Annotated in this window: 87 protein-coding genes (1 of these 87 running past the window's edge); 36 read left to right on the forward strand and 51 right to left on the reverse strand. The window is 69.8% G+C overall.

From position 1 onward, the window contains the following. The 4 genes from KY572_RS10715 to KY572_RS10730 form a co-directional block, all read right to left on the reverse strand. Positions 1–110, reverse strand: partial view of an RNA polymerase sigma factor gene (locus KY572_RS10715; protein WP_224242451.1) — the start only. Its footprint begins 442 nt before the window's first position; only the first 110 of its 552 coding nucleotides appear in the window; its start codon is at positions 108–110; its stop codon lies beyond the left edge, outside the window. Between the two features lie 187 nt (positions 111–297). Continuing rightward, a complete protein-coding gene (locus KY572_RS10720) occupies positions 298–768 on the reverse strand; it encodes a hypothetical protein (protein WP_224242452.1) in 471 nt (156 codons plus the stop codon). An 81-nt stretch (positions 769–849) separates the two neighbouring features. Further along, entirely contained in the window at positions 850–1,566 is a 717-nt protein-coding gene (locus KY572_RS10725; protein WP_224242453.1) for a carboxypeptidase-like regulatory domain-containing protein, read from the reverse strand. Positions 1,567–1,745: 179 nt separating this feature from the next. Beyond that, positions 1,746–2,162 carry an organic hydroperoxide resistance protein gene (locus KY572_RS10730; RefSeq protein ID WP_224242454.1) on the reverse strand — a complete coding sequence of 139 codons (417 nt, stop codon included), beginning with the start codon at positions 2,160–2,162 and terminating at the stop codon, positions 1,746–1,748. Positions 2,163–2,272: 110 nt separating this feature from the next. On the opposite strand from KY572_RS10730, the gene KY572_RS10735 reads away from it, so the two are divergent. Next, positions 2,273–2,737 carry a MarR family winged helix-turn-helix transcriptional regulator gene (locus KY572_RS10735; protein ID WP_224242455.1) on the forward strand — a complete coding sequence of 155 codons (465 nt, stop codon included), beginning with the start codon at positions 2,273–2,275 and terminating at the stop codon, positions 2,735–2,737. 6 nt (positions 2,738–2,743) lie between these two features. Continuing rightward, complete coding sequence (locus KY572_RS10740; RefSeq protein ID WP_224242456.1) at positions 2,744–3,532, forward strand: alpha/beta hydrolase; 789 nt, start codon at positions 2,744–2,746, stop codon at positions 3,530–3,532. A 47-nt stretch (positions 3,533–3,579) separates the two neighbouring features. Here KY572_RS10740 and KY572_RS10745 read toward each other — a convergent pair whose 3' ends face one another. The 5 genes from KY572_RS10745 to KY572_RS10765 all read right to left on the reverse strand — a co-directional run bounded on the left by KY572_RS10745 (position 3,580) and on the right by KY572_RS10765 (position 7,518). Further along, positions 3,580–3,762 carry a hypothetical protein gene (locus KY572_RS10745; RefSeq protein ID WP_224242457.1) on the reverse strand — a complete coding sequence of 61 codons (183 nt, stop codon included), beginning with the start codon at positions 3,760–3,762 and terminating at the stop codon, positions 3,580–3,582. Between the two features lie 158 nt (positions 3,763–3,920). Further along, positions 3,921–4,124: a cold-shock protein gene (locus KY572_RS10750; RefSeq protein WP_224242458.1), complete on the reverse strand. Its 204-nt coding sequence runs from the start codon at positions 4,122–4,124 to the stop codon at positions 3,921–3,923. A gap of 434 nt (positions 4,125–4,558) precedes the next feature. Further along, positions 4,559–5,722 carry a methyltransferase gene (locus KY572_RS10755; protein ID WP_224242459.1) on the reverse strand — a complete coding sequence of 388 codons (1,164 nt, stop codon included), beginning with the start codon at positions 5,720–5,722 and terminating at the stop codon, positions 4,559–4,561. Between the two features lie 25 nt (positions 5,723–5,747). Beyond that, positions 5,748–6,749 carry an ADP-ribosylglycohydrolase family protein gene (locus tag KY572_RS10760; RefSeq protein WP_224242460.1) on the reverse strand — a complete coding sequence of 334 codons (1,002 nt, stop codon included), beginning with the start codon at positions 6,747–6,749 and terminating at the stop codon, positions 5,748–5,750. Position 6,750: 1 nt separating this feature from the next. Then, positions 6,751–7,518 carry an alpha/beta fold hydrolase gene (locus KY572_RS10765; protein WP_224242461.1) on the reverse strand — a complete coding sequence of 256 codons (768 nt, stop codon included), beginning with the start codon at positions 7,516–7,518 and terminating at the stop codon, positions 6,751–6,753. 91 nt (positions 7,519–7,609) lie between these two features. On the opposite strand from KY572_RS10765, the gene KY572_RS10770 reads away from it, so the two are divergent. The 4 genes from KY572_RS10770 to KY572_RS10785 all read left to right on the forward strand — a co-directional run bounded on the left by KY572_RS10770 (position 7,610) and on the right by KY572_RS10785 (position 12,793). After that, on the forward strand, positions 7,610–8,239 hold the full coding sequence (locus KY572_RS10770; RefSeq protein WP_224242462.1) for a histidine phosphatase family protein: 630 nt from the start codon (positions 7,610–7,612) through the stop codon (positions 8,237–8,239). 177 nt (positions 8,240–8,416) lie between these two features. Next, complete coding sequence (locus KY572_RS10775) at positions 8,417–10,006, forward strand: S8 family serine peptidase (protein WP_224242463.1); 1,590 nt, start codon at positions 8,417–8,419, stop codon at positions 10,004–10,006. Between the two features lie 16 nt (positions 10,007–10,022). Next, entirely contained in the window at positions 10,023–10,661 is a 639-nt protein-coding gene (locus KY572_RS10780; protein WP_224242464.1) for a hypothetical protein, read from the forward strand. Between the two features lie 173 nt (positions 10,662–10,834). Then, positions 10,835–12,793 (forward strand): beta propeller repeat protein, encoded by a 1,959-nt coding sequence (locus KY572_RS10785; RefSeq protein WP_224242465.1) that lies wholly within the window; start codon positions 10,835–10,837, stop codon positions 12,791–12,793. On the opposite strand, the gene KY572_RS10790 is transcribed toward KY572_RS10785, so the two are convergent. Next, the gene (locus KY572_RS10790; protein ID WP_224242466.1) at positions 12,739–13,389 is read right to left on the reverse strand and encodes a DNA glycosylase AlkZ-like family protein; all 651 of its coding nucleotides are present in this window, start codon (positions 13,387–13,389) and stop codon (positions 12,739–12,741) included. The two genes, KY572_RS10785 and KY572_RS10790, sit on opposite strands and share 55 nt — an antisense overlap. A 57-nt stretch (positions 13,390–13,446) precedes the next feature. Here KY572_RS10790 and KY572_RS10795 point away from each other — a divergent pair, with 57 nt between their 5' ends. After that, complete coding sequence (locus tag KY572_RS10795) at positions 13,447–13,914, forward strand: GlxA family transcriptional regulator (protein WP_224242467.1); 468 nt, start codon at positions 13,447–13,449, stop codon at positions 13,912–13,914. Between the two features lie 74 nt (positions 13,915–13,988). On the opposite strand, the gene KY572_RS10800 is transcribed toward KY572_RS10795, so the two are convergent. Continuing rightward, on the reverse strand, positions 13,989–15,200 hold the full coding sequence (locus tag KY572_RS10800; RefSeq protein WP_224242468.1) for a GON domain-containing protein: 1,212 nt from the start codon (positions 15,198–15,200) through the stop codon (positions 13,989–13,991). A 250-nt stretch (positions 15,201–15,450) separates the two neighbouring features. On the opposite strand from KY572_RS10800, the gene KY572_RS10805 reads away from it, so the two are divergent. After that, positions 15,451–18,921, forward strand: a complete 3,471-nt coding sequence (locus KY572_RS10805) for a serine/threonine-protein kinase (RefSeq protein ID WP_224242469.1) — start codon at positions 15,451–15,453, stop codon at positions 18,919–18,921. A gap of 22 nt (positions 18,922–18,943) precedes the next feature. Here the strand turns inward: KY572_RS10805 and KY572_RS10810 are convergent, their stop codons facing one another. The 4 genes from KY572_RS10810 to KY572_RS10825 all read right to left on the reverse strand — a co-directional run bounded on the left by KY572_RS10810 (position 18,944) and on the right by KY572_RS10825 (position 29,645). Continuing rightward, complete coding sequence (locus KY572_RS10810; RefSeq protein ID WP_224242470.1) at positions 18,944–20,563, reverse strand: sigma 54-interacting transcriptional regulator; 1,620 nt, start codon at positions 20,561–20,563, stop codon at positions 18,944–18,946. A gap of 89 nt (positions 20,564–20,652) precedes the next feature. After that, positions 20,653–25,956 carry a trifunctional serine/threonine-protein kinase/ATP-binding protein/sensor histidine kinase gene (locus KY572_RS10815; protein ID WP_224242471.1) on the reverse strand — a complete coding sequence of 1,768 codons (5,304 nt, stop codon included), beginning with the start codon at positions 25,954–25,956 and terminating at the stop codon, positions 20,653–20,655. A 52-nt stretch (positions 25,957–26,008) separates the two neighbouring features. Continuing rightward, positions 26,009–27,457 (reverse strand): amidohydrolase family protein, encoded by a 1,449-nt coding sequence (locus KY572_RS10820; protein ID WP_224242472.1) that lies wholly within the window; start codon positions 27,455–27,457, stop codon positions 26,009–26,011. Between the two features lie 568 nt (positions 27,458–28,025). Continuing rightward, positions 28,026–29,645 carry an LVIVD repeat-containing protein gene (locus KY572_RS10825; protein ID WP_224242473.1) on the reverse strand — a complete coding sequence of 540 codons (1,620 nt, stop codon included), beginning with the start codon at positions 29,643–29,645 and terminating at the stop codon, positions 28,026–28,028. Between the two features lie 261 nt (positions 29,646–29,906). On the opposite strand from KY572_RS10825, the gene KY572_RS10830 reads away from it, so the two are divergent. The 4 genes from KY572_RS10830 (at position 29,907) to KY572_RS10840 (ending at position 35,876) form a co-directional block, all read left to right on the forward strand. Beyond that, the gene (locus tag KY572_RS10830; RefSeq protein WP_224242474.1) at positions 29,907–31,175 is read left to right on the forward strand and encodes a PQQ-dependent sugar dehydrogenase; all 1,269 of its coding nucleotides are present in this window, start codon (positions 29,907–29,909) and stop codon (positions 31,173–31,175) included. A 450-nt stretch (positions 31,176–31,625) separates the two neighbouring features. Beyond that, complete coding sequence (locus KY572_RS10835) at positions 31,626–35,105, forward strand: kelch repeat-containing protein (RefSeq protein ID WP_224242475.1); 3,480 nt, start codon at positions 31,626–31,628, stop codon at positions 35,103–35,105. Positions 35,106–35,179: 74 nt separating this feature from the next. Continuing rightward, the gene (locus tag KY572_RS48095; protein ID WP_407659928.1) at positions 35,180–35,677 is read left to right on the forward strand and encodes a DUF6891 domain-containing protein; all 498 of its coding nucleotides are present in this window, start codon (positions 35,180–35,182) and stop codon (positions 35,675–35,677) included. Then, positions 35,610–35,876, forward strand: a complete 267-nt coding sequence (locus KY572_RS10840) for a DUF6891 domain-containing protein (protein WP_224242476.1) — start codon at positions 35,610–35,612, stop codon at positions 35,874–35,876. Before KY572_RS48095 ends, KY572_RS10840 begins: the two co-directional genes overlap by 68 nt. A gap of 351 nt (positions 35,877–36,227) precedes the next feature. On the opposite strand, the gene KY572_RS10845 is transcribed toward KY572_RS10840, so the two are convergent. The 4 genes from KY572_RS10845 to KY572_RS10860 all read right to left on the reverse strand — a co-directional run bounded on the left by KY572_RS10845 (position 36,228) and on the right by KY572_RS10860 (position 41,950). After that, on the reverse strand, positions 36,228–39,221 hold the full coding sequence (locus tag KY572_RS10845; RefSeq protein WP_224242477.1) for a phosphorylase family protein: 2,994 nt from the start codon (positions 39,219–39,221) through the stop codon (positions 36,228–36,230). Between the two features lie 243 nt (positions 39,222–39,464). Next, positions 39,465–39,941 (reverse strand): DUF4265 domain-containing protein, encoded by a 477-nt coding sequence (locus KY572_RS10850; RefSeq protein WP_224242478.1) that lies wholly within the window; start codon positions 39,939–39,941, stop codon positions 39,465–39,467. Positions 39,942–39,955: 14 nt separating this feature from the next. Continuing rightward, entirely contained in the window at positions 39,956–40,384 is a 429-nt protein-coding gene (locus tag KY572_RS10855) for an HNH endonuclease (protein ID WP_224242479.1), read from the reverse strand. Positions 40,385–40,615: 231 nt separating this feature from the next. After that, positions 40,616–41,950 (reverse strand): serine/threonine-protein kinase, encoded by a 1,335-nt coding sequence (locus KY572_RS10860; RefSeq protein ID WP_224242480.1) that lies wholly within the window; start codon positions 41,948–41,950, stop codon positions 40,616–40,618. A 246-nt stretch (positions 41,951–42,196) separates the two neighbouring features. Here KY572_RS10860 and KY572_RS10865 point away from each other — a divergent pair, with 246 nt between their 5' ends. From KY572_RS10865 to KY572_RS10875, 3 genes are all read left to right on the forward strand, one after another. Next, a complete protein-coding gene (locus KY572_RS10865; protein WP_224242481.1) occupies positions 42,197–43,801 on the forward strand; it encodes an NHL repeat-containing protein in 1,605 nt (534 codons plus the stop codon). 36 nt (positions 43,802–43,837) lie between these two features. After that, on the forward strand, positions 43,838–44,254 hold the full coding sequence (locus KY572_RS10870) for a hypothetical protein (RefSeq protein WP_224242482.1): 417 nt from the start codon (positions 43,838–43,840) through the stop codon (positions 44,252–44,254). A gap of 184 nt (positions 44,255–44,438) precedes the next feature. Continuing rightward, entirely contained in the window at positions 44,439–45,929 is a 1,491-nt protein-coding gene (locus KY572_RS10875) for a hypothetical protein (RefSeq protein ID WP_224242483.1), read from the forward strand. Positions 45,930–45,984: 55 nt separating this feature from the next. On the opposite strand, the gene KY572_RS10880 is transcribed toward KY572_RS10875, so the two are convergent. The 6 genes from KY572_RS10880 to KY572_RS10905 form a co-directional block, all read right to left on the reverse strand. Then, positions 45,985–46,392 carry an SRPBCC family protein gene (locus KY572_RS10880; protein WP_224242484.1) on the reverse strand — a complete coding sequence of 136 codons (408 nt, stop codon included), beginning with the start codon at positions 46,390–46,392 and terminating at the stop codon, positions 45,985–45,987. Next, on the reverse strand, positions 46,389–46,712 hold the full coding sequence (locus KY572_RS10885) for an ArsR/SmtB family transcription factor (protein WP_224242485.1): 324 nt from the start codon (positions 46,710–46,712) through the stop codon (positions 46,389–46,391). The genes KY572_RS10880 and KY572_RS10885 overlap by 4 nt, the downstream gene beginning before the upstream one ends. Before the next feature lie 62 nt (positions 46,713–46,774). Then, the gene (locus tag KY572_RS10890; RefSeq protein WP_224242486.1) at positions 46,775–47,428 is read right to left on the reverse strand and encodes a carboxypeptidase-like regulatory domain-containing protein; all 654 of its coding nucleotides are present in this window, start codon (positions 47,426–47,428) and stop codon (positions 46,775–46,777) included. After that, positions 47,428–49,098 (reverse strand): caspase family protein, encoded by a 1,671-nt coding sequence (locus KY572_RS10895; RefSeq protein WP_224242487.1) that lies wholly within the window; start codon positions 49,096–49,098, stop codon positions 47,428–47,430. Before KY572_RS10895 ends, KY572_RS10890 begins: the two co-directional genes overlap by 1 nt. Before the next feature lie 32 nt (positions 49,099–49,130). Further along, on the reverse strand, positions 49,131–49,970 hold the full coding sequence (locus KY572_RS10900; RefSeq protein WP_224242488.1) for a hypothetical protein: 840 nt from the start codon (positions 49,968–49,970) through the stop codon (positions 49,131–49,133). Positions 49,971–49,975: 5 nt separating this feature from the next. After that, complete coding sequence (locus KY572_RS10905; protein ID WP_224242489.1) at positions 49,976–50,548, reverse strand: RNA polymerase sigma factor; 573 nt, start codon at positions 50,546–50,548, stop codon at positions 49,976–49,978. Positions 50,549–50,843: 295 nt separating this feature from the next. Between KY572_RS10905 and KY572_RS10910 the strand changes: the two genes are divergently transcribed. Together KY572_RS10910 and KY572_RS10915 are read left to right on the forward strand one after the other, a co-directional pair. After that, positions 50,844–51,611 (forward strand): hypothetical protein, encoded by a 768-nt coding sequence (locus KY572_RS10910; protein ID WP_224242490.1) that lies wholly within the window; start codon positions 50,844–50,846, stop codon positions 51,609–51,611. Positions 51,612–51,691: 80 nt separating this feature from the next. Further along, positions 51,692–52,429 (forward strand): alpha/beta hydrolase, encoded by a 738-nt coding sequence (locus KY572_RS10915; RefSeq protein WP_224242491.1) that lies wholly within the window; start codon positions 51,692–51,694, stop codon positions 52,427–52,429. Positions 52,430–52,462: 33 nt separating this feature from the next. On the opposite strand, the gene KY572_RS10920 is transcribed toward KY572_RS10915, so the two are convergent. Continuing rightward, a complete protein-coding gene (locus tag KY572_RS10920; protein WP_224242492.1) occupies positions 52,463–52,990 on the reverse strand; it encodes a DinB family protein in 528 nt (175 codons plus the stop codon). Positions 52,991–53,181: 191 nt separating this feature from the next. On the opposite strand from KY572_RS10920, the gene KY572_RS10925 reads away from it, so the two are divergent. After that, the gene (locus KY572_RS10925) at positions 53,182–53,697 is read left to right on the forward strand and encodes a hypothetical protein (protein WP_224242493.1); all 516 of its coding nucleotides are present in this window, start codon (positions 53,182–53,184) and stop codon (positions 53,695–53,697) included. An 82-nt stretch (positions 53,698–53,779) separates the two neighbouring features. On the opposite strand, the gene KY572_RS10930 is transcribed toward KY572_RS10925, so the two are convergent. The 4 genes from KY572_RS10930 to KY572_RS10945 all read right to left on the reverse strand — a co-directional run bounded on the left by KY572_RS10930 (position 53,780) and on the right by KY572_RS10945 (position 57,045). Continuing rightward, positions 53,780–54,730: an aminoglycoside phosphotransferase family protein gene (locus KY572_RS10930; RefSeq protein WP_224242494.1), complete on the reverse strand. Its 951-nt coding sequence runs from the start codon at positions 54,728–54,730 to the stop codon at positions 53,780–53,782. A gap of 138 nt (positions 54,731–54,868) precedes the next feature. Next, positions 54,869–55,564: an AAA family ATPase gene (locus KY572_RS48100; RefSeq protein WP_407659929.1), complete on the reverse strand. Its 696-nt coding sequence runs from the start codon at positions 55,562–55,564 to the stop codon at positions 54,869–54,871. A gap of 72 nt (positions 55,565–55,636) precedes the next feature. Continuing rightward, positions 55,637–55,993 (reverse strand): HORMA-1 domain-containing protein, encoded by a 357-nt coding sequence (locus KY572_RS10940; protein WP_317987836.1) that lies wholly within the window; start codon positions 55,991–55,993, stop codon positions 55,637–55,639. 767 nt (positions 55,994–56,760) lie between these two features. Continuing rightward, entirely contained in the window at positions 56,761–57,045 is a 285-nt protein-coding gene (locus tag KY572_RS10945) for a YciI family protein (protein WP_224242496.1), read from the reverse strand. A gap of 165 nt (positions 57,046–57,210) precedes the next feature. Between KY572_RS10945 and KY572_RS10950 the strand changes: the two genes are divergently transcribed. Together KY572_RS10950 and KY572_RS10955 are read left to right on the forward strand one after the other, a co-directional pair. Continuing rightward, positions 57,211–57,846: a hypothetical protein gene (locus KY572_RS10950; RefSeq protein ID WP_224242497.1), complete on the forward strand. Its 636-nt coding sequence runs from the start codon at positions 57,211–57,213 to the stop codon at positions 57,844–57,846. 295 nt (positions 57,847–58,141) lie between these two features. Then, complete coding sequence (locus tag KY572_RS10955) at positions 58,142–58,486, forward strand: hypothetical protein (RefSeq protein ID WP_224242498.1); 345 nt, start codon at positions 58,142–58,144, stop codon at positions 58,484–58,486. A 254-nt stretch (positions 58,487–58,740) separates the two neighbouring features. Here the strand turns inward: KY572_RS10955 and KY572_RS10960 are convergent, their stop codons facing one another. Next, the gene (locus tag KY572_RS10960) at positions 58,741–59,196 is read right to left on the reverse strand and encodes a carboxymuconolactone decarboxylase family protein (protein ID WP_224242499.1); all 456 of its coding nucleotides are present in this window, start codon (positions 59,194–59,196) and stop codon (positions 58,741–58,743) included. A 152-nt stretch (positions 59,197–59,348) separates the two neighbouring features. Here KY572_RS10960 and KY572_RS10965 point away from each other — a divergent pair, with 152 nt between their 5' ends. Both KY572_RS10965 and KY572_RS10970 read left to right on the forward strand, forming a co-directional pair. After that, a complete protein-coding gene (locus KY572_RS10965; RefSeq protein ID WP_224242500.1) occupies positions 59,349–60,257 on the forward strand; it encodes a sigma-70 family RNA polymerase sigma factor in 909 nt (302 codons plus the stop codon). Positions 60,258–60,455: 198 nt separating this feature from the next. Then, positions 60,456–60,938, forward strand: a complete 483-nt coding sequence (locus KY572_RS10970; protein WP_224242501.1) for a VOC family protein — start codon at positions 60,456–60,458, stop codon at positions 60,936–60,938. An 88-nt stretch (positions 60,939–61,026) separates the two neighbouring features. On the opposite strand, the gene KY572_RS10975 is transcribed toward KY572_RS10970, so the two are convergent. From KY572_RS10975 to KY572_RS11010, 8 genes are all read right to left on the reverse strand, one after another. After that, positions 61,027–61,917 (reverse strand): hypothetical protein, encoded by an 891-nt coding sequence (locus tag KY572_RS10975; RefSeq protein WP_224242502.1) that lies wholly within the window; start codon positions 61,915–61,917, stop codon positions 61,027–61,029. 174 nt (positions 61,918–62,091) lie between these two features. After that, a complete protein-coding gene (locus KY572_RS10980; RefSeq protein WP_224242503.1) occupies positions 62,092–62,508 on the reverse strand; it encodes a cupin domain-containing protein in 417 nt (138 codons plus the stop codon). A gap of 355 nt (positions 62,509–62,863) precedes the next feature. After that, on the reverse strand, positions 62,864–63,589 hold the full coding sequence (locus tag KY572_RS10985) for a tetratricopeptide repeat protein (RefSeq protein ID WP_224242504.1): 726 nt from the start codon (positions 63,587–63,589) through the stop codon (positions 62,864–62,866). 77 nt (positions 63,590–63,666) lie between these two features. Then, entirely contained in the window at positions 63,667–66,072 is a 2,406-nt protein-coding gene (gene eutB / locus KY572_RS10990) for an ethanolamine ammonia-lyase subunit EutB (RefSeq protein WP_224242505.1), read from the reverse strand. 356 nt (positions 66,073–66,428) lie between these two features. Continuing rightward, positions 66,429–67,607, reverse strand: coding sequence for a hypothetical protein (locus KY572_RS10995; protein WP_224242506.1), 1,179 nt, complete (start codon positions 67,605–67,607; stop codon positions 66,429–66,431). A gap of 131 nt (positions 67,608–67,738) precedes the next feature. Then, positions 67,739–68,668, reverse strand: a complete 930-nt coding sequence (locus KY572_RS11000) for a TolB family protein (RefSeq protein WP_224242507.1) — start codon at positions 68,666–68,668, stop codon at positions 67,739–67,741. 151 nt (positions 68,669–68,819) lie between these two features. Next, complete coding sequence (locus KY572_RS47750) at positions 68,820–69,626, reverse strand: LytR/AlgR family response regulator transcription factor (protein ID WP_224242508.1); 807 nt, start codon at positions 69,624–69,626, stop codon at positions 68,820–68,822. Beyond that, positions 69,623–70,780: a sensor histidine kinase gene (locus KY572_RS11010; protein ID WP_224242509.1), complete on the reverse strand. Its 1,158-nt coding sequence runs from the start codon at positions 70,778–70,780 to the stop codon at positions 69,623–69,625. Before KY572_RS11010 ends, KY572_RS47750 begins: the two co-directional genes overlap by 4 nt. A gap of 251 nt (positions 70,781–71,031) precedes the next feature. On the opposite strand from KY572_RS11010, the gene KY572_RS11015 reads away from it, so the two are divergent. The 3 genes from KY572_RS11015 to KY572_RS11025 are packed head-to-tail and all read left to right on the forward strand — an operon-like array spanning position 71,032 to position 77,580. Then, positions 71,032–74,919, forward strand: coding sequence for a hypothetical protein (locus KY572_RS11015; protein WP_224242510.1), 3,888 nt, complete (start codon positions 71,032–71,034; stop codon positions 74,917–74,919). 44 nt (positions 74,920–74,963) lie between these two features. Next, the gene (locus KY572_RS11020; RefSeq protein ID WP_224242511.1) at positions 74,964–75,839 is read left to right on the forward strand and encodes a bile acid:sodium symporter family protein; all 876 of its coding nucleotides are present in this window, start codon (positions 74,964–74,966) and stop codon (positions 75,837–75,839) included. Then, a complete protein-coding gene (locus tag KY572_RS11025; RefSeq protein ID WP_224242512.1) occupies positions 75,820–77,580 on the forward strand; it encodes an N-acyl-D-amino-acid deacylase family protein in 1,761 nt (586 codons plus the stop codon). The genes KY572_RS11020 and KY572_RS11025 overlap by 20 nt, the downstream gene beginning before the upstream one ends. 5 nt (positions 77,581–77,585) lie before the next feature. On the opposite strand, the gene KY572_RS11030 is transcribed toward KY572_RS11025, so the two are convergent. The 3 genes from KY572_RS11030 to KY572_RS11040 form a co-directional block, all read right to left on the reverse strand. After that, entirely contained in the window at positions 77,586–78,077 is a 492-nt protein-coding gene (locus tag KY572_RS11030) for a hypothetical protein (protein ID WP_224242513.1), read from the reverse strand. An 88-nt stretch (positions 78,078–78,165) separates the two neighbouring features. Continuing rightward, complete coding sequence (locus KY572_RS11035; protein WP_224242514.1) at positions 78,166–79,248, reverse strand: BamA/TamA family outer membrane protein; 1,083 nt, start codon at positions 79,246–79,248, stop codon at positions 78,166–78,168. Positions 79,249–79,267: 19 nt separating this feature from the next. Further along, positions 79,268–80,644, reverse strand: coding sequence for an alpha/beta hydrolase family protein (locus KY572_RS11040; protein ID WP_224242515.1), 1,377 nt, complete (start codon positions 80,642–80,644; stop codon positions 79,268–79,270). Positions 80,645–80,749: 105 nt separating this feature from the next. On the opposite strand from KY572_RS11040, the gene KY572_RS11045 reads away from it, so the two are divergent. Then, on the forward strand, positions 80,750–81,346 hold the full coding sequence (locus KY572_RS11045) for a TetR/AcrR family transcriptional regulator (RefSeq protein ID WP_224242516.1): 597 nt from the start codon (positions 80,750–80,752) through the stop codon (positions 81,344–81,346). 155 nt (positions 81,347–81,501) lie between these two features. Here the strand turns inward: KY572_RS11045 and KY572_RS11050 are convergent, their stop codons facing one another. Both KY572_RS11050 and KY572_RS11055 read right to left on the reverse strand, forming a co-directional pair. Continuing rightward, on the reverse strand, positions 81,502–82,791 hold the full coding sequence (locus KY572_RS11050) for a MopE-related protein (RefSeq protein ID WP_224242517.1): 1,290 nt from the start codon (positions 82,789–82,791) through the stop codon (positions 81,502–81,504). A gap of 393 nt (positions 82,792–83,184) precedes the next feature. Beyond that, positions 83,185–83,835, reverse strand: coding sequence for a glutathione S-transferase family protein (locus tag KY572_RS11055; RefSeq protein WP_317987838.1), 651 nt, complete (start codon positions 83,833–83,835; stop codon positions 83,185–83,187). A 101-nt stretch (positions 83,836–83,936) separates the two neighbouring features. Here KY572_RS11055 and KY572_RS11060 point away from each other — a divergent pair, with 101 nt between their 5' ends. The 7 genes from KY572_RS11060 to KY572_RS11090 all read left to right on the forward strand — a co-directional run bounded on the left by KY572_RS11060 (position 83,937) and on the right by KY572_RS11090 (position 89,936). Continuing rightward, the gene (locus KY572_RS11060) at positions 83,937–84,440 is read left to right on the forward strand and encodes a winged helix-turn-helix transcriptional regulator (RefSeq protein ID WP_224242519.1); all 504 of its coding nucleotides are present in this window, start codon (positions 83,937–83,939) and stop codon (positions 84,438–84,440) included. A gap of 126 nt (positions 84,441–84,566) precedes the next feature. Continuing rightward, positions 84,567–85,292, forward strand: a complete 726-nt coding sequence (locus KY572_RS11065) for a FecR family protein (RefSeq protein WP_224242520.1) — start codon at positions 84,567–84,569, stop codon at positions 85,290–85,292. Positions 85,293–85,441: 149 nt separating this feature from the next. Continuing rightward, positions 85,442–86,461 carry a biotin synthase BioB gene (gene bioB / locus KY572_RS11070; RefSeq protein ID WP_224242521.1) on the forward strand — a complete coding sequence of 340 codons (1,020 nt, stop codon included), beginning with the start codon at positions 85,442–85,444 and terminating at the stop codon, positions 86,459–86,461. A gap of 4 nt (positions 86,462–86,465) precedes the next feature. Then, the gene (gene bioF, locus KY572_RS11075; protein ID WP_224242522.1) at positions 86,466–87,650 is read left to right on the forward strand and encodes an 8-amino-7-oxononanoate synthase; all 1,185 of its coding nucleotides are present in this window, start codon (positions 86,466–86,468) and stop codon (positions 87,648–87,650) included. Continuing rightward, positions 87,640–88,383 (forward strand): dethiobiotin synthase, encoded by a 744-nt coding sequence (gene bioD, locus KY572_RS11080; protein WP_224242523.1) that lies wholly within the window; start codon positions 87,640–87,642, stop codon positions 88,381–88,383. The genes bioF and bioD overlap by 11 nt, the downstream gene beginning before the upstream one ends. Before the next feature lie 105 nt (positions 88,384–88,488). Continuing rightward, on the forward strand, positions 88,489–88,767 hold the full coding sequence (locus tag KY572_RS11085) for a hypothetical protein (RefSeq protein WP_224242524.1): 279 nt from the start codon (positions 88,489–88,491) through the stop codon (positions 88,765–88,767). Next, the gene (locus KY572_RS11090) at positions 88,764–89,936 is read left to right on the forward strand and encodes a pyridoxal phosphate-dependent aminotransferase (protein WP_224242525.1); all 1,173 of its coding nucleotides are present in this window, start codon (positions 88,764–88,766) and stop codon (positions 89,934–89,936) included. The genes KY572_RS11085 and KY572_RS11090 overlap by 4 nt, the downstream gene beginning before the upstream one ends. Before the next feature lie 27 nt (positions 89,937–89,963). Here the strand turns inward: KY572_RS11090 and KY572_RS11095 are convergent, their stop codons facing one another. The 3 genes from KY572_RS11095 to KY572_RS11105 all read right to left on the reverse strand — a co-directional run bounded on the left by KY572_RS11095 (position 89,964) and on the right by KY572_RS11105 (position 94,131). Then, entirely contained in the window at positions 89,964–91,358 is a 1,395-nt protein-coding gene (locus tag KY572_RS11095; RefSeq protein ID WP_224242526.1) for an ABC transporter substrate-binding protein, read from the reverse strand. Then, entirely contained in the window at positions 91,358–92,182 is an 825-nt protein-coding gene (locus KY572_RS11100) for a tetratricopeptide repeat protein (protein WP_224242527.1), read from the reverse strand. The genes KY572_RS11095 and KY572_RS11100 overlap by 1 nt, the downstream gene beginning before the upstream one ends. Before the next feature lie 161 nt (positions 92,183–92,343). Then, the gene (locus tag KY572_RS11105) at positions 92,344–94,131 is read right to left on the reverse strand and encodes a phosphoenolpyruvate carboxykinase (GTP) (protein WP_224242528.1); all 1,788 of its coding nucleotides are present in this window, start codon (positions 94,129–94,131) and stop codon (positions 92,344–92,346) included. A 262-nt stretch (positions 94,132–94,393) separates the two neighbouring features. Here KY572_RS11105 and KY572_RS11110 point away from each other — a divergent pair, with 262 nt between their 5' ends. Next, on the forward strand, positions 94,394–96,298 hold the full coding sequence (locus tag KY572_RS11110; protein WP_224242529.1) for an SLC13 family permease: 1,905 nt from the start codon (positions 94,394–94,396) through the stop codon (positions 96,296–96,298). A gap of 6 nt (positions 96,299–96,304) precedes the next feature. On the opposite strand, the gene gvpU is transcribed toward KY572_RS11110, so the two are convergent. The 4 genes from gvpU to KY572_RS11130 form a co-directional block, all read right to left on the reverse strand. Further along, entirely contained in the window at positions 96,305–96,790 is a 486-nt protein-coding gene (gvpU, locus tag KY572_RS11115; RefSeq protein WP_224242530.1) for a gas vesicle accessory protein GvpU, read from the reverse strand. An 87-nt stretch (positions 96,791–96,877) separates the two neighbouring features. Beyond that, on the reverse strand, positions 96,878–97,498 hold the full coding sequence (gene miaE / locus KY572_RS11120) for a tRNA-(ms[2]io[6]A)-hydroxylase (RefSeq protein WP_224242531.1): 621 nt from the start codon (positions 97,496–97,498) through the stop codon (positions 96,878–96,880). A 43-nt stretch (positions 97,499–97,541) separates the two neighbouring features. Beyond that, the gene (locus KY572_RS11125; protein WP_224242532.1) at positions 97,542–98,384 is read right to left on the reverse strand and encodes a GNAT family N-acetyltransferase; all 843 of its coding nucleotides are present in this window, start codon (positions 98,382–98,384) and stop codon (positions 97,542–97,544) included. Between the two features lie 73 nt (positions 98,385–98,457). Continuing rightward, positions 98,458–99,099, reverse strand: coding sequence for an AgmX/PglI C-terminal domain-containing protein (locus KY572_RS11130; protein ID WP_224242533.1), 642 nt, complete (start codon positions 99,097–99,099; stop codon positions 98,458–98,460). Between the two features lie 87 nt (positions 99,100–99,186). Here KY572_RS11130 and KY572_RS11135 point away from each other — a divergent pair, with 87 nt between their 5' ends. Further along, complete coding sequence (locus KY572_RS11135) at positions 99,187–100,398, forward strand: DUF1501 domain-containing protein (RefSeq protein WP_224242534.1); 1,212 nt, start codon at positions 99,187–99,189, stop codon at positions 100,396–100,398. Positions 100,399–100,833: 435 nt separating this feature from the next. Then, positions 100,834–101,163, forward strand: a 330-nt coding sequence (locus KY572_RS11140) for a transposase (RefSeq protein WP_224242535.1), incomplete at its 3' end; no start/stop codon positions are given.

Genomic DNA, 101,163 nt, shown 5'->3' on the forward strand with positions numbered 1-101,163 from the left:
CGATTGCGGCAGAGGTTCACGGCCTGGGCGAGCAGCCACGGCCGCCGTCGGGCGAGCAGCTGCTCCAGCCATGGGGCGACGGCCTCAGCGGCATCGGGTGAAACGGGCATCGGGCTCACAGGGGCTTCAGACCGGCGTGCCTCTTACCCCTGGTGAGCCAGACTCTTCAAATGGCCTCGTGGGCGCTCGCTTCTTTGGAGCACGAGGGGCCCGCTCTCGCGGAACACGACCAGCGCGTTCGCACGAGGCGGGCTCATGGCTCCTCGGTCCGTCACCCTCGGGCGCGGCCCGGGCGCGTCAGTAGCACTCGACGTAGTCGACATCGACCCAGGTGCCGCTCGAGGCCGGGTTCTTGGTGCCCAGGGCCTTGATCGTCACGGTGATGTTCTGGGCCGGCGTCACGTAGTGGCCGCCGAAGAGGGCGAAGTTCTGGCGCACCGTCGTCGGCGAGTACGCGTCGTAGACTCCCCAGCTGTTCCCGTTGACGAAGAGCTCGAACTTGCCGCGGTTGGCCGCCTTGCTGTACGCGAAGTCGAAGACGTAGGTGTTCTCGCAGGTGAACGTCGCCACCGCGCCCGCGGTCTGCGTCAGGTGGAGCGTGCCGTGGAGCGCGTCGCTGTAGGCCGGCCCCGAGACGGCCTCCCATCCGTGGCTGAAGATCCAGCCCGGGTGGGTGCTGTCGAACTTGTCGCCCGCCGGCGTGGCACCCGCGCTCAGGGTGGTGGAAAGAACACCGGCAACCATCACGGCCTTCAGGCTCCGAACCATTGTCGTACATCCTCCTCGGTGCGGTGCGATCCATTCGCGCCGCATAGAGGAGACGGGGACCCCGAAAATCCTTACGTCGATTTATTCGAGGCCGTCGCCGCCCGGATCGCTCGGGGGGTTGGGCGGGGGGTCCATGGGCTGGGACTCGTCCCTGCCATCCCCACCGCCGGAGAGCCCGTCGACCCGCATTGGCACCTCGCACTCGAAGAGCTCCGGGAACTGGTAGTCCTTGTAGAGGGAGTTGGAGAGCGCCTCGTCGGGGAGCTGCTCCATCCAACAGAGGGATTGGAGGTTCCCCACGATGCGCATCCCTGTGTAGGTGCCAGGCAGGACGCGGACGGAGAACAGGCCCTGGAAGTCCGCTGTGGCATGCATGCTGCCGCTGGTGCCGTTGCCCAGGATCTGGGCGTAGGCCGAAGGCAGCCCGCTGTTCTCGAGGATGCGCCCTGACAGCACGATGTCGTGAGTCACCAGATCGAGCGCGGTGTCGTTCGTGAAGCTCCCCGAGGCGACCAGGATCTCCGAGCCCGCGAAGGTGCCCGAGAAGAGCTGGACGCCGACGTCGTAGGTGCCCGCGGGCACCTGCAGCCCGTACTGGCCCGAGGCATCCGTGGTGGTGTGGAAGTATGAGCTGTTGTTCAACGCGTCGTAGGCGAACACGCCCACTGCCGTGGCGGGGCTTCCATCGGAGAAGCGAACCTGTCCGCTCAGGTTGACTTGCGCCCAGGCCGCGTCGGGCAGGAGAAGCAGGAAGACGGCCAGGATGGTCGTGCGCAGAAGGACGGTGCGTTGTGGCATGGTTCTCGACTCCTCAAGAGATGGGAGCGGGCTGAGCGCTGCGCTCAGGGCTCCCCAAGGAGCCCGAGCGCCGTCTCTACGCGCAAGCAGCCCCCTTCATTTCCAGGAACGTTCGAGAGGCGGCTCCCATACCGTGTGAGTGCCTTCACGCGTCTTCGCTACGATGGGAGCTACAAGGCTCAGACGACCGTCAGCCGGACGTCGATGTTGTTGCGCGTGGCGTTGGAGTAGGGGCAGACCTGGTGGGCCTTGTGGACGAGCGCCTCCGCGGTGGCGCGATCGATCCCCGGCAGGTTGATCTCGAGGCCGATGTCCAGGCCGAAGCCGTTGGGAATCTCTCCGATGCCCACGCTGGCGGTGACGGTGGCCTCGTTGGGCACCCGCGTGCCCGCCTTGCCCGCGATGAACTTGAGCGCGGACAGGAAGCAGGCCGCGTAGCCGGCGGCGAACAGCTGCTCGGGGTTGGTGCCGGGGCCGCCAGCGCCGCCCAGCTGCTTGGGCGTGGAGAGCGCAACGGACAGGACTCCATCGGCGCTCTGGGCGCGGCCCTCGCGTCCGCCGGTCGCAGTGGCCTTCGTGTCGTACAGGGTCTTCATGGTGGGCTCCTTGGTGAAAATTGGTTGTGCGCAATTGAGTAGCGCGCAATTGGATTCGGCGCAAGGGCCAGTTGTTATATGCAGGTCCTCCCATCTGAGAGGTCCTCGCCATGGCCAGGAAGCCCATCGACGCGTTGCGCCTGAGCGAGCAGCTCTGCTTCACCATCTACTCGACCGCACATGCGCTCAACCGCACGTACCGCCCGCTGCTCAAGGAGCTGGGCATCACCTACCCGCAGTACCTGGTGATGCTCGTGCTCTGGGAGCAGGACGACCTGGCGGTGAAGGAGATTGGCGAGCGCCTGTTCCTGGACTCGGGGACGCTGACGCCGCTGCTGAAGCGGCTGGAGGCCATCGGCTACGTCACCCGGGCGCGCGACGCCTCGGACGAGCGGCAGGTGCGCATCCGGCTGACGCCGCAGGGGCGCGCGCTGCGCTCGAAGGCGGAGTGCATTCCGCAGGAGCTCGTGGCGGCCTCGGGCTACGCGGTGGCGGACCTCCAGAAGCTCAAGGCCGACATCCAGCGCCTCCGGGACACGCTGAATGCGAACCTGGAGCCGGAGTCCGAGTCCTGAGGAGCGATGAGCCCCGTGCGAGACGTCGGTCACTTCGAATCGCTCGGCTGGATGGAGCCTCCGGGCTTTGCCGGCCGGGAGGTGCGTGTCTTCCTTCCGCCCGGGTTCGATGCGCGGGTGCCCACGCCCGCGCTCTTCCTCTTCGACGGGCAGGACGTGTTCGCCGGCCCCCCGGGGAGGGATGAGGGCTGGTTCGTCCACCGGGCCATCGAGGGGCTCGATCCGCGCTGGAACGTGCCGCCGTTGGTGGTAGCCATCCCCAGCGGCTCCTCCTGGGCGGAGCGTGAGGACGAGCTGACACCCTGGCCCACCGAGGGCCGAGGGGGCCGCGCCGACGCCTTCCTCGACTGGGTGGTGCACGCGCTGGTGCCGCGCACGCGCGAGCGCTTCCTGCTCCCGGAAGGAGCGCTCGGCGCCGTGGTGGGCGGAGCTTCCTGGGGAGGCCTGCTCGCGCTCCACGCCCACTTCGCCCATCCGCACCTCTTCGGTGGGGCGCTGGCCCTGTCGCCCAGCTGCTGGGTGGGCAACTTCGCCATCTTCGATTCACTGCGTGGGCGGGCGCTGCCGCCCTTCAGCCGCATCTACATCGACTGTGGAGGGCGCGAGGCCGAGGGACGGATGCTTCCCCCTGCCCGGGCCCTCTCCGAGGAGCTGCGCGCTCGTGGCTATCCGCGCGGCCAGCTGTGGTGGCGGCCGGACCCGCCGGCGGACCACGACGCTCGCGCCTGGAGAAGGCGCCTTCCCCGGGCGCTGCGCTTCATGTTCCGCCGAGGCCCTCGCCCCGGCAGGCGCTGAGCCAGCAGGGAACCAGGGGCCGTCCCCCAGGAGCTCCCACTTTGTCCTCAGTACTCCAGCGGAGCCTGGGGCCCCGGGATGATGTGCGCGATGTCCGGGTCGACTCCGCCGTTCACGCGGGCGGGGCGCTCGGCCTTCTCGCGCTTGAGCTGCTCGCGCTTGAGCTGCTTGTCCTGATTGCGCTGCTGACGAGCCCGCTCCTTCTGCCGCTTGATGAATGTGACCGTCATGAGTCTCCAAATGGAGTGAGTGAGTAAGAGGCCCGGCTCCTTCTGGAGACCGGGACCGTGCGAGCACTTGGAGCGCGGATGCCCACCCCGCTGAAAAATGAAAAAGGCCCAGCCTCGCTGAGGAGACTGGGCCGGGTGCAGGGCCTGGCGGACGCGCTTCAGGCGGGGCGAACGTTCTGCGCCTGCAGGCCCTTGGGGCCGCGGGCCACATCGAACTGGACCTTCTGCCCTTCCTGCAGCGAACGGAAGCCATCGGCCTGGATCGCGCTGTGATGGCAGAAGAGGTCCTCGCCCCCGCCGTCCTGCGTGATGAAACCGAAGCCCTTCGCGTCGTTGAACCACTTCACAGTACCAATTGCCATGAACTTGTCTTCTTTCTTATCCGGCTTCAATGAGTTGAGCCGGAGGCCGCTCCCCTATCCGGGGCCGACCATCACCGTGTGTCACGTTTCCAGGCTCTTGGCGAGGGCCGCTCTCCATTTTTCCGAAAAGCGGACCCGTGACTGGCGGCTGGGGGTGAAACCTTCGGTCCCTGGCTTCCATTCCCCGCCTCTGCGTTGAAGCCGTGCTGGGTTCCCGGATACGTGAAGGCCCGGTCGTTCATGATCTTCGCTGCCTGCTCGGGCGCTGGTGAAGTCCCGTAGAAGGCCACGGCCGCCGCGAGCTTGGGCACCCGCGTCGCGAGGATGCTCGCCATGGCGGACCGGTACCCAACTGGTATGACAAGCAGACCAGTTCGCACGGTTCTCGCCCGACAGGGGGGGCGGACCGGACGCGGGTGCGGCTCCGGACCTGCTCAGGCGCCGCGGGGCGCGGGGACCAGGCAGTAGAGGGTGGTGACTTCGCGCGAGCGCGCGGCGTGCAGCGGATCCGAGCGATCCTTCGCCTTGGAGTGTCGAGCCTGCGTCGACCGGGTCCACTTCACGCTCAGGCCGCAGCGCGCGAACTGCTCCTCGAGCCACCCCTGCGGGCGCAGGCCCAGCAGCACCGCGAGGTTCGACAGCAGCAGCAGCCCCTCGCCGCCGGGCGCCAGGTGGGACGGGAGCCCCTCCAGGAAGCGCTGCAGGAAGCGGTTGTCCTCGTCGAACACCGCTCGGTCCACCCGGTTCTTGGGGGGCTCCGGAATCCACGGCGGGTTGCTGACCACGAGGTCCGCCTGGCCCTCCGGGAAGAGATCGGCCTCCATGGCCTGGAAGCGCCGGGCCAGCCCGAGCCGCTCCGCGTTCTCTCGCGCGCAGGCCACCGCGCGGGAGTCGCAGTCGGTGGCCACCACGGACTCGGCCCCGCGCTGCAGCAGCAGGAACGAGAGCACGCCTGTCCCCGTGCCCACATCGAAGACGCGCTTGCCCTTCACGTCCGGCACCGACAACAGCAGCTCGACATAGTCGGTGCGGGTCGGCAGGTAGACGCCGTAGTGCGGGTGGAGCAGGCCCGTGAGGCCGGGGACGGACAGGCCCTTGCGCCGCCACTCCGCCGCCCCGAGCATGCCGAGCAGCTGCTTGAGGGGGACGAGGGTGAACGCCGTCGTCGGCTCGCCCCACACCTGCCGGCAGGCCAGCGCCACGTCCGGAGCTCGCGAGAGGCCCAGCCGGTACTGGCTGTCGAGCGCCACCACGATGCGCGACAGCGTCTCGTGCTCGAGCTGCCGCGCGCGTCGCTCGGCCCGGAACGCCTCCAGCGGTGAGCGGGCCTTCTCCGCGTGGCCCAGCCGCCGGCCGATGGCGCCCAGCAGCTGCCGGGCGTTGTGGAAGTCGCCCGTGTACAGCAGGTACTCGCCGCGGCGCACGCGCTTGAGCGCGGCGTCGGCGCTGAGCCGGTCATCCGCGGGGGACAGGCGCTCGGGCTCTGGCGCGTCACTCTCCGAGTGCCAGGTGAAGGGCTCCCCCGGCGCCAGGGTGAAGGGCGTGTCGGCCCGCGGCGGTGGGGCTCCACGGGAGGTGGGGGGGCGGGAGGAGGGCATGGGTTCCTGGGGAGTCCGTCCCAGCCTATCCGCTCGGAGGACCGGGGAGTCGTGCTTCCGCCAGGCGCTCGCCCAGAGCGAGCAGCTCCGTGCTCCGCTCGACATCGCGCGTCCATTCCGGCGGAATCCCCCCCAGCCCCAGCCGCGCGCCCGCGATCGAGCCGGTGATGGTGGCCAGGCTGTCGGAGTCTCCATCCGTGTTGACGGCCTCGAGCACGGCGGCGCGGAAGTCATCCGGGTGCCGCCAGAAGCAATAGAGCGCGCAGGCCACGGCCTCCTCGGCCACCCAGCCTTCGCCCAGCGCGTGCGGCCCCTTCTCCCGGTCGATGAGGACCTGCTCGGGCGGTAGGTGGAGGAGGGCAGGGACGCGTGAGAAGCAGGCATCGAAGTCCGGGCTCCTCCCGCCGCAGCGGCGCATCACCTCGGCGTGCATCTGGCCCGGTGGAGTGTCCCGGAGCGCGAGCGCCACGAGGAGCGCGGCGGCGGCGCTGCCCTCGAGCGCCGCGGGGTGCCCGTGGGTGAGCCGCGAGGAGTCACGCGCCACCTCGGCCACGGTGTCCAGGTCCTCGTAGTACAGGCCGATGGGCGCCACGCGCATGTTGGCGCCGCAGCCCTTCGAGTGGGCAACCCCCGCCTCGCGCCATGGAGTCCCCGCCGCCAGCCGCCCGCAGGCGATGCCCGTCGTCTCGCCCGGAGAGCGGTTGTTCTCCTCGGAGCGGTGCCAGTGGACGAAGCGCCGCGCCATCTCTCGCATCAGCGTGTCGCGGTCCTCCCGGCCCGCGGCGAGCAGCGCCTCCGCGACGCAGAGGCTCATCTGGGTGTCATCGGTGAAGGTGCCGGGTGGGTGGTCGGGGCCGGTGATGAACGGCCGGGAGAAGCGGGCATCCTTCAAGCGCAGGAAGCCGGTGATGCCCTCGGGGCCCACCTCCGCCAGGAGCTGGCGACGGGTGCGGAACTCGGCGGGATAGCCGAGCGCGTCTCCCACGGCGAGACCCACCAGGGAGCCCTGAATGCGGGAGTAGTGCATCCTATTTCGCCTCCTCCAGCCCGCGCATGAATCGTTCGAGCATGTCATTCACCTGCGCGGGCACGTCGAGCTGGATGTAGTGGCCTCCGCCAACGGTCTTCCCGAAGACGACGCGCGGGCACAGGCGGCGCAAGCGCTCGGCGTCCACCGCGCCGTCGATGACGAGCATCGGCACCTGGCAGGCGGCCACGGCGGCAGCGGTGTCATAGCGGAGCATGTCCTCGATGGCCGAGACGGTCACGCGCTGGGGCGTGGCCACCATGTCCGCCACCACCCGGTCCGCGTGCGGGCTCGAAGCGCCCACCATGCGGCGGGCCCACTGCTCGACCACCGTCGTAAAGTCGGGGCCTCGGAGCATTCCCAGCAGCGCACCGCCGCGCTTCGCATGGTCGGCGGGGGGGACTACCGGGGACTCGAGGGCCACCACGGCGCGTGCCAGCTCCGGGAACCGCACGGCCAGCTCCAGCGCGATGACACCGCCCATGCTGTGGCCGACGACCACGGCTCGCGTGAGGCCCTCCTCGGCGCAGAGGAAGGCGACATCCTCGGCGAAGCCCTGGATGGAGTAGGGCTGCTGGGGAGCATCGCTTCGGCCATGGCCACGCAGATCGGGCGCGAGGACCCGGTGCCTCCGCTGGAAGTGCTCCAGCTGCGGTGCGAAGTGCGCATGCTGGCCCAGTCCCCCATGGATGAACACGAGCGGCGGCGAGCCCTGGCCCTCGGTGACATGGAACAGCCGGACGCCGTCTCGGCTCTTCAGCGCGTGCATGGCCACAGCATGCCGTCCTCCACGAGACTCGTCCTGGCGGAATGGGAGAAAACAGGCGAATCGGGCCCATCGGAGCGCTAGGCTCCGCCTCGTGACGACCGAGTTCATCCTGCTCCGCCACGGTGAGACGGAGTGGAACTCCGCGGGGCGCCTGCAGGGGCACCTGGACAGTGCGCTCAGCCCCGAGGGCCTGCGCCAGGCGGATGCGCTCGCCTCGCGCCTCGCGTCCTTCTCCTTCCACTCCCTCTACAGCAGCGACCTGGGGCGAGCCCTCGAGACGGCGCGGCGCATCGCCACGCGGACGGGCCACTCCATCCTCCCGGATCCGCGCCTGCGGGAGCGGGGCCTGGGAGTGCTCGAAGGCCTCACGCGCGACGAGGCGAGCCAGCGCCACCCGGAGGTGTTCGCGGCGTACACGGCGGGCGGCTCGGACTATGTCGTCCCCCAGGGAGAGAGCACGGGCCAGCGGCTGCGCCAGGCCGTGGAGTGTCTGAAGGAGCTCGGCGCCCGCCACGTCGGAGCGCGCATCGTCGTCGTCACCCATGGAGGCGTCCTCAGCAGCCTCTTCCGGCACTGCCTGGGGATTCCGCCCGGCACCCCGCGAGCCTTCTCCGTCCTCAACGCGAGCTGGAACCACTTCGACTACCACGAGGGGACGTTCCGGCTGGTGACCTGGGGCGACATCACCCACCTGCGCAGCTCCAGCCGCGACGACACCTGAGCCCCTGGGCTGCCAGCCCCGGCCAGCCTGGGTGGGTCATGACGCACTCGGTCACCCACAGTGTGGGTAAGGTAGGAAAAAAGGATCCATTTGTGGGTAGATAGGCAACTTTAGGCGCCTCGTTCCGACAATTCGTGTGTAAGCCCTACGGCACCTGAATTCGCGAGGTTGAAAACCATGGCCCCCATCTCCAAGCTCCCCTCTCCTTCGATTCAGCCGCAGACCTCTCGTCCGGCGGCGTCCCCCTCCCAGCCTGTTGCCCCCACGGCTCCCCGCGCCGAGTCCCGCGTGGCCCGCCCGGTGGATGGCTTCGACGCGGCGCCCTCGAACCTGGTGGACCGCCCCGGCCGCGGCAAGCTGGTGGATCGCCCCACCGGCCTGCGCCCCGGCTCTCCGCAGATCCAGTCGTCCTCGGAGCCGTCCGCGCTGCGCCCGCTCACCTCGCGCAAGTCCCTGGCCGCCGCCACCGAGACGCTCAGCGCCCAGGCCACGCCGAACCTGCCGGTGAAGGACCTGGAGAAGGTCACCTCCAGCGTGAGCTTCGACAAGGACGTGTCGATCGACTCGCTGAAGCTGTCGTTGGATCTGCCGCACACCTACCAGGGGGACCTGGTGGTGTCGCTGACGAGCCCCTCGGGCAAGACGGCCACGGTGCACGACCGCACGGGCGGCGGCAAGGATGACCTGAAGGGCTCGTTCGACCTGAGCGCCTTCAAGGGCGAGAAGACCCAGGGCACCTGGACGCTGACGGTGGAGGACAAGGCCCGCGCCGACACGGGCACCCTCAAGAGCTGGGGCCTGGAGGCCACCGGCAAGGTGGGCGGCGTCGACCCGAAGCCGACCCCCTCGGGCGAGCCCATCATCGCCGTGTTCGACGGCGGCGTGGACTACAAGCACACGGACCTGGACGAGGCCATGTGGCGCAACCCCGGCGAGGTGGCCGGTGACGGCATCGACAACGACGGCAACGGCTACACCGACGACATCCACGGCTTCAACGTGGGCTTCGACTCGGGCGACCCGATGAAGGGCGCGGGCACCGACCACGGCACGCACGTGGCGGGCATCATCGCCTCCGAGGACAACGGCCAGGGCAGCACCGGCGTCGCCGCGGGCAAGGCGAAGGTTCTCTCCGTGGGCGGCCTGTACGACGGGAAGGACCTGCTCACCAACTTCGAGCGCGCGGTGGACTACGTGGTGGACCAGAAGGCCCGGGGTGCCAACATCCGCGCGGTGAACGCCAGCTTCGGTGACGAGTACCGGGACGCGGCCTCGCAGGCGCGCTGGAAGGCGGCGGTGCAGAAGCTGGCCGACGCGGACATCCTCCTGGTGGCCGCCACGGCCAACGGCAACGGCAGCAACATGAACAACGTGCAGGACTTCCCGGCCAACGTGGACATGCCCAACGTCATCACCGTGGCCTCCATGGACAGGAACAACGACAAGCTGGCGCGCTTCTCGTCGCACGGCGACAAGGTGGTGGAACTGGCCGCCGTGGGCGAGGACGTGCTGAGCACCGTGCCGGGCGGCCGCTGGGACGAGATGAGCGGCACCTCCATGGCCACCCCCCGCGTGGCGGCCACCGCGGCGCTCATGTTCGCGGAGAACCCCAACCTGACGGCCGCTCAGGTGCGCGACCTGCTGGTGAAGACGGTGGAGCTGGACCCCGACCTCAAGGGCAAGGTGAGCACCGGCGGCAAGCTGGACATCGCCGCCGCCGTGGCCGCCGCCAAGGCCGCCGCCACCAACGCGTTCGCCAGCCGCTAGTCTAGAGTGAGGGGGAATGCGTCCGTTCCCCATTGGCCGCGACACCCCCTCCTCCATGGATGACTTCGCGATCGCCTGGCCCCAGGCGGTCGCCGCGGCGGCTCCCATCCCCCATGCCCGCCATGCGTACCTGGAGGCCATCGCCCGCTATACGAACGATGTGCCTCCGGGGGGCATCTTCGCCCATGAGTTCCTCCTCGCGGAGGACCCGGAGCTCGACCGCATGCTCGAGCTCGTGCATGCCTTGGCCCGGCCGCAGGAGGAGCTGGTTCCTCGGCTCCTGGCGCGCACGCAGGCACACAAGGCGCTCCTGGACTTCGAGGCGGACCCCGCCGCCTTGGAGCAGCGCATCCGAGAGGTGAAGTTCTCCTGGGTGGACCCCTTCCTGCTCGAGGGAGAGCTGGCTCGCTACCTCTACTTTTATGGGATGTACGAGTACTTCTGGCAGCACCACTCCGCGCGCGAAGCCCGAGAGCTCGCGCGGTCGCTCGTGCGAGAGACGCTTCGGGATGAGCTGGAGCAGACGGTCGCGTTCAGGGCGCATGGCCCGTGGGGACGCTGGTTCGACGTGCACTCGTGCAGCGACTGCTCGTTCCTGCTCGTGGATCGCCAGACACGCCTCGCCTCGCTCTTCTGCTTCTCGCACTCCGACTGAGCGTGGCCCTGGCCAGCTGGGACGCTCCGCGCCGCACCCGCTCCGTGGCCGGTGAGGAGAGGGGACCGAATGCGGAGGTGCCGGACTCCATCCCAGAGCAGGTCGGCGCCTGCTGGCGGTCTCAGGCATGCCAGGTTTGGTCCCAGGGGCCGTGCTGCGCGATATTCCACTGGATGACACAACGAGCGATCTGGAACGCCTTGGCAGTGCTCGTGATGGCGGCGGTGCTGGGGTGCCAACCCGAACCCACGCCGCAGAGCCTGCCCGATGCGGGGCCGCTTCCGAGCAGTCCGTACACGGGCCCCACCACCGCCGGCTGGCACCGGGTCATCAGCACCCTGCGCGACAGCGTCCACTGCTTCGCCTCCGTGGGTGACCTGGTCTACGCGGGCACTGGCAGCAAGACGGCCACCGGCGCCGACGTGGGCGGAGTCTTCGTCTCGCCGGACCAGGGCACCACCTGGAAGCCCACTGCGCTGAACCTCTCGGTCTCCAGCCTCTGGGCCACCCCCACCGAGGTCTACGCCACCACCATCGCCCAGGGGTTGATGAAGTCGGTGGATCGCGGCGAGACCTGGACCCGGGTGAATGTCCCCAACGCCGGAACCACCATCTTCAACGCGGTGGCGGTGAGTGGCACGCGACTGCTCGTTGGCGTCGGCCCGGTGGTGCACGTCTCGGACGACAATGGAGCCACCTGGACCCGGCACCCCACGGGGATGCCGAACTTCTCCTACATCACCCAGTTCCTCGTGGAGTCCGGGAAGATCGTCGCCACCCTGAAGGGCGGCGTGGTGGTCTCCACCGACAATGGGACCACCTGGACGGAGCTCGAGGAGGGACTGCCCTACAACCCCCACGTGACTGGCGCGGCCCGGGTGGACGATTCCCTGTTCGTCGCGACCACCGAAGGCGTCTACCGCGCTTCATTCTCCGGCGGGGCCTTCGAGCGGGTCGCCAACGGCATGAGCAACAATGACGTGTACGCGCTGGTCTCGTGGCAGGGCGGGCTGTTCGCGGGCGTGGGGGTTGGCAGCTATGGCTCGGCCTACCTGAGCTCGGACGAGGGCAGCACCTGGAACCCCTTCAACCAGGGCTTGCCCGAGCTCACGCCCATCAGCGCGCTCAGGGTGGTGGGTGACTCCCTGCTGGCGGGCAGCGGCGGGAGCGTCTGGCGCACGGCCCTGGGGCCCTCCTCGCCTCCGCCCGATACCGGTCCGCTCATCGGCACCGTGGACCGGGTTCCCGTCCGCACCTGCCCGTACTGGGTCGCCTTCGATGGCACCCACCTGTACTTCTCCACCGCTGCCTCCGCCCTGGGCCCCACCGTCAGCGAGCCCGGCAACCTGATGCGGGCGCCCCTCGCGGGAGGGCCGGTGGAGACGCTCGAGACCCTGCAGCCGGCGATGCGGTACGTCGTGGTAACCCCGAACCATGTCTGGTGGACCACCAATGGGAACAACGGCAACTCCCACGCCATCCGCCGCAGGCTGAAGAGTGGCGGCCCGGTGGAGGTGGCGGTCGGGCAGCAGCCCGCCATCACGCAGCTCACCGCCACCGACACCCACGTCTGGTACACGGCCTTCGAGCTCCGGCGCATTCCCGTGAGCGCCGGGCCCGTGGAGCAGTTCTACGTGTCTCCGGAGGGTCGGATCGACTCGTTCGCCTTCGACGGCACCCACGCATACGTGGGCGAGAACAGCTTCACCCAGTCGCTCTGGCGGCTCCGGCTCTCGGACAAGGCGCGGGAGCTGCTCTCGCCCAGCCCCGCCGCGGGCTGGGACACGTACGCCCTCGCGGTGGATGCGGACTTCATGTACACGGCCTCCATCTATCGGTACCAGACGGATACGCCGCGCGCGTTCTATCGGGTCAAGAAGGATGGGTCCGCCCCTCGGGAGAAGCTGCTGGATGTGCCGGCGCAGGCCCGGAGCAACATGCTGCTGCACGGCGGCTTCCTGTACTTCTCCCAGGGCAGGACCCTGATGAAGGTCCCCAAGGACCAGCGCAATGCCACGCCCCAGCTCGTCATGGCGGACGTGAACATGGAGCGGATGTTCGTGCATGCAGGCCGCCTCTACTGGACCGACTGCTTCCTCCAGGAGATCCGCTCCGTTCCCTTCCCCCCCTGAAGCCCCGCCCTCGCGGCGAGGGCCTCCGCCTGTCGCTCGAGCGAGGGACTGTCAGCAGCCGCACGGTGGACTCGTGCGCGTCCGGGTCGGCCCGGTCCGGGCAGCAGCCCCTTGGGCAACCGCCGCCGCAGCTCGGCGTGCAAGGTGTCCCGGTCGAGCGGTCCCCGGTCCAGCGTCTCGGTCGCCTCGCGGGTGACGGGCTCCACCGCCTCCAGCGCGGACACCTTCGCCGCATTCACCGAGCTCATCGCCGGGCCGATGAAGGCACCCATCGACTTCTCGTCGGCCGGCAGCATCCCGGCCGCGAGGAGCTCGACATCCTCGGCCCGTACCACCACCGGGGCTCCCCGCATCGCCCGCATGCGGGCCAGCTCACGCCGCTCGAAGGCCTGGGTCCGCGTGTCCGCAGCCGCGTCCTTCAGGCGCGGCGCCAGGGCTGCCTGCGCCGCACCCGGTGGAAAGTCCGTCAGCCCCACCTCGCCCATGGCGGCCAGCAGCTCGCTCGTGCGGCGCCGCAGTCCGCTGCGACCCAGCCGGAAGGCGATGACCTGTCGGGACGTGACGGTCAGCTCGGGGCTCGTTGTCGGTTCTCGCATGACGCCGGCCGACTGTCGCCACGTGCCGAGGCGTGCGCCGATCTCTGCCTCCACCTGGTGCGCCGTGACCATGGCTCGGCGGTCGCCGCCGAGACGGCCCGCCTCTCCGTCATGCCGCTCGAGCGGGACGGCGGGCAGTCGCAGTTCATCGTGCACCCGCCGCCCACACCCGAGGGCGCGTCGCTGGAGTCCGTGCTGCGCTGGCTCGAGGAGAACCTCCACCAGGAGCTCTCCCTGCACGCCATCGCCCGGCGGGCCGCCATGAGTGTCCGCACGCTCAGCCGCCGCTTCCGGGAGCAGACCGGGACTACGCCCCTTCAGTGGCTGCTGAGGGCGCGCGTGCGCCGCGCCCAGCTCCTCCTCGAGACGACGAACCAGGCGGTGGAGCACGTCGCCGCCCATGTCGGCTTCGGCTCGGCCGCCGCCTTCCGGGAGCAGTTCCGCCGCATCGTCGCGACGAGCCCTCAGTCGTACCGCCGCGCCTTCCGAGGCGGCTCCACCGCCCGCGCGTCCGCTGGACGGTAGGCCTCCTGCTCTCGCGAGCCGCTCGGAGGGGCCCGAACCACTGGGCCCCTCTGTGTCTCCCACCCTCCTCGAGGCTACTGGAGCCAGAAGAGCTGCAGGTTGGCGGTGGGCGGGATGATGCCGCCGCAGTAGCCGCCGCCCTGGAGGTTCACCACCTGGGACGCGCTGCTGTAGGTGGCTGAGCCCGCGGCCTTGTATCCGAAGACCTGGAACTGGTCGGGCGCGATGCCGAAGGGCGTGCCCCGCAGATCCATGTTGGCGCGGCCCGTCTGGGACCAGGCGCCCACGCAGTCCCCCGCGTCTCCCAGGGCGGATGCATAGGCGTAGTTGGAGCCGAACCGCTTCCAGCCCTGGCTGGTGGAGAAGGTGGTGTCGGTCACCGTCAGCGTCAGGTCTCCCGGGTTGAAGCGCACTCGGGTGAACCACGTCTTCTGCCCACCCGCGGAGGTGTTGGGCCCCTGCCCGTAGTGCGAGTAGTTGGTGGTGCTCCCGGTGTTGGGCAGGTTCAGGTACTCGCGAGGCGTGCCCGCCATGTCATGGCAGTACACCTCCACGGTGCGGCTTCCGAGCGTCAGCGTGTAGTTGCCATCCGGCGCCGAGGGGTTCTGCGCGTGGAGCTCCGCGCAGCTCGCCGGCTGCCAGAAGAGCTGCAGGTTGGCGGTGGGCGGGATGATGCCGCCGCAGTAGCCGCCGCCCTGGAGGTCCACCACCTGGGACGCGCTGCTGTAGGTGGCCGAGCCCGCCGCCATGTACCCGAAGACCTGGAACTGGTCGGGCGCGATGCCGAAGGGCGTGCCCCGCAGGTCCACGTTGGCGCGGCCCGTCTGGGACCAGGCGTCCACGCAGTCCCCCGCGTCTCCCAGGGCGGATGCATAGGCGTAGTTGGAGCCGAACCGCTTCCAGCCCTGGCTGGTGGAGAAGGTGGTGTCGGTCACCGTCAGCGTCAGGTCTCCCGGGTTGAAGCGCACTCGGGTGAACCACGTCTTCTGCCCACCCGCGGAGGTGTTGGGCCCCTGCCCGTAGTGCGAGTAGTTGGTGGTGCTTCCGGTGTTGGGCAGGTTCAGGTACTCGCTAGGCGTGCCCGCCATGTCATGGCAGTACACCTCCACGGCGCGGCTTCCGAGCGTCAGCGTGTAGTTGCCATCCTGCGCCGAGGGGTCCTGCGCGTGGAGCTCCGCGCAGGAGCTGGCCGCGTGGCCGAGGCCGGGCAGCAGCAGCGAGGCCGAGGCGGCCAGCGCCATGCCGAGAGACTTCCAGGAGAGTGTGCCGAGCGTAGGGTTCGTCATGTCTGGGTTCCTTGGGGTGAGCCAGCGTCGTGCTGGCCTGGGCTCGGGCAGAGCAGCGAGCGTGCCAGCCGCCGCCGGCGCGCCCCTGCCTCGGAGGCCGCCCGGGGAGGCTCGGCGCCACCGGTTTCCTGACGCGCCAACGGGCCCGGCTTGCGCGCCAACGGGCCCGGCTTGCGCGTCAGCCGGGTGCGCCGAGGGCGGGGCCCTGGCGCGCCACGGGCCCACCGGCGGCGGTGTAGGATGGCTCGGGATGTTCGACGACGCGTCCACGCCCAGGCCCACCGCGGAGCGACCACCCCGCCGCCCCGAGGAGCCCTCGTTTCCGGTGCCCGGCTGGGAGCGCTACGAGCCGGTGCGCTTCCTCGGCCAGGGGGGCATGGGGCGCGTCTTCCTCGCGTTCGATCCGCGGCTGCGCCGCGCCGTGGCCCTGAAGTTCGTGCGCGGCGACGAGCCCGGGCTCGCCCGCCGCTTCCTCTCCGAGGGCCAGGCCCAGGCGCGGGTGGAGCACGAGCGGGTGTGCAAGGTGTACGAGGTGGGCGAAGTCCAGGGCCACCTCTACATCGCCATGCAGTACGTGGACGGAGTGCCCCTCACGGCGCTGGCGGGCCAGCTCACCCTCGAGCAGAAGGTGGTGCTCCTCCAACAGGCCGCCGAGGGCGTCCACGCCGCCCACCGCGCCGGCCTCATCCACCGGGACCTCAAGCCCGGCAACATCCTCGTGGAGCGCACGGCGGACCAGCGGCCGCGCGCCTACGTCATGGACTTCGGGCTCGCCCGGGACTGGACGGCGAAGGACACGGCCACCGGCACGGTGCTGGGCACGCCGCACTACATGGCCCCCGAGCAGGCCCGAGGCGAGGTGAGCCAGCTCGATGGGCGCGCGGATGTCTACAGCCTGGGCGCCACGCTCTACTTCCTGCTGACGGGCCAGCCGCCCCTCCCGGGCCACAATGGCCTCGAGGTGCTCGGCCGCATCGCCACCGAGGAGCCTCGCCCTCCACGCGCCCTGGCTCCGGACGTGCCGGCGGAGCTGGAGGCCATAGTCCTCAAGTGCCTGGAGAAGGAGCGCTCAGCTCGCTACGACTCGGCGCTCGCGCTGGCGGAGGAGCTCGGGCGCTTCCTGGCGGGAGCGCCGGTGCGGGCGCGCTCGGCGGGCGCGGGCTATCGGCTGCGCAAGCGGTTGCGTGGGCACTGGCGGGGGGTGGCCGTGACGGCCGGCGTGCTGGTGCTGCTGGGGCTCGCCGGGGGCCAGCTCTTCCGGGCTCGCCAGGAGGCGCTCCGCCGCGAGCAGCTGGCGCGCCAGTTCAGCGCCCTGGCCGATGGGCTGGAGGCCCGCGCCCGCGCGTCCGCCCTCGCGCGGCTGCATGACACGAGCGCCGAGCGCCAGTCCCTGAAGGCCACCCTCGAGGAGATAGAGGCCGCGATGCGACGGGAAGGAGCGCTGGCGCTCGGCCCCGGCAACCAGGCGCTGGGGCGAGGGTGGCTGAGCCTGGGCGCTCCCCGCCTCGCCCACGAGCGCCTGCGGGACGCGTGGCAGTATGGCTCGCGAGAGCCCCAGGGCGCCTTCGCGATGGCCCTGGCGCTGGGGAGGCTCTACCAGGCAGAGCTCCTGGCCGCCGAGGAGCTCCGCTCCCGACTGCGAGAGCCTCGCCGCCGCGAGCTGGCCCGCCTCTACCGCGAGCCGGCGCTGAGCTGGCTGCGGCGGAGCCAGGGCGCCTCGGTGCCTTCCCCCGAGTACGTGGCGGCGCTGGAGGCCTTCCTCGAGGAGCGCTTCGAGGAGGCCCTGGCCCGGCTCGACGCGCTCGGGGAGCGGCTGCCCGGCTTCTTCGAGGCTCCCCAGCTGCGGGGGGATGTCCACCTGGCGCGCGCCTCCCACCGCTGGGCGCGGGATGAGCGCCCACAGGCCCGCGCGGAGCTCGAGTCCGCTCGCCAGGCCTATGCCCGCGCCGCTGCCCTGGGTGAGAGCGCCCCCGAGCTGCACCGGGCCCAGGCCTGGGTCGAACTGGTGGCGCTGCGGCTCGAGCCCCTGGAGCCGCGGGCGCTCCAGGCTCATGTCTCCCGCGCGCTCGAGGCGCTCGCGCGCGCGCTCGTGGCGGCGCCTCGGGACTACGAGTCATGGGTGCTCCAGGCCCAGCTCTACCGCCACCTCGCCGAGTCGCTGGCGCCTGGCGAGGAGGACATCGAACCGCTCCTGCGCAAGGCCGTCGAGGCCGCGCAGCGGGCCGTGGCCTTCGAGTCCGCCCGGCTCGAAGCCCGGCGCGAGCTGGGCCTCATCTTCCTCCAGTGGGCGCGCTACCGGCAGGACCGGAGCCTGGATCCGCGCGAGCAGCTCCTCCAGGCCCGCGACGCCCTCGAGAGCCTGGGCCCGCGCGACGAGCCCTATGAGTTCCACACCCGCCGGGGCCAGCTGCTCGAGGTGGAGGGCGATGCCGCGGAGCAGCGCGGCCAGGATGAGCTCCCCCACCGAGACGGGGCCATCGAGTCCTACCTCGCCGCGGCCACCGCCGACGGCCAGGAGCCCGAGGCCTGGCGCGAGCTGGGGAGCGCCTACCTGGCGCGGGCGTCCTCCCCGCGCGCGGTGGCGCCAGAGGGCGATCTGCGCCAGGCCCAGCAGGCCTTGGAGAAGGCACGCGCGCTGGCGCCTCGGGATGCGGTGCGCTCCGGGCACGAGGGGCGGCTCCACGCGCTGCGAGCCCGGCTCCTGCGCAACCTCGGGGCGGATCCGCGCCCGGAGTGGGAGGCGGCCCTCGCGCTCTACCGGCAGGGGCAGGAGCTGTCGCCCGGGCTCTCGCAGCTGGCCCGCGGCGAGGGGCTGGCGCTGGTGGCGTTGGCGCGGGAGGCCTGGGAGCGGGGCGAGGAGCCCTTCCCCCTGCTGGCCCGAGCCCAGGCGGTCCTCGAGCGCGCCGTGGCGCAGGCGCCGGGGCAGGGCCTGGAGCTCCACTTCCTTGCCGAGGCGCATGCCCAGCGCGCCGCGTACCGGCTCGCCTGGGGAGAGCCGCCCGGCTCCGAGGCGCAAGAGGCCCTGCGCCTCGCGCGTGAGGCCATCGCGCGGCTGCCGGGCGACGCGCGCCCCTGGGCGACCGCGGGCCGCGCCCACCAGCTCCTGGCGGCCTTCGAGCTGACGCGGCAGCGGGAGCCGCGCCCGGCCCTGACGGAGGCGGACAAGGCCCTGCGCCAGGCGCTCGAGCGCAATCCCCGGAGCGCGGAGGCCTGGCGCTCCCTGGCGGAGACGCGCGCGGTGAGCGCTCGCTTCAGCGCCCTCCAGGGGCGGGCCCGGCGCGAGGACTTCGAGCAGGCCGCCCAGGCCTGGAGAGAGGCCCTGGCGCTGAGCTCGCAGCCGCTGGAGGACCGGCTGGCCCTGGCCGCCTTCCACCGGGACCAGGCCACGTGGGAGCAGCGCACGGGGCGCAACCCAAAGCCGACGCTCCGGCGCGGGCTGGCGCTGGCCGACGAGGTGCTGGCCTCCCGGCCCGAGTGGGCGGAGGCCCGGCTCGTGCGTGCGCTCCTGCGGGTGGCGCTGGGGCAGGAGCCGCTCCGCCAGGGCGAGCACCCCGCCGCGTGGAGGCAGGCCGAGGAGGAGCGCCGCGCCATCCTCGCGGCCCACCCGAACCTGCGGCGCGCCTGGAGCCTGCCCGAGGAGGAGCCCAGGCCACGAGGGATGGACGAAATGCCCGGAGCCAATGGGGGCGGCACCGAGGGCCCGCGGGGACCGAGCCCATGAGCGTGGGCGCGGCCCCGGTGGCTCACGGCGCGTCCTCGGCGAGCCTCAGCTCGCGCACGCGGCGCTGGAGCGCGCGCTTGGACACCTCGAGGCGGTGCGCCATCGCGTCCAGGTCGCCTCGGCAGTCGTGGAAGCACTGGGAGATCTCCTCCGCGCTGAGCTCCTTCACGGTGCGGACGCGGGGGCTCCTGCTCATCAGGTTGTAGATGGAGCCGCGGGTGATGCCGAGCGCGTCGGCGGCCGCCTGCATGTCCCAGGCGTGCTCCCGCAGCGCCGCGAGCAGCTCCGGCTCCTTCACCTCGGAGGGCTTGCGGCGCGAGGCGGGCTCCGGCCCGGGCTGGCTCGGCGCCGGGGGTGGCGGCCCGGTGCGCCAGGCGGGCTCGGGTGGCGCGACGGCGCCCAGCTCGCGCTCGAGCGACGCATCCACCTGCAGGCGCGCCTGGCCCCGGCCGCTGATGACGAGCTGGCGCGCCACGTTGCGCAGCTGGCGGATGTTGCCGGGCCAGGGGTGGCGGACCAGGCGCGCGGCGAGCGGCGCGGGCAGCCACGGCTCCGCGTACGCGTCCTCGGGCGACAGGCGCCACGCCTCCCCGAGCACCTCCAGCTCCTGGCGGGCGAAGTGGTGGAAGAGCGGGCCGATGTCCTCGCGGCGCTCGCGCAGCGGGGGCAGCCGGATTTCATAGCCCGCCAGCCGGTGGAGCAGCGGGGCCTTGAAGCGCCCCTGCTGGATGTGCTCCTCCAGGTGCGCATCCGTGGCGGCCACCAGGCGCACGTCCACGCGCACCGGCGTGCGCCCACCCACCGGGTACAGCTCCCCGCTCTCCAGCACGCGCAGCAACATGCCCTGCACCTCGGAGGGCGCCTCGCCCACCTCATCGAGGAAGAGCGTGCCTCCATGGGCCGCGCGGAAGAGGCCCTCGCGGGACTGGGTGGCGCCCGTGTAGGCCCCGCGCTCCGCGCCGAAGAGCTCGGCGGTGGCCAGCTCCCGGGAGAGGGCGCCCAGGTTCACGCTCACGAAGGGGCCCGAGCGCCGGGGACTGCGCAGGTGGAGGGCGCGCGCCACCAGCTCCTTGCCCGTCCCGGTCTCCCCGCGGAGGAGCACGGACACGTCCAGGTCCGCCACCTGCTCCACCTGCCTGCGCACGCGCAGCATGGAGGGGCTCTGGCCCACCATCCCCAGCGACTCCGAGCCGCCCTCCGCCTCGGGGGGGACGAGCCGGTGCAGGAGCACCACCACGCGCGCGGCCAGCTCGAGGGGCACGCCCGCCTCCAGCGCCTCGGGGCCGAACTCCCAGGTGCCGCGCAGCGGCTGGCCCGCCACCACCGGAGTGCCCCCTTCCTCCACCACCAGCCGCACCACGCCGCCGGGGCCCGGGGTGAAGCGCAGGGGCCTGCGGCTCAGGAACGGGTCATCCAGCGGCTGGCCCAGGGCGCTGCCGGGGCGCGTGAAGCGGGGGGCGTTGCGAGACAGCGCCACCTCCTGTCCCGTCGCGAGCGCCTCGAGCAGCAGCCGCTCCCCCACCCGGTGGGCGCGGGGATGGGAGACGATGGTCAGCGCCGGGACGGGGCCAGGGGCCGGCGCCTCTCGTCCGCGAAGGGGACCGGCGGCGGTGGACACATCGGCCGTGGTGCTCTCTGCCATAGGGATGCCCGAACCCGTGCGAGGAGTTCGCATTCTACCTCAGGCGCCGGAGCACCGGGCCCAGGCCCCGTCACGCCTCCTCGGGGACGTCAGGAGGACTTCTGGATGGGGAGCTCGAGCGTGGCCGTGGCGCCCTTGCCCAGCCCTTCGCTCTCCAGCAGCAGGCGCCCTCCCATCGCCTGCGCCGCCAGCGCGCTCGAGTGCAGGCCAAAGCCATGGCCCTCCTTGCGCGTGGTGAAGCCGTGCGCGAAGAGCTGCCTGCGGACGTCTGGCGTGAAGCCCCTGCCGCTGTCCACCACCTGGATGCGGACCAGGTTCCCCTGGGGCAGCTCCAGCCGCACGCACAGCGTCCGCTGCCCCTCGGGGGCGTCGTCCATGGCGTACTTCGCGTTGCTGATGAGGTTGATGAGGATCTGCAGCACCTTGTGCTTGTCCACCCGCACCCGGGGCAGCGAGGCGAACTCGCGCTGCACGGACACGCCGTGGCGCTGCAGCGCGGCCAGCTGGAAGCGCAGGCTGTCCTCGATGAGCTGGGCCAGGTCCCACTCGTCGAGGATGAGCGACGTCTTGGCGTAGTCCTGCTGCACCCGGACGATGGCGTGGATGTGCTCGATGTGCAGGCCCATCTCGTACATGTTCATCCGCAGCTGTGTCCGCTCGTTGAGCAGCTCGTCGGTGAGCGCCGCGAAGTAGCCCGGCAGGACGCGGCCTCGCGGGTCCTTCGTCAGGAAGCTCACCAGATCATCCCCGTGCTCCTTGAGCATGGAGGCCAGCTGCGCCGCCCGGTCGATGCGCGACGTGGCCACCACGGCGCGCATCTGCTCCAGGTTGATGACCGCGCTGGTGAGCACGTTGCCGACGTTGTGCAGCACGTTGGAGGCGATCTCCGCCATGCCCGCCGCCCGCGCCGTGTCCACCAGCTGGGTCTGCGCCTGCTTGAGCTCGCGCGTGCGCTCCTCCACGCGCCGCTCCAGCTCGTCGTTGGCGCCGCGCAGGGCGGTCTCGGCGCGCTGCACCTCGGCGTACAGCCGCGCGTTCTCGATGGAGATGGCCGCCTGCGAGGCGAGCTGCGTCAGCAGCGCGATGCGGCCCGGGGTGAACGCCCCGGAGGCCAGCCTGTTCTCCAGGTACATCACCCCCGACAGCGACTCCTGGCGCAGCAGCGGCAGGCAGAGCACGGACCGGGCGCCGCTGTGCTCGAGGTAGGGATCGGCCGAGAACGGATGGGGCTCCGCCGCGTCGCCGATGAGCACATGCTCATGCGTGCGCCGGACGTAGGAGATGATCGTCCAGGGCAGGGCGGCCTCGGCCCCCCCCGGAGGCGCCTGCTCGCCGCCCGAGGCGCTCCGCGTGTCGGCCACGGCCACGAGCTTGTCCCCGCGCGGCAGCAGCAGCGCCCCATGCTGGGCTCCCGCGCTCTCGGTGGCCACCCGCATGAGCGTGGACACCAGCCGCTCCAGGACGATCTCGCTGGAGACGGCCTGCTGGGCCTTCACCACGGCGAGCGCGTCGAGCTCGCGGGACTCCGAGGTGGTGGTGCTGGTGACGGCGCTCGAGGGCGCCACCGAAGTCACCAGGGCCGGCCACAGGGCGTCCAGCTGCTTGACCTTGCCCTGCGCTCCCCACCGCGCGTACGCCTCCCGGGCCTGGCGCGCGTAGGACTCGGCGATGAAGGGGGCCTGCCGCTTGCGGTAGAAGCTCGCCGCCAGCTCGCACACGAGGGCCACGTGCTGGATGAAGCCGTGCTCGCGCGCCAGCCGCAGGGCCTCCTCGTACGCGGGCAGCACCTCCTCCAGGCGGCCCCGGAGCCGGGCCAGCTCCGCGAACACCAGCCGCTCGAGCGCGCGGAACGTCTCCGGGCAGTTGCCCGCCCACTCCTCGAGCTGTCGCCAGTGCTCCTCCGCCGTCTCGAGGTAGCGCCGCCGCTCCGCCTCCGCCGCCCCCTCGCAGCAGGCGATCAAGGTGAGGGCGCGGAAGAGGTGGTAGTCCAGGAGCGGGATGATGCCGATGAAGGACCAGATGAGCGCCGCCGCCTTGTCCCCCGCCGCCCGGGCCTCCGCGTAGGCGCCACACATGAAGCGCGCCTGCATCTTGGCGAGCCAGTACTGGCACACCATGCTGCTCATGTGGGCCGGCGTCAGCCCGTCCTCGAAGGCCTCCTCGTCGAAGCCCTCTCCGTCCAGCGTGCCGAACGTGAGCGAGCGGCCCCGCAGCTGCTGCACGTAGCGCATGACGATGAGGGTGGTCTCCATCACCCCCACGAAGCCCGTCTTGCGCATGAAGTCCACCCGGGAGAGGGCGTCCTCGTAGACGTCGTCCAGGCCGTGGCCCATGGCCAGCCGGTTCCAGACGAGGTGGCCGACGATGTAGCAGGCGAACAGGTAGTTGTTCGTCTGCAGCGCGTGCTGGAAGCCGCTCAGGGCGTGCTCGTGCGCGACGGCCAGGGGCCGGCACCAGTAGCTGATCATCTCCAGGTTGAAGAGCGCCCGGGTCCGCTCGTGGTTCAGGTTGTAGCGCTCGACGAGCGCGCAGGCGAGCACGCCATAGGCGTGGGCCTCCTGGTAGCTCTTGAAGAACTTCCCGAGCAGCACTCCGAGCGAGCTGTACCCGATGACCGACTCGTGGGTGTTGCCGTAGCGCAGGCTCAGGGAGACCATCCGGCAGACATGCAGGACGAGCAGGTTGTTGTCGGTGAAGTAGGCCGAGGGGAACATGCGCGCCAGCACGCTCATCACCGGCTTCATGTCCGCGTCCGTCATCAGCGGCAGCTCGACGAGGCTCTCGATGGAGCGCCCCCCCAGCAGGGCCTGAAGCTCCGCGCGCGCCGCCGCGGCCTCCTCCCAGGTGGGGTGCGGATCCATGGGCATGCCCAGCAGGGCCAGGCACTCCAGCAGGCAGGTGACGGAGGCCTCAATCTCCCCGGAGATGAGGTGCAGCTCGTGCATCAGGCCGTAGGCGGCGGCGATGTCCGTCCGGCTCCGGGCCCGGGTGCGGAGCCCCTCCAGCAGCCGGCGGGCCTCGGCGGCGTTGCCGTTCATCAGCTCGCTGCTGGCGCGATCGAGCTGCACCTTGAAGGCCAGCGCGTAGTCCGTCTCCCAGGCCTCGCCCGGGATGAGCTGGAAGGCCATCGACAGGTAGGTGGCGGCCGAGTCGTGCGCGCTCGAGGCCCGGGCCCGCCGGCCCGCCTCGGCGTTCAGGCGCGCCAGGCGGTGGCGCTCCTCCGGGCTGGTGATGAGCTCCACGCCGGTGTTGAGCTGGCTGACGAGCTCGAAGAGCTGCTCGCGCACCTCCTCCGGCGACAGGCTCTCCAGCAGCAGCCGCCCGATGCGCAGGTGGATGGCCTTGCGCGCTCCCTCGGGGATGAGGGCATGCGCCGCCTGCTGGATCCTGTCATGCAGGAACCGGTACCGCTCCGAGGCGCTGCGCACCACCAGCCCCTCCTGGAGCGCCGGCTCGAGGCCCTGCTCCGCCTCGCCCACGTCCATGCCGGCGATGATGGCCAGCATCCCCAGCGAGAAGCTGTTGCCCACGCACGCCGCCAGGGTGAGCAGGTGCTGGGTGCTCGCGGGCAGCTGGTGCAGGTTGCGAGCCATGAAGTCGACGATGTTGTCGGAGTACCCCCTGGCGCGGACGCCCTCCGCATCCCACCGCCACCCCCCGCCGGGCGCGCGGCTGAGGAGCCCATCGTGGTGCAGCGCCAGCATCAGCTGGAGCAGGAAGAACGGGTTGCCCCCTGTCTTCGCGTACACCTGCTCCGAGAGCGGAGCGGTGAGCTCCGCCTTCGCGCCCGGCAGCGCGTCGGCCACCAGGTGCTGGAGCTGCTCCAGGCTCAGCGGCTCGAGCTGGAGGTCCGTCACCCGCGTCTTCGCCTTGCGCACCTCCGCCAGCGTCATCGTCAGCGGGTGCGAGGGGCTCACCTCGTTGTCGCGGTAGGCGCCGATCCACAGCGTCGGCGGCGCCGCCTCCTCGGTGAGCAGGGACTGCAGGAGCCGGAGGCTGGCCAGGTCCGCCCACTGGAGATCATCCAGGAACACCACCAGCGGGTGCTCGGCGGTGGCGAAGACGCCGAGGAACTGGAGGAAGGCCTGGTTGAAGCGGTGCTGCGCCTCGGCGGGCGGCAGCTCGGGGACGGCCGGCTGCGGCCCCATGAGGAGCCCCAGCTGCGGCACCAGGTCCACCAGCACCTGGCCGTTGCCCTGGAGGGCCTCTCGCAGGCGCTCGCGCCACCGGGCGACCTCCTCGTCGGTGCCCGCCAGCAGCTGCTGCCCCAGCCCCCGCAGGGCCTGGGCCAGGGTGGCGTAGGGCACGTCTCGCTGGAGCTGGTCGAACTTGCCGCTCAGGAAGAAGCCCCGCCGCTGGACGACGGGCTTGTGCAGCTCGTGCACCACCGACGACTTGCCGATGCCGGAGTAGCCGCGCACCAGCATGAGCTCGGGCCGGCCTCCGCTGGCGATGCGCTCGAAGCCCTGGAGCAGGGTGGCGACGTGGGCGTCGCGCCCGTAGAGCCGCTGGGGGAGCTGGAAGCGGCTGGGGAGGTCCCGCTTGCCCAGCACGAAGACGTCGAGGGTGCCCCGGCGCAGGCCCTCCGCGCACTCCGCCAGGTCGTGCCTCAGCCCCTCCGCGCTCTGGTAGCGCTCCTCGGCGACCTTGGCCAGGCACCGCATGACGATGGCGGACAGCACCGGCGGGATGCTGGAGATGAGCTCGTGCGGCGGCCGGGGCTGCTGGGCCATGTGCGCGTGGAACCACTCGAGCGCGTCCCTCCCCTGGAACGGCCGCACTCCCGTGAGCAGCTCGTAGAACGTCACGCCCAGCGAGTAGAAGTCCGTGCGGTAGTCCAGCGCGCGGTTCATCCGCCCGGTCTGCTCCGGGGACATGTAGGCCAGCGTTCCCTCGATGAGGTGCGTCGGCGCCGCGTCCACATGCTCGGTGCGCTGGAGCGTGGCGGCGCCAAAGTCGATGATGCGCGGCTCGCCCAGCGGCGTGATGATGATGTTCGAGGGCTTGATGTCCTTGTGGATGACGCCCCGCAGGTGGATCTCCGCCAGCGTGGCGGCCAGCGAGACGGCCAGCTCGAGGAAGCGCTCGAGCCCGAAGGGGGAGCCCACCGCCTCGGAGAGGGGCACCCCCTGGACCTCCTCGAGGATCAGCACGGGCCTGTCGTGGATGCGCTCGCAGCCATGGGGCCGGGTGACACCGCGCACGCCCTGGAGCCGCTGCAGGATGCCGTGCTCCCGGCGGTACCGCTCGTCCTCGCGGGAGCCCACCACGGGGCCCACCGGCGTCTTGATGATGACCGGTGCGCCATCCTCCTCGCGCACCGCCTGGAACAGCATGTTCGAGCCATTGACGCGGACCGGACGATGGATCGTGTAACCCGGGAGCTTCAACATGGGGTGGAGTCCACCGCCAGGGCCACGTTCACGCAAGGCCCCGGGGACGGCCTCAGAAGAGCACGCGCTGGACTCCCGCCGCCTGGAAGATGTAGTCGCGCGAGGCCTCGAGCGCGGCGCGCAGCTGCGGCCAGTTCACGTCCACCAGGGCGCCCCGCCACTTGCGGATCCTCCCCGCGACGATGACCGTGTCCACGTTGCCGCGCTCCATCAACGTCACCACGGCGCCCGGCACGTTGTTGAGCGGGGCCACGTTGATGTCGTCCGCGCGCAGCATGATGATGTCCGCCTCCTTGCCCGGCGTCAGCGTGCCGACCTTGTGGCCGAGGCGGGCCACCCGGGCCCCCTCCACCGTGGCGAAGCGGATGACGTCGCGGCTGGTGAGCAGCTCGGGCAGGTTCGTCTCGCCGTTCAGCGCCCGCTCGTTGATGAGCGCCCGCTGGAGCGTGAAGGTGCTCCGCATCTGGGTGAAGAAGTCCGCCGTCAGCGTGCACTCGACATCCGTGCTGAGCGAGGGCTGCACGCCGTGGTTGAGCGCGGCCTGGATGGGCGGCATGCCGTGCCGCATCGTCATCTCGATGGGCACCGCCAGCGAGAGCGTCACGCCCGACTGGGCGATCGCCTGCCACGAGCCCTCGGAGATGCGCGTGGCGTGGATGAACTCGATGTCCGGGCCGAGCAGGCCCTCGCTCGCCAGCTGCTCCACGAGCGTCTCCTGGCCCAGGCTGCCGACGAGGTGGGAGACGATGTGCAGGCCGTTCTGCCGCGCCAGGGCCCAGTAGGTCCGGAAGGCGGGATCGAACACCTCTCCGCCCATGGCCAGCGTCAGGAGCTGATCCGTCGAGGAGAAGTACTGCCTGCGGAGCCGCTGGAGATCATTCGGGAAGATGTTGCCGGGGCCCACGCCCGGTGAGTACACGAAGACCGAGCGGCGGCCCGCGGCCTGGAGCCCGCGGATGACGGCGTCGGTGTGCTCCGGCGTGTGGCCCACCTGCGAGGTATCCACGACGGTCGTCACGCCCGCGTCCAGCTGGCTGAGCGAGGCGATGAGCTCGGCGATGAAGGCGTCCTGCGGACGGTAGACGGGCGTAATCTTGGTGTGGATGTAGTCCAGGTAGTTCTTCTCGCCGTGCGGCAGCCCGTCGTTGGACAGCAGGCCGTCCGACAGGAAGCTGCGCAGCGCGGTCTGGTACTGGTGGTGATGGGTGTCGACGAACCCCGGCATGACGATCATCCCGGAGGCGTTGATGACAATGGCACCCAGGGCGTTCAGGTTGGGCCCCACCGCGATGATCTTCTTGCCCTCGATGAGCACGTCCCCGCAGGCGAAGTCGCCCACGTTCGGATCCATGCTGAGCACCGCGCCGCCCTTCAGCAGGTAGCGCACGTTCAGCGAGCCGGTGTCCACGGGCAGGCCCGTGGGCCCGGTTCCGCTCTCGGGCGATACGCCGCCCGTCCCAGGCGCTGCCACCGCCGGTGTGGGCGCGGAAGAGGCTGCCACGGCTCCGAGGGCGGAAGCGCCTACCGCGAGAAGCTCGCGCCGGGAGGTACCTGGCTTCGGTGACGCGCCGTCATGCGGCGAGTGGTTCCCACAGAGCACCTGACACATGTCTCGTTTCTCCCTCTGGATTCACCAGAACCCTGGTTGCGCTACGTCTCCCGATGCACTCTCGATGAGCCCCTTGGAGCGCGCGGAGGATAACGCGCGGCGCAACACAGCGTCGAGGGAGCACCGGTCCGGTGGGAGCCGGGGTCACCTCCGACCCTCGAGGTCTGATCTCTCGGAGGTCGGTGTGGTTGTGAGGCATGAGCACGTCACGCGCGCTCACCGTCGCCTCGGGCGTGGGGTGGCTGGCCACAGCCAGGGTGGCGGAGTGGCCCTGCTCGCGGCGCCCAGGCTGTGGCCCGTCACGGTGAGCGTGACGCCCTGCCATCCCAGACGCCCGGAACGCGACCCCTCGCTGGAGCCTCGTCCCGGCGGACCCGATGCATTCTGGAGACAGGCGACGGAACTGGAGATGAAGCGGCTCACATGAATCGTGTGAACCGCTTCACATGGGGCGCTCGCCTCAGAGCTCCTTGAAGATGAGCAGGCCTCGCGAGGAGTCCACCCCGTACACGTAGCCATCTCCTGGGATGCGGATGCCGATGAGCCCATCGAAGACGCTCTCGGTCCGGTGCGGGTCCGTCTCGCGGACGGTGTTGTAGTGAGCCACCTGCCTGGGGCGCGTGGGGTTGGACACGTCCAGCACGCGCAGGCCGTCCTGGTACCAGGCGATGTAGAGCAGGTTGCCGCGCAGGAGGAGGTTGTGAATGGAGGTGAAGGGCCGGTGCGTGCGGAACTCGCCAATCTTCACGATGCGCTCGGGGCGGGTGACGTCGAGCACGCGCAGGTGGGAGTAGTTGTACTCACCGCCCTCGAAGGCGATGGTGAGCCCGGCGAAGGTGCCCACCGCGCTGTGGTGCGCGAAGCTGAAGTCCGGCCGGAGGTACGTGCCCAGCACTCGCACGTTGTCCAGGTCGGTGACGTCCAGGACGAAGTAGCCACCGTAGGAATTGCTGACATAGAGGCGCCCTCCGTAGACGAAGGAGTCGTGCGCCCCACCCAGGGAGGCATCGTCGGGCAGGGAGATGACGGTGCGCGGCTGGGGATCCAGCGGCTGGGAGATGTCATGCACGTGCGTGCCGCTGGAGGTGGCCATGGAGTAGAGCCGGTCTCCGTCGACGAGCACCGTGTGGGTGCCGTAGCTGCTCCCCGTCGTGAGGCTGCGCACGAACTGGGGCTCCGCGGGGTTGGAGATGTCGTAGACGATCGTCCCTGCCTTGTTGCTGGCCACATAGAGCGCGTCGCCCTTGGCCCAGACGCCATTCCAGTAGGTGTCCCCGGGCGGGGAGAGGGTCTTCTTGAGCACGGGGTTTCGAGGGTCGCTCACGTCGAAGACGGAGAGCCCACCGACGCGCACCTGGTGCGGAATGGAGACGACGTAGGCATGCCCCTTGGTGACGTAGATGTCCACGGGCAGGCCCACGGGCGTGTAGCCCTCCGAGACGAGCTCGAGGTTACCGGAGGACTCGGGCTCTCCGCCCCAGCTGGAGACGCGATGGCCCTCGAAGGTGCCCGACTGGATGAGCCGCGTCCGCGAGCAGTGCGCGTAGCAGCCGGTGATGATGTCGGCGCCTTTCTTCTGGCAGCCCGCCAGCGCGACGGTGGTGCCATTGCGAGGCTGGTAGCCACGGACGAAGAAGCGGCCTTCCCCCGTGTCGCGCAGGGTGAGGGGCTCGAAGAACATGGTGCCGCCGTCTTCCTGGAACAGGACGCCCGCGCTGCCGAAGGCGACGCTGCCCCCAGCCTGTGGAGGCCGCGAGTCCCGGAGGGGGAAATGGTAGATGGCCCCGTTGGGCAGGTCCGAGAGCGTCTCCCGGTTGCACTGGGAGAGATCGAAGCGGGACATCTCCTGGCAGACCTGGACGCCGCCGTCCCCTCTATCGAAGGTGCAGGGCGCGAAGCTGCCCTGGTCCAGGAAGTCCCCGCGCTCCTCGAGCTCGGTGTAGGTGCCATCCCAGACATAGGGCCCCGCGTCGGGCGTGCCGGCGTCGGCGGGCGGTGTGTCGGGTGAGTCGTCACAGCCTGAGAGCAGCAGCGACAGCAGGGCGCTGGCGGACACCAGCACTCGGAGCGGCATGGCCATGGAGCACTTCCCGGGAAATCGCTACGTGGAGGCGTTGGCGCTCCATGAGGATACCGTTGCACCTGCAACGCGTCGAACAAGAGAGCGAGAGCGCACCCTGACGCAGCGCTCCAGGTGAATGCCCGAAGGCAGCTTCCTGGACGCCTGGCGAGGGATCGCCAGCACACTAGCGGACACCCGCCAGATCGTTTGATGGCGCGCCTGTCCCACCTTGCATATTGGACCTCCAAGCAGACCCATTCCGTCCCTGGAGAGAGCTCCATGCGCACCTTGTCGATGGCCATCCTCGCTGCCGCCCTGCTGTCGGGCTGCAGCAGCAAGAACACCACCCCCCCGGAGGACACGCCGCAGCCCCCCGTCACGGAGCAGCCGCCCGAGGAGCCGCTTCCCAGTGGCCCCCCTGTCCAGACGGGCCCGCCCAACGTGCCCGAGTTCCAGCCGGCCTTCCCGGGCCAGACGCGCGTCCCAGCCATCCAGACGAAGACGGCCTTGCAGGTGACGGAGATCGCCACGGGCTTCAGGAATCCCTGGGCCATCGCCTTCCTGCCCGACGGGCGCATGCTGGTGACGGAGAAGCCCACCGGCTCGCTCTACATCGTCACGCCCCAGGGGCAGAAGTCTCCCGCCGTGGCGGGCCTGCCGCCCGTGGACGGCCGTGGACAGGGCGGTCTGCTCGACGTGGAGGTGGGCCCCGACTACGCCCAGAGCGGCCTCATCTACTGGACCTATTACGAGCCGCGCCAGGGCGGCAATGGCCTGGCGGTGGCCCGCGCGAAGCTCGTGGACGGCGCGCAGCCGCGCGTGGAGGGCCTGCAGATCATCTTCCGGATGATGCCCACGATGGAGTCGACCCTGCACGCCGGAGGGCGGCTGGTGTTCACCCCGGACGGCAAGCTGTTCGTCACGCTCGGTGAGCGCTCCATCCTCCCGGGCCGGGTGCAGGCGCGCGATGTGAAGAGCCACTTCGGCAAGGTGGTCCGCATCAACCCCGACGGCTCGGTGCCCCAGGACAACCCGTACCTGAGCACCGAGGGCGCCAAGCCGGAGATCTGGTCGGTGGGGCACCGCAACATCCTGTCCGCGGCGCTGGACCGGCAGAACCGGCTGTGGACGGTGGAGATGGGGCCGCGCGGGGGAGACGAGCTCAACCGCCCCGAGGCGGGCAAGGACTACGGCTGGCCCACCATCGGCTATGGCGAGGAGTACTCGGGCGCGCCCATCCACGAGAACACGCAGGGCGCGGGCATGGAGCAGCCCGTGTACTACTGGGATCCGGTCATCTCTCCCTCGGGGATGACCATCTACACCGGGGAGCTGTTCCCCGAGTGGCGCGACAACGTCTTCATCGGAGGCCTGTCCAGCCAGGCGCTGGTGCGGCTGATGATGAGGAATGACCGGGTGGTGGGCGAGGAGCGGCTGCTCACGAACCTGGGCGCGCGCATCCGCGAGGTGGTGCAGGGCCCCGAGGGGGCGCTCTACCTGCTCACCGACGACACCAACGGCAAGCTGCTCAAGCTCACCCCGCGCTGAGCCGAGGGTAGCGCTCCTGGCGCTGAACGGTGCCCGGCTGCCGGCGGCTGGGGCTCGAGGCCGGCCCACCGGCACCTCCTCCAGCGACTTCTCCGTCCACCGCCACCCGCCACCTGAGTCATGTGTCCCTGGTGGCAGAAATTGGTGAGGCCCGCGGAGCAGCACTACAGTCGCACTGCCAGTGTGAGTCCGTGCAGGCATTCACTGACAGCCTTCATGCCGGGAGAAGAGATGATGCAGCCCTCGAAGTGGTGGACCTCTCGCTTGCAGGGAGGTTCCGCCAGCCCTCCGCGTCTGCCTCGCTCATTGCTTCTGGGGCTCCTCTGCTCCGCCTTGATGGGCTGCGGTCAATCCATCTCCGAGCCCTCGAGCGGAGCTGCCACACCGTGGCAGACCCTCTCGAGCCGCTCCACAACCGCCCCCGAAGGGCAATGGAGCCCGACAGGAAGCATGGCTGCTGGACGGCTCCTGCACGTCTCCGCGCTCCTGCCCGATGGCCGCCTCCTCGTCGCTGGCGGTTACAACCGTTCCGCGGAGCTCTACAACCCAGCGACCGGCACCTGGAGCCGCACCGCGGACAGCCTCAACACGCGCCGCTCGGCCACCGCCACCCTGCTGCCCAACGGCCGCGTGCTCTTCGCGGGCCGAGGTGGCGCCGAGTGGGACAGCGGTATCAGCTCGGAGGTGTATGACGCTGCCAGCGGCGCCTGGACAGCAACGGGGGGGATGGTGGCGCCGCGCCTCTTCCACACCGCCACCCTGCTGCCAGACGGCCGCGTCCTCGTCACGGGTGGCGCGAGTGCCGAGTATGGCGGAGCCGTGCTGAGCACGGCTGAAGTCTTTGATCCCACCACCGGCACCTGGGCCGCGACAGCGCCCATGCGCTCGCCTCGGCGCAACCACTCCGCCACCCTGCTGAGCAACGGGCAGGTGCTCGTGGTGGGCGGCTCCGGTGCCAGCGGCCAGCCGCAGAACACGGCCGAGCTCTATGACGCGAACACCGGCACCTGGAGCCCGGCGGGCACTCTGTCGGTGGGGCGCGCCTACCACTCCGCCACCTCGCTGCCGAACGGCATGGTGCTCGTGGTGGGCGGCGGCGGCTCCGAGCAGGCGGGCAGCGCCTCCGCGGAGCTGTTCCACCCGCCGACAGGCTCCTGGACGATGACCGCCAGCATGGCCAGGCCTCGTCGCTCTCACTCCGCCACCCTGCTGCCCAACGGCCGAGTGCTCGTGGCGGGCGGCTTCCATGAATACACCGGCATCCTCACCTCGGCCGAGGTGTACGAGCCCTCCTCCGGGACGTGGCGCGACGCGGGGACGATGGCCACCGGTCGCTACCTCCACACCGCCGCTTTGCTGTCCACCGGCCGTGTCCTCGTCGCGGGCGGCTTCAGCAACGGAGACCAGGCGTCGGCGGGGCTCTACACGCCCGCGGGTTCCGACGGGCCCAACGAGCCCGAGGGCCCCGAGAATCCTTCCGAACCGGCCGGCACCAGCGTGCTGCTTCAGGTCATCGACACCGCGGGCAACCCCATTCCCGGGGCCGCCATCTCCTTTGGAGGGGCCGTCTTCCCCGTCGACAGCTCGGGCCACCGGCTCTTCGAGGGGCTCGCCCCAGGGCGCTTCCTCGCCCGCGTGGACGCGCTCGGCTTCACCTCCGCCACCGCCGTGGTGGAGCTGCCCGCGGGGGAGCACGCGGGTACCCAGGTGCGGCTGCTCCCGCTCCTGGCCCCCATCCCCTTCCAGGCCGAGCAGGGCGGAACGATCCAGACCCAGACGGTGCGCATCTCCATCCCGCCGAACGCCGTGGTGGATGCCCTGGGACAGCCCGTGACTGGCACCGTCGGCGTCACCGTCTCCGCTTTGGATCCCACCCACCAGATGGCCCTCATGCCGGGCCCGCTGGAGGGCATCACCGCCGCCTCCGGAAGCGCCGTGGAGCTCGAGAGCTTCTTCATGGCCGAGGTGAGCCTGTGGAGCAACGGCGCGCCGGTGCAGCTCGCTCCGGGCAAGTCCGCCACCCTGGAGTTCATCCTCCCGGCCGCCCTGGCCAACAAGCTCCACGCTGGGGACTCCGTGCCCGCCTGGTGGTTCGATCTGGACGCGGGCCGCTGGCGCGAGGAGGGCTCCGGCACCATCCAGCCCTCTTTGTCCCAGCCTGGGAAGCTGGCCTGGGTCGTCCAGGTCAACCACTTCACCTGGTGGAACTGCGATGCGCCCTGGACGGACAAGAGCTGTGTCAACGTCCTCGTCGTGGACGAGGCGGGTGTGCCCGTCCCGGGTGCGACGGTGCGCGCCGAGGGCGTGAGCTACACGGGCTACAGCTCCGCGGTGTCCGGCGCCAACGGCCGGACCTGCATCGACATCAAGCGCGGCAACACGGCCAACATCTCCGCGGGCATGGCTGGCCAACCCACCTCGAACACGGTTCAGGTGACCGGGACAGCGCAGGCGGCGGCCTGTGGCGCTGGCACCTGCACCGAGCTCAGCCTCATCGTGGAAGGGCTCATCTGCACGCCGGGCGCCTACGAGGAGTGCCCGTACTCGGGGCCCGCGGGTACCGAGGAGCAGGGGCTGTGCCGGGCCAGCCGCCGTCAGTGCAACGTGATTGGCACCGCGTGGAGCGATTGCCAGGGTGAGGTGCTGCCGGCACCCGAGAGCTGCTTCAGCCCCTTCGATGACGACTGCGATGGCCAGGTGAACGAGGGCTGCGCGTGCTCGGAGAAGCAGGGCCAGCCTTGCTATGGCGGCCCCAGTGGGACGGAGGGCGTTGGTATCTGCCACGGCGGCACCATCACGTGCGGCCTGTTCGGCACCATCCTCTGCCAGGGGCAGCAGGGCCCCAAGGCGGAGCTCTGCTGGACGCAGGAGGATGAGGACTGCAATGGCGTGAGCAACGCGTGCGAGAACGGGCCCACGGGGTGGACCGTGACAGGCTCCCTGCGCGCGCCTCGCCTCTTCCATGCCGCGGCGCTGCTGCCCGGTGGCAAGGTGCTCATCTCGGGCGGACGCAACCAGCTCGATAACGTCGCCACCGCGGAGGTGTACGACACCACCTCGGGCACGTGGAGCACCACGGGCTCCCCGGCCTTCCCGCGCCAGTATTTCGAGGCAACGGCGTTGCTCGACGGCAGAGTGCTCGCCACGGGAGGACAGAACGGAAGCTCCCAGGCTCTCGCGGCGGCGGAGGTGTACGAGCCGAACACGGGCACCTGGAGCTCCGCGGGCTCCATGGCCACGGCTCGATACCATCACACCGCGACCCGGCTGCTCGACGGCAAGGTGCTCGTCGCGGGGGGCTCCAACCTTCGCGGCAACGTCGCGACGGCCGAGCTGTATGATCCGGCCACGGGCACCTGGAGCACGACAGGCTCCATGATCACCCCTCGCCAGTCCCACGTGGCAACCCTGCTGGCCAACGGTCAGGTGCTGGTCGTCGGGGGACAGCAGGGAAGCACCACCCTCGCGACAGCCGAGCTGTACGATCCGGCCACGGGCACCTGGAGCGCGACAGGCTCCATGATCACCCCTCGCCTCTGGCACGAGGCGACGCGGCTGCTCAGTGGCAAGGTGCTCGTCGCGGGAGGAGCCGCGCGGGCCGACGGTGGCGCCTTCGCGTCGGCGGAGGAGTACGACCCGGACACGGGGACCTGGAGCGCTAGCGGCTCCCTGGCCTCTCCGCACTATCATCACACCATGACCCTGCTGCCCGACGGCAAGGTGCTCCTCGCGGGAGGACAACGCGACGGCGTGGAGAGCAACACAGCGGAACTCTACGACCCAGCCACGCGAACCTGGAGCACCACCCACTTCATGTCCGCTCCTCGCAGGATCCACACGGCGACACTGCTTCCCAATGGCAGAGTGCTCGTCGCGGGGGGCGCCAATAACGGCGGCGCCGTCGTGCCGGCCGAGCTGTACACGCCCTGAGCTCCCCTCCATCCCGTGGATGGAGGGGTTGGACGCGGATGGTCTCCAGCAGCCCGGGGTGGTAGGCAGCGCTCATGGCGCTCCCCGACAGTGTCCTGAAAGAAATCGACACCCTGGTCGCCGCTGGCTTCGACAACCACGAATCGCTCTACCTCCATCTCTTCGGGACGATGGGGGACATGTTCGAGCTCCCAGCCGGTATCACTCAGCTCTCCGAGATTCCCCCGGGGACTCGCCGCCTGGTGCGCGAAGCCATCGCGGCGGCTTTCGCGAAGAGGGCAGAGGAACAAAGCCCCTGGCCTTCCGTGACCGATGGGGATCGGCTCCGAGCCGCGTTCGCTGAGCTCGAACAGCGAGGCATCGTCGCGCTGGAGCACTGCGGCGTCACTCAAGACGAGGGGATCCACCAGGCTGCCGAGGTCTCCCTCGCTCGGGATGAGCTGGGGGAAGCGACCCACGGGTACTGCTTCTTCCATGCCCAGGACGCTTGGAGGGCCGTGCACGGTGATCTACGACTACGGCCCATCGCTCCTTCCACGGCTCGAGGAGATCACCGCCCGGTGGCTCGATGAGGAGCGCGCACTGGAGGCGACGTGGACGGAGCCCTCGACGAACGATCGGATCACTGCGGCCTTCAAACAGCTCAACGCCCGGGGAATCCTGGCGTGCGAGTGCCTCGGTAGCACCATCCACGACGGTTGGGGCTATGCGGCGTCGGAAGCATCCGCGACGCACCGGGGTGTGGCCTTCTTCCACGGTGTTCATCCCTGACGGCATGCGGCTTCAGTTCGGCACGCGCACCGTTCGGTTCATCGTCGAGGACCGCGCTGAGTGGATGGCTCTCATCCGAGAGACGGCGGAGAAGCTCGGGCGGCGCGGCATGTGAACCTCGAGGGCCGATTCCACGAGTGCTGTCGGCATTACGTCGGTCCGACCGGTCGGACTGCCGTAAGGGCTCGGTCGGATTTACGTCGGTCCGACCGGTCGGACTGCCGTAAGGGCTCGGTCGGATCTACGTCGGTCCGACCGGTCGGACTTCCGTAGGAACTCCGGTGAGGGCGAGTCCTACACCGGCGCCCGGCTCTACCCGGCCCGGGAGCCTTGCTACCTCCCACTCACTCCTCAATCCTTCCAATCCACCTTTGCGTAGATTGCGGCCACCCCCGCAGTGACGAAGACGGGCAAGACGAACTCCGAGGGGATGAGTGGCAGTTTCAGGAATTGGCCGGCGAGCCAGAGCGCAAGAATGGATGACAGCGCCCCCGCTATCGCTCCCATGATGCTGCGGGCCCGGGAGCCAGGTCTTGCGCAGGACAAGAGGCTACTCATGGTCTTCATCCCCTGCGCTGAAGCTAATGCAGCACTCGCTCCGAGGAGCGTGCCGACCAAGCAAAGGCTCAGCACGGAGGGGCTGGCGATTGTCGCAACCATGCCCCATATCCCAACGAGGACATTCGGAACGAAACGCCACGTCAGGCTCCAACAGCCGATCAGGAAGCCCAGCGGCGACCCGATGGTCCCTGATATGACTCCCGTAGCGCAGGCGACAGCGAGTTTCAGCCGGCCTTGCAAGGTGAGTCCGAGCTCCTCCTGGAGCAAGGCGACTCGCTGGCGCACGGCACCCGCCTGGCTCCTGTCATACAGCCTCTGGAGCGCGGGACCACTCGCCTCTCCTGCTGCTCGCAGCACGTTCCCTGCCAGCATCGGGTGGACTTCCGTGCTCTCCAGCAGGCTCGCGATTCCATCCAAGATGGACTCATACTGACTGAGTCTCGAAGCGGCCTTCGCGATGTCCTTCTCGCGGAACTTGAGCCGGGTGGTTAGAGCGACGAACTCTCGGCGGGTCGCTTCCGGGTGCTGGTCGAGCACCTGGACGATGAGGGGGATCCTCCGAGTCTCCTCTTCGCTCTCCTCGTCGCGGCTGCTGAGATCGACAAGCCTCCTGACAAGAGAAGGAAGTGCTGCCAGGGCATAGGGCGGGGTCGTTGCATAGAAGGCGAGGGCTTCATGGGTCAGCGGCGCCATTCCGCCCCCCGCGGAGAGCACGTCGGCGGCCTTGTCCTGGGCTGCAAGGAGAGCGGTCACCACCCTGGGGCGAAGATCTCGTGGCACGGCATGCAGAGAGCCCAGCAGGCTTCTTAAACCGTGAGGTCCTAGTTGGAGGAGGCGCTCCATCGCCGCCGCTCGCAGTTGTGAGAGTCGAACATCCAGGAAGGGCGCATGGGCCTCCCGCGTACATGCCCACTCGGGCAGAAAGTCAAGGATGAACGCCGTGAGCTCGAGCTCCATCTCATCGTCTGTCTGAAGACGGTGGCAGGCGTCATGAATCTCCTGGCCGAGCGGACCCGAGTCCGCAGCCAGGAAATTCAATGCTGGCAGGAGATGACGCATGTGGGCTGCATCCACCCTTGGCAGCAGCGTGCGCAGTGTCGGGATGGCGTCACGCCCCGTAAGCTGAAGAACCTTGGTGGCCTGATCGCGGACATCCTCGCGCTCATCCCACAGCGCGATCTCCGCCGCCGGAAGGCACGAGGCGGCGGGCGCTGGTGTACGCACGGCCACGCTCGCGGCCAGTGCCGCGAGTTTCCGTGGGGGCGCTGAGCGCAGAACCTCGAGAGCCCACGAACTCACGTCCTCGTTCACCACGGAGGACCGATCGAAGATGTCGAGCACGCGGCTTGCCGAGGTGGGGTCCTGCTTGCCGAGGCGGATGAGCTCGGCCACGTTCGAGGGTGCCAGGGTGTCCAGACACCTCCGAGCCGTATCGCGTACCGCGTCCCGCTCGTCGTCTGTCAGGAGCAACAGTCGTGGCAGGGCGGGAGCACCGATTTTCTGCAGGGCTTCTGCCGCGGCGTTCCTCCGGCTCTTGTCATCCAGGGCGCGGCAGAGGGGAGCCACCGCATCCGCCCCCAGTCCGGCCAGGAGAGAGGTGGTCGTGCCGCTCACCTCATGGTCCGCATGGCCAAGCAGCCGGACCAGGGGCAGGAGCAGCGCCTGGTTGCGCGGGCCAATCGCCTGGATGGCCTCCAGGACCTGGCTCGTGTGGTGGGGCTCCTTCAGCAGCTCGAGCAGGTCGGGAAGCACCGACTCGGCACGCGGCCCCTGGTCCGCCAGTATGCCCAGTGCCTGACGGCGGTCCGAAGGGTCGCCGCTCCTCACGACGTCGATCCACTCCGCCAGCGACTTGCCCAGGACGACGGGGCCAGCTTCGCCTAGCGGCTTCGTCTCCTGCATCTCCCGCTTGGGGAGGATCGGCCGGGCAGGCTCGCCCTCGGTGGCATCCCAAGCGGGGCCTCGGAGATCCAGCCCATGCGCCAGAAAGTCCGCAAGCACTGTCGCAGCCGCACGCGAGGCGAATTCGTGGAAGCTGTCGTTCTTGAGCGCGTCTCCGAAATCGGAGATGCCTCGGATGACCAGCCAGGGGGTGTTGTTGCGGCGGCAGGCATCCACCAGGCCCGCTGCCTCCATCTCGCCTACCTCCACCTTGCCATGCTGCTCCTGCCTCACGGCCACCAGCCTGGCCGGATCTCTCAGGAGCTTCTCTCCGCTGGCCACCGTCGCGGTCCTGAGGATGATAGCCGAGGCGACATCCGCCTGGAGCGCTTGCTCCTTGCCGCTCGTGGCCATCGGGTACTCGCCTTGGATGCGGCGGAACCCCACCTCAAGCCGAGCCGGGTCGGGGTTGTAGGCGATGATGTCCTGGTGGAGGGAGTGGGAGACCCTGTCGATCTCGGGACGGTGCTCCACCCTCGAAGCGCCTCCATCCTGAGACGCCACGAGGGCCGCATGCTCGTAGGCTATGACGCGCTCGGAGAGGATGACCTCGCCGATCTTGACCTTGCCCCGGATGCCTGCGGCAATGCCCATCAGCAAGACGAGCCGTGGCTTGTACCTCGTGATGACCTCTTGAGTCGCCGCCGCAGCCTCGGAGTTTCCAGCGAAGCCGGTGCACGTCACGACGAGCCGATAGTCTCGGTGCGCGACCTGAGAGTGTAGCAAGCCTCCAAAGTATGCTGTGCCTCCGCTGCTCTTCTCCCGCGCCCCGTGCGGAATGCTCAGTGCATCCAGCACGGCGAAGAGCTCGGGCTGGATGACGGTGATGATTGCGATGTCCACCGACCTCCCCAGGCCCTCGTGCTCGGACGGATCAGGCGGAGCGTCCCCACGCCCGACGTGCGTGTCGGGGAGATGGGAAAAGTCGGAGGATTGGGGGCGCTTCATGTGGGCCCTATGGTTGCGTGCAGCCATGGATCGAGGCAAGCGCTTCCCCGGCCTGGGGTTCTGCCTCCTGAGCTTCCCCGCGCGGCGGATCGCAGGGCCTATTGACAGCCAGAGCGTGGTTCGCTTGCCCAACTCCCTTCACTCGACCTCTGGCTGTCCAATACAGGCCTCCTCATACTCCCAGCGCTCCTGGCTGACGCCGGGGGAGAGTGCCTGACGTACAACCGCAAGAGGAACGCCGGGGGGAATGTCGATGGCTACCAGACGGGGCAGGTGGCTACGCTCGGTGTCGCACCCCAACCGCTCCACGAGTTCGCACAGCTCGGATACCTGGGGCTCGTCATGAACAAGAATGCGGAAGGTGCTGTGACCAGAGGATTGAAGGACCTGATCGAAGCGCAGCACACCCTCTTCGGCTCCTTCTTCAGGGACGGCGGACACGACGTCCCCCCATGCAAGGTTGCGCGCAAAGAAGGGTATATTGTCTAGCTGATAGCGACCTTCTCCTATGGGGAGAGCCCATAACCGCTCCGCGCCCACGGGCGGATATCCGTCCTCGTCCTGCTCCAAGGGAACGATGATTTTGACGTGGCGCTTGGAATCGTCACCCTTCACCGCGGCACCTCCTGTCATTGCTCCTTGTCGCCTTTCTTGAGGTTGCAGTCCCTGCAGAGGATCTGGCCGTTGTCCGGCACGCCCTTGCCTCCCTTGGACTTCGGGACAACGTGGTCCACCTGCGTCTCATTGGAGGGAGGCGTAACTCCTTTCTGGTGTTGCTGGGCTGGGACTGTCTCGACACCACAGTTCTCGCAGCGGTTCGTGCCGTCGTTGCGGCTAGCGTTTTCTTGTTTGACGCTCTCCTTGCTCTTTGGAGTGAAGCGCGTGCCTTTGGGTTTGCCTGCGATTCCAAAACCTTCAATCTCACCAGGGACTCCGATATCACCGGACTCACTCACGAGAGCAGTGAGCCTCGGGGCTCCTACGCATGGATTCGGTTCGGCACGCGCCACGCTCGCCGCACAAGCAACAAGAACTACCAGGAGTCGAAGCCAGTTCATCTCTTGCCTTCCACAAGAGGTCACCCAAGAAGCAGTTTCTTGGCGTTACCTGATGCTATGGGATTGAAGGTTGCCATCATCTCACACGGTCTTCGAGGGAGCACCTGCGGCCACCTGCGCGAACCGGGTACTGACGGGTAGAGTAGACAGGTCGGCGTGGAGCTTCATGGCGCATGGACGCCCCAGCACCCAGGTCCCAAAAGGTTGAAAGTCCAGGCTGGCTGCGGAGACTCAGGGAGTGCGCGTGGGGTGCGACGTCGAGGGGCGCTCCGAGGACAGGGCAGGGACGTAGCACCTTCCCTTGAACAGCTTGGCGTTGTATGCGGCGCCGAGCGCGTCACACGCTTCGTGATTCACTGGCACCCAGCACGCGCCGTTGAGGGAGACGTGGGCCTTGTGAGGGCAGCGCCCTCTGGCATCGGGCCGCACCTGCCCCGGTTGCGGCTCGGGCAGGGCCTCCTGCGCGAGCGGTGCTTGCACTGGTGGCTCCGCGGACTGTGCCGTGGAGGCGGTGGACGCAGCCTCGCCGAGCCCCGAGGTATCTGCCTCCCGCGGAGCAGCCGCTTCTCTCCGCTCTTGGGCGAGGAGAGGCTTCTCCCCGGACCACTTCGCCACTGCCCACCCCGTCCACACGACCAGCGTCACGGCCGCCGCCATCGCGAGCCAGTGCCACCGGGGACGCGCGGAAGGTGGCGGGCGAGAGGCGCGCTCCAGGGCCTCGGCGAGCTGCGCCGCGGTGCCTCGCTGCTCGGGGTGCACCGCGAGCATTCGCAGGATCAAGGCGCGGACGACAGGCTCCACCCCTCGAAGCGAGGCGGGAGTGCGCACCTTGTGGATGTGCCAGGTGCCGTGCTCATCCCGGGTGGGCCCCACCCATTCCGCGTACTCGCCGGTGAGCAGCCGGCAGGCCGTCATTCCCAGCGCGTAGAGGTCATCGGCGGGCTGATGGGTATAGCGAGCCGAGCGGTCGCGGCGGGAGTTGATTTCAAAGAGGCTCGCTTCCGGGGAGCGGTAGAGCGGGGTGCCCACGCAGACGGCGGGAGGCGTGAGCCGCTCGGCACCCGGCAGGCAGCCCAGGCCGAAGTCGGTGAGCATGGCGCGGCCATCGGAGTGGCGCACCAGCACATTCTCCCCCTTCAAGTCCCGATGGACGGCGCCCAGGGCGTGCAGGGCCTGGAGGGCGCTGGCGAGCTGCGCCAGCACGCGGACGCACTCACGGGAGGCGACGTCAGGCTTCCAGGCCCAGTGGTACAGGGGCACTCCGTCCACCCACTCCATGGCGAGCCACGGGTAGGGCGTGCCATCGGAGGAGTTCCACGTGCCGCTGTCGTACAGGCGAGGAACGCTCGGGTGGCGCACGCGCGAGAGCAACTCCACCTCGCGAGCAAACCGAGGGTCCGCCGGGCGCAGCGCCAGCTTGAGCGCGACGGGTGGGGCGTGCTCGGAGTGCCGAGGCACGGCGCGGTACACGGCGCCGTGGGCCCCCTGGCCCGCCCTGGCCAGAACGCGCCAGGGGCCCACTTCCGTGCCGGGGGACAGGTGGGCCGATTCGGGAGCGTCACTCATCCAGGATCACCTTTGCCGCTTCGCCCGCGTCGAGAGAGGGGCGGACACTAACGCATGGGTCATGCGGGCCCCAATGGGTCCTTCCGCGGAGCTTGTCGATGCCTGGCTCCAGCACTGGCGCCAGCGCGGCGGCTCGGGGGATGCTGACCGGGTGGCGGCCCTGAGCTCGCGACGATGGAGGTCTGCGCCCGAGCCCCACACGGAGAATGCATGTATCGAGTCCCCTGTCAGTCACTGGTTGCCTGGATGTTGGTGGTGAGTCTCCAGGCCCTGGCCTCTCCTCCCTCCCGCTATCGCCAGGAGGTGCTGGTGCCGGGCTCTCCCTTCCAAGGCGTCCACGGGCTGGCCCTCTACGGCCATCGGCACCTGCTCGCCAGCAACCTGCTCGGACAGTCGGTCCACCTCGTGGACCTGCGCGATGGCGAAGTCTCCACCCTGGTAGGGCCTCCGCTGGGCGGCGCGGATGATGTGGCGGTGGGGCCAGATGGCTCCATCTACTGGACCGGTTACTTCTCCGGCCGGTTGATGCGGCGCACTCCCGATGGGAGGACGCACGTCATCGCCAGCGATCTCCCAGGCCTCAACTCGCTGGCGTTCCGCCGGGACGGCAGGCTGTACGTCACCCAGCTCGGCCCGGCGGACGCGCTGTGGGAAGTGGATCCGCGCGGGTACCTGCCTCCTCGGCAGATTCGCACCAACCTCGGCTTCCTCAACGGCTTCGAGTTCGGCACGGACGACCGGCTGTACGGCCCGATCCTGCTCAGGGGGCAGATTGCCCGCGTGAACGTGGACACGGGGGCCGTGGAGGTGGTCGCGGAGGGCTTCACCCTGCCGGTGGCCGCCAACTTCGACGCGCGCCGCGAGCACCTCTATGTGCTCGACTCGGCACGGGGGGAGATGGTCCGCGTCCGGCTGCCCTCGGGAGCCAAGGAGGTCGTCGCGAGGTTGCCTACCGGGCTCGACAACCTGGCCGTCGGCCCCGATGACCAGGTGTACGTGTCCAACATGGTGGACAACGACATCCGCGTGGTCAATCCCGCCACGGGCTCCTCCCGGCTCCTCGTCGACTCACGCTTGAGCGTGCCCTCCGGCCTCGCCGTCGCGCCGGATGATCCGCAGGAGCGCCTGTACGTGGCGGATGTGTACGCCTTTCGCCAGGTGGGAGGGCTCGATGGGAGAATCACCCAGACGGTTCGTGCGCTCTCCACCCCGCTCACCTTCCCGATGCAGGTGAGCCTGGGCGCGGAGCACGTGGTCCTGAGCAGTGCGTATATGGGGAACCTGCAGGTCCTGGATCGAGCCTCCCTGCAAGTGCTGCGGACGATCCCCAACACGAATGGCGTCCAGGGCGTGCTCGAGCTGGCCGATGGCACGCTGCTGGTGGCCGAGGCCTCCACGGGCAGGCTCGTGCGGGTGGACACCGCCCAGCCCGCGGGGACCACGGTGCTGACCGAGGGACTGGCGGGGCCGGTGGGGCTCGTGGCCGATACGCAGGCGGCGCAGCCGGGGGTGTATGTCACCGAGGTACGCTCGGGGCGGGTGAGCCGGGTGCGCCTGTCGGATGGGGCTCGGACCACGGTGGCCACGGGCCTGCGGGCACCCGAGGGTATTGCCCGGCATCCCGACGGTGGGCTGATCGTCGCCGAAGTGGGCCGCAAGCAGCTGGTTCGTATCGATCCCGTCACCGGGCGCAGCACCGTGCTCGCGAGGGGCTTGCGCATCGGTCTGCCCGAGAGCGCGGGCTTTCCGCCGGGCTACATCCCCACGGGGGTCGCCGTGGGTGCCTCGGGGACCATCTACGTGTCCTCCGATATGAAGAGCGCAATCTATCGGTTCGTGCCGGTTCGCTGAGGAGCGAGGGCTTCCGCTGGGGTGCCTCTGGAAGCCATGGAGTGCCCGGACGAGACGACGCCGAGCGACTTCCTGCAGGGCTGTCTCTCTTGGACCGCCAGGTGGCGCTCAACGAGGTGGGGGGGGACTCTGCCGGCGCTCACGCACCTGTCGCGGCTCGTCATCCGGGGGCTGGAGAGCTCCCAGGACTTCGACGGGCCGGAGGAGAGGGTGGTGGTCGTCGAAGGCAGCGCGGACGGCGTGAAGTGGGTGCGCCTGGCGGAGGTGAAGCCCTTCCGCCCCGAGCCGCTGTCGAGCATCGCCAGCCGGTACGACAACTGGACCCAGGACACGCCCTTCGATGTGCCGCTGGTGGATGCGCCCTCCGTGCGCCTGGTGAAGGTCTTCGTCCAGCAGGCTCGGGGCAGTCAGGCCACCATGCTCGAGCTGGCGGAGCTGTCCGTGTTCGAGTGAGCGTGGCGGGAGCATTGGCCGGGGCTCCCGCGAGCGCGCAGTCAGTCATTTCACTCATGAGGAGTGAGGCGCTTCACAGCACCGAGGCGGTTCGGATGGCAGCGTGGATTTCACCAAGAGCCACGAGCAGCGGCCCTTGGTGACTGGGTCCACGTTCAGAAAACACATACTCCGAGGTGCTTCGATGACGCTACGAACTTCCAGGTTTGGCGCCTGCTCGGCGCTGTTGCTCTGCGCAGGCATCGCGCTGCCCACCCACGCGCAGACGCCGTCCCCGCTACCGTCGAACCTGCCGGCGTTCTGCAGCTCGGGCGGCTCCACACTCTGCCCGACGATCCCGACGTCGCTGCTGATTCCCGGCCTCGACTACTCGGGCCTGACCTCCAACCAGACGCAGTTCGACAACTTCTCCTGGCAGATGTTCGTCGCGCTGAACTGGCCGGCCGACCAGAACGGCAAGCCGGTCGGCACCAGCCTCTCCGCCAATCCGACCGCCAAGCGCGTGTGGGAGTATTTCCCGAGCACCCTCGACGTGTTCGGAGGCAGCCCTGGCGGCGGATGCACGAACAAGAGCCTGCCCACCTTCTACAGCATCGCCAAGAGCGGGTCGCTGACCCAGGCCGCCAGCCAGTCAGGGCTGGCCGACGCCATGCTCTCCAACCTCGGCACGCAGGCCGGGAAGATCCTCCAGGCAACGGGTGAGCCGTTGATTGATCGCAACGGCAACTATGTCCTGTACGACATCCGCGTGTCGCCAGCCGAGAAGGCATATATCCAGTCGAAAGGGCTGACGACCCAGGGCGGCCAGCAGGCGTTCACCGGCACCATCCAGTTTCCCGCGGCGTCGGGGAGCAACAGCGGCGCCATCGAGATCAAGACTGCCTGGAGAATCCTGCCCGCGCCCGATTCGAACTACTACTCCATCAAGGCGCAGATCAGCCTCGACGGCACGGAGACGGAGAGCGGCAAGCCCGCCTGCTTGACGGTGACGCTGGGGCTGGTGGGCATGCACATCGTCGCCAAACCGTCCGCCAGCTATGACTACAACGCCTGGACGTGGACGACCTTCGAGCACAAGGACAACGCCCCGCTGGCCAAGGACGCGCCGCAGCCAGTGGACGGCCAGCACCCGGCCCCGCAGGTGGCCTGCTCCGCGGCTGACGCCGGGTCGGCCACCTATTCCTTCTACAACCCGTCCTGCACCAAGGATGGCAAGCCTTGCGCGCTGAACGAGCCGCCGCAGAAGCCGCTGGGTGGCTATCGCTGGAACACCTCGGGCCCACCCTATGCCCCGGCCCGTCTGCTCAATGACGGCAAGTATGGCACGCAGGTCGCGCGCTGCTGGGCGGTCTACCAGCCCACCAGCGAGCTGAACGCCGCGTGGCTCAAGAAGCTTCAGGAGGTTGACCCGAAGGGCCCGTGGAAGAACTACTTCGTGGTGTCGACACAGTGGGTGTCGTCGCAGGTCCACGGTCAGACGCTGACCTTCGATCAGCGGCAGGTACCGCGCTTTGTCTCGAACACGACCATGGAGACCTACATCCAGAAGGAGGGCTCCTGCATGTCGTGCCACAACATGGCCACGGATCTGGCGAAGAAGAACTCGAATTTCAGCTTTTTCCTGCTGAACGCCGTCCAGGGCGTCCAGGGAGGAGCGAGCAAGGCCAGGCCCTGAGTCACTTTGGGATATCCCAAAGTGACCCATTTCAGGGCGCTCGACGAACGCTCCCTCACGAAGCGAGCCGGGCGGCCACCGTCGCGCCGAGCCTCACCAGGATGGCCGGCCACCCCTTGCTCATGTTCTCGAGCGCGAAGACATCCTTCGGCTTGCTGGGGTCGAAGCCCTCGTGGAGCAGCGTGAGCCGTGTGCCGCTGCCCTCCGGCTGCAGCCTCCAGGTGAGCGTCCAGTCCGGAGTGAAGCGGTACTTGAAGAGGCGCTCGGGGACGACCTCGAGCACCTCGCACGGCTGCTTGCCCCAGTTGCCCATGTCCAGCTCGAACTTGTGGCCCACCACGGGGCGCACGTCGCCGGCGGCCCACCAGCGCGCGTGCAGCTCGGGATCGGTGAGCGCCTTCCACACGGCGGCCGGCGGCTGTTCGTAGTACTGGTCCAGCTGGATGAGATTGTTGTGCTTCATCGTTTCTTCTCCTCTTCCTTGAGCACGGCATCGAGCGCGGCCAGGCGCTTCTTCCAGTAGCGGGTGAAGGTGTCGAGGTACGCCTCGACCTCGGCGAGCGGCTGCGGATCCAGGTGGTAGTAGCGCTCGCGGCCGCGAGGCTCCTCGCGCACCAGCTTCGCCTTGCGCAGCACCTGCAGGTGCTCGGACACGGCGGGCCGGCCCACGTCGAACCCCGAGGCGAGCTCCGTCACCGGTAGCGGCCCCAGACGCAGCTTCACCAGAATCTCCCGGCGGATCGGATTCGCCAGGGCGGAGAACACGTCCACGTTCGTCGTCATGGCGGGCAATATGTGTCGGAAGTTTCCGACGCGTCAACAAGTTCCGACGCGTCGCCCGAGCCTCACGGCTCGTCTTCGTCCATCACCAACGTGAGGGAGAGCTCCTCGCCCGCGCGTGGGCAGCGGTCGGCGCGGGCCTCGTCATGGCCGTCGGCCCTGGCCCGCACGCGGTAACAGCTCGCGGGCAGAGGCCCCAGCCGGGCGAGGCCCTGCGCGTTGACGGGGATGTGCTCCACGTCGGTGCCGTCCAGGTCCAGCTCCGCGTGGGGGACGGGCTGGCCGGCGCCATCCACCACGGTGACGAGGAGGAAGGCGCCAGGGTGGGGCACGATGTCGCCCAGCTCCAGCACCTCACCGCCCGCCGGGTCCACCCGCACCGTCGTCGCGTGCGTGGCCGAGGCGATGATGAAGAGGGCCCCCGGAGAGGCCGGAACGTCGCGAAGCTCGAAGCGGCCGTCGGCGTCCACGCCGGTGCGGAACGAGTCCTCGTCCCCGTCGCCCGAGCCGTGCCCGTCGTCGTCCTCCTCGTCGTCGTCCCCGTCCTCGCGGCCTTCCGAGCCGTGCTCGATGCGCAGCGTCACTCGCGCCGCGCTCGGTTGGGCCCCCACCACGCGGCCCCGGATGACGGCGCTGCCGAGCGGTGCGTTGAAGAAGCCGCCGCAGCCGGCGGACGCTAGAGCGAGCACGGGCACGAGGAGGCAGAGGGCCGAGCGCATCAGAACCGATACCCTCCCCCGAGCGTCGCAATGCCGAAGCCCACCATGCGCGTGCGCCCGTCCACCGGGACGTACGCCCACAGGAACTGGCTGCGAGCCGTCACGGTGAAGCGAGGGGTGGCGCGCCATGTCACTCCTGCCATCCAGCCAGGCCACAGGGTGGCGTACGAGTCACCCTGGACCAGCTCGAGCTGGAAGGAGCGCTGCAGCCATAGCGCGGCCACGTGTGGGCCGGTGGAAAGCCCCACCGGCCCCAGCCACCAGGACTTGCCCACGCTGGCCCCGGCCACCAGCGCCCGGTGTCTCATCTGGACCTGCTTGCCCACCGGTGACGTCACCTGCCCCTGTCCCATCCCCGCCGCCACGTCCACCCAGAGGTCCAACCGTTCGTCGAGGAGCGCCTGGGGCAGGTACAGCATCGTGCCCAGCAGGGCCGAGGCGGGCAGCACCTGCTGGCGGCTGGCGGTGTCGAGGAAGCTGAAGCCGCCCGCCGCCAGCGACACGGCTCGGGGGCGCGCCCCTGCTCCCGAGGGCCGTTGCGCCAGCGCCTCGAGATCTCGCCGCTCGCCGGCGACGAGCTCCAGCGTGTCCGCCCACAGCACCTGTCCGCCCTTGGTCAGCTCCAGCTTGCGCCGGCCGGGCGGCACCGCCACGCCCCCGGGCAGCTGGCCCACGTCCTCGCCATCCACCTTGAGGGTGAAGCCCTCCAGCCGTCCGCCATAGCTGAAGAGCTCGGGCCGGCCGGCGCGCGAGAGCCGCCCGGAGAGGAGCGCGGGGTCCGCGCCCACCTCGAGAATCCGCGCGCTGGGCCGCTGACGGCCCTGCGTGTACGCGTACGTGAGGCGGCGCGCGAAGTCATGGGCCTCGGTGGCGCTCACCGCGCCGTCGCCGTTGCGGTCGCCACGCCCGTCCAGCGCCTGCACGAGGAAGTGGGTGTAGATGTCATTGCCCAGCGCGTCGTCCTCGCGCGCCGCCTCGCCCCAGTCGCTGGCGGACAGGATGATGGAGGCGCGGCTGGACTCCTCCAGGGGACGGGTGGGGGCGGGAGTCGGGCCCTTGGTGCGCTCCAGCTCCGCGCGCACCTCGGGGGGCAGCAGCGACTTGCCGGTGCCGGAGTGGCAGGTGGCCAGGACGAGCACCCGGCGCAGGCTCCGCAGCTGCTCCAGCGAAGCCTCCAGCGTGGGCATGTCCAGGCTGGTGCCCGCCACGTCGCGGAAGGACGTGTCGGAGGTGACCAGGTAGCGCTGCAGCTCGCCGCGCACATCGCGCGCCAGCGTGCCGTGGCTGGAGACGTACACCACCACCACGTCCTGCGGCCGGCGCACGCGTGCCTGGAGCGCCCGCAGCGCATCGAGCAGCGCGGCGCGCGTCGTCTCCTCGGGACGGGTGAGCACCGTGACGGAGGCGAAGCCGCCGCGGGACGGATCCCTCAGGGCGCGCGCCAGGTCCTCCGCGTCCTTGCCCGCGTAGCGCAGCGGCGTCCACGCCTCATCGCTGAAGCGAGGGATGCCGATGAGCAGCGCGTGGCGCTCTCCGGCGTGCGCGCTCCCCACCGCGTCCGCGTCCGCCCGCACGCGCACCAGGCCCCCCTTCTCACCACCGCTCGAGGCGAGACAGGCGGTGAGGGTGAGCGCCAGCGCGAGCAGGGCGGCGGTGGGGAGGCGGACCACGGGGACATCTCTCCAGGGAGCGCGAGCGGACGCTACCGTCCGGTGGGCGAATCATCGCCGGGCTGCACCCGCAAGTGAATCCGGGCCGTCACGGCTCCCGGCCACCCGGCGGCCTGCTCCAGCGTCGGGGCCTCATGCCCGGAGTCATGGCCCGTGGCGCCGCCAGTGAGGGGGCCCGGCGGCAGCGCCACCAGCGCCAGCGTGAGCGCCCCCGTCTCGCCCTCCAGGGACACGCCTGCCAGCCCGCTCGCCTCCGCCAGATCGTGCGTGCCGGCCTCCAGGCTGAAGCGGCCGAGCACGCGGGGGGCCTCGGCGGGCACCTCGCGCACGAGCACCGCCTCCACCGCTTCGGTGGTGTGGTAGCGCAGCAGCACCACCGCCTCGGGTGGCAGGGCCTGGCCCTCGGCCACGGGCAGCACGCGCCCATCGGGCAGCTGCGCGGCCGCCGTCAGCTCGAGCACCAGGGGTGCGCCGCCCTTCACCCGCTCGCCGCCACGGGGCTCCCCCGGGCGCTCCATGCGCGGCGCCAGCACCAGGAGCACCAGCGCGGCCGCCACCGCCGCGAGCGCTCCGAGGCGGGGGCCCCACGTCCGGGCCTTCGAAGGGAAGGCGCGCCGACGGACCCGCTCCCATCCCAGCGTGTCCTCTCGGGGCGGCGTGTTCGCCACCGCCACCAGCGCCTCGTCGGCGAGGGCGTCGAGCTCCTCCTGTCCCGAGGCCTCGGCGAGGAAGCCCTCACAGGCGTCGCACGGCGAGGCCAGGTGGCGGGCGAAGTGCGCCACGGCCGCGGGCTCGCGGTCGCGCAGCGCGCTCCAGCTGGCCGCGTCCAGGTGGCCGAAGGGGCCCGGAGTGTCTTGGGAAGGAGTCTTCATGGCCGCTAGCCCACCTCCGCCGCCAGCAGCCGTGCCAGCAGCTCTCGCTTCACCCGGGCGCGGAAGCGCTCCAGGCGCATCGTCACCGCGCTCTTGCCCAGCCCCAGCTGCTCGGCGATCTCCCGCGCGCTCTGGGTGCCCTCCACATAGAAGAGGTGCGCGGTCTGCTTCTCCGGCCCCTCGGGCAGCGCGTCGATGAGGGCGCGCACCACCGCCACGCGCCGCTCGAGCCGCAGCGACTCCGGCAGCGCCGGGATGGCCGGGTCCACCTCGTGCGCCAGGGCATCCTTCACCTGCTCGCGGGTGCGAGCGCTGCGGCTCAAGGCCAGGGCGTAGTGCCTGGCAATGGCGTGCAGCCAGCGGCTGAAGGCCCGCGGGTGCTCCAGCCGGGACAGGGAGCGGAAGGCACGCACGAAGGTCTCCTGCACCACATCCTCCACCTCGGCCGGGCCGAGTGTCGCGAAGCTCGCCGCCACCCGCCGCACCGCACCGTGGAAGTGCTGGTACAGCTCACGGCACGCCGCCTGGTCTCCTTGTCTGGCCCGCTCGAGCCAGAGCGCCATCTGCTCTTCCGTCATGAGGTCCGCCCCCCGGCCGTCGCGCGCGAGCTCCCCCTGGCGTCCCTCCGCACAGGAGGGCGCCGGCCTGGAAGTCGGGATGCCCCGGTGTCACACATCCACTCCACCGTACAGGACCGCCTCTCTCGGGAAGAAGGAGTGGGGCAGGGGAGGATCGGCCACAAGGGGACTGGCGATCCGGTCGTCTGGAGGGCGTGTGGCCGATTCGGGCCTCGGCGCTCCTTCTTCCGTGTCGGGGCTGAGAGGCCGAGGGCCACAGCCCCCCGATGACGTGTCAACCCACGAGGAGAAGACGATGCGCAAGACGACCCTGTTCCTGTTTTCCGTTCCCCTCATCTGGGGCTGCTCGGCGGGGCCGCTGGGGGTGGACCTGAGTGCCCGCGTCGGCGCCCGTCCCTCGGGGGCGGGGGTGCCGCTCGAGCAGCGGCTGGAGGTGGGCAACGGCATCACCGTGGAGCGGGTGCGGGTGCTGGTGCGCAAGCTGGAGCTCGAGCGCGAGGGCGACGACGACGACAGCTCGCTGGACGACGACAGTGGCGGCACGCCCTCCACGGATGATGGCAGCAAGCTCGAGCTGGAGGCGGGGCCCTTCCTGGTGGACCTGTCGGGCGCGGCGCTCGAGGGCGGCCAGGTGGTGAAGTTCACCCAGCTCCGGGTGGAGTCGGGCTTCTACGACGAGATTGAGTTCAAGGTGGCGAAGATCTCGGCCAACGAGGTGGGGGGCAGCGCGGAGCTGGCCGAGATGCAGCAGAAGCAGGCCTCGGTCATCATCGACGGGAAGATCGACGGCCAGCCCTTCCAGTTCGTGTCGGGGCTCGAGGTGGAGCAGGAGCGGGAGATCCGCTTCGAGGTGAGCGGGGACAACGAGAACGTCACCCTCAGCCTCGATCCGCGTGCCTGGTTCACCGGGGAGAACGGCAGCCGGCTGGACCCGCGCCGGAGCGAGGCCCGCTCGGCCCTCGAGGGCAACATCAAGCGCTCCATCGACGCGTTCGACGATGAGGACCACGATGGTGGCGAGGACCATGACGACGACGACCGGGACGACGACGACAAGCGGTAGGGGCGGCGGCGTCCGCTGCGCGGGCTGCAACCGCTCCACGGGGCTTCGCCAGAGGCCTGTGAGGCTGGCACAATCTCCTCATGGCCCCTGACTATCGCTTCTCCGTGGACGGGCGCATCCCCGTGCTGAAGGTCCACCACGAGCCCCGTCCAGGTCCTGCCGTCATCGTCCTGCACGGGCTCAAGTCGAACGCGGACGTCCAGCGCTACGAGCTGGACATGCTCGCCGACGCGGGGTTGACGGCGGTGGGCGTGGACGCCCCGCATCACGGCGCGCGGTGGGACGGGTGGGTGGACCGGATGGGGGACTGGGGGCCCTCGGCGTACCACGAGAACCTGCTGCGCCTCATCCTCGAGTCCGCGCCGGATGTGTCCCGCGTCATCGATCACCTGATGTACGAGGGCCACGGGCCCATCGCAGTGGCCGGTGTCTCGCTGGGCGCGTACACGGCCTTGACGGTGGCGACGTGGGACTCGCGGGTGCGTGCCACGGTCTCCATCCTGGGCTCGCCGGACTGGACGCCCCGCGATGCACCCATGACGCATGAAATCTACCAGCTCATGCGGCACGCGCCGGTGCACCGCCCCGCGGACTGCGCGCGCAACCCGCTGCTGATGATGAACGCGGGGAGGGACCACCTGGTGCCGCCCCACTGGTCCCGGGACTTCGCGCGCAGAGCCTGGGACAACCATCCCTGGCTGGGGCGGCACGTGGAGTACGTCGAGTACCCCGAGTCGGACCACTTCGTCCGCTCGGAGGACTGGTCGGACATGTGGGGACGCGCGCGGGGCTTCCTGCGCTGGCACCTCTCCGCCTGAGCGCCACGCCGCGAGCGCCCGGGACGGGGTACGTCAGGCGGGCCGAGACGGGGCGGGCTGAGCCCCCGACTGACGCATATAGATGAACAGATCGAGCGGCGGCGGCGCGACGGCCGTCTGTGACAGCAGGCCATGCGTCTGGCCACGGTGGTGTGTCTGGTGATTGAAGAGGTGGGCCAGGATCCAGGCCACCGGCACTTCCTGCGGCACGCCGGTCGTCGACTTGTAGGAGAGGACTGAGTCCAGGGCCTCCTGGCCGAGGCGGTCCATGAAGCGGATGAGCCGCTGGTCCTCGGCCGCCCGCGCGGCCCGAAGCTCCGCGAAGTCTTCGTACAGAATCTGATCCAGCTTGTTCAGGCCGGAGTCCGGGCCTTCGAGGCGGCCCATCCAGATGCGGTCGGCCACGAGCAGATGGTTCAGCGTACCGTGGATGGACCCGAAGAAGGCCTGCCGTGGCGCGCGGTAGTCGGCGTCGGTGAGCTCGGCGCAGGCGGCATAGAGGCGCTCGTTGGCCCACTGGTTGTACCGGGCGAGGGTCTGGCAGTAGGGCGGCGTGAACACTGCGTCCTCCTGAGTGGCTGCACGCAACCGGCGAAGTAGCGGGCCGTGGACCCGCCATTTCAGCACAACGTCCCAGGCTGGAGCGGCTCCAGGCCTCCGGCCTAGGGGTTTCCCCTCATATACAGGCTGGCCCGACTCAACTAGCAGGCGCTGGTTCACTCATGGAGTGTGAGCGTTCACCCGGAGTCATCATGAAGAGCCTCGGTCTTTCCGTCGTGCTGTTGTCCCTCTTCCTGGCTGGGAGCGCCTCGGCGCAGACCGAGGAAGGGCCTTTCGCCTCCCGACAGCACCTCGAGAGTTTCTGGGCCACGAACAGCGCTGGCAGCCCCGGGGCCATCCACGTGTTCCTCAACCAGCACCGGGTGTACAGCCACCCGGGCTTCGGTCCGGCCCTCGGCAAGTCGTACTTTCGCTGCGCGGACGGGTTGATCCGCAAGAACTGCAACTCGATCTCAGGCCCCTTCCTCTCGATCAGCGACGCGGTGGCCTACGTGGACAGCGTCTACGGAGGGCACTCTCACTTCTGGATGTTGCTGGATGGCGCGAGCTTCCTCGGCGTGCCCTTCAGCCCCGTGGCGGGCACATTCAAGTTCATGACGTGCTACGGCGGGCCGTACAACGGCTACACCCTCACCTACGTGGTGCTGGCGGAGGGCAACGCGTGGAACTGGCCGCTCACCGGCATCTCCTGCCTGCCGCCTCCGTGAAGCCAGGCCCTGCCTGTCCGAACGTTCGGCATCAGCTCCACGGCTTCTGACGGGCTCTACTCGAAGCCGAACCGAGGCACCGTCAGAGGAGCCCTCCTGCCAGCGGCGCGGTGCGCCACTTCTCGAGGGCGGGGGCGAGCCCGTCGGCGAGGAGTGGGAGCTGGGGCACCAGGGCACTGCACGCGACGAACTGGAGGGTGCGTGCGGCATCCATCACGCGCTGCACCTCCGGGTGGAGGGTGGGGCGCCCCAGCCGCTTCGCCGCGGCGTCGTAGGCCGCCGTCGCTTCTGGACCGATCATCGCCAGGTCCCACTCGACGGGGCCCAGGGTGACGTCCTCGAAGTCCGAGAAGCGGATGCCCGTCACGGTGCGGATGACGTTGTGCGACGGCGCGTCGCCCTGGATGGGCTGGATCGTCGCGGTGGGGAAGCGAGCGGAGAACGCCTCACGGCTCTCGAGCACCGGGGCGAGGAGCTTCCACTCGGCGTGGGCGCGCTCCAGGTCGGAGGGGGCGAGCAGACCGGGGTGGGCGTCGAGGTACGCGAGGCAGGCGGGCACCGTGCCCGAGAAGGGCGCCAGGAAGGCCAGGTCGCCGGGGTAGGGGGCGAGGGCCGCGTGCAGCTCGGCGCTGAGGGCGATGTCGCTCGGAGCATAGGGCGAATGATCGGGAGCGACGTCAGCCAGCTGCCAGAAGGTCATGGAGAAGCCGTCGCGGCGCACGGGGGCGCGTGGCACCTGGGAGGAAGGCGGGACGACCGGGACTCCGCGTGCGTCCAGCCAGGCGACGACCTCGAGCTCGCGGCGCTGCCGCACTTCCTGCGCGGTGGGGGAGATGCCGGGAGGCTGCACCACGGGCACGCGGGCCACCACGGGAGCGGGGGCGAGGTGGACGACGACGGAGAACACGTCATGCAGCACGCGCGGCTCGCGGACGTCGAGGCCCAGCTCACGGGCGGTATTGACGGCCGCGCTGGTGGCCGCACGGGTGCGGGCCGCAAGAGCGTCCGGACCAAGGAGAGGAGGGGTGGACATCGCTCCATCTTGCCGGATGGGACCAGGTGCCGCCCGCCCTTCAAGGCGTGACGCCGTTATCAATCCCCCGCTTTCGTTCGACTGTTTCCATTCGTCGTGGTGTCCTGGTACGGCATGCCGTCGAGGTAGACCCGCGTGTCAGTGCCCTTGAGGTACTCGGGAAGGTCGGACGGTCCAGCTCAGGGCCCGCGAGTACGGCGTAGACCAGGAGGGCAACCAGCGGGTTGGTTTCAAGTCCTCCGAGCTGGCGGTACCTGCATAAGCCGTCGATGGTGAATCCCTGAACCACCGGTGGCGGCAAGTGCCGGTCCTGCTCAGTCTCTTGACGGACGGCTCGAGAGTCTGTCCGAAGAAGTTCTTGTGCCCTGGAGGGAGGCGCCTGCGCTGAGGGAGCGTCCTGGCCAGGGAGGCACCCTGTGCGCGAACAGGTAGCCAACTGGTATGACAAGCAGACCAGTTCGGGAGTTGCTCGAAGATGGCCCGGCGCTCGGTGGCGCCCGGGCGGGAGAACTCGAGCACGAGCGCGGCGCGGCGTCGGACTGCGGGATCCAGTGCACCAATCCGGTTGGTGATCATCACGCCCCCAAGCCGATGCTCCTCTCGCTGCAGGAGGTCGAGCTGCTTGATGAGCACGTTGAGACCGGCCCGATCCTCATGGTGCGCCTGGAGTTCCGCGCGACTGAGCGCGAGATCGTCGGCCTCGGTAATGACGAGGAGCCCGTAGTCCTTGCGAACCTTCGCCTTCGCCTGAGAGAAGGCGTCGGTGATACGAGCCGAGAGCTCGCCCACCATGCCAGTCCCACGGATGTCGGACGGCGTCTCAAGCACCACCACCTTCGCTCCCAGCTCTTTCGCTAAGGGCGTGGCGACTGAGGTGCACCGATTCCGACAGATTCAACGGAGCCATTACCAATCCCCCACACGATTGCGAATGACGCCGTACCCGTCGCACGAATAGGCGCGGTCCCGCGTCTTCTCTCCCTTCAGGTATGCGGCGGAAGAGGTCCAATTCCGCGCCTTGATCTCCGCCTCGATCTCGTCCGGCAACGGACGCTTGAACGACACGACAACCGAGGCCTCGGTGCCATCCGGGAACGCATAGAGCTGCACTCCCCCCGACCGGCCCGCCTCCTGGAGCGAGCCTCCCCGCTGCCTCTCAGTGACCTTCCTCCAGGATCTCGGGGCCCGCGTAGGCGCTCGCGGCGTAGACATGCTTGCGCGCCAGCAATGCCGTGTCGACGAGCCTCCTGGCGACCGAGCCATCCGTCGAGACCGCGAGACGCGAGGGAGTACCCCGGCCAGCAAGAGGCCCAGGGCTCGATCGCCGCGCCGCACTACCGCGGCTTGTCCGAGGTGGGGCGACGGGTGCGCGCGAGCACGGGCCAGTAGCACGCACCCTTCCACTCATAGGTTCGGTTCTCGCAGGGAGGATCGGAGTTGGCCAGGCCCCAGCAACCGCCGTTGATCTCGACTTCGCCGCGACGTCGACAGGGAGGATGGAGCTGGCCCGGGAGCGGCTCCTCAGGCACCTCCAGCGAGATGGCGCCTGGTGCACCGGGAGAATCATGAGGCGACACCCGCACAGTCACCGAGGCATCCGCCAGCGATGCGGGCTCGTCGGTCCACGGCACTTCTTCCCCTGTCGCTTCAACCGGAGTGACCACCGGCGTCCTCGAGTGAGGGCCATGACCCATCCACCAGATGCCCCCCACGGTCATCAGCACCAATGCCAGTGCGTAGAGCCCTCTCCACCAGGCCCATACATCCACCTCGGACTTGCCGCGCACAGGCACAGGCACAGGCAAGCGGGTGCTCATGGCAGGTGCTGGCGCCGACTCCGCCAGCGGAACATCGGCCTCGGGCTCCACGCGCCAGGGGCCTACCAGGCTCCCGGAGCGCAGTGAGTCAGGGGTCGGTGCATCCGTCATCGCGGGCCTCGGCGTGCAGAGGGCGGTGGTTTCCGCCTCCACCCAGCCTACCCGAGGAGTATGCACGCGCCAGTCCGCTCCCACAGGTAAGGCCCCATGCAGCTACGCGCCCTGGGGGCGGGCCGGCCTGACGACGGTCGGGCCCATGGGCGCGAGCTCGTAGCGCCCGATCACCTGAGCCGGATCGCCATCGAGCAGGCGGCGGAGCGCGTCCAGGGACTCCGCCTCGAAGACGCCCAGGCCGAAGACACCCGCCGGGTCGGGCACCGGGCCCGCCACCACGAGCGTGCCGGCGGCGAGCTGGCTCTGGAGGAACTCGCCATGCGCCCGCATCGTGGCCTGCTCGTCGGGGGTCATGGTCATCGCGAAGTCGGGACGACCGAGCATGAACACCGGTGACGGGGTTGCCCGTGGTGTCTTCCGCGAGAAAGTTGTGTCTCGAGCGGAAGACAGGAGCTCTCTGCATAGCTGGCGCGCACTGTGTCTCCCTTATTCGCGAGGAAAGTCCCTTGCGAACGTGAGGCGCTTCAGCGCCAGCCCTGGGAGAACTGGATGTTCAAGAACAAGTTGAGGACTGTTTCGCTCGTGCTGTTTGCTCTCGTGACGGCGTGCGGGGTCGACATGGGGCCCGCCGTCGAGGCCGAGGAGGTTGGAACCGTCCAGAGTCCGTTGATCTGTGGCCTCGTCTGTCCGCCCGGCTCCGTCCCGAGCTACTACACCTGTAACGACTACTGCGGTTCGTGCTTCGGGGGATGGAACGCGGTGCAGTGCGTACCCGCGGGGCCGCCGCAGGCTTCCATCAGCGCGAGCCCCGAGACGGTCTCGGTAGCGGCCGGGGCCGCGGGGACCAGCCGGATCTGCTGGTCCACCGCCTATCTCACCGCCCCCGTGTGGATCCGGGTGCGCATGAATGGAGGGGCAGGCCAGCTGTTCACGAAGGAGAGCAACAATGGCTCGGCCTGCGCGGACGCCGGATGGATCGTGGCGGGCAATAGCTACGCCTTCAGTGTTCACACCTCCGACTCGGACAGCGCCCCGGTGCTCGCCAGCACCACCGTGACTGGCGTGCTCGCGTCCGGCGGTGGGGGTGGCGGCCTCTACTGCGAGAGGCCCGATGCCTCCTGTCGGTCGGGCTACGACTGCCACTGTGGAGATGTGTGTCGCAGGGTGGGAAGCATCTGCCCGTAGTCGCTACGGCCTGAGGATTTCCTGGGCGCGTAGGCCCCCTGACGAACTTCGAGCGCTCGACGGCCTCCACCAGAAGGGTCGTCGAGCCAGTACAACAAGCGACGGCAGGCTCTGTCCTGAGGATGGGGGGAGCGCCTTCCAGGGCCGGGCAGTGCGCTCCTATACCCCCGGACGGTGCTGACCCTGTTCGTGGCGGTGCTAGATTCCCCAGTGAATCTTCGCATTCCAGGCGAGCGGGAAGATCCTGGCGTATGTCCTTGGCGTCTACGACAACAGATCCTCGTGGTCCGCGAATGTGCAGCACGACAGCCAGGTCCCCTTCCTGAGCACGCCCTGGCAGACCAACGAGCACATCACGGTGTCACCGTACTCCCAGACGTTCAGGACGCACACCTGGACGGGATTGCAGTTCTTCAGGATTCACATCCCCCAGTCCAAGTTCCTGCACACGGTCACCAGGCTGAACGAGTACTGCGCCCAGCATCCCACCGAGGCCAACTGCGGCAGGTACTTCAGTACCAGCCCGCAGTCCTACAAGGTGATGAGCTTCGGCGTCCTGCACGAGGTCTTCCGAGGGCCCAACAACCAGGTGTCCTCGGGAGTCCACTTCACCGAGGCCGGCCTCTACTACGCCAGATAGAGGTGCAACGCCCCGCGGGCGTGAGCCCCGTCCCGCTCCGGGCACCGCCGCCGTGACACTTTTTCCCGGAAGGAGAAGCCCTGGATGACCCGCCGTTACGGAGACGCCCTCGCCTTCACCGTTTTCGCGGCAGCCTGCATGGAGGCGGCGTAAGCGTTCGGGGGTTGTGGAGGGCCTCAAGTCCAAGGTATCTCCGATCGGTCCGGGAGCGGGCACTTTCCTCCCCGCAGACCGATCAGGTCGCATCATTGCCGTCAGGGCTTTGCCTTCACCGGAAGGCGGAACGGCGCACCGAGCCGGTTGAAGGCGTTCATCGCCGCGATTGTAATGGTGAGATCGACCAGGTCCTTGGGCTCGAACGCCGCCGCGGCTGCGGCATAAGCCTCGTCCGACGCATGAGTTTCGCTAACCAGCGTGACCTCCTCGGCCCACGCCAGTGCCGCGCGATATTGGTCGGGAAACAGATGCGGCACTTCCGCCCACACCGGTACGAGTGTCACCTTATCGGCGGCCATCGTCTTGAGCAGGTCGCGGGTATGCATGTCGATACAGTGCGCGCAGCCATTGATCTGCGAGACGCGCAGGAAGACAAGGTGGATCAGCTCCTCGGGTAGATCAGTTTCATGGGTGATGTAGTGGTGGATGCCGAACAGCGCCTTCGCGCCAGCTGGCGCCACTTCAAGCCAGTTCAAACGTGCAGTCGCGGTCATGATGATTTCCTCGATAGACGCCGACCATCGGCGCTATCGTGCATGACGAGGCACCGGGTTCGGGTGTGACATCGGTAGGAAGTTTCCGGCCGACCTCGATGATGTCACAGCGGGACAGCCTGCCTCGTCACCCGCATGGACGGCACCAACAGATGAAGAACGCGCAGGTGGTACAGGACCAGAGAACCGCTGATTTCGAGGGCGAACGCCGGCGCCTCGTGAGGCTCGGCTACAGGATGCTTGGTTCGATCAGCGAGGCGGAGGACGTCGTGCAGGACGCCTGGTTGCGCTTCGCGACCGTCACAGGCGGCATCGATACGCCAGCGGCCTATCTCACGCGTGTCGTCACGCGCCTCTGCCTCGACCGGATGAAGTCCGCACGCGCGCGCCGCGAAACATATGTCGGTCCCTGGTTGCCGGAGCCGCTGATCGGTGCGGTCGAGCCCGACGAGACGATCGCCGACAACATCACGATCACCCTGATGCTGGCGATGGAACGTCTCTCGCCGCTTGAGCGCGCAGCCTTCCTGCTCCACGACGTATTCGACGTGGCGCTCGGCGATGTCGCGGCGGCGCTAGGTCGCGAACCTGCCGCCGTGCGCCAGCTCGCCTCGCGTGCTCGCAAACATGTCCAGGACGCACGTCCTCGGTACACCATCGAAGCTGCCGAAGGCGACCGGATCGCGCGCGCCTTCTTCGCGGCAGCGCGCGATGGCGATACCGCTGCGCTGTCGGCGCTGCTGGCGCAGGACGTTGAGATTCATACCGATGGCGGTGGCAGAGTGCTGGCCTTCCGCAATGTTATTCGCGGGATCGAGCGCGCGTTGCGACTGTTTGCCGGCGTCAGGCGCAAGGCCGCGCAGCCACCGACATTGCTACGTACCGCGACAATCGATGGTCTCCCTGGGTATGTCAGTATCGATCGTGGGAGCGTGCTGCAGACGACCGCGCTTGATATTCGCGATGGTAGGATCGTCGCGATCTACATCGTCAGGAATCCAGACAAGCTGACGCGGATCGAGGAGTTCACATCGTCGCAAAGGACACGTCCGATGAGTTGACAGGGCGCCCCCTAGCGCAGTTGTCCGCGATCGCTTCTACGCCGATGACTTCGTCGTGCTGAGCAGACCAGGCGCGGCGCAGGCCCTGGTGCAGGTACGTGGAGGGTTGGAGGGGATGATGCTGATGCTGAATGAGGAGAAACCGAGCATTCGCGACGCGCGGAAGGAACACTTCCGGTTCCTCGGGTACGAGTTTGGATGGCACCCACGCTGGAAGGGCCACCGTCCCCACCCCGGGGGCTGACCGTGCTCAAGCTCTTCAATCATATCCGCGCGCCTATATTCGGAGTTCCAATGATCGATCACTTGAGCGTCGTCGTGAGCGACTACGCGAAGAGCAAGGCCTTCTATTCGCAAGCGCTCGCACCCACCGGCCATTCGCGCGTGGTCGAGCTGCCTGCCAGGCGTGAAGGGCAGAAGGAAAGTGCGGGCTTCTGCCATGCGGACGGGTCCGATTTCTGGATCAGCCAGGGCGAAGCGGTCACACCGCCGATCCATGTTGCGTTTCGCGTCCCCTCTCGCGAAGCAGTGGACGCCTTCTACAAGGCGGCCATAGCGGCAGGCGGCAGGGACAACGGCGCGCCGGGTCCGCGGCCTCACTACCACCCCCACTACTATGGCGCCTTTGTGCTCGATCCGGACGGTCACAACATCGAGGCCGTGTGTCACGAGGCGCCGTGACCTGGCCGAAAGGCCGAGTAGCGGGTTGCTCTGTGGGGCGGCGGCAATCGAACCCGCCGCCGTTCCACCCGCCTTGGGCTGTCAGCCGCTAGTCCAGGAAGAGGTGGTTGTAGTCCGACTGCTTCATCCGGGTGGTGATGGGCCGGTAGCTCAAGCCGTTGTAGGTGCAGCTCGAGTAGAAGGTGCCTCCCAGCCCCGGCGAGCAGAACTGCGAGCACCGGCCCACGAAGCGCAGCGGGGCGCACTGCCCGGACGCGCCGCCGGAGCCCAGCGCTCCGCAGGCCCGGGTGAGGTACTCGCCCTCGTTGTTGATGGGGCGGTCGACGCCGAAGAAGAGGCTGTTCGGCGTGAAGATGTTGCCGAAGAAGCAGGCCTCGCGCACCGAGTAGACAGACAGCTCGCTGATCGTGAAGGGGATGGGACTGCCCCACGCGCTCAAGCCCAGGACGGAGATCATCACGTGCTCTCCGTACCGGTTGACGTGGGCCAGCAGGCAGGCCGTGATGACCTGCTGCTCGTTGTAGCTGGCCGGGCGGCCGCTGGACCAGTCCGGTGCCAGCCCCAGGCCACCCGCCCAGGTATAGGTCTGCCCCGTCTGGCGGTGGGTATACGAGCGGGTCTGCCCCGCAGGCACGCCGCAGCGGACGACATACGTCATCAGCATGTTCGCGAGCGCCGGATCCTGCTGGAACCACTGGACGAAGACCGAGGAGGCCAGGCCGTTGGTGGCCAGGCCATTGGCGGACAGGCCGTTGGTGGCCAGGCCATTGGCGGACAGGCCGTTGGCGGACAGGCCATTGATGGAGGTGAGCTCCAGGGTGGCGCTCTCCAGTGACGGAGCCTCGGCCGGAGGCTCCGCGGGCCCACAGCCTGAAGCGCTCACTCCCAGGCACAGCGTGGCGAGCCAGCCGACGGCCCACCGCGTCATGCCCACTCGCTGGAAGGTACGGGGCGCTTCCATCATCGGAGCCTTCTTCATGGGGTTCTCCTCTCGGGTGAGCCTGCCCATGGGGTCTGGGTATTCCGATTGATAGGTATTTCCTTGCCGGCCCGCTCTCTGCTCCCAGGATGTGTGCGTGAGGTATCGGACAGCCCGAGGGAGCTCCGTCCACTTCCCGATATCGCAAGGTCCCGTGCGTACGCCGCGCGGTCCTCAGCGCGCGTTGCCCGGCGGGTGCTGCAGGAACCAGTCGGAGATGCCCTTCATCTCGGACTCGAACTCGCCCGGGGTGAAGTTGAGGATGCCGGCGCGCTGGTCGCCGCGGTTCTCGAAGTCATGGGTGACGCCGCCTGGCACGAGCACGAAGGAGCCGGGGGTCGCGTCGATCCACTGGTTGCCGACCAGGATGCTCATCGTGCCTTCGAGGACGAAGAACACGTCGTCCTCCGGGTGCGAGTGAGCGCCCGGGCCCTTGGTGTTCGGGTCGAGCCACCACTCGGAGATGGAGTAGCGCTGCGCCGTCTCGTCTCCGTCGGACTTGAAGACGGCGCTGATCCTCCCCATGGGATATGGGCGCCCCTCTCCGGGACGCAGGACGATGGGCTGGCGTGCGGGTGTGCGGGAGCTCATGGCCGCCTCTTCTACTACAGGCGCTTCGGGCGGGCAGGCGTGACGCTGCCACCGTGTCGCCTGGCTCTCTTCCGGTTTGCCCTCGGGGGTACGGCTGCCGGCTGGGCGGAGGCCTGGGGGGCGGAGGGAGCCTCCTCGAGCGCCGCGATGAGCGTCCTCCAGAGCCAGACGTGCGCTGGAGCCCGCTGGTAGCGTTCGTGCCCTGGGCCAGGCCATGGCCTGACCAGGGAGGCCCCCTGTGCGCGAACCGGTAGCGAACTGGTATGACAAGCAGACCAGTTCGTACAAAGCGCGCCCGACACGGGGGTGGACCGGGCGCGGGGGCGGAACTGCTCAGGCCCCTGGCCAGGCCGCGCTACCGTGGCGCGGAGGTGCCCTGGAGCCCCTGGCGCAGCGAGTCCAGGAGCTGCGGTGGGTCTCCCTCGCGAAAGGCGGAGATCCCCGCCTCGAAGTCGGCGCGGGCCCCGGCGGTGTCTCCCAGCTGGGCACGCAGCGCTCCCCGGTCGCGCAACAGCTCCGGGTCCACCGTGTCCTCCTGCTCCGAGGCGAGCGCGTCGGTCAGGTCCTGGATGGCTTCCTCCAGCCGGCCCTGCCGGGCCCGGGCCTGGGCACGCTGCTGCAGCAGCCAGGGGTTGCCCGGGTCATCGAGCAGGGCCTTGCTCCAGTCGCGCTCGGCCTCGGCGTGACGGTCGAGCGCCCGCAGGGACTCGGCGCGCTTCACATAGAGGATGATGAGCCGGCGGTGCCCCAGGGACTCCACGGTGGTGAAGTCCGCCACGGCCTCCGTGTGGCGCCCCACCCGGGCGAGGGTGAGAGCCCGGTGCAGCCGCGTGGTGAGGTGCCCCGGCGCCATCTCCAGGACGCGGTCGAACCAGGGCAGGGCCTCCTCGGGAGCCCGTCCCCAGATGGCGAGCGTCAGCCCCACCTCCAGCAGCACCCGTAGCTGCGTGGGGTGCTCCTCGGCGAGCTGCCGGATGAGGGCGAGCGCCTGCTCATAGCGCCCGCCGCGCCGCAGGCGATCCACCTCCCGCAGCTGCCCGGACAGCTCCGGCAGCCACGGGGTGCGTCCCTTGTGCTCCATCCCTGGCCTCTCCTCCGTCACCGGCATCCTGTCCGGTGACGGGCTCGAGCGCCAGGAGCGTGAAGGCCGCAGCCAGGCTACCGAGGCGCCATCTGCTTGAGGATGCTCACCGTCTCGACGGCGGCGGCCTGAGGCGTCAGCGCGGTGTCCGCGATGCCGGAGACCACGCGGGTGATGTTGTGGTCCACCGAGCCCGCCTGCGCCCAGGTGTCCACGTTCGGCGCGGTGATGTAGACGGAGTAGGCGTGGTGTCCCGAGCCGGGCCGCTCGCCGATGACGTGGAGGATGGCGCGCCGCGACGTCTTGTCCGGCAGCGAGCCGAAGAGCGCCTCGCCGATCCGGTAGCCGGCCCGCACACGCCCCGCGGTGACGATGATGTGCTCGGGCGCGACCTTGTAGCCACCCGCCTCCAGCTCCGTGCGTACCCGCTCGAGGTACGGCGCCAGGTGGCCCTCATCCGTGAGTGCCCACGCGTTGAGCCCATCCGAGATGACGATCTGCACGTCATACCGGCCTCCCTGGCTGGTGCGCAGGGTGGTCAGCCTGGCGAGCGCGTCCGCCGAGAGCTGCTCGCCCGTGGGCGGATGGAGGATGTAGTCGCGGCGGTCCTTGGACTCCGTCTGCACGGCGAGGGGCAGGGCGAGGGAGGCCGCGAACGTGGCGGGCAGCTCGGCGAAGATGCTGGCCTTGGCGTCCTCGTAGAGGAAGCGGACCTCCTTGTCGAGCTGGGGGTTCAAGTCCCACGGGTTGGGGCCGTGTCCCTCGGCGATGAAGACGCCGCGCTTGTGGATCTCCGTGATGCGAGCGCGAGCCTCGGCGAGGATGTCCGCGTCCGTGCGCGCATCCCCCTTCCTGCGGCGGTACTGGAGGTAGACCCAGGTGGGGTCCCCGAAGTGCGGCCCCGGCCTGCCCTGCGCGTCGATGACGCCCAGGTCCTTGAAGAAGGCCCACATCCTGTCCTCGACCTTGTAGCCGAACTTGTTCCGGATGCGGACGTGGTCCTGGATCGCGGTGGTGAGGTAGCTCAGCATCGGATCGTTCTTCGTGGGCAGCGCCATGAGGTAGCCCGGGTTGGCGGGCATGATCTGGTCCAGGCACCAGTCGAGGTCGTCCAGGGACACCTCCATGTGCAGCGTGGAGCAGACGTCCAGGCCGATCATCAGCCCGTGCAGCTTGCCCATGACGATGTCCTCCAGGCAGCAGCGCACCAGCTGCTCCTTGGAGCGGAACACCTCCGGGCCGATGAAGCCGGCCACGTCATTGAGGTGCACCCAGGGCCTGGCCGTCTTGCCCGCCGCCACCTGGGCCGCGGCCACCTTCTGCTTGAGCACCCGCGCGAAGCCGTACTTGCGCGACTCGTGCACCACCATGTCGAAGCCGTTGCCGTGGCCGTTGGTGCCATCGGCGCCCTGGCCCGTCTCGAAGTAGAGCCCGTACTGCCCGGTGCGCCTGGCCGCGTGCGCCAGCATCTTGGGGAGCGTCACGTCGAACGTCTTGTTGGCGCCCTCGGTGCCGCCCAGGCTCTGGAACCAGAGCGCGGTGGAGCCCGGGTGGAGCTTCTCCACCTCGTCCTGGATGTCGATGTGGGCCAGCACGCAGTGGGGCATCGTCTCGGCCAGGCCGAACGTGTCCAGCGCGTCCTTGAGGGCCAGCTCCACCGCCGTCACCGAGTTCACGTCGCTGGAGACGGGGTTGGTGCCCAGCACCACGTCTCCCACGCCGTAGGCCCACCCGTCGAACACCTGCCAGAGGATGTCCTCCACGTTGTCGGTGGGGGAGTTGGGCTGGATGCGCGCGCCCAGGTAGCCCTTGGCGCCCAGGTTGCTGCCGGGCAGCGGGTTGAAGACCTTGCTGCCCACGGCGGTGAGCTCCGCGTTGCTCATCAGCTTGACGACGCAGCCGATGATGTCGCTGCTCAGCCCGCCCATGATGGCCTTGATCTCCGCCTCGCTCCGCTCGAGCAGGAAGCGCTTGAGCTCGCCCATCGTCCAGCCGGACACCTGGGAGGCCTGCGCGGCGTCCACGCCCGTCTCGATGAGCTGGAAGAGGCCATCGTCGAAGAAGGGGTGGGCGCGCAGCTCGCCGATGCGCGTGTTGGACAGCAGCAGGCGGGCGTTGGCGCGAGAAGTCTCATCGGCGGCGGCGAGCCCCGCGGTCTCGTCTCCCTCCTTGAACTCGTTGGCCGCGCCGATGAGCTGGTTCAGCCGGGACTGCTCGAAGCCGCCGTGCTTCCGCTCGAGGTATCCGAAGAGATCCTCCCCCGTCTTCACGTCGGTGATGTGGACGCCTGGAGGAGGAGGTGTCCTCGGCGGAGTCGACTCGTTCCCGCAGCCCACGGCGAGCGTCGTCGCGCCGAACAGCGCGGCGGACATGAAGGTGCGGCGGCGCATCTTCACGGGCTGCGGCGGAAGCATCGAGGCGTTCGGGAGCGAGGCCCGTGCCTGCGCTCCCCGGGCACGACGCTGCGGGTAGAACGTCTTCATTGCATCTCTCCGGAATGGGCCGAGAGGAAAGGTTGGGCGGTGCTGGGATGAGGTACGGCCACCCGCTCGGTTCGAGGGGCCCCTGGGGTTCGAGATTGTCGCGCCTCGGCTGACATGGGCGCAAACCGGGTTCCCCAGGGTCTGGGTGGGAGTGAACCCAGGTGGGACCCAGGCCTCCGTCCAGGCCGCCTGCTAGCACGGCAGGTGCTGAAGAAGGCTCCCTGACGAGGATGAGCCGCTGCCGGAGCGCCTCAACGTCAGGCTTGACCCAAAGAGCCACGATGACGGCCGGCGCCCACGGTTCAAGGGGCGCGTCGGCGAAGCGGTCGACCGCATCATCGCCTGGCGCCGAGGGCTCAGGGCTTCGTCGCCTGGGGCTGCGCTGGCGCGAGCCGTGCGCTCAGCTCCTTGAGCTTCTTGATGCTCGGCGTGCCGACCGCGATCAAGACCCCCGAGATGCGTGAGCTGAGATAGCTTCCTGGGAGCGTGTCGAGCTGCCTGGTGAACTCATTCTCCGTGCCGGCCTTCTGCATCTCCGCGACCGTCATTCCCCTGGCCCAGGCCTCCCGAGGGAGCTGGGTGGCGCAGCCCGGCCCCTCCACGTCCCGGGCGAACGCGTCGTAGACGTCACGGTAGGCGTCCTCCGCCAGGGGCTGTAGGAGCTTCAGCATGAAGCCCGCCTCGGTGAGCGCGATGCAGCGGCTCACCACCGGCTCGCCGCAGCTCCGGGCCTGCCTGGCCACCTCGAGCGGAGCGGCGACGTTCGAGAAAGCGGCGCCCTCCATGATGATCGCGCGCATCCGGTCGAGCTGCTCGTGGCTCATGGGCTGCCACTGCGGCGGAGGGGAGGGGAGCGAGTCATGGGCTTCGCGCTCGGCTCGCAGCATGACGGTCGCGATGGCGCCGCCGAGGAGGATGTCCGTGCGGTAGGACAGCCAGGCCAGGTGGCGCACGTCCCTGGCCGCCTCGAGCGGCTGCCCCGTGCGCAGCCCATGCAGCAGCCGGAACCTGGCCCACAGCTGCAGCGGACCGAAGCCGGGGACCGACGCCTCCGCCCAGTTGATCCGCTCCGGCATCGGCGTGGGGGTGTTCCGAGAGAGATCCCACCGGTCCATGGCGTGGAGCCTCTTCATCCACGCGAAGTCCAGGGTGGACACGTCGACGTTCGACGTGAGCCAGTCCTTGAAGTCCTGGGGGCTCTGGGGCAGGTGGGCGGGGATGCGCAGAGGGGAGTCCTTCGGCATGTCGCGCTGGGGCTCCCACGGGAGCCACGCGTTCAGCAGGGGCCCCGCGTCGCCCTCCGTCCGCGGCTCGTGGAACCACGGATCGCGCGCCAGCAGCGTCTGTTGCTCACAGAAGAAGCCGATGTTCGCCTTCAGCTCGCTCCGGAAGGCACCGATGGCGGGCTCGTACTTGCTGCGCAGGTGCCAGTCGGCCACGAAGGCCACCGCGACGACGAGGAGCAGCACGATGCTCACGATCCACAGCACGACGCGCAGCACGCTTCCACGGGGCAACGGGCGTCTCAGGGACATCGCGTCTGTCTCTCCTCGGGTGTTCGCAAGGGGGAACCCTGGCTGTGGGCCAGGGCTCCCCGCGCTTCGCGCCTGGCATCTTCCCAGGGATCTCCGGGAACCGCGAGCGCGTGCGAGCGGCGCGGGAGGCCTCAGTCCTCCTCGCCAGCGTCCGCCGAGAGCCTCAGTCCCACCTGGCGGGCCCGGACGTGGAAGAGCTCCGACGGCAGGAAGGGCTCATACTGGTGCCGCACGAAGAAGAGGACGCGCCCGTCGGGAGAGAGGGATGGGTGGTACTCGTCCAGGGCGGTGTTCACCTCGGGCCCCAGGTTGCGAGCGGGGCTCCACTGCCCCCTGACGCGCTCGGCCACATAGAGGTCGCCGTAGCCGTAGCCATCCTCGCGGCCGATGGAGGTGAAGAGCAGCGTGCGGCCATCCGGGGTGATGTGCGGGTTGAACTCCCAGACCGCCGTGTTGAGGGTGGGGCCCAGGTTCTCCGCGGGGCCGTAGCTTCCATCCGCCTGCAGGCGGGAGCGCCACAGATCCCACCCACCGTAGCCACCCTCCCGGTCCGAGCCGAAGTAGAGCGTGCCGTAGGCGTCCACGCTGGGGTACAGCTCGTCCGCCGGGCTGTGGACCGCGGCGCCCAGGTGGCGGGGCTCGCTCCAGCCGTCTCGGCGGCGCTCGACCACCCAGAGCTCCGCGTCCGTGCGCGGCACTCCGTTCACCGGACGGATGGAGGAGAAGAAGAGGAAGCGGCCATCCGGCGAGACGAACGGGTCCAGGTCGCTGTAGACGCCGGAGAAGGGCGCCACCTGCGGCTGGGTCCAGCGGCCATGGCGCCACTCGGTGTAGACGATGGTGGCCTGGCGCGAGAAGGGGAAGAACTCCGTGCCCACGGACCAGAAGGCCGTGCGGCCGTCCGGCGTGAAGACGATGCGGTACTCCTCCTGCTCCGGCAGGGAGATGAAGCCGGGAGCGAGCACCTCGGGAGTCCGGGGCGCGCCTCCGAGCGCGGTCTGGGCCGCGACCAGGACGAGCGCGGCGAGCAGGACGGGAAGGCGGGGCTTCGGCAGGGACATCGTGTTTTCCTCCAGGGAAGGGTTGCGCGGCGGAGGGAGGAGCTCTCGCCTCCGCCATGGCCCTGGAGTTACGCGTGAAACGCTTCGCCGTCTGGACACCGGGGACGGACCGAGCGGGGCCCGGGATGAACGGGAGGAACCTGGGGATGAGTCAGCGGGAGCCGGAGGCGTCCGGAGACAGCCCGAGCGCCTGCTCCACCCGCGCGCGGTGGCTGCGGCCCGTGCGCACCGCCGTCCCTCCGCTCAGCACCAGCAGGTACTCGCCTTGAGAGAGCGGCTCCAGCTCCCGTACCTGGTCCAGGTTCACCAGCACCGAGCGGTGCACGCGCAGGAAGCGCCGGGTGTCCAGCCGGGCCTCCAGGTGGGTCAGCGTCTCTCGCAGCACGTGCTGCTCGCCGGAGGCATGCACCCGGACGTAGTTGGCCTCGGACTCCACGTGGGTGATGGCGGCGCAGTCGATGAAGCGGATGCGGCCGTCCACCTTGACGGGCAGCCGTCGCAGGGGCGTCTCCGCCATGGCCAGCCCCGACAGCAGGGCCTCCTGTCGCGGTGCCGCCTCGGCCCTTCGCACGAGCTCGACCTGCTGGCGGGCTCGGGACAGGGCGCCCCGGAAGCGCTCCCGGTCATACGGCTTGAGCAGGTAGTCCAGCGCCTGCGCCTCGAAGGCCTGCACGGCGTAGCGCTGCCAGGCCGTGACGAAGACCACCACCGGCACCTGCTCGGCCGGGAGGGCGCGGAGGACCTCGAAGCCATCTCCCGCCGGCATCTCGATGTCCAGCAGCAGCACATCCGGTGCGTGGGCGAGCACGGCCCGCACCGCCTCCGCACCGCTGGCGGCCTCGGCGACCAGCTCGACGCCCGACTCGGTGCTCAGGAGTGTGCGCAGCCGCTCGCGAGCCAGGGGCTCGTCATCCGCCACCACCACCCGGAGGGGAGCCGCGCCCTCGGTGCTGCTCACGCTCCAGCCTCCGCCTCGGCGGCGCGCAGCGGCAGGCACAGCTCGGCGATCGCTCCTCGCGGAGTGCCCGGCCGCAGCTCCAGCGCGGCACGCGCGCCATAGAGGGTCGCCAGGCGTGCGCGCAGGTTGGACAGGCCGACGCCTCCGCCCCGGGACGGAGAGGCTTCGGCGGGCAGGCCCACCCCGTCATCCTGTACCTGCACGCGGAGCGCATCTCCGTCCCGCTCGGCGGTGATGCGCACCCTTCCGGGCTCCGCCTTCGGGGCCAGCCCATGGCGGATGGCATTCTCCACCAGCGGCTGGAGCGCCAGGTGGGGCACGCGCGCCTCGAGCACCTCCGGCGCCAGCTGCCACTCCACCTGGAGCCGGGGGCCGAAGCGCGTGCGCTCGATGTCCAGGTAGGGAGCCAGGGCCTGCTGCTCCTCGCGCAGCGTCACCTCCTGGCGCCCGTCGGACTCGAGGCTCTGGCGCAGCAGGTCTCCCAGCCGGGCGAGCATCCGCTCGGCGGCGTCTGGATCGCGGTGCAGCAGGGAGGCCACGGCGTTGAGGGCGTTGAAGAGGAAGTGGGGTCGCAGCTGAGCGGCGAGCACCTGCAGCCGGGCCTCGGCCAGCTGCGCCTGGAGCTGGTCCGCGCGGTGCTGCCGCACATGCGCCCTGCGGGCCAGCCCGAGCGCATGAGCGCCGGCCGTCATCAAGAGGTACGGCAGCACGTTGTTGGCCACGCTCTGCGCCAGCACGGTGCTGAAGGCCGGTGGGCGGGCGTACCACCCGATGAGCTCCTGGGTGAGCAGGACGAAGACGGCGCGTCCCACTACCACACCGGCCAGAGCGGCCAGGTGCACCGCCGCCGTGCGGACCGGGCGAGCGCGGCTCAAGGGAACGCGCTCGGAGAGCCGCAGGCACATGACGGTGAAGGGCACCCACAGCAGCGCGCTGACCAGCGTCATGCGCCACATCGGCCCCTCGGGGACATCCACCTCCCGGAGGCCCTGGAGGATCCGCACCTGGCTGACGGTGACCAGAGCGTCCGCCAGCCACCACCCCACCGCGCCGGTCCACACGGCCCACGAGGCAAGGGGCGATACCTCGATGGGCTCTGGTGCCGCTGCCTCGTGCTCATGCTCGCGCATGGGCCGGGAGCGTATCGGCACCATGGGATGGCGGCCATCCGGCATGGGATGAACGGAGCCCCGGCAGGGACGAACCGCGCCATGGTGTAGCCAGGGCCAACGTGGGCACGAGCGTCGTGAGCAGGGGCTGGAGGCGAATGTGGGACACGGCCTCTCCTCGAGGGTTGGGGCGTGGAAATCAGGGCCTCGAGAAGAGGAAGCAGGGACTCGGCGGTTGTTGCGTTCCGGTCGTCAGATAAGTGCGCGTCTCCCGTTGATGCCTCCGAGGGTGACCGGTGCCCAAAGCCAGCCACGACATCCAGGAGCTGAAGCGGAGCCTCACGCACCTGATGCAGCTCGAGGGACGTGCGCTCGCCTGCTCGGAGGGCGCGGTGCTCCTCGAGCCGCTTCGTGTGAAGGATCCCCGGCCGCTCGTGAAGGCCTGCCAGGAGGGGCGTCCCACGCTGGAGTCGGTCCGGGCCTCGCTGGAGCTGGCCGCGCCACCGGTCGCGCTCACCCCCCACCTGCTCGCCGCGGCGCAGCGGGACCTCCGGGTGCTGGAGTCCTCGCCCGCCCTCGTCGCCCTCACCCACGAGGCGCCGCGCATCTTCCGGCGCTATGGCGACATCGACGCGGCCTGGATCGCGCGAAAGCGTGACCGCATCGCCCGCCTCGCCGAGGTGATGCATGCCGCGGAGCGCCCCGCTGAAGCGCGCGACGGCGCCCACCCTCCCTGGTTCCTGCGCGTGCTGGAGGTGATGGGCTTCCTCCACGGAGACACCGCGCGCGAGGCCGTCGAGCAGTCCCTGGCGCACCTGCTCGAGGAGATGCTCGCGCGCCTCCCTTCGCCTCGTGGCGCCATCTTCAGCGAGGAGGCGCTGCGCTTCTTCGCCCACTACGCCCTGGCCTTCGATCCTCGGCCGCGAGACGGTGGACTCCTCCAGGTCTCTCGCGCGGTCATCGAGCAGGGCCTGCAACGGCTGGGCCCGGTGCTCAATCAGCTGGGTGGAAGGAAGCTCACCATCGCCGAGGTGCTCGTGCTCGAGCGAATCGAGCCTGGCTACGCGGTGGAGCCCATCGCCTCGCTGGTCGAGGCTGGCCTGTCCATCGACAAGGTCCGCAAGGTGGCGGCGCTGGGCCGCATCAAGGAGCTCGCGAGGCTGAAGCCCGGCTCCTCGATGGCGGAGGCCTATGTGGACTGGGTGTGCACGCTCGTTCCCCACTACGCCACGCTCGGGATCGATCTCCCGTTCACCCCGGAGGCCTTCGCCAGGCTCCGTGTGCCCCGCAAGGAGGAGCTCGCGGTCCTCGCCGTCTGCCTGATGAATCACCACACGCGGGCCGCTCCCGACTCCACGGAGCAGGCGCTCGCGCGGCTGGACGCGACGCTGGGGCTCTTCCAGCGCCGCCCGGCCGAGGCCGCCTCCATCGTCGCCGAGCTGTCCGGCACATCCCCCGGAGCCGGGCGCGAGGCCTTCCCCGAGTTCGCCACGTGGCTCGGCGACGACGCGCTGCTCGACCGCTTCGTCCACGTGGCGCGCCTCGCGGGCATCTCCGACCCGCTATCTCAGCGCCTGCGTGCGGACTTCGAGCGCGCGGAGCGCCTGGCTCGGGAGAGGGCTCACCTCACCGGCCTCTCCACGCGCTCGGACGCCCAGGAGGAGCGCCTGGCCCGACTCGAGGCCGGCCTGGTGGCCACGGGCACCCCCGAGAGGACCCGCCGCAGGCTCGCGGAGCGGGTGCGTGAGCTCTCCGCGCTGGCCTATGAGCGCAAGCTCGACGCCGTCTTCCTGCGCATCTTGAAGGAGGTCTGGGGCATCTCGCTCGCGAGCCTCACGCCCGCCTGGCGCGACGCGATCCGGTTCTATCTGGTGGTGGAGGACAACCGCGAGCTGCTCGGCTCGCTCCTGCGCGCCGCGGCCGCGGGGGTGGAGGTCGCGCGGACGTTCCCCAGGAACCGGGCCTATCTCTCCGAGGCGCGGCTGCACTTCAACGTGGAGGAGTGGCTCGCGCCGCGCTCGCGCGAGGTGAGCGTGGACGGCAAGCCGTACCGCATCTGCCGGGAGCAGGACCCCATCGAGGTCCTCCGCATGGGCATCCCGTTCGACACGTGCCTGTCGCTCCTGGAGGGGTGCAACGCCGCCTCCACGGTCCTGAACGCCGTGGACGTCAACAAGGCCGTCATCTACCTGCGGGACGCGCGAGGGCAGATCGTCGCCCGGAAGCTGCTGGCGGTCTCGAGGGACTACGCGCTCCTGGGCTATCAGCTCTATGTCGCCGACAGCGCTCACCGGGAGGCCATCGCCCGCATCTTCCGGGACTTCTGTCGCGAGCTCTCCACGGCCACGCGCCTGCCCTTCGTCTCGTCGGGGATGCCTCGGGAGATCCACCCTGGCTTCTGGTACGACGACGGCGTCGTGGGCGACGAGGAGATGGGGGAGGATGTCTCCACCGCGGACTATTGCGCGTCGCTGGGGCAGCCCGTGCCACGCCTCATGACCGCCGAGCTCCGCCAGGAGGCGCGCATCTTCAACGCCCTCCGGAGCGGTGACGAAGGCGCGGTGCTCGCGGCGCTGAGTCGCGGGTGGTGGACCTCCGGGATCCGTGGCCGCGCGGCGGAGTGGCTCCTCTCTCGGATGCCCGCGGCGCGCCTCGTCACGGAGGCACGCTCCTGCCAGCTCCTGGCGACCGTGGCGATGCGCCGCGCCGCCGAGGAGGGACCGCTCCCATTCCTGGAGCTCGCGGGGCGGATTGCAGACTGGCGCTCGGCCAACGAGGTGGCGGACCACCTCCCGCGCTTCCCCAGGACCGAGGAGATCGCCCAGGCGCTCGTCTCCGCCGCGCTCGCCTCGAGGCGGAATGCCCCGCGCTTCGACGATCACGGACTGGAGCACCAGAGCCTCTCCCTGCTCCCCGCCTTCGCCGCGGAGCTGCCGGTCGCGGTGTCCTTGAACCTGTGCGACCGCATCGAGCCGCTCTGGCGGTGGCTCCCGGAGGTGTCGAGCGGGTGTGGGAGCTGTGTCAGGACCGCCGAGGACGCGCTCATCCGGGTCATCACGCGTCGCTATGCCTCGGCGCGCAACCCGGCCATCGTGATCCAGTACCTCGGACGGAACCGGGTCGGCCGCCTGGCGCGACGGGTGGCGCTGCGCATCGCGGCCCGGTATTCGCTCGCCGAGGAGGCCACGGCACCCTCGCTGCCCCGGCCCCGGCTCGAGCCGCTCCGGCCCTCGCCGCCCGCCCTGAGGGCGCTGTTGCGGCTGCGCAAGCGCCACCCCGAGCTCGAGGCCGAGCCCGAGCTGCTCGCCGCGCTCCTGCGCCAGTCGGGGGGAAACCCGCTGCCACGGGGCGTGACGCTCCCCACTCCGCGCAAGGCACCCTTCAAGGCCCTCGGCGATCTGCTCGTGCAGCAGCAGCTCCGGGACCTCGTCGCTCGCTGGCCTCCTCCGTCCTACACACGGGCGGAGCAGGAAGCGGACATCCAGGCCTTCACGCGAATCGATCGCCACCTCTCCGGGGACGCGGTGGCACCCGAGGAGGTCTTCGCCGCGCTGCGGCACGCCCAGAAGGCGAACCTCTCGTGGGGGGCATATCAGCCCATCGTGGAGCGCCTCGTCACGCGGCAGGCCCAGGGCCTCACGCAGCAGGAGCGGTCTTTTGTCGCGTGGTACCTCCAGGAGCGGACGACGGAACGGCACCCCGAAGTCTCTGCCCGGATGATGGTCGCCCTGTGGCGGGTGGAGGAGCTTCGAGGAGACCTCGTGACGATGCTGGCCAAGGCAGGCGAGTCCTTCTTCAAGGTCTCGTATCCCAGCATCGTGGAGGCGGCCAGGCGCGAGGGAGGCGTCACCCTCGTGGAGGGGCTCCTCGAGGCGGTGGTGGAAGCGCTCCTGGAGCTGGGCCGGTATGAGGTGCTCGCGGACATCGAGGATGACGCGCTCTGCCAGAAGGTCTTCCGCGTCTCCTTGAGCAAGGTCTCGGCCGCGGGGGCGATGGCCCTCTACAAGGCCATCCAGGGGTACGAGTCCGCGGCCACCTTCGTGCGGGAGCTCTCCCGGAGCCCCCTGCGCGAGTCGGAGGCGCTTCGCACCCAGCTCGAGCTGGCCCGGGAGAAGGGAAGCCGCTCGGTGGGGAAGATGCCGCTCGAGTGGCTCGAGGCTCCATCGGCGGGGACTTCGCGTTAGGCTACCCGGACTGAGCTGAAGCCTGGCTCCCGAGGAGCCCTTGAATGACCGCGCAGCAACTCCTGCTGAGCCTCGTCCTCGCGGTGATGGTGTTCTCGGTGGCGCTGGAGCTTCGCGTGGAGGACTTCCGGCGCGTCACCCGGATTCCGGGCAGCGTGGTGTGCGGCCTGATTCCGCAGTTCGTCCTGCTGCCGGTGGGCACCTGGCTGGCCACGCTCCTGCTCGAGCTGCCGGCTCCTGTCGAGGCGGCGATGCTCCTCGTGGCGTCCTGCCCGGGGGGCAGCCTCAGCAACGTCCTCACCCACTACGGCGGCGGCAACACGGCGCTGTCCATCAGCATCTCGGCCGTGGCCAGCCTCCTGGCGCTGGTGCTCACGCCCTTCCACTTCGGCTGGATGATGGCCGCCAACCCGGTGACGGCGTCCTGGCTGCGCGACCTGGCGGTGGACCCGTCGGACGTCTGGATCAACCTGGTGCTCATCCTGGCGGTGCCGATGTCGCTGGGCCTGGTGTTCAGCCACAAGCTGCCCGGCGCGACCGCCAGGCTCCAGAAGCCGCTGGCGAACTTCAGCCTGGTCGCGCTGCTCGCCTTCATCGGGCTCGGGGTGTTCCGCCAGAGCCACCTGCTGACGCCGAAGCTCCTGCCCCAGCTGGTGCTGGTGGTGCTGCACAACGCGGGCGGGCTGGCGTTCGGCTGGCTCTCCGCGATGGCCATGGGCGTCTCCGAGCGCGACCGCCGCGCCGTCATGCTGGAGGGCGGCATGCAGAACTCGGGGCTGGCGCTCGGCATCATCGCCGTTCAATTCCATTCGGATGTGGGGATGGTCGTCGTCGCCAGCCTGTGGGGGATCTGGCACATTGTGTCTGGCCTCACACTGGCGGCGCTCTGGAGGAGGAAGGATGCTCGATCTGCTGCTTGAGGGAGGTACCGTCGTCGACGGCTCGGGTGCCGCACCGCGCACCGCGGACGTTGGCATTCGCGATGGGCGCATCGTCGAGGTGGGGCGCATCACCGAGCCCGCCCGCGAGCGCCTGCATGTCCCGGGCGCCTGGGTGACGCCTGGCTTCGTGGACATCCACACCCACTACGACGGGCAGGCCACCTGGGACGAGACCTTCTCGCCCAGCATCCACCATGGCGTGACGACGCTGATGATGGGCAACTGCGGCGTCGGCTTCGCTCCGGTGCGCCCGAACGGGCAGGAGCGGCTCATCCGCCTGATGGAAGGCGTCGAGGACATTCCGGGGACCGCGCTCGCCGAGGGCATCCGCTGGGGCTGGGAGGGCTTCCCGCGGTACATGGACGCGCTGGCGGCGATGCCGCACAGCCTGGACTTCCTCGTGCAGGTGCCGCACGACCCGCTGCGCATCTACGTCATGGGCGAGCGGGCCGAGGCGAACCAGGCCGCGACGCCCGAGGACATCGCCGAGATGCGGCAGCTGCTGCGCGAGGCGCTCCAGGCGGGAGCGGCGGGCTTCACCACCGGCCGCACCGACAACCACCGCACCGCCGAGGGCCGGGAGACACCCGCCTCGGAGGCGAGCGCCGCCGAGCTCGAGGGCCTCGCGCGGGCCTTCCAAGGGCTCCAGCATGGCGTGGTGCAGGTCGTCAGCGACTTCGATCTGCTGCGTGACGCGGGCCGGTTCCATGCCGAGTTCGACCTGGTCGAGCAGCTCGCGCGCGCTGCCGGCCGGCCGCTGTCGATGACGTGGCTGCAGCGGGACCCGGGCGGCGAGCAGTACGAAGCCATCCAGGCGCGAGTGGAGGCGGCGGTCACGCGCGGGCTGCCGCTGTACCTGCAGACGGCCGCGCGCGGCGTCGGCGTGCTGCTGGGGCTGGACGCGAGCTTCCATCCCTTCATCGGCTTCCCGGGCTACAAGGAGCTCGCCGGCCTGCCACGGGCCGAGCGAGCCGCGGCCCTGCGCGATCCCTCCCGGAGGGCGCGCATCCTCTCCGAGAAGCCCGAGCGGCTGGCCGGTGATGGCACGCCCATTCCGCCGCTGGTGGACATCCTGCTGCAGCGCATCGAGCTCATCAGCGCGCGCATGTTCCCGCTCGGCGCTCGGCCGAACTACGAGCCCACCCTGGCTGACTCCTTCCTGGTGCGCGCGAAGCGGAGCGGGCAGCCGGTGCTCGCCACGCTCTACGACTACCTGTGCGAGGGCGACGGCTCGAGCCTGATCTACTTCCCGATCTTCAACTACAACGGGGGTTCGCTCGACGTGGTGCGCCGGATGCTCGAGCATCCGCGAGCGCTGGCGGGGCTCTCGGACGCGGGCGCGCACGTGGGCACGGTGTGCGACGCCAGCTTCTCCACCTTCATGCTGACCTGGTGGTCCCGGGATCGGGAGCGGGAGCGCCTGCCCGTGGAGCGGCTGGTGGAGATGCTGTCCGCGCGAAACGCGCGCTACCTGGGGCTCACCGACCGTGGCGTCATCGCTCCGGGGATGCGCGCCGATCTCAACGTGATGGACCCGTCGCGGCTGGGGCTCCGCTCCCCGGAGCTGCGGTACGATCTGCCCGCGGGCGGCAAGCGCTTCGTGCAGACCGCGGAGGGCTACCTGGCGACGTTCGTCGCGGGACGCGCCGTGCAGCGCGACGGCGTCATTACCGACGAGCGACCGGGGCGGCTGGTCCGGCTGGGCTCCCGCGCCGGCTGAGAGGCTCAGGGCAGCGGCGAGGTGACGTAGTCCTGCCCGGCCTCATGGCAGCCGTGGCAGGTGGAGTGGGCGCGACCATAGTAGTTGTTGGAGTAGTCGGGCCCGAAGCCCTCGTAGAAGAGCCAGGTGTCCTTGCCGGGGCCCTCGGCGATCTTCACGTCCAGGGCATGGCCTCGGAGCGTCTTGCCGTCGTCCTTGTACAGCTCCTTGACGAGGATGCTGCCCACGGGATGGGTGGCGTTCCCGGCGCGCAGCGACTCGGTGACGATGTCGTTGAAGAAGACGCGGACCTTGCTGCCGTGAGGGGCTCGCGTCTCGTGGACGGAGGGCTCGGCGAGCCACTCCTTGTACAGGCCTTCGCGCACGAAGGCGGTGATGCCGGCCTCGGAGGTGTCGAGCTCGTGGACCATGCCCAGGCCCTCGTCCACGGAGGAGGAGGGCCCGCAGGCGCTGGCGAGCAGGAGCAGGAGGGGCAGGGCAGGGGTGCGCGGGGACATGGGCGGTTCTCTCGGGGAGGGTGGGGCTCGCGGCTGAGCCTTCCTCCAGTACGGAGCCAGCCCCTGGTCGGTTACGCGGCCCTGCGCCTCAGAAGGCCTCGCCGACGTTCAGGTAGAAGGAGAGCTGGCTGCCGTACGCGACGTCCAGCCGGATGTTCACCGGAACGTCCGCCACGGGAGCCACTCGCAGACCCACGCCGGCCCCGGGCTTGAGGTCCGACAGCAGCTCCTCGTCCAGGCTCCGGCCCACGTTGCCCACCGAGCCGAAGACGACTCCGCCCACGCGCCAGAAGAGGGGCGCGCGGTACTCGGCCTGCAGGGCTAGGTGCTGCCGGTCGCGGAAGCGGCCCTCGTAGTAGCCCCGCATCATCTCGGCGCTGCCGAGCTTGCCGGTGTCATAGAAGAGCGGCTCGCCGCCGCGAAGCTCGATGAGCGCGTGCACGGCGAGGACGTGGGGGGCGTAGGGCATCGTCAGGTAGCCCCGGCCGTCGATGCGCAGCAGGTTGTACGCGGCGGTCGAGCCCAGCGCCGGCAGGGCCATGCGTGCCTGCGCGCGGACCAGGGCGCCGCTTCGGGGGTACAGCGTGCTGTCACGCGTGTCCCAGAGCGCCGAGACGCCCAGCTGGACCGTCGTCCCTCCTCGCGCGCCGGGCACGTCGCCCTGGTCGAGCATTCCTCCAGGAGCCGGATTGTCGATCTCCGCGACGTAGAGGCGGCCACTCGGGCCCACGTAGAGCGACGGAAGGACCCGCCACTTCGGGCTGAGCTCCACCTCATGATAGGTGGGGGTGTAGGGCTCCTCCGCGCTCGCGCTCGTCGCGCCTCCCATGCCGAAGAAGAGGTCCGGGAAGCGCGCCGCGCTGAGGGTGCCGCCCAGGTGCAGCCGGTCCTCCAGGGCGTACACGTCGGACGAGAGAATGAGCGAGAACTGCTTGCGCAGGCTCGCCGCGCCCGCGAGCAGCAGCTGCGACTCCCGGCGTCCGCTGCTCTCTGGCGGCTGGTACACGAGCGCGGCCGCGCCCCCCAGCAGCCAGCTCGTCTCCGGCTGGTAGGCCGGGAGCGCGAAGGGCACCACGCTGAGGCTGCCTTCCGACGCCTCGACTGTCAGAGGCGGCTCCTGGGCCCCCGCGGTGGCACACAGCAGCAGCAGCGTGACGAGTGTTCCTCTCATGTCATCCCCCCTTCGACGCTCAGACGTTCTCGTCGATCCAGTCGAACATCCGCTGCGCCGCGAGCGCGAGCGCGCCCGCCTGACAGTGCAGGGGCGCGGCATCCTGCTCCGTGAACACCATCAGGTGCTTGGGCCCCTTCAGCGCGTCGTACAGCTTCTGGGACTGCCCGGGGCTGGCGTCCTCCGCGGTGCCCTCCATGATGAGCACCGGGCAGGAGATGCGGCTGACGACGGGCGTGTTGTCGAACTCGGAGAGCTTCTGGAAGATCTGCGCCGGTGTCTGGGCGCCGTGCTTCCACTGCACGTCTCGGAGCCAGTACTGCGCCGTGGGCCACCCGTCCGCCAGCCGGTGGATCGCCTTGTCGAACATCTCCGGCTGCGAGCGCAGCAGGGAGAGGACCCCCGGCACGAAGCGCTCGAAGTGGCTCGTCATGGCCTCCCACCAGCTCAGGACGCCCGGGTTCGCGATGCACAGGGCGATCCGCCGGTCGAACGCCGCCGCGCGTGGGGCCAGCGCGCCTCCGAAGGACAGGCCCATCAGGAGGATGCGCTTGGGATCGACCCCGGCGATGCGCTCGGCGGCATCCACCACCGGGCTCACCGCGCGCTCCCAGTCAGGCCGGAAGGACAGGCCCTTCTCCCGCAGCGCCCGGCCCTGGCCCGGCCCGTGGAAGATGAGCGCGTGGTAGCCGCGCTTGTAGGCCCCGTCATAGACCCACCGCGTCTCCTCGGGCCACGCGTGCAGCCCCTGGTGCAGCAGGAGCACCGGCGCGGAGGCCTTCGCGTACGGCGAGCGGATGAAGTAGCCGGGCAGCGACGTCCCCTCGTAGGGAATGTCGAGCGGCTGCGCCGGGTAGCCCAGCAGCGTGTTGGACGTCTCGAAGGTGGTCGCGGCGCGGCGCGTGGCCTCCAGGAGCCGGGGATCGCTCCGGTCGGTGTAGTGCATCGTCGCCGCCCGGTAGTAGTTGGCCGCGCGCGCGTACGTCTCTCCCGCGCTCACGGCGTGGCCTCGGGCCTGGGCGGTGTCCGCGATGCGGTGGACCCGCTCCGCCGTCTCGAGCCACGCGTCGAACCAGCTCTTCTCCTCGCCAGGGCGGATGCGCCAGGCCGTCTCGAGGCACTCGCCGACGTCGCTCATGCCGCTGGTGGCGTGGCCGAGGTACCACAGCAGCTGGTTGTCCATCAGGCCGTCGCCGGTGAACCGCAGATCGTGCCAGGCCCCGCTGCTCGGCTTGATGCCGGGAATGTCCTTCGACGCGGGACGGGCGGCCCGCTGCGCCCCCATGGCCGCGAGTGCACCGCCGAAGAACAGCCCCGCTCCCCCCAGCGCCAGGCGCCGAGAGAACCGTCCGGCCGCCGGGCGATCCGGGCTAGTCTTACCGCTGCTTGAATCCATGGACTTACTCCCCGGTTTTAATCAGATGATTAAATCAGTAGATTAAAGCCCGGGGTTGATCAACAGGAACTGAAGAGTCTCAATGGTTACAGGGGTTTGCTAGCCATGGCAGAGAAGAACCCGTCCGTCCGCCTCCGAATCCTTGAAGCTGCAATCACCTGCGTCGAGCGAGCCGGGCTGGAGGCCACGGGGATCCGGGAGATCGCGCGTGAGGCGGGAGTGAACAGCGCCGCGATCAACTACTACTTCGGCAGCAAGGACGACCTGATCGCCCAGGTGCTGGAGAGCACGCTGGAGCAGGCGTTCGGAGAGATCCTCAGCGACTTCGACACGCAGCGGGCCAGCGGGCTGGAGGAGAAGGCGGCGCTCGCGAAGGTGCTGGAGGACTACCTGGTGCACGCGACGCGCTTTCCTCGCATCGCGCACGCGCACCTGCGCGACGCGCTGGTGAAGCAGTCCTACGAGGGCCAGGCGGTGAAGCGGCTCAACGCGTTCCTGACGGAGCTGGTGCCGCGCATCGCGCCAGCGGTGCCGCACCTGTCGGGCGAGGAGCTGCGGATCGCGCTCTCGCAGATCTGGGCGGCGATCCTGTTGCTGGGGATGTTGCCGGGCCTCTTCCAGAAGTTCGTCCCGCTCGACTTCAGCGTGGAAGAGCACCGCCGCGCCTGGGTCCGGCAGGCCATGAAGACGCTCGAGCGGTAGTCGCAAGGAGCGGAGCTCCTGCCACTTTGTCATCCGCGCGCCGCGCGGCGGGCAACTTGTCACGCCATGACGGGGCGCCGTTCTCCGCTGGCACCACTCGACGTGCCGGTGTTCGGAGACGGGCGGGAGTCAGCGGCTTGACGGACTCGCTGCTGTCACTGGCACGTGCCTGAATTGCACCTGCCGGTCTGCCCGCTGGAGGTCTGGCATGGGAGGCCTTCGCAGTTGTTGTCCGCGCAGTCGACCCGCCCATCGTTGTCGTTGTCGAGGGAGTCGTTGCAGCGAGTCTCCGAGCAGACTGTCGAGATGCACACGGCTCCCGGGCTCGAGGAGCACTGCTCCCCGTTGCAGTCCGGATCCTGGCAGTCGATCCGCGTGTCGCCGTCATTGTCCAGGGAGTCCCCGCATGCCACCTCCCTTCTCGAGAGATTCACGCAGAGGCAGCCCAGAGCACAGGACATGCCGTTGCAATCCGGGTCCGCGCAGTCCACGAGCCCGTCGCCGTCGTTCTCCAGGCCGTCCGAGCACGCCACCTCCTCGTTGTTGGGCGGGCCGCACAGGCAGCCCAGCCCGCAGAACTTGTCGGTGCAGTCCGGGTCCACGCAGTCCACCTTGGAGTCACCGTCATTGTCGACGTGGTCATCGCACAGGAGCTCCACCCTCACGCCGCCCTGGCAGACGCACCCATCACCGCATGACCTGTCGCTGCAGTCCGAGTCCGCGCAGTCCACCCGCGTGTCATCGTCGTCGTCCACGGTGTTGACGCAGTCCCCCTCGCCCTTCTGGAGCTCCAGGCACAGGCAGCCGGCCCCACACGAGCGCGTGTCGCAGTCGGGATCCAGGCAGTCCGCGAGGGTGTCCCCCTCATCGTCCTCGCCATTGGCGCAGCTCGTCTCCGCCCTCTTGCCGCCGATGCAGCTACAGCCGGGGCCACACGGCAGGGTGCTGCAGTCCGTGTCGGCGCAGTCCACCGCGGCGTCGTTGTCATCATCCAGGGCGTTGTCGCACACCACCTCCTTGCGACGCGTGCACTGCCCCGCCACGCAGAGCTCCATCGGAGTGCAGGCCCGGTCGCACCGGCCGCAGGTGTCCTGCCCCGTCTGGAAGTCGAACTCCTCGTCCACGGAGCCGTCGCAGTCATCATCCCTGCCGTTGCACACCTCGGCGGTGGGGAGCACCTGGCCGGCGCAGACGATGTTGCCGTCTCCACAGGCGGGCTTGCCCGCTCGGCACGTGCCCACGTTTCGCGTTCCCTCCGGGCCCTGGTAGCAGGGCTCGCCGGCGAGATCATCCACGGTGCCGTTGCAGTCATCGTCCAGCTGGTTGCAGGTCTCGGGCTCCGTCTTGCAGGAAGGGGGCTCGTCCGTCTCGACTCCGCAGCCCGAGGCGGAGCCGAAGAGGACGCCACACAGCAGCAGGCTTACACAGAGGTAGATCACCTTCATGTTCGGGGGCTCCCTCCAGCCGGGGTTGGCACGTGGGTGGGATTCAGGCCGCGACAGCTTCGGTGATGCTCATCGCCGTCGGAGTGGGGATGACCTTCGAGCGCCGATTCCCTGCCTGCGCGAAGAGCTTGGAGAGGAGGCGTTGGCGCCGAGCTCCTCCGCGAGCTGCGCGAAATGGGGAGGAGGCGGGTTCATGGAATCATCCTTTGGGCGTGAAAGGGCACGCACGGAGAGTACTCGGTGTTGGTCAGGCTGGCAGCGACGGGAGACTGGAGAGGCTCGAGTACTACGTCCGGCTGTGGCAGCGGCGGAAGGAGGGGTGGGCGCTCCTGCTCGACCGCTCCGTGCCGAAGCCGTCGGCTCCCCGCCGCCGGGTAGCGGAGGGGCGCGCGTCTACCCCTTGGGGGCCGGGGGCGCGTTCCGGGCGAAGGGCGCCAGCTGCGCGGCCAGCGACCTCTGGAAGGCGGGCCGCGCCTCGCACCGCAGGCGGTAGGCCTCCAGGACCGGCATCCTCTTCAGCACATCCGTATCGCGCAGGATGCGCAGCACCGTCGTCATGAGCAGGTCGCCGGCCGTGAAGCGGTCCTCGAGGTACTCCTTGCCTTCGAGCCACTTCGCCACACCCGACAGCCGCGACTCCGCCATCGCGAGCGCCGACGGCTTGCGCAGCCGGGCCCACTCCTCCTGACCGTGGAACACGTCCAGCGAGGTGTAGTTCATGACGTGCGGCTCCACCGAGTTCAGCGCCGCGAACATCCAGGCCTTCACGCGGGCCCGGGCTCGAGGCTCGGTGGGCATCAACGCCTCGGAGCGCTCGGCGATGTGCAGCACGATGGCGCCGGACTCGAAGAGCACCAGGTCGTCCTCCTCGTACACGGGCACCTGTCCGAAGGGCTGCTGACGGAGAAAGCTCTCGGTCCTCTGGTCCTCCGGTCCGATCAGCCGCTCCTCGTAGGCCAGGCCCGCCTCCTCGAGGGCCCACCGCACGCGGTGGTCACGCACGAGCCCCTGCGCAAACGGCGGCACCCATCGAAACGCGGTCACTCGGATCAAGATCAGCTTCCTTTCTCATGCGGACCTGCAATCAGTTGCGTTGTAGGTAGACCGCTCTTATTTTGCAAGCAGTCTCGGAGAGGAGCTGCGCGATGAAGGAGGAGCACCGGTCGGGATGCCCCATCAACCTGACGCTGGAGATGCTGGGCGACCGCTGGAGCCTGATCGTCATCCGCGACATCATGTTTGGCAACCGCCGCCACTATCGCGAGCTGCTCAACCAGTCGGAGGAGGGGATTGCCTCCAACATCCTGGCCGACCGGCTGAAGCGGCTGGTGGAGATCGGGCTGCTGTCGCGGCGCGACGATCCGACCCACAAGCAGAAGGCCATCTACAGCCTCACCGAGCCCTCCATCCAGCTGGTGCCCCTGCTGGCGCAGATGGGGGCCTGGGGCCGCCGCCACACGCCCGTCTCCGAGGAGCTGTCGATCCGCGCGCAGCTGCTGGAAGAGGGCGGCCCGTCGCTCTGGGAGGCCTTCATGGCCGAGCTGCGCAGCCTCCACCTCGGCGCGCGGGCGACGGGGCCTTCGGTGCTCGCTGGGCTCCAGGCGGCCTATGAGGAGGTCGTCGCGCGGAAGAAGCGCGGCAAGAAGTGAGCGGGGCTCGGGTCCCTGTCGAGCTGCTCCTTCCGGGCCGGGGTGTCGTCCCCCCGAGGCGTCCGCAACTTTCGGGCGCTCGGTGTGTTAGGCGAGACTGAGCGCTGCTCCCTCGGAGGTTCTTCCATGTATCGCCCGCTGCTCTGGTTGACGTGTCTCTTCGCCCTGCCCGCGCTGGCGGAGGTGGGACGCGTCGCCCAGCTCGAGGGCGAGGCCACCCGCACGGCCTCGGGAGGCGCCGTCGAGGCGCTCGAGGAGGGCTCGGCCATCGAGGTGGGGGATGTCCTGGCGGTGAAGGACGGAGGCAACCTCGCCCTGCTCCTGACGGACGAGAGCACCCTGGTGCTCGCGGGCGGCTCCCAGCTGCGCATCGACGAGGCCACCTTCGCCGGGCTGGAGCGCAAGGGCTTCTCCGCCCGCCTCCTGGTCGGAACGGTGTGGGCCAGGGTGAAGAAGGCCGTGGCGGGCTCCTCCGCCAAGTTCGACGTCACCACCGAGCGCGCCGTCGCCGGAGTGCGCGGCACCACCTTCCAGGTGGAGGTGGCCGGCGAGGAGACGCGCGTGGACGTGGAGGAGGGGCTCGTCGAGGTGCAGCATGACGGGAGCGCTCCGGGGCAGGCTCGGCCGGAGGCGCGTCAGGTGCACCAGGTCCGAGGCGGAGAGCGCGTGCGCTTCCTGCGCGAGAGGGCCCTCCGGGAGCGCTTCGTCGGCCCCCAGGGGCGCTTCCATCGCTTCGTCCGCGCCGCCCATGAGCGGGTGGAGAAGCTGCGCCACCTTCCTCTGGAGCGAAGGTTCCAGGAGCGCAGGCAGGAGCAGCGCGAGCGGCTCCGGGAGCGGCGCAACCGCCGCTAACCCCTCGGCGGCGGACGGCCCCAGTGCGGTGTGAGGATTTGTCGCACCGTGGGCTTCGGACTCGTCAACCTGTCGGCGCCCGAGCGTTGACAACCCTCGGGCGTCCGAGCAGTTTGCGCGGCTCGTCCCACCGAGGAGCCCCAAGCCCCATGTCCGACGCCGAGTCCTTCCACGGCCACGCCCACTTCGCCGCGCCGCCCCCGGGAGTCACCGTCCGCCACGACTGGACGCTGCCCGAGGTGCGTGCCCTCTACGAGCTGCCCCTGCTGGAGCTGATCCACAAGGCGCAGACGGTGCACCGCGCGGTGTTCCAGGACAACAAGGTGCAGCTGTGCTCGCTGTTGTCCATCAAGACGGGCGGCTGCCCGGAGGACTGCTCGTACTGCCCGCAGGCGGCTCGCTACAAGACGGGGGTGAAGGCCGAGAAGCTCATGGCCGTGCAGGAGGTGCTGGACGCCGCCGCCCGCGCGCGCTCCGCCGGCGCCACCCGCTTCTGCATGGGCGCCGCCTGGCGCGAGGTGAAGGACGGCCCCCAGTTCGACAGCGTCCTGGAGATGGTGAAGGGCGTGCGCAAGCTGGGCATGGAGGCCTGCGCCACGCTGGGCATGCTCACCGAGAGCCAGGCGAAGCGCCTGCGCGAGGCGGGCCTGTCGGCCTACAACCACAACCTGGACACCTCCGCCGAGCACTACGGCGACATCATCTCCACGCGCACCTATGAGGACCGGCTCAACACGCTGGAGCGCGTGCGCCAGGCCGGCATCTCCGTGTGCTCGGGCGGCATCATCGGCCTGGGCGAGTCCGTGGATGACCGCTGCAAGCTGCTGCTGACGCTGGCCAACCAGGAAGTGCACCCCGAGTCCGTGCCCATCAACGCGCTGGTCGCCGTGGAGGGCACGCCGCTGGCCAACGAGAAGCGCGTGGAGACGGTGGAGATGGTGCGCACCATCGCCACGGCGCGCCTGCTCATGCCCCTGTCCATGGTGCGCCTGTCGGCGGGCCGCAAGCAGATGAACGAGGAGGCGCAGCTCTTGTGCATGCTCGCGGGCGCCAACTCGCTCTTCTTCGGCGAGAAGCTGCTGACCACCGGCAACCCCGAGTACACCCAGGACATGGCGCTGCTCGAGAAGGCCGGCATCAAGCCGCTCGAGCCGGACGTGTCGCGCTAGCCCCATGCGCCGGGAAGCAGAGGGCATCGCCACGGCGTGGGCCCGGGAGGACCTGGAGTCCCTCTCCGCGCGCGGCCTGCGCCGCTACCTGGAGCCCCTGGAGCCCGCCCAGGGCGCCGTGGTGCAGGTGGGCGGCGAGACGTTCATCAACTTCTCGTCCAACGACTACCTGGGCCTGGCCTCCTCGACGACCTTGAGGGCCGCGGCGGTGGCGGCCTTCGAGCGCCATGGCGTGGGCACCGGCGCCAGCCGCGTCGTGGTGGGCGACACGCCGCTGCACCATCGGCTGGAGGCGCGGCTGGCCGCCTTCGAGCGCGCCGAGGCCGTGCTCCTGTTCAACACGGGCTTCGCCGCCAACACCGGCATCATCCCCGCGCTCGTGGGCTCCGGGGACGCGGTGTTCTCCGATGCGCTCAACCACGCCTCGCTCGTGGACGGGTGTCGGCTGTCGCGCGCGCGCGTGGTCGTCTATCCGCACGCGGACGCCGAGGCGCTCGCGCGGGCCCTCGCGCAGACGCCGGCACGCCGCAAGCTCGTGGTGACCGACACGGTGTTCTCCATGGATGGAGACCTCGCCCCGCTGCGAGAGCTCCTCGCCGCCTGTCGAGAGCACGGCGCCGCGCTGCTGGTGGACGAGGCCCATGCCACCGGCGTGCTCGGAGCCCGAGGCGCCGGGCTGTGCGAGGAGCTGGGCGTCGAGGCGGAGGTGGACCTGCGCGTGGGCACGCTGAGCAAGGCGCTCGGGTGTCTGGGGGGCTATGTGGCCACCTCGCGGGCCGTGGCGGACCTGCTCCTCAACCGCGCACGTCCCTTCGTCTTCTCCACCTCGCTGCCCGCGGCCCTCTGCGCCGCCGCCGAGGCCGCCGTGGACGTGGTGGAAGGGGACGTCCCGCTGCGCGAGCGGCTGTGGCGCAACATCCGGCGCTTCGCCAAGGGGCTGCGCGCCCTGGGCGTCCCCGCCGAGCCTCGCTGCGCCATCTTCCCCGTCATCCTCGGCGAGGCGGACGCGGCCATGGACGCCGCTCGCCGCTGCCGGGAGCGAGGCCTGCTGGTGAAGGCCATCCGCCCGCCCACCGTTCCCGAGGGCACCAGCCGCCTGCGCTTCTGTCTCTCCGCGGCCCATACCGAAGGTCATATCGATCTCGCACTGGAAGTGCTGCGGCAGCTCGGAGTGCACCGTGCCGGATAGGACACCAGAACCGCTCCCGAAGGATCCGTTCGCGGAGCGCGAGGACAAGCCGTTCCAGCTCTTCGTCACCGGTACGGACACCGGCGTGGGAAAGACGCAGGCCTCCTGCGCGCTGCTGTCCCTGCTCGCGGATGCGGGACTGCGGCCCCAGGGCTTCAAGCCCTACGAGAGCGGGTGCTCCTCCCTGGCGGCTCCGTCGGATGCGCTCGCCATGCGCGCCGCGGCCCGGAGCGAATTGCCCGTGGACGCCGTCTGCCCGCACCGCTTCCGCGCGCCCCTGGCCCCGGGAGTGGCGGCCCGCCGTCTCGGCCGGGAGCCGGACTGGAACACCACGCTCGCCGCCTGGGAGCGGCTGCGGCAGGGGCCCGTGGTGGTGGAGGGCGCGGGCGGCCTCTTCGTCCCGCTCGACTCCCGGCGTGACGTCATCGATCTGATCGGCGTGCTGCAGCTCCCCGTGCTGCTGGTGGCTCGCGCGGGCCTGGGCACGCTCAATCACACCGCCCTGTCGCTGCGCACCCTGGCCGAGCGAGGGCTCTCGGTGCGCGCCGTGCTGCTGAGCCGGAGCACGCCCACGCGTGACACCTCCGAGCGCGACAACCGCCTGCTGCTGGAAGAGCGACATGGACTTCGCGTGCTCGGTCCAGTTCCTTTCCATCGCGATGCGCGGCGCCGCCACGCCGCGTTCCGCGCGGCCCTGAGTCCGCTTCTCCCACATCGCGCCAGAGGCCGATAAATCGGCCTCCGCCGCGTTCGGAGTGCTACAGGTCGCGCAAGTTTTCGGGTGTCGTGGCCGTGAAATGGACGCGTCTTTTGATCTGCGCGAGAACCCCGATCGCGAATGGCGGACATCATCGACCTCACGCTCCTGGCGGACGCCAGGCGCTACCTGCAGAAGCTCCTCGACACCCGCGGGCTCACCTACTTCCTCAAGAAGGAAGGGAATCGGCTCTTCCAGATCGAGCCCGCCAAGGTCGAACTCGTCATTCGGACCGCGCTGCGCTCCAAGAAGCGCGCCCAGACGCGACCTCCGGAGCAGGCCGTCGAGCACTGCCGCACGGAGCTCCGCCGCGAGCTGATCCGCCGCGTCGCCAGCGCGATGCTGCAGACGGGCCTGTGAGCGGCTTCTCCTCTCGCACCGACTTCCCTCGGACGTGGAACCGCCTGGCGCGGGCCCTGGCCGAGCGCAAGGCACGAGGGGAGCCGCTGGTGGACCTCACCGAGTCCAACCCCACGCGCGTGGGGCTGCCCCAGCCGGCGCCCGAGCTGCTGGCCACCTCAGAAGCCTTCACCTACGCGCCCGAGCCCCAGGGCCTGCTCACCGCGCGAGAGGCCGTGGCGACGCACCTCGCCTCGCGTGGAGTGACTGTCTCCCCCGCGCACCTGATCCTCTCGGCGAGCACCAGCGAGGCCTACGGGTGGCTCTTCAAGCTGCTGTGCGAGCCGGGAGACAACGTGCTCGTCCCGGCCCCCAGCTACCCGCTCTTCGAGTACCTCGCGCGCCTGGAGGGCGTGGAGATCCGTCCCTACCGCCTGCCACGCGCCCACGGCTTCGGCCTGGACGTGGAGGAGGTGGCCGCCGCCCGGGACGCGCGCAGCCGAGCGGTGCTCGTCATCAACCCGGGCAACCCCACCGGCCACTACCTCCACGAGGGCGAGCTGGCCGCGTTGGCGAAGGTGTGCGCGGACACGGGAATGGCGCTCATCTCCGACGAGGTGTTCTCCGACTTCGCGTGGGACACGGAGCCGGAGCGGGTGTCCACGGTGGCGGGGCGCTCGCTGCCCATGCTCACGTTCTCCCTCTCCGGGCTCTCCAAGGTGGCGGGGCTGCCCGGACTGAAGCTGGGCTGGACGCACGTGGGCGGGCCCGAGGCGGTGAGGGACGAGGCGCTGGCGCGGCTCGAGTGGGTGGCGGACGCCTTCCTCTCGGTGGGCACGCCGGTGCAGCAGGCGCTGCCGGCGCTCCTGGCGCACGCGCCACGCTTCCAGGCCGCGCTCCTGCGGCGGGTGAAGGAGAACCGTCGGCGGCTGCTGGCCGCGCGGCCCTCGGAGGCCACGTGGGACGTGGTGCCCGCTCACGGCGGATGGAGCGCGGTGCTTCGCATCCCCCGCGAGCCGGGCGAGGAGGCCACGTGCCTGGCGCTCCTGGAGGCGGGGCTGGTGGTGCAGCCTGGCTACTTCTACGACTTCGCGGGCGGCGCCTTCCTGGTGCTGTCGCTGCTGCCGCCCGCGGACGTGTTCGAGTCCGCGCTCGGCCCGCTCGTCCGCACGCTGGCGCAGGGAGCCTGAGCCAGCGCGCGAGGTGCTCCCCGGCGGCTACGGAGGCGGCGGGACGGTCGCCACCTGCCTGAAGACGTCGTTCGTCACCTGCCACAGCTCGATGGGCGAGGGCGCCTCGCCCGTGTCGTCGAAGAGCAGGCTGCCGCTGGCGCCCTCCACGTCGATGCTCCGGTTGGCGGCCAGGTCGCCCGCCGCGTCGAGGAAGTTGACGGAGGTGAGCTGGTAGGACTTGCCGCTCGACAGCCTGGTGAGCCCCTCCGCCATCTTCGGCCCCGTCACCGTGCCCGAGGTGCCCTGGCTGTAGGCCACCGCGAGGCCGAAGAGGTACATCGAGTCGTAGCTGTGCGCGGTGAAGGAGAAGTTGGAGGGGTCCCGGCCGTACTTCGCGATGAAGCGCGACTGGAAGGAGTCGAAGGCCTGGCCACCGTTCGGCGCTGGCGCGGTGCCGTAGGCGTCCTGGACCTGGGCCTTCACGGTCGCGTCCTCCAGCAGCGCCTGATCCTTGGCGCTGTCCGTGAAGAACCACCGGTGCCCCGCGCTCGCCTTGAGGTGGGTCGTGTTGCTGGCGCGCTTGACGATGAGCGACGCGTCATCCTCGAAGCCCACCACCACGGTCAGGTCGGGATCCTCCGCATCCAGCTTCGTCACCGCCGAGGTGATCGTCGACTCCGTCCTGCGCGTGTAGGGGAACGCCTTGACGATCTTGGCCGGGGGCTTGAGCAGCCCGGTGATGACGTTGAAGAGGCCCTGGCCGTACGGGTCATCCAGGTAGAGCAGGCCGATCTTCGTCGCCGAGGCGAAGCGCGAGTCGGTGGCGAGCAGGTTGGCGACGACCTTGCCCTGGATGACGTCCGAGGGGGCGGTGCGCCACAGCAGGCCCACGGTGCCGCCATTCCTGTCCGCCACGCCAGCCAGCTCGGGCGAGGTGGCGCTGGAGCTCATCGTCAGCACGTTGTTCTTCAGCGTCACCTCCGACGCCGCCAGCGTCTGGGTGCTCCCGCCCGTCATCAGCGCGACGATCTTCTTCTCGGTGACGAGCCACTGCGTCTGCAGCGCCGTCCGGGCGGGATCCCCGGCGGTGTCGCAGAAGTGCAGGGCGAGCTTCTTGCCCGCCGCGCCGCGCTGGTTGATCTCCTCGAGCGCGAGCAGGATGGCGTTGATGCCCTGCTGCTCGGACTCGTCCTTGCCCGCGTCGGGGTTCGTCGCCGACAGGCTCAGGGGCAGCGCCGCGCCGATCTGCACCGCGTCCGCGCTGGGGTCGCCATACCGCTCGCCGCAGCCGGCGGGCAGGGGCACGCAGAAGTTCGCCGTGCACACCTGGTTCTCTCCGCAGTCGGTGCTGGTCTCGCACTCCGACAGTCCACCCGCGGTGGTGAGGCTGCAGCCACCGAGCAGGGCCGCCGACAGCATCAGGGATCCGAGCGCGCGCATCAGAAGCTCACCTCCACACCCGCCCCAGCGCCAGCCGGGGCGAGCGTCATCCGTACCTCTCCCTCCGCGGGAGGGCCTTCCTTGGGAAAGACGATGATGGCGCCGATGGCGGCGGCCAGGCCCACTCCAAAGCCGATGTCCGCCAGCAGCGCCTTGCCGCGGACGTCATCGGCCGCCGTCTCCTTGCCCTCCACGTTGGTGGCCTTGTCGAACGTCTTGCGCGCATCCCGCGCCTGGAGGCCGAAGAAGATGCCCGCGCCCACGCTGGCGGCGGACAGGCCTCCCAGGCCGAAGGCGGCCAGCCGGGAGCGGCGGTAGGAGAGCATGGCCCGCTCGTACTCGGCGGCCCGCTGCTTCCGGGATTCCTCCTCGGCGCGCCGGGCGGCGGCCTGCTCCTCCTCGGCCTTCTTCCGGGCCGCCTCCGCCTCCTCCTGCAGGCGCTTGCGCTCGGCCTCGGCCGCGGCGGCGGTCTTCTCCTCCTTGTCGATGAGCACCCGCAGCCGGTCGATGGCCAGCGCCGAGCGCTTCAGCAGCGTGGGGTCCGACTCCTCCGTCTTCGTGCCCACGTACTGCTGGTAGTAGCTGAGCGCCTCTTTCAGGTCGCCGGCCTGCTCGTGGGAGCGGGCGATGTTGTAGAGCAGCTTCGGGTTGGGCTGGGCCTCCTGGGCCTTCTTCAGCACCTCGGCCGCCTCGCGATACTTGCCGGCGTTGTACAGCCGCTCGCCCTCCTTCACGAGCGCGGCGGGGCTCTTCGCGCCCTTCTGGGCCCACGCCGCCACGGGCGCCAGCGCCAGGGTCATCGACAACAGGAAAGCCAGTCTCATGGGCCCAGCCTAGCGCCGAACCCGCCGCCGGGCGAAGAGGCGCACCCGGCTGGCAGAGGACCCCGGGCCGCGGGGGAAATCCCCAGCCCGGAAAACAGCGGGGCCGCCCAGCCTGGAAGGCGGGACGGCCCCGGAGCGCCCTCGGTCGAGGAGCGAGGTGGCTAGTGGCCCAGGCGCGAGATGAGGAGCTTGCGCTGGAGCATGAGCGCCTCGGGCGCCTTGGTGCCCAGCTGCTCGAAGAAGACCTCCTGGCTCTTGAGCTCGGCCTTCCACTCGTCGGCCTTGATGGAGGTGCTCTCCGCCATGGCCTCCGGGGAGATGTCCAGGCCCTTGGTGTTGATGTCACCCTGGCGCGGCACCCAGCCCAGCAGCGTCTCCTGGGTGGGCACGCGGCCGTTGACGCGGTTCACGATCCACTCCAGCACGCGCATGTTGTCGCCGTAGCCGGGCCACAGGTACTTGCCGTTCTTGTCCTGCCGGAACCAGTTCACCTGGAAGATCTTCGGCAGGTGGGTGATGGACTTCTGCATGTCCAGCCAGTGCTGGAGGTAGTCCCCCATGTGGTAGCCGCAGAAGGGCAGCATGGCCATCGGGTCGCGGCGCACCACGCCCACCTTGCCGGTGGCCGCGGCCGTCGTCTCGCTGCCCATGGTGGCGCCCAGGAACACCCCGTGCGTCCAGTTGAAGGCCTGGAGCACCAGCGGGACGGTGGTGGAGCGGCGCCCGCCGAAGATGATGGCGCTGATGGGCACGCCCTGCGGATCATTCGCCTTGGGGCTGATCGCCGGGTTGTTGGAGGCCGGAGCGGTGAAGCGGCTGTTGGGGTGCGCCGCCTTCTCGCCGTTGCCCGGCTTCCAGGGCTTGCCCTGCCAGTCGACGAGCTCGGAGGGCACCTCGCCGTCCTTGCCCTCCCACCACACGTCCCCGTCGGGCGTCATCGCCACGTTGGTGAACAGGGTGTCCCTGGCGATGGTGGCCATCGCGTTGGGGTTGGTCTTGTTGTTGGTGCCCGGCACCACGCCGAAGTAGCCCGCCTCGGGGTTGATGGCGTACAGCCGGCCGTCCGGGCCGGGCCGCATCCAGGCGATGTCGTCGCCGACGGTCTCCACCTTCCAGCCCTTGTACTCGCCGGGCGGAATCATCATCGCGAAGTTCGTCTTGCCGCAGGCGGACGGGAAGGCGGCGGCCACGTAGGTCGTCTCGCCCTGGGGGCTGGTGACACCCAGGATGAGCATGTGCTCGGCCAGCCAGCCCTCCTCGCGGCCCAGGTAGCTGCCGATGCGCAGCGCCAGGCACTTCTTGCCCAGCAGCACGTTGCCGCCGTAGCCGGAGCCGAAGCTCCAGATGGTGTTGTCCTGGGGGAAGTGGCAGATGTAGCGGCGGTCCGGGTTGACGTCGCCGGTGCTGTGCAGGCCGCGGTTGAAGTCGTCCGACTCGCCCAGCATGTCCAGGGCGCCCTTCCCCATGCGCGTCATGATCCGCATGTTGAGCGCCACGTAGATGCTGTCGGTGAGCTCCACGCCGATCTTCGCGTAGGGGCTGCCCAGCGGGCCCATGACGTAGGGCACCACGTACATGGTGCGGCCCTTCATGCAGCCGTCGAAGAGCTGGCCCAGCTTGGTGTAGGCCTCCTCGGGGTCCATCCAGTTGTTGGTGGGCCCGGCGTCCGTCTTGTTGGGCGTGCAGATGAAGGTGAGGTGCTCCACGCGCGCCACGTCATTGGGGTTGGAGCGGTGCAGGTAGCAGCCAGGGCGCTTCTCCTGGTTGAGGGGGATGAGGATGCCCTCCTTCACCGCCTGCTCCGTCAGCCGCTTCTTCTCCTCCTCGGAGCCGTCGCACCAGACGATGCGGTCCGGCTGCGTCATCCGCGCGCAGCGGGACACCCACTGGAGCAGGGCCTGGTTCTTCGTCGGCGCGTTGCTCACGGCCGCCATCTGCGTCGAAGCCATGGAAGTTTCCTCGTGTCGTCTCAAGTGAAATATCCCCCCCTTGCGGGTCCCTTGCCGAGAGCGCGGGACGGTAGCAACAAGGGAAGGTCGAAAACTTCAGGGAGCACCCCTCCAAAAGCAACACCCGTCCGGCAGTGAACCTGCCGGGTGAACAGGGCTCCTCTAATTTCACTTATCAGGAGGGGAGCTTTCATTAGCTGACGCTGCACTGCGTCGAGGCCTCGCCCCTGGGCGCACCTGCCCCCACGTTGCTGGCGAACCCATGTCCATCGCCATCGTCCTGGCCATCGTCGTCGTCGCGCTGGTGCTCTTCTCCCTGGATACGATTCCCATCGAGGTGAGCTCACTCACCGTGGTGTGTCTGCTGGCCATCACCCGGGTGCTGACGCCGGAGCAGGCCTTCGAGGGGTTCAGCAACGACACCGTCATCTTCATCTTCACCCTGCTGGCGATGACGCAGGGGCTCGCCTCCACGGGCGTGGTGCAGCTCATCGGGCAGCGGCTCGCCTTCTTCGCGCGCTACGGGCACCAGGTGTTCGTGCTGGCGATGATGGGGGCGGTGGCGGCCTTCTCGTCCATCATCTCCAACACGGTGACGACGGCGGCGTTCCTGCCGGTGGCCATCGGCGCGGCGCACCGGGCCAAGGTGCCCAAGAGCAAGGTGCTGCTGCCGCTGGCGTACGCGTCGATGATGGGGGGGATGGTGTTCCTGTACGGCACCTCCACCAACCTGGTGGCCTCGGCGGCCATGGAGAAGCTGGGGATGAAGGGCATCGGGGTGGCGGAGCTGGCCCCGGTGGGCCTGCCGGTGGCGGTGCTGGGCATCCTGGTGGTGGTGCTGCTGGGGCCGCTGCTGCTGCCAGCGCGCGTGGGGCAGGGTGGGGTGAGCGAGTGGTCGCTGCGCGACTACCTCACGGAGGCGGTGCTGCCCCCGGGCTCGCAGTACCTGGGCAAGGAGCTGGCCGAGCTCACCGAGGGGCTGGGGCTGCGCGTCATCGGCCTGGTCCGGGGCGGGCAGGCCACGCCGGCGATGCCCTCGTACCGGCTGGTGGGCGACGAGCGCATCATCGTCGAGGGCAAGCGCGAGGACATCATGCGGGTGAAGGATCTGCAGGGCATCGAGATCCGCCCGGATGTGAGGCTGGGGGATGCGGAGCTGGACTCGCGGGGCATGCTGCTGGTGGAGGCCAGCGTGCCGCCCGGAAGCCCGCTGGTGGGGCGCAGCCTGAAGGAGGTGCTCTTCGTCGAGCGCTACGGGCTGGTGGCGCTGGCGCTGCACCGCAAGCCGGCCATCCAGCGGCTCACCAAGCTGCAGATGCTGGGGCGCATCTTCGGCGAGCAGTCGCTGTCGGCCATGCCGCTGTCGGTGGGGGATGTGCTGCTGCTGCGCGGGCCGCGCGCGCGCGTGGCGGAGCTGGCCGACGGCACCTCGCTGCTGGTGCTCAGCGACCTGGACTACCAGCCGCCGCGCTATCCGAAGGCGCTGCTGGCGGTGTTCCTCTTCCTGGGGGCGCTGGCGGCGGGCTCGCTGGGGGTGGTGCCGATGTCGGTGGCGGGGCTGGCGGGGATGCTGGCGATGATCGTCACCGGCTGCGTGGACGCGCGCATCGCCTTCCGGGTGGACTGGCGCGTGGTGCTGCTCATCGGCTCGATGATGGCGCTGGGCGTGGCCATGGAGGTGAGCGGCGCCGGCAAGTACCTGGGGAACATGGTGGCGCAGCTGGGGGCCTATGGCGGGCCGCGCACGGTGCTGGCGCTGTTGATGGTGCTGACCATCGTGCTGTCGGCGCCCATGAGCAACCAGGCGGCGGCGCTGGTGGTGCTGCCGGTGGCCGTCAGCGCCGCGGCGCAGCTGGGCGTGGACGCGCGGCCGTTCGCCATCGGCGTGACGCTGGCGGCGAGCTGCTCGTTCATCACGCCGCTGGAGCCGAGCTGCGTGCTCGTCTACGGCCCGGGGCACTACCGCTTCACGGACTTCTTCCGGCTGGGCACGCCGCTGACCTCGCTGCTGCTGGCCTTCCTGGTGTTCGTGGTGCCGGTGGTGTGGCCCTTCCACGGCAAGGGGCCGGAGGCGCCAGGAGGCCGGGTGCCGGTCAGCCTGAACGCGCCGGGCCTGGAAGCGCCCGGCGTGCCTGGCGCGGAGCGCCTCCCGGCCCTGGGCCGATGAGGCCGGCTACATGCCGGAGGTCAGACCGCCGATGGTCAGGCCATCCACGGCGCTGATGCGGCCGCGCCAGAGGATGCCGCCCTGCTGGCTGGGGATGGGCTGCTGGCCGGGGGTGTAGAACTTGGCGTCCATCAGGTGGACGAAGTTGGGATCGTAGTTCTGGTTCTCGCCGTTGTTGCTCGCGTCGAGCGCCGACTTGATGGCCTTGCCGAAGCGCTCGGTGATCTTCGCGAAGGCGGGCGCGGGGGCCGGGGCCTGGGTGAGCTGCTGGCCCACCTGCTCGAAGTACCACTGCGCGCTGATGAGCTGGCCGGAGACGAGCATCCCGCCCGTGCTCAGGGTGACCGGCACGCCGAGCTTGGAGTTCGGGTACATCTGCTCGAGGAGGTTGGACAGCGTCTGGAGGAAGCGGTCCTGGGTGCTGCCGCGCTGCCACAGGCGGTGGATCTCATCTGCGGACTGCTGCTGCCCGGTCGCTGCTTTGTCGGCCATGGAGTGACTCGCGAGTCTGGGGTGGGAAGCGGCAACCATACCGACGCGTCGCCACCCACGCTAGATCTCTCACGGATCCGATTCGGATCAGTGGATCGCGGCGCGCACGCCGATGGAGACCAGCACCTGCGCCTCGTGGGCCAGCAGCGTCTCCAGCCGCTCGCGCACCGCCGGCTCGTCTCCGCCGGCCGTCACGGCGAGCCGGTAGAAGAGGGACTGGTGCCCGTCCTCGGACTGGGCCAGCTCTCCATAGAAGCGGCGCAGGGCGGGATCCTCGAGCCCCTCGGCGAGCAGCGAGAGCCGCTCGCAGGAGCGCGCCTCGATGATGGCCGCCACCAGCAGCCGGTCCACCTTCCGCTCTCCGGCCGGCGTGCGGATGAGCTTCTGCAGCCCCTGGGCGTACGGATCGCCCGCGTCCTTGGTGAGCGTCAGCCCGCGGGCGGCCATCAGGTCCAGCACGCGGGCCAGGTGGGCGCTCTCCTCGCGAGCCAGCCGCGCCATCTGCGCCGGCAGGCCGGGCAGCTCCGGGTACGCCTGCATCATCGAGAGCGCGTTCGCCGCGGCCTTCTTCTCGCAGTGGGCATGGTCGACGAGCACCTCGTCGAAGCGCTCGAGCGCCTGCGGCAGCCAGCGCGGATCCGTGGCCGAGTGGAGGATGACGGGGCCCTCACCAGAGAGGGGGCGGCGGCTGGGCGTGGGGCGAGACATGGCGGCGCGCGACAATCTACGGCAACCGGAGCGAGGGTGGGGCCTATTCCAGGAGGACCAGGCGGTGCACGCGGCCCGCCAGGAAGCCCACCTTGCGCGCGATGCGGGCCAGGCTCTCGTCCTTCTCGTCCACCCGCAGCACCAGCCGCGGCAGCGAGGACAGCAGGTGCCGGGAGATCTGCCCCAGGCACAGCGTGGCGTGCCCCTTGTGGCGCTCCTGGGGCACCGTGTACAGGCCCTCCAGCTCCGCGCCGTGCTGCGAGCGGCTGCCGATGTCCACCTTGAACACCAGCGCCCCGTTCTCCTCCAGCACGTAGGTGCGCCGGCCGCGCACGCGCTGCATGACGCGCGCCTCGTACCCGTCCGGATCCTCCTCGAGCGGGTTGCGCTCCATCGTCTCGCGCACGGCGCCCAGGGCCAGCGGCATCAGCCGGGGCAGATCCTCCTCGCGGGCCAGCCGCAGGGTGGGGTTGGTGAAGGGGCCCAGGTCATCCGCGGACACGGCGAACAGGCGCTGCACCCGGGACAGCTTGGGCCTGGCGTTGTGGCCCAGCAGGCGCACCAGCGCGTCCACCGCGGGCTTTTCGCCCAGCGAGGCCTGGAGCCGGACCTGGGGGCCCAGGCTCTCGGCGAGCTCGGAGATGAAGGCGGGGTCGCTCGCCGAGGGCACCACCAGCCCGCCATCTCCGCCCACGAAGAGGGCCGCGGTCAGCGTCTTGCCGTCGAAGCGGCCATGGAAGGCGAACCGGGCCCGGCCGGCGCGTGGGACGATGCCGAACTCCTCGAAGAGACCGAGCAGGTAGATGTTGTGCGTCGAGTCCTTGGCCAGGAACGACCGCAGGGCATCCGAGTGCTGAGGACCGAGCTGTTCGATGGTGGCGGGCATGCGGGGCGGGTCAGGCGGACCTGAGAGAGTCGGGCATGCGGCGGGGCGGAGAGCACCTTACGCAAAGGGGGGCTCAACGGCCAGCATCCGCACCCGGTATGAAGCGGAAGGGGTAGGTGATGGTGACCCTGCCCCCCCCTCGGGGTGCCGGAAAGCGGACATCCAGCAGGGAATCCAGGAAGCAGGAGAGGGCGAACGGGTCCTGGATGGTGGTCTCCACCACCTCTCCGTCCCGGAAGTGGCCCGTCAGCCCCTGGCCCTCGAGGGTGAACCTCAGCGTCACCGACTGGGGCCCGGCGTAGCGCTCGGCCACGTCCTGGAAGCACTGGCGCATCAGCGGCACCACCGTCTGGATGGCCCGGCGCACGTCCTCTTTGTCCACCGTGCCGGTGGAGGTTTCCTGGCGGGGCTCGGCCTCTGGGATGGTGACGGGAGGAGGCGGCGGGGAGCGGGACGGAAGTGTCGAGCCTTCGCCGAAGGTACGGGACGGAGGCGGGGAGGGCGGAGTCCCACCAGGAGGGCTCGGAGGCGCCACCGGCGAGGGCTGCGGCGGGGCCGTGCGAGCAGGCGCGGGTGAGGAGGGCGTGGGCAGCCCGGTGCTCGCATCGGGTTCAGGGGCGGAGGAGGGCGGCGTCGGCCGGGTGAGCCAGAGCGCCAGCGCACACAGGACCACGAAGGGAATGAGCACCCCGAGCAGGATGGAGCGGCCCGACATGTCGCGCACTATGCACCGGCGGTTACCGCTTGGGGGTGGAAACCCTGTATCCTTGGGAGCCGCAGCACCTGAAGTCGGGAGGGGACCATGAGCCGATTCACGCGACGCTCCCTGCTCGGAGCCGCGCTGGCGGGGACTGCCGGGACGCTGCTTCCCGGACAGGTGTCGGCCTGGGAAGGCCCTCTGGGTTCCTCACCGCGCCAGTACGTCGTGAACATCCTGCTCTGGGGTGGGCTCGATGGTGTCCTCACGGTGGATCCCAAGGACGCCTCCGCCACCGGCCACCGCATCGAGCCCGGCTATCGCCCGGACGAGCGGCTGGCTGGCACGCACCGCCTGTTCGGTCCGCTCGCGGGAGGGCTGATCCGGCATGACACCGACCTGTGCCTCGTCCACGGCGTGCGGACGGACACCGTGTCGCACCCCCTCGGTGTGCGCTTCGTGCAGCGCGGGCGGGTGAAGGCTCCCGCCAGTGGGCCCTGGCTGGGCGAGCTGCTCGGCGCCTCGCTCCCAGGGGATGCCCCCATTCCTCACCTGGCGCTCGGACAGTCGCCGGAGGACTTCGGCTCCGAGGACGGCCTCGAGTCCGCCATCGTCTCCACGGAGCTGCTCCAGGCGCTGCTGGATCCCCGGGCACGAGCGGAGCAACTCGGGGCCTGGCTCCGCTCGCGCGCACAGGGGTCGGAGGATGCGCTCGGTCGGCTCGTGGCCACGGCGGAGCACCAGCCGCGGTTCCAGGATCCGGTGCTGGGCCCTCAGCTCCAGCTCGCGCTCCAGGCCCTCCAGGGCAACTTCGCCAGGGCCATCACCGTCTCCACCGCTTCGCTTCACCTCGATGCGCACCAGGAGCACCTGGCGCTCCAGCGGCGCCGGCTCGTGCCCGCGCTGGAGGACGTCGCGCGCTTCCTCGATGCGCTGAAGTCGGTGCGCACCGAGCACGGCTCGCTATTCGAGCGGACGACGGTCGTCCTCGGCAGCGAGTTCGGCCGGGCGCCCACCTACGGCACCTCGAGCGGCAAGGAGCACTGGCCCGAGAGCAGCTGGGTGCTCGCCGGCCGGGGCATCCGGGGCGGGGCAACCGTGGGTGACACGGGCCTGGAGCTCCGGGGCCTGCCGATCGACTACCGCACGGGCCGTCCGACAGGGGACCAGCGCCGCCCGGTGCTCATCGACGCGCTCTCGGCGACGCTGCTCCACATTGCCAGCCCGGGCTCCACGGGCCATGGGTTCCGCTCGGAGGACGTCCTGCGGTGCGCCCTGGCCGAGCCGTCCGCCGCCTGGCGCCAGGCGATCTCCTGACGCCTCGCGCGAGCGCTCTCCAAGCCTGAAGAAGCCTCTTCGCGACTCCCGACAGAGGCTGCTCCACCTGAAAGGGCAGAGGAACTGGCTCGCCCCAGCGTCCGGTCCGCCCTGCTGCCGGGCAGATTTTGGCCGAACTGGTCTGCTTGTCATACCAGTTGGGTACCGGTTCGCCCGCACCCTGGCCGAACTGGTCTGCTTGTGAGCCTGTCGAAATAAGCTGTAGGGTAACGTAGGAGGTAGGTAACAAGGGGATCGACTTGGAAGGTAGGGCGTGGTTGGAAGGCGGGTGTGAACGAGCCGAGCAAGACGCCGAAGCGAGCGCGAGGGGTGCCGGAGACGCAGCAGAGGGGATTTGGCTTCGAGGCGGAAGCCAGCCAGCGGCCGCAGCCTGCAGGCGCCGGGGGAGTGAGGTTCCAGCAGGGCCAGAGGCGGATGTTCATTGGAGAAGAGCCGCTGGAGCAGTACCTGGAGCGCAGTGGGCTGAAGGCGGCGGTAGAGCTCAAGAAGTGGCTGGAGCAGTTGGACTTCAGCGCGCTGGAGCAAGGTTACAAGCCGGGAGGCCGGCCGCCGATGCACCCGCGGGTGCTGCTGGGGCTGATTGTGTATGGCATCCACCTGAAGCAGTGGTCGCTGAGGGAGTTGGAGCAGTTGGCGGTGAGGGACGTGGGGGCGTGGTGGGTGTGTAATGGGCTGCAGCCGGACCACAGCACGCTGGGCAAGTTCCTGGTGCGGCACGAGGCGGTGCTCAGCGAGCAGTGGTTC

Origin of the sequence: Hyalangium gracile, from assembly GCF_020103725.1 — a bacterium.
GTDB lineage: Bacteria > Myxococcota > Myxococcia > Myxococcales > Myxococcaceae > Hyalangium > Hyalangium gracile.

Coding starts and splice junctions, on each gene's coding strand:
- KY572_RS10755 (WP_224242459.1), bottom strand. CDS start 5,722: ATGCCCTCCTCCCGCCCCCCCACCTCCCGTGGAGCCCCACCGCCGCGG.
- KY572_RS10970 (WP_224242501.1), top strand. CDS start 60,456: ATGGCACCCACGCTGGAAGGGCCACCGTCCCCACCCCGGGGGCTGACC.
- KY572_RS11020 (WP_224242511.1), top strand. CDS start 74,964: ATGACCGCGCAGCAACTCCTGCTGAGCCTCGTCCTCGCGGTGATGGTG.
- KY572_RS10980 (WP_224242503.1), bottom strand. CDS start 62,508: ATGAGCTCCCGCACACCCGCACGCCAGCCCATCGTCCTGCGTCCCGGA.
- KY572_RS10720 (WP_224242452.1), bottom strand. CDS start 768: ATGGTTCGGAGCCTGAAGGCCGTGATGGTTGCCGGTGTTCTTTCCACC.
- KY572_RS11100 (WP_224242527.1), bottom strand. CDS start 92,182: ATGAGACTGGCTTTCCTGTTGTCGATGACCCTGGCGCTGGCGCCCGTG.
- KY572_RS10965 (WP_224242500.1), top strand. CDS start 59,349: ATGAAGAACGCGCAGGTGGTACAGGACCAGAGAACCGCTGATTTCGAG.
- KY572_RS11085 (WP_224242524.1), top strand. CDS start 88,489: ATGGCGGACATCATCGACCTCACGCTCCTGGCGGACGCCAGGCGCTAC.
- KY572_RS11035 (WP_224242514.1), bottom strand. CDS start 79,248: ATGAGAGGAACACTCGTCACGCTGCTGCTGCTGTGTGCCACCGCGGGG.
- KY572_RS11040 (WP_224242515.1), bottom strand. CDS start 80,644: ATGGATTCAAGCAGCGGTAAGACTAGCCCGGATCGCCCGGCGGCCGGA.
- KY572_RS10815 (WP_224242471.1), bottom strand. CDS start 25,956: ATGTTGAAGCTCCCGGGTTACACGATCCATCGTCCGGTCCGCGTCAAT.
- KY572_RS11000 (WP_224242507.1), bottom strand. CDS start 68,668: ATGTCCCTGCCGAAGCCCCGCCTTCCCGTCCTGCTCGCCGCGCTCGTC.
- KY572_RS48095 (WP_407659928.1), top strand. CDS start 35,180: ATGGCGCTCCCCGACAGTGTCCTGAAAGAAATCGACACCCTGGTCGCC.
- KY572_RS11130 (WP_224242533.1), bottom strand. CDS start 99,099: ATGTCGGGCCGCTCCATCCTGCTCGGGGTGCTCATTCCCTTCGTGGTC.
- KY572_RS10725 (WP_224242453.1), bottom strand. CDS start 1,566: ATGCCACAACGCACCGTCCTTCTGCGCACGACCATCCTGGCCGTCTTC.
- KY572_RS10740 (WP_224242456.1), top strand. CDS start 2,744: ATGAGCCCCGTGCGAGACGTCGGTCACTTCGAATCGCTCGGCTGGATG.
- KY572_RS10960 (WP_224242499.1), bottom strand. CDS start 59,196: ATGACCGCGACTGCACGTTTGAACTGGCTTGAAGTGGCGCCAGCTGGC.
- KY572_RS10875 (WP_224242483.1), top strand. CDS start 44,439: ATGACGCTACGAACTTCCAGGTTTGGCGCCTGCTCGGCGCTGTTGCTC.
- KY572_RS10865 (WP_224242481.1), top strand. CDS start 42,197: ATGTTGGTGGTGAGTCTCCAGGCCCTGGCCTCTCCTCCCTCCCGCTAT.
- KY572_RS11045 (WP_224242516.1), top strand. CDS start 80,750: ATGGCAGAGAAGAACCCGTCCGTCCGCCTCCGAATCCTTGAAGCTGCA.
- KY572_RS10940 (WP_317987836.1), bottom strand. CDS start 55,993: ATGGCTCGGTCGCCAGGAGGCTCGTCGACACGGCATTGCTGGCGCGCA.
- KY572_RS10855 (WP_224242479.1), bottom strand. CDS start 40,384: ATGAACTGGCTTCGACTCCTGGTAGTTCTTGTTGCTTGTGCGGCGAGC.
- KY572_RS10750 (WP_224242458.1), bottom strand. CDS start 4,124: ATGGCAATTGGTACTGTGAAGTGGTTCAACGACGCGAAGGGCTTCGGT.
- KY572_RS10910 (WP_224242490.1), top strand. CDS start 50,844: ATGCGCAAGACGACCCTGTTCCTGTTTTCCGTTCCCCTCATCTGGGGC.
- KY572_RS11095 (WP_224242526.1), bottom strand. CDS start 91,358: ATGCGCGCGCTCGGATCCCTGATGCTGTCGGCGGCCCTGCTCGGTGGC.
- gvpU (WP_224242530.1), bottom strand. CDS start 96,790: ATGGCCGACAAAGCAGCGACCGGGCAGCAGCAGTCCGCAGATGAGATC.
- KY572_RS10925 (WP_224242493.1), top strand. CDS start 53,182: ATGAAGAGCCTCGGTCTTTCCGTCGTGCTGTTGTCCCTCTTCCTGGCT.
- KY572_RS10975 (WP_224242502.1), bottom strand. CDS start 61,917: ATGAAGAAGGCTCCGATGATGGAAGCGCCCCGTACCTTCCAGCGAGTG.
- KY572_RS10945 (WP_224242496.1), bottom strand. CDS start 57,045: ATGCTCGGTCGTCCCGACTTCGCGATGACCATGACCCCCGACGAGCAG.
- KY572_RS11025 (WP_224242512.1), top strand. CDS start 75,820: ATGCTCGATCTGCTGCTTGAGGGAGGTACCGTCGTCGACGGCTCGGGT.
- KY572_RS10775 (WP_224242463.1), top strand. CDS start 8,417: ATGGCCCCCATCTCCAAGCTCCCCTCTCCTTCGATTCAGCCGCAGACC.
- KY572_RS10905 (WP_224242489.1), bottom strand. CDS start 50,548: ATGACGGAAGAGCAGATGGCGCTCTGGCTCGAGCGGGCCAGACAAGGA.
- KY572_RS11050 (WP_224242517.1), bottom strand. CDS start 82,791: ATGAAGGTGATCTACCTCTGTGTAAGCCTGCTGCTGTGTGGCGTCCTC.
- KY572_RS10950 (WP_224242497.1), top strand. CDS start 57,211: ATGTTCAAGAACAAGTTGAGGACTGTTTCGCTCGTGCTGTTTGCTCTC.
- KY572_RS10735 (WP_224242455.1), top strand. CDS start 2,273: ATGGCCAGGAAGCCCATCGACGCGTTGCGCCTGAGCGAGCAGCTCTGC.
- KY572_RS10805 (WP_224242469.1), top strand. CDS start 15,451: ATGTTCGACGACGCGTCCACGCCCAGGCCCACCGCGGAGCGACCACCC.
- KY572_RS10765 (WP_224242461.1), bottom strand. CDS start 7,518: ATGCACGCGCTGAAGAGCCGAGACGGCGTCCGGCTGTTCCATGTCACC.
- KY572_RS11110 (WP_224242529.1), top strand. CDS start 94,394: ATGTCCATCGCCATCGTCCTGGCCATCGTCGTCGTCGCGCTGGTGCTC.
- KY572_RS10885 (WP_224242485.1), bottom strand. CDS start 46,712: ATGACGACGAACGTGGACGTGTTCTCCGCCCTGGCGAATCCGATCCGC.
- KY572_RS10730 (WP_224242454.1), bottom strand. CDS start 2,162: ATGAAGACCCTGTACGACACGAAGGCCACTGCGACCGGCGGACGCGAG.
- KY572_RS10830 (WP_224242474.1), top strand. CDS start 29,907: ATGCGCACCTTGTCGATGGCCATCCTCGCTGCCGCCCTGCTGTCGGGC.
- KY572_RS10810 (WP_224242470.1), bottom strand. CDS start 20,563: ATGGCAGAGAGCACCACGGCCGATGTGTCCACCGCCGCCGGTCCCCTT.
- KY572_RS10915 (WP_224242491.1), top strand. CDS start 51,692: ATGGCCCCTGACTATCGCTTCTCCGTGGACGGGCGCATCCCCGTGCTG.
- KY572_RS10790 (WP_224242466.1), bottom strand. CDS start 13,389: ATGCGAGAACCGACAACGAGCCCCGAGCTGACCGTCACGTCCCGACAG.
- KY572_RS11135 (WP_224242534.1), top strand. CDS start 99,187: ATGAGCCGATTCACGCGACGCTCCCTGCTCGGAGCCGCGCTGGCGGGG.
- KY572_RS10890 (WP_224242486.1), bottom strand. CDS start 47,428: ATGCGCTCGGCCCTCTGCCTCCTCGTGCCCGTGCTCGCTCTAGCGTCC.
- KY572_RS10825 (WP_224242473.1), bottom strand. CDS start 29,645: ATGGCCATGCCGCTCCGAGTGCTGGTGTCCGCCAGCGCCCTGCTGTCG.
- KY572_RS10800 (WP_224242468.1), bottom strand. CDS start 15,200: ATGACGAACCCTACGCTCGGCACACTCTCCTGGAAGTCTCTCGGCATG.
- KY572_RS11105 (WP_224242528.1), bottom strand. CDS start 94,131: ATGGCTTCGACGCAGATGGCGGCCGTGAGCAACGCGCCGACGAAGAAC.
- KY572_RS10760 (WP_224242460.1), bottom strand. CDS start 6,749: ATGCACTACTCCCGCATTCAGGGCTCCCTGGTGGGTCTCGCCGTGGGA.
- KY572_RS11065 (WP_224242520.1), top strand. CDS start 84,567: ATGTATCGCCCGCTGCTCTGGTTGACGTGTCTCTTCGCCCTGCCCGCG.
- KY572_RS10745 (WP_224242457.1), bottom strand. CDS start 3,762: ATGACGGTCACATTCATCAAGCGGCAGAAGGAGCGGGCTCGTCAGCAG.
- KY572_RS10780 (WP_224242464.1), top strand. CDS start 10,023: ATGCGTCCGTTCCCCATTGGCCGCGACACCCCCTCCTCCATGGATGAC.
- KY572_RS11030 (WP_224242513.1), bottom strand. CDS start 78,077: ATGTCCCCGCGCACCCCTGCCCTGCCCCTCCTGCTCCTGCTCGCCAGC.
- KY572_RS10930 (WP_224242494.1), bottom strand. CDS start 54,730: ATGTCCACCCCTCCTCTCCTTGGTCCGGACGCTCTTGCGGCCCGCACC.
- KY572_RS10995 (WP_224242506.1), bottom strand. CDS start 67,607: ATGTCCCTGAGACGCCCGTTGCCCCGTGGAAGCGTGCTGCGCGTCGTG.
- KY572_RS10785 (WP_224242465.1), top strand. CDS start 10,835: ATGACACAACGAGCGATCTGGAACGCCTTGGCAGTGCTCGTGATGGCG.
- miaE (WP_224242531.1), bottom strand. CDS start 97,498: ATGTCTCGCCCCACGCCCAGCCGCCGCCCCCTCTCTGGTGAGGGCCCC.
- KY572_RS10870 (WP_224242482.1), top strand. CDS start 43,838: ATGGAGTGCCCGGACGAGACGACGCCGAGCGACTTCCTGCAGGGCTGT.
- bioF (WP_224242522.1), top strand. CDS start 86,466: ATGCGCCGGGAAGCAGAGGGCATCGCCACGGCGTGGGCCCGGGAGGAC.
- bioB (WP_224242521.1), top strand. CDS start 85,442: ATGTCCGACGCCGAGTCCTTCCACGGCCACGCCCACTTCGCCGCGCCG.
- KY572_RS10880 (WP_224242484.1), bottom strand. CDS start 46,392: ATGAAGCACAACAATCTCATCCAGCTGGACCAGTACTACGAACAGCCG.
- KY572_RS11010 (WP_224242509.1), bottom strand. CDS start 70,780: ATGGTGCCGATACGCTCCCGGCCCATGCGCGAGCATGAGCACGAGGCA.
- KY572_RS10985 (WP_224242504.1), bottom strand. CDS start 63,589: ATGGAGCACAAGGGACGCACCCCGTGGCTGCCGGAGCTGTCCGGGCAG.
- KY572_RS11125 (WP_224242532.1), bottom strand. CDS start 98,384: ATGCCCGCCACCATCGAACAGCTCGGTCCTCAGCACTCGGATGCCCTG.
- KY572_RS11060 (WP_224242519.1), top strand. CDS start 83,937: ATGAAGGAGGAGCACCGGTCGGGATGCCCCATCAACCTGACGCTGGAG.
- eutB (WP_224242505.1), bottom strand. CDS start 66,072: ATGAAGACGTTCTACCCGCAGCGTCGTGCCCGGGGAGCGCAGGCACGG.
- KY572_RS10900 (WP_224242488.1), bottom strand. CDS start 49,970: ATGAAGACTCCTTCCCAAGACACTCCGGGCCCCTTCGGCCACCTGGAC.
- KY572_RS10860 (WP_224242480.1), bottom strand. CDS start 41,950: ATGAGTGACGCTCCCGAATCGGCCCACCTGTCCCCCGGCACGGAAGTG.
- KY572_RS10835 (WP_224242475.1), top strand. CDS start 31,626: ATGGCTGCTGGACGGCTCCTGCACGTCTCCGCGCTCCTGCCCGATGGC.